Below are 115343 nucleotides of genomic sequence, written 5' to 3' on the forward strand. Positions count from 1 at the left end.
AAGTATGTTATGTTTTATCATGCTAGCCTCTGTTTGATAATGTTGACACATATATTATGGCTCTGGTTTGTAAAACTAACCCACATTTAGAGGCTAGCACCTTGTGGGGAGTCATTGTGTCTATGCTGCAAGGAGTATTTAAGCATGAGTGATACTAAAAAAGACAATTTCTACTGGCCTGATGTATCAACAATAGAGTCTGCCAAAGCTGCTACCAAAGGTTCTATGTTCGTAGCATTATTTGTTGCTACAGTTACAGCCGCATTTGCCTTATATGGTATGTATAACGATCCCATTTTAGGAATTGATGCTTGGGCATTTGTCGATTCATTTATTTTTATACTTATTGCATTTGGTATTTGGAAACTAAGCCGATTCGCAGCAACGTTTGGTTTAATTTTTTATATTATCGAACAAGTTAGTATGTTTATAACTAACCCGTCAGTACCTTTCTTAGCGATTTTATTTATTGTGATCCTCATTGGTGGGGTAAGAGGAACATTTAGTTATCATAAGCTTAAAAATCAAACTGTAGAGGTTTCAGAACCAGTAGTATAATAAGACGTTCAAATAACAGCTGGCTGTTGTTCGTTCCTCAACATTTTAGCAAACAATTTTTGCCTGTTAGTAGGGCGTTAAGTATTTCTCTAGTTCAGAGTTTGTATTTATTTTAAAGGATGTAAATGAAAAAAAATATTATTGGGATGATTTTAACTTTATTCCCGTTATTTGCTTTAGGGGAAACAGTTTTCGTATCAGAAATACTTATCGGTAAATCCCAACATGAAATTAAATCGTTCTTAAATCCAAAAGTTTCAAATGAGAGCTATTCTGCAACTTTGAATGATAGTTCATTTGGGTTTAGATTCGGTGTTAAATTTTTCGATAATGTTTCAATTGAACTTGCTAAACATGATCATGGAAGTGTGGTTAATGAATTTACAGTTTATTATCCTACTTCGATCACAGGTGCACCTTCTGGCGGAGATTGCTGTTTAGGTTCTGAGCATGACTATACCGCAGAAGCAATTATACCTATTGAAATTGAATCTATTAGGTTTGGAATAAAAGGTGAAATAGAGTTAGTCACTAACTTTACTGTTAATGCTCGGGTTGGACTTGCTCACTGGTCATATAAAAACTATACGCCAAAAAAACTTACAAATTTTAGCCCTCCACCAGTTAGTGATGGAAGTGGAAATGATTTATATTATTCATTAGGCGCAGAATATAAGTTTTCAGAAGATTTATATCTTGGCATTGAGTACTCACTATTATCTGTAAATGAAAGCTATGCTGTCAATGATGTAAGTGGTTCTTTTAGCCATGATGTAAAAGATTTATCAATAGTTGCAGGTTGGGTGTTCTAAATACCTAAGCCACTCAAGTTGGACAAAAAACACTTGGCTATTTGTTCCATCATCGCTATTTTAGCCAACCAATTTTTTGCCTGTTAATTAGGCGTTTGTGTTAATCATGGAAAGTGTATGCGTATAGTTTTTGTTTTCATCCTCCTACTTTTTTCAGTGACAGTTAAAGCTGACAATATTAAACCTTTCACATCAGATGGGTGCAGTTCTTTCCCTGACGGTACATTTGATCATAAAGAGCTATGGTTATCTTGCTGCACTGCTCACGATTATGCTTATTGGCAAGGTGGAACTTATGAAGAGAGGTTGGTTGCAGATAAAGAACTTCATCAGTGTGTTTCAAAAACTGGCGAGCCACAAATTGCCAAGCTAATGTTAGCAGGTGTGCGAGTGGGAGGAAGCCCATATTTTCCTACGTCATTTAGATGGGGTTATGGTTGGTCCTATCCTCGCTGGTATAATGTATTAACTGAGGCCGAAAGAAAGCAGATAAAGTCGATCAAAAATGGTCCATATAAGGCATTCAAGCATGATTAATAACAGTCGGCTCTTAATGGGGCGTTATGTTGTAAAGGAAGGTTAGGCGTTGGCTAAATTTGAAATATCCATACAAATAATCGAAAGGGATGGTCCCTTCAAAGAGTTCAAGCAGGATGCTTCAATTGTTAATATTAAATTATTAAATTCGGTTGTAATAGAAAATGTACTGGTGATTTACCCTAATATAATTGCAGCTATTAAAGGACAATCTGAATTAACATTTGAGTGTTCTCAAATTTCATCGGTAATACAAACGGATTCAAACCTTAAGGAAAGGTTTAAAAGTCACTGGATATTTTTCGGCTTGTAACAACATAAGCTATTAAACACAGATAACAAACAGTTGGCCGTTCTCGTGCCCCACTTATTTTGGCCAACAATTTATCGCCACTTAGCTTGGCGTTATATAACTAGGAGTATAAAAATGGATTTTGGTAAGCTTCCTAAATCAGAAAAAAACATACTAGCAGGAGTTGCTGGTGGAATAGCTGCATATCAGGGGATTAATCCCTATAAAGTTAGAATCGCTTTTTTACTCACCGCACTATTGACTGGAGGCATCATTGTTATTGTATACACAGGATTAGCTTTGTGGATGCCTCCTCCTAATCGGTAATTACCAAGAAGGCAATAGAGTTAGCTATTAGTTATTTTTCATCAATCTAGCATAGTTACATTACAAGGCATTAATGCAACACTAAATAAAAGTTGGCTGTTGTTTGTACCTAACAGATTTAGCTCTTAACGTGGTATTATTTCTCTATTTTTATCGTAAATACAGGTGTGAGTTAAGTATGGTTCAAAACATTATAGTAGTGGCGTTATTAACTGGGTCCATAGGGTTAATGCTATTGGTTATAGGTTCTATTTTTGCTGCTATTGTAGCTCTGGGAAATAAACAGCACTTATTTGGTTGGTCTGTATTTTTGTGCTTTCCTCTTTCATTAGTTTATTGTGCTATGAATTGGGACAAAGCCGCATATTCTGGGAAAATGGTTTATTCAGGGGCGTTTTTGCTCGCAGTAACGGCTATTATTTTGAAAGCCGGTGGTGTGATTTAGAGGGGCATATAATAAGTCTTTCGAATGGGGGATTAACTATTTTTTAGCTCACTCAGGTGACTTAATAACTATGGAAAGCGCTTTCACGCAAAGTAATGATAAAACATGGCAGTATAAAAACGCTAAACGTGCTCAAATTTTTAAGACTAAAAATAATCCTCGACTCTATTTTATCGGATCACTTAAGCGGTTCCATACTTAATATTATATCGCCTTTATTGTCTGTGGATCTAAAAAATAATTTGTACACCTTATTTAAGTTACCCTTAAAAGCAGTTTAATTGTAATGTTTTTTTGAGTGAAGGTTGGGTTATTAATTATTCTAGCATTGGTATAAATGCAACATAGCTCGCTTTTCTGAGGTCGTTGAGCATTTTAGCTAATTAATTTTTGCTTGTTATAGGGCGTTATATATTAAAGGAATGATATTGGAAATTTCAAAGTATGTTGTATTAGTCTTTTTGTTAAGTGGTTGTACTGTGTCCAATCATAATTTAAATAATGGGCCAAATGCCTTAGGTGGTGGATTTTCTGACAATAAGCTTCAGAAAGGGCTTTATTCTATTGTAGCAAAAACAAATTTTGCCCCATGGAGTGACCATAAGGCTGCTCATAAAATCTTTAATCGTAGAGCTACGCAGTTATGTGGTATCGCTGGTTTTACCGCAATTGAGCTTGTAGAAAGAGAGTTTGAACATATTCCCAGAGACCTTCCCCCTAAATATATCATCTCTCAAGTTAATGGTTATGTCATTTGTAAATCATCAAATTTGACTATTAAAGAAGCTGAAAAATTAATTCAAGCTTCATATGCAGTGAGCTTGTAAGTTGTTTAAACGGATGTTTTGGGTGAACTGATTAATCTAGTAAGTCCCAGTCCGGTTAATACGAATGCAAAAAATAAAATATGAAGCCACAATTTAGGGCCAATTTCAGTGTTCAACTCAGATAAAGACGTAATTGATGTAAATTGTCCTGTAGTTATCAGTTTTACAACCCATTCATTGGCAGGGGTTGCTGTAAGTGTTGTTAGCCATCCTAAAATTATTACTTGCGCAACACTTACTAAATATGAAGCGTTAAAGTTATAAATAATGCTAGCAATAAACGTATAAAACACAGATACGCTACTATGTACAAGCCATGATAATGCAATGGCGGTAGTTTCATTATAGTTACCTACGTTTATATATGCTGATGCGTGTCTTGAAGTTAACGTAAGCATTCCAAATAAAGGTTGGATTACAATAAAGGCAATACTAGAAAAAATGCCAATTAAAAATATATTGGTGAAATTTTTGGTGTTCATTTGTTACTCTTGGTGTGTTTTGATAATTACTAGACATGTTTAAACGCTTATTAATTTCGAACAAAAGTATATTTTTGTCAGGTGACGGCCTAACAAGTTATGCTAAAAAGAGCATGTTCCCATTTAATTTAACCAAGTTAACATATTTGAAAAATGGCAAGACCAAATAGCATTAGATAATTTTCGTGACTTAGGCTTAAATAGTAAGATGTTTTCGTTAGTTGAATCATTTGATGTTAAAGAATATGTCATCAATAAGTAAGCTACATTATTGACAGATAAACGTTGTTTTTTTTGCCAGACATTCCATTAAAAATCAGTAACTAATGGAATGTTTTTTTAGGAGTAAGTCTTATGAGTTTCGTTATAGATATATTTGTTTGGTTATTAATTGAGACTATATTTGGATTTATTTTTTATACGACTGGCGGCTTGATTCTAAAAATACTGACCTTGGGTCAGTTTAAAATAGAATTTCATGATTTTGCTTCTTTTAAGAAGATAAGGTCTAAAAAAATCAATTTAATCTGTCTGTTAGGAATATCCTTTTATGTGCTATCCATTGTGTTAGTGGCTTATCTAAACAATTAAAATATAATAAAATACCAAGTATAAAAATAACCGTTAGCTATTTACTCCTTCATCGACTATTTTACCATCAATAACTTGCTTTTTAATGGAACATTATTTGTCTCTATAATCGTCTGTTTAATTTTAGTGTCTTTATTTATAGATTGGAGTGAATAATAATGGTGATCTTATTTATTATAAGTTTAATCAGTATGGTTTTGTGTTTTTATGTAGCTAAATACCGTAATGCTAATAAAACATTATGGGTGCTAGCTGCACTGCTTGTTGGTCCATTAGCGATCCCTTTTGTTTTCTTTTCTAAGCCGGTAGCCGCAAACAAATAACGTAAAATTTTATTTTTTATATATAACAAACCATTGGCTTTTTTATTCCTCGATATTTTAGCTAAGCATTATTAGTCTTTTAGAAGGCGCTAGGTGAATTTTAAAATATGACAGTTATCAATGAATACGCTTTATTTGGACCATTATTATCTTATGTTTTATGGGTAGTCATTCTGTATGTATTACTAACAATAATACGTGCTCCAAATATTTGGGGTACTGTTGAAAATACAGATGATTGTCATCCCTTTTTTAACTTAGAGAAAAGCACTAGCGCTAATCTCTCAAATCAATTTGAATGGCCGGTATTATTTTATGTTATCTGTATCATTTTAATTGCGCGGCCCGATTTATATCAAAGCGCATATTTATGGGCTGCTTGGATGTTTGTTATCGGACGTGTGGTGCATAGTATTGTTCAGATAGTTTCAACAAACATTCGCCTGAGAGGCAGTGTATTTAATATAAATTTTTTAGCGGTATTATTTATGTGGGGAATTTTAGCTTTAGATATACTAAGCAAATAAAATTTATTTGATATTATATTTAAAACTTGGATGAGTCCTTGGTCGTTGTTTTTTACTCTGTTATTTAACGATTATTTTTCACCTCTAAACAAATTGTGATAGGTATTAATGAATCAATCTATTGTCGGTTATCATAAAGATGAAGAAGATGATTGGGTCGCTGAATTAAAATGTGGTCACTTTCAGCATGTCAGACATAACCCTCCTTTTATAAGTCGCCCTAGGGTAATAACAGAAAAGGGACGCGATTCGTTGTTAGGCCACCTATTAAAGTGTAAAAAATGTGACTTAGGGCAGCCATCAGATCTATAATAACCTTAGCACTTATTCTCTCTACGCTAGATGGTGAAATGAGTGCTTAGTAAGATACCTAGCAGGTTTTATTGGTCTAATTAGTCGATTAGGTGGCTTTTTTACAACTATCGTTTTAAGGCTCGGACCTTGAACTCTATAACAACCAACAAAACAGTGTATCTTTTATTCTAGTCAACATTCCTTTATCTGTAATTTACTTTTAATTTTGTGTTGGTTTTTTTATGTTTTTTTATTTAACGGTCGAATTGCTTGATGAATGAAGTATTAATTTTAGCTGTGGCATTGAGTATGGACGCTTTTGCAGTATCAATTGGCTTAGGGGCAAAACACAATAGCAAGGTTACACCTTTGGCATTAATGTCAGCAGTATATTTTGGGCTATTTCAAGGGGTGATGCCTTTATTGGGTTATCTTGGAGGACGAGGAATACTAGGTTGGATGGAGTCTTATGCTACATGGCTAGCCTTTTTATTGCTTTTGCTCATAGGTGTTAAAATGATTTATGAATCTTTTTCTGAAGGCATAGAAGATGATATTGTAAAAGTAACTCATCGCGTTATGCTAATACTTGCCATCGCTACCAGTATTGATGCCATGGCAGCTGGCTTTACTTTTACCATTTTAGCTGTAAATCCATTCGTCGCTTGCTTTATTATTGGTAGCATGACTTTTTTCTTCAGTTGGTTGGGCGTGTTAATTGGCGCTAAAACGGGTACTTGGTTAGAAAGTAAGGCTGAATTCTTGGGTGGTGTCACTTTGATTTTAATAGGCATAAATATCTTATTAAATTAGAGGGTTGATCGGTATTCAACACGTTTACAATGAGCGTTCACACTTGATTCGCGCCATTTCTTATAAATATAGCTAATAATTACTTATCCTTGGGTAGGGTATTTATCTTTGTTGAGGTTAATAAAATGAAAAGTACACTAAAAAAGGTATCAGAGATTGTCGCTAAGGCGAATGACTCGTTCTACAACCAATTTGATAATGTTGATACATTGATGGGCATAATGGATAAAAACCTACGTAACCAAGGCATGAAAGCTGATGCGATTACCATTGATTGCATAGCCCAGAACAAGAAGATCGTGGTACTCATCCATGATGAGAAGCCTGATACTATAGAAATAGCATTGGGTAGCAAAGAAGGTGATATTTATTCGTCGGCTGAATACGCACTAAATGAACTGTCAGAGGCTGTTATTATAGACATTATGGAAAAAAACTTTATCTCATAAGAAAATCACACTAGCTAATTAAAGCTAAAGTAGCCTTTTGCTAGCGCTAGTAAACTGCGCTTAGTCGCTTAGCGGAGGTTATATTTACTCACGGTGCTAATTAAATGATTTCCTGCTTGTTTGAGTTCTTTTTTGTGGTAACTTTAGCGCAGTAAAATGGGATTATGTTTGCTGGACTTCACCTGTAGATCTTATTAATAATTGCTGGGCAGCCCAAAATTCCAGGGTGATGCGGTATCAATAATTTCTCAGTAAGGGGTATTCACATATCCTTGCAAAGAAATATCGTTTGCTTCGTCCTAATACTTTACCTAATACTTTACCTGATATTCTGACGCTTAATGTGGCGTCATACCCCTAGGAGTTTACTTGATTTCACGACTTAACAAAAAAACTTTGATTCGATGGAAGGTCTACATAGATAGGTCGAAAATGTATATTGGATATGTACAATTCCTCCTGATAATTTTCGTTTTTATTAAATCACTAGGTGATAATTTTGTCACTGAATTTGTCTTTACAAGTCCAATGATTGCAGTGCCAATTATATTGTTCACTTTCGTTTTATTGTCGTTGATTATTGGTTACCTTGATTCCAGACTCGGCTTTCGTGAAGAAGAAATAAGGAACCATTCTAAATCTAACCCTGTGTTAATGGATATTCAAAAGTCTCTTATAGAATTAAATATTAGAATGGCTAAAATGGAACAAGAGAGAAAGTCGAACGATACTTAATGTTTTTACTTTAAGATCGATTTAAATAATAACTCTTATAACAGAGCCAACATAAGTCATTCAAGTCGGGAAAATTTTAGCTGTGCTTTTTTGTCTAGGACGGTCAATAACCTTTAGTTCACTAAACTTAGCCTCCTATTGGGAGAATAATTTTTAAGGATTTGAAATGAAACGTAGACAGTTTGTTAAAGCTTCACTGGTAGGTGGCGGAGTTATTTTAGGAGTAGGTGCCGGCGCATTTACCCTGATTAAAGAGGGCAATAAAAATAGCCTTACTGTAGAGATGGCTTTAAAAAATCTAGATGATTTATCTGATGAAAGTCTTATCCACCAAGGCGAATGGAACCCATATCAAATATTTACCCATTGCGCACAAAGTGTAGAGTTTTCAATGTCTGAATTTCCAGAACATAAATCGAATTTATTTAAGAGTACGGTTGGTCAACTCGCATTCTCGATTTTTGCATCTAAGGGTAAGATGACACATGACTTAGGAGAGCCTATTCCAAGTGCTCCAATTATTATTAAACATCTAGACTCAGCACACGCACTCATTCGTTTAAAACAATCTCTGCTCAACTTTAGCCGTTATCAGGGGATTCTTGCGCCGCATTTTGCCTACGGTGAGCTATCGAAAGCGGAGTATGAAATAGCACATGTCATGCATTTATATAACCATCTTCAAGAGATAAAGACTTAACAATGCCGTGGTCAAGTCACTAAAATCACTCAAATTAATGTTAAGTGCTTTGTATAGTTTCTGTTAATTGAATCTAAAATAGAAACGTTAACTGACTCATCAGGTATTTGCATAGATTGATGTTTATAAAAGATAAAGCCGTTAATATACCTTATAGATCTGTGGGTTAATGGTAAATTTAAAGGCGATGAGTAAACAATGAAAGCAGAGTTACGATTAAAAATTATCGACGTTTGTAATAAAAAAATAGCGAGTAATGGTGACAACGTTGGACTATCATTTTATGCCTTTTTTGCTAATAAAAATGAAACACCTGAACTACTTATGGAAGTTGCAACATGGTGGATACAGACTCACAGATTAGATCATTTCGTTAAGGCTATTAAAATTAAAACCATGGTAGAAAATGGTTTGTAATGGAAGATAACCAATCGCATAATTGATAACATTTAACCCCAATTTTTTCACTGTACTTAATATAATAATCGACTGTGATTTTGCACTTGGTGAGGTTTAATGACAAAGGAACTACAAAATATCAGTCAAGCCGCAATCGTTCTTGAAGCGTATAATCCATCTTGGGATGATAAATTTGCAGCAGAAAAAAAACGCCTAATAGCTGTTGCAGGTGATTGGCTTTATGGTTCTGTTGAACATGTAGGTAGTACTGCTGTTCCGGGCATGATTGCTAAACCGATAATAGATATAATGTTTGGCGTTAAGTCTTTGGAACTCGCTCAACCTGCTATTATAACGCTTGTCCAAAACGGTTATAAATATTGGCCTTATAAGCCTGAAGTTATGCATTGGTTTTGCAAACCTTCAGATGAATTTCGCACACATCACTTACATTTGGTGCCGTTTGAAAGCCCACTCTGGAATGAACGTTTAAGGTTCAGAAATTTATTACGTTCAAACTCAGTTATCGCTAACGGATACGCAAATTTAAAACAAGAATTAGCCATTACTTATAAAGACGATAGGGATGAATACACTAAGAAAAAGTGGCCGTATATTCAGCAAGTTTTACATGAAAATAAACTCACATCATGAAAATGATTTTACAATGAGTGCTATCTGAAAAAAATATTTAATCTATACAAGAACAAAGCCTTCGGGTTAAAGCAAGTATCTCAACACGCTATGTGCCTAATAGCCGCACAGTGGCATTCGTAAACTTTAAAGTTTACTTAGCTGCTAACAAAAGCTATTTTATTGCCCCCTGTATAAAGGGTTAATCGTAGTGTTTGATTTTTATTCAACTAGAAAAGATAATTTATATGACAACTTTTTTCGCAGGATTTTTTCTTAGCCTCTCTCTTATCCTTGCAATAGGTTCTCAGAATGCTTTTGTTTTGAAGCAGGGAATTAAAAAACAACATGTTTTATTAATTTGTACTATTTGTGCTATTTCTGACGCCATTTTAATTTCATTGGGTGTTGCAGGTTTTGGCGCTATTGTAAATGAGTATCCTTTTATTGAAACGTATGCCCGTTATGGCGGTGCTTTGTTTCTTATTGTTTATTCTGCACTTAGTTTTAAGTCAGCATTCAGTCAACGTCATGTCTTAACACCAGAAGCTAAAGTACAGCATTCAGTCTTAAAAACGATTGCTATCTGTCTTGCTTTTACATGGTTAAATCCTCATGTTTACCTCGATACTATGGTGCTTTTAGGGAGCATTTCAACACAATATGAGGGAAAGCAAATTGAATTTACCTTAGGGGCAATTTCAGCTTCATTCACTTTCTTTTTTAGTTTGGGTTATGGAGCAAGATTTTTAGCCCCGCTATTTCAACAACCAAAGTCATGGCAAGTGCTAGAATTTATTGTTGGACTTACTATGCTCATCATTGCTTTTACGTTGATTTTTAGTTAAAAGGTATACTTAACAGTGAATTGACTATTGGCTGCCAAGGGAAATGTGTGTATCTCATCACAGCAATAGGTCTATTATTAACTTTTGTTGGTTTGGGGCTTAAAGGCTTAGTTAAACAAAAAATAGTTATTATAATCTTCTCAATATTTTAGCTAGATATTTATTGCCTATAAATGGGCATAATCAGTAAAGGTATTATATGAACGCGTGTGAATTAATAAAATTATTATCTAAAAAAGGGACTGAAGATCTATCAACTTCATTACAGTGGATAAAACCGATACCTGAAGAGGGTGCTGCTTTAGTTGAGAAAATAGACATGGCCTTAAATATTGTTAAATTTTCTCAATCTAGACAAGCTGAATATGGAGGGGTAAAATCCTCAAACAATCACTTAGACTCTCTAATACGTTTAAGGGCTGAACTTAACAGTATTCTTGAGAAAACCTAAAGTAAACTAGTTAAACTTAACGATAATAAATTAAATAGGGCAGGCAATAACGCAAATAGCTGTGCTACTAATTTGGCATTTTGCCAATGATAATATTACTCTCTACTGAGAGCGGATGAGCAAAGGAATGCAAATGATTAAATTGAATCTTTATAAATATAGTAAAGCCTTATCGTTAATTAGTTTAATAGCGGTTACTTATAAATATTGGGGGTTTGGTTTTTGGGAAGCTATTTTTATTTTGCTCCCTTACCTGCTGGTATTTTTGCTTGCAAATCGAGCCGCTTATAGTAGCCCTTTGTTAATAGGGTGTAGGGCGATAGCTGGCGTTATTGTTTCACTATTATGCGCAGTATTATTATTTGGCATAACGCCTTCTGCTCAAGCAGGTATTGGATTTATGTTTGTTGTTGTTATTCAGTATGGTGTTATTTTCGTGAGTGAAGCACTCATTGGTTTATTCACTTATCAGGCTGATGACAAATAAGACTGGTTAAGCAGCGCTAAATAAACATTGGAGTACGACGTTGAAAAAATGGATGTTAATTTCTTTACCTATATTATTTTTTATTGGCTTTGCTGGGGCAAACTACCTGGGCTTTTTATCGCCATCTTTTACATCTGTTGTAAACAAGCCCATTCAAAGAATAGATTTAATAGACCTTCAAGGAAGTCGTCATTCTTTTGATGAACTTAAGGGGAACGATACCGTTATTTATTTTTTTGCTTCGTGGTGCACTCCTTGCTACAAATCTTTAATGACGCTAGAGAAAGTGACCGCTAATAAGCAATTACCCATTAATTTATTAGCTGTTGCCTTGGATGATGATATTGATGAAATTAACCGCATGTTAATTAAAACTGGTTTTACGGGTAAAGTGTGGATAGCTAGTGAGGGCACAATGGCCTTGCAGAAACGTTATTTTGGAAACGAAGGGCGTGCTGTTCCTTATGTAGTAAAGCTTGATAGAGACACAAATATTATCGAGAGAAGCTATAAATTAAATCAACTTACCCAATGGCAATCAGTTTTAAGGGATGGCGTATCTTTAAATAAAATATAGAATTTATAAGCAACAATTTAAGGGCGGGTAATAAACCTCCTTAGTTAAGTTTGAGGCCGGCATTATTGAATTATTTTGAGGATAAAATTGATGAAACAGTACAAATATAAAATAGTAGATACCAGAGATGTTGAGACAGCAGGACTGTTTAAAGGGAGAAAACGAGAAGATGTTGAAAGTTATCTCAATACACTTGGCAGTGCTGGTTGGGAACTGGTTAACGTAGATTTTCGTGAACTTGAAGGTGGTCTTGAGTTCGCAGGCGTAATGAAAAAAGAAATTTAGGTCATTTACAGGTCTAGAATACTTGACCCGTTTACTATCACTTCATAGCACTGGCGACGTTATTTAACTTCGTTGTATTATTTAGCTTACATTACTTCGCTGATTATTTGGCGTTATACAAAATAGAGAGTTTGGTGGAAAATTCAAAGACTAGGGCTTCAATAAGCTTCAGGTTCAATCGATTAGATAAGATGCAAGCCTTTACACTCGAGCGAGAGATACTAGGCTCATTGTGCGATAAAAATGTTGAAAATAATGTTTATGTTGTTTGTGTACCCTTAACAGACACTAACTTCGACGACATTAGTGACTATTATGTCCGACAAAGAGTTAATATTGAAGACTGTGATATATTTGTATCGGTTAGCTCGGTTTCAGGTACTAAATGCTTTGATATACCTGTGATAGTCAATCGCATGCTTAAATATATCGATTGTAAATTAACCTTTGCTTTTACTGTATTATAAAGACTTTAAAACAAGTGAATCAAACGGATAAATGACAGTTGAGGGCCCGTCTATTACAGACCGCAACTTTAGCGACAAAGAACGATAGGGAGATCGAATGAAAACACTATCATTTATACTATTAAGCTTTTCCTTGTCTTGCACTGCGGCAGAGGATTTTTTGAATAAGTATGCGGTTAATATTGATGGCATGCTTATGAGTAAGCTATTACCCATAAACGAAATGGATACGCTGACCCATGAATTTGAACCTGCCATCACTTTTAATTGCGGTGTTAGCAGTCGAGTTTACGCGCTCGATGAGCAGCTAAAATTTAAATTTGAAAACGGTCAGTTAAGAGTTGTTTCAAGCTTTGTCTCAACCGGCAATATAATATCTTATACACCACTAAGAGCATTAAGTGGTTTTGCATTTCGTCCCGCTTTATTTAAAGGTTATTATTTTATTTCTGAGTGATTTTGCGATATAAGTCATTGAGAATGAGTATTAAGAGGGCTGTTTTTTGATTCATTCCAAACAAAAAAAAGGCTTTAATTGACTTTTTATCAAATGCTTAAGTGATTTTTGTTAAGTTGAAGCAGAAGCTAAAATAGTCTTTGATGGATAAGTGTTAAAAAACGTAATCGATAGAGTAAATAAAAATCATTAAAAATTTAAATTCAAAACGCATCGAATTAATATCATCATCAGCCGCTCATCTTCACATTGAACTTGAAACACCTTTGTTACTTTCTGAAAAATTAAATGCATCTGTTTCAAGCGATTGGCCTAGCGGTGAATATGACCGAGATGCAATGGAGTTTTTTCTTTCTTGTTTCGAAAAAGGCGGTAAATTAGCTGAAGGTTGGTATGGCTGGTATGCTATAAATATTGCCGTTTCAGGAGAAAGAACTCTCGTGGGATCAGGTGGATATTTTGGTCCCCCAGATAGTAATGGAATAGTTGAGATTGGCTATTCTGTGCTACCTAGTTGGCAATGTCGTGGCTATGCAACAGAAATTGTTAACCTGCTCATTTCTCATGCCTGCTCCTTCGAAGAAACCAATAGTATTATTGCTCATACTGCACCCGAAAATAAAGCGTCTAAAAAAGTGTTGATTTCTAATGGTTTTAGGGAAGTTACAATGAATGATGGCCTGCTGAGTTTTGAGTATACTCGTTAGATTTATTGCTTTAATTGCAGTTGATACTTTAGGTAAAACCAGCGCTTTATAGTGCAACGACTAAATTTGTTACGGTGAGTTGTGTGATATATTTTAATCAACTAATTTATCCCTTCAAGTTTTCGATTTTTAAGGAAATTACCTTTATGGATTTAATAAAAATTATATTACCTATCGCTTTAACGACATCGTTGTTGTGTCATGCTGAACAGACCCCATTAGAGCGATCTTTATCGCAAGAGTTAACTAAGGCAGTTACTAAAATTAACGCTAAAGGTGCTCAAATAATTGATGAAGAAACAAGACTTGATTACGCAGCAACATTCAAAAATTTCATTATCTATAATAACACTATGATAAATTACAGTGCTGACCAACTTGATGTAAAGGCTTTTGAACCAATTATTGAGAAAGTGTTGATAGGTACATTATGTGCGAATAAAGCGTTAGAAAGTTTTATCAATTTGGGGGTAATAATGGTGTACCGCTTTCACGGTAAAAATGGTTTATATATAACAGAACTTTCAAAAGATATGTCTACTTGTAAAAAAATACAATAAGCTGTTTAAATAATGGCAACCTTAGGTTCTTTCCCTGATAGATATTTTATAAATAATTAAATTACCGGCGAAGCTAATAAATGAACGGGGTTATTTAGCGCAAAGTTAACAGACATAAAAATTTTCTTTTTAATCTCAGCAAAACACTGAGTCTTAGAACAATCTATGAGTATTTAAGATGATTTCACGTAAATATCACAAAGTTGTATTTTCTTTTTTTATGGCGTTACTTATGTCCTGCGTAATGTCTTTTGTTATTAGTGTGTTTAACGTAGGTATGGTGACGAATATTGTTCCTATATGGTTAAAAGCGTGGAGTTTCGCTTTTATCTTTGCCTTTCCAACTATTTTAATTATATCTCCTATTGTACATAAATTGGTGAGTTTTGTTTTACACGAAGAAGAGCATAATATTTAATATATGATTTAGACGAAAATAATAGTTGGCATTTATTACGGTGTCGTTTATTTTTAGCTAGATGATATTTTGTTTAAAGTGTTGTTATTTTTTAAGGAAAAGTTATGTTTCGAAGCATTATGTTTGTTTTTTTATCGCTACTGAGTCAGTTTGCTGTTGCGTTAGATTACACACAGGAAATCACAGAACAAGAGATACAAGAAAAAATATCAGCTTTTATGCCAATCGAAAAAAAGAAATATTTTGTCACTGTTACCCTATCAAATCCTACAATAGATTTACTAAAAGAAAGTGATGAAATAGGTATTCGTGCAAATATTGACGCTAGTGCTCCCGGTGGAATTAAGGGTAGCGGTGAAGTAATGATTAAAGGCACATTAGATTATGAGCCTAAAAAAGGTGAGTTTTATTTTAAAAACCCTACAATTATTAGTTTAGCCATTGATAAAGTTCCTAAAAATTTCACTCCAAAAATACAAGATATTGCGCAGGCCATGCTTTCAAAAGTGATGGCCGTTTATCCAGTTTATAAATTTAAAGATGATAATGTAAAACACAAATTAGCCAAAGCAGTATTGAAATCATTGGAAGTAAAAGATGAAAAATTAATTATAACTCTTGGTGTGTTTTAAATTAACAAACAGTTGACTAGTGTTGTTTACTGTAGATATAGCCAACTTATATTTTACGATTGTAATGTGACAGATTGTCGCGCATTGAAAAAGACTTAATAGCAGAGGTGAATTTATGGATTTAACAGAATTGGTGATATTTTTAGCTATCGGTGCTTTAGCCGGATGGTTAGCGGGAAGGTTAATGAAAGGGGCTGGCTTTGGCTTACTCGGTAATATCGTTGTTGGCATTATAGGCGCAGTGGTTGGTGGCTTTGTCTTTGGCTTACTTGGTATATCTGCTGGCGGAGTCATTGGTACAATTGTTACGGCGACTGCGGGGGCGGTTATATTGATATTTGTTGTTGGCATCATTAAAAAGGCCTAATAGCCTGATACGACAGATGAAATAAAAGCATTATCCCTTAATTTTATCTATTATAATGGTAATCAAGGGCGCAATTATTCCGAGGATGCCGTATTATTCATGCTAGAAATTTAAGATACCCATAGGAGAATACGAGTGGCTAAGCAAAATTACTCTTTCGAAAAGCGTCAGAAAGAAATAGCTAAAAAGAAAAAAAAGGAAGAAAAACGTTTGAAAAAATCAGCTGTGGAGGAGGTACCGTCAGAAGACGAGCAAGTTGTCTCTGAAAATGACGATAAATAACACCTGATAGCTTCATACTTGAAGTCATTAAATAAGGTTGGCTTTGCTATTTTTTTCAAATTTTAGCCAACTATTTTAGCTTATATAACTTGTGTTTACTGATAAGTGTTATTGCAGCGTCTTTATTTTTATCGTTTTCTTTTTACTCACCGGTCGTGTCTCCAGTACAGCATTAAATAAAAGAGCTCATAATAATGCCAAAGCAGGCGATTACTATGAATTGTTTGGTTAACCTGATGCAACTAAAGAAGAACGAGAGATGGCTATGGAAAATCTTGAAAATTCATACCGTATTGAAACTATCTTATTTGATTTATTATTTGGTCACAGCGAAAAATAAAGTATAGTTTTTGATGTTTTTAATTAAATATGCAGATCGAAACTTCTAACCATTCAATGCCTCAACACAATTTGATATCCTTAAGTGATAACATCAAACTGATTGGCATAGCTTATCCGACAATAACGTTCATTTTTTTCACTGCTTAACAATGTATGAGTATTAAGCGTGTTGCTAATTAAAGAAGAGATATTTATGTTTACAGGAATAATTCAATCGATAGCTAAAATTATCGATATTACAGATGAAAAGGGTATCAGAACTTTTGTTATTGATTTCAACAAAGGTTTTTGCACTGATCTAGAAATAGGAGCAAGTGTTTCTGTCGACGGAGTATGTTTGACGGTTACTGAAATAGTGTCTGAAGTTAGGGTCAAGTTTGATGTAATGCTACAAAGCCTTTTAATAACGACCCTCAGCGAATATGGAAAAAATACTTGTGTCAATGTAGAGCGAGCAGCTAAAGAGGGTGCTGAAATTGGTGGTCATCCTCTGTCGGGGCATGTGGACTTTAAAACCCCTATTGTCAACATTACTCACATAGAAGACAATTATTGTATCCGTTTAGGTTTGTCAAAAGAATGGAAGCGCTATGTCTTTCCAAAGGGCTACATTGCCTTAAACGGAGCTAGTTTAACCATTTCTCAAGTGAATAAGACAGAGCAGTGGTTTGAAGTTTGGTTAATTCCTGAGACTCGAAGGATGACAGTGTTTGAGGCTAAGACTGTTGGCGAAAATATTAACATAGAGATAGAACGTGGCACTCAAGTTGTTGTTGACACTTTACGCGATACACTGGAAGAAAACCTAGGGGCTTTACTGCCGTTATTTGAGAAAATTCTCTCTGAACAAGGCATTGATATGAATGCGTTAGGGCATAAAGTAAAATCCCCAATAAATAAAAACAGCTAAAATAGTAGGCTATTGCTACGTGATATTAGCCGTTTTAAACGGCTAATATTTAATTGATATTTAAGTGTGAATGTAGAGTGTTTATGGATAACGAACTAGTCATTAGGGAAGCAAAATTCAGTGATCATTCGTTTATTTTTAAACTTTCACCTATTTTAGCTGACGTTGCTCAGTTATCTTGGCATTCTGACGATGTTATTCAAAAAATGCAATTTGATTATATTGCTGAAATGCTTGCTGAATCATCACAAGCCAACGTTACCTTTATCGCTGAAATAAGTGATGTTTCTTTGGGGTTCATTCATGTTAGAACCCATAAAGACAGTATATCTGGTGAGATGTGTGGAACAATACCTTTGTTGGCTGTTTCACCTGAGTCACAGGGTTTAGGTGTTGGTAAGATTTTAATTGGGTTTGCTGAGAAATGGTCTAAAAATTTAGGGTGCAGGTTACTGCATCTGGAAGTTTTCGCTAATAATAAAAAAGCAAACGACTTCTACCAAACGTTAGGTTTTAAACCTGAAACGGTGCAGATGATTAAAACGATATAGGTTGTTATATTTTTAAAACGTAGTGACGCTACTGGGTCGTTCACTACGTTTATTGAGTGTTTTTGAAAGCGGTTACTATCAATTGATATAACTTAAGTTAAGCCACTTTGTGATTCTCAGCGTTTATTGATCTGTTAAACGGCTGTGATCGCACTCACCTTGCTATATTTCAGTTGCAGAGGCTACTGTCGTATATTCATAGTTAAATGCTCTGACTTTCTTACCTGAGTCAGCTATAAATTCTACGGTAGTTGAACGGGGTAATATCAATACTGCCTCGTATTCTTCACCCGTTAAAAAAGTGTCATTGCCACATACTAGGTCTTGAGTTAATTTTATCCGCATTACTAATCTTCGCTATGTTAAATTAATTTAACTTATCATATCATCTTTTTATGAACATATTAGTGCAAAAATTCGTCAGGCTGATTTCAATGATAATTTTGGCTAATATGCTAAGAATAATCAGCCATTAATATACAGAGATGGATTTGCGAATTGTTAACATTTAAAGATTAGAGTTTGATTATACTGTTAGCTAAGCTGGCAATTATCGATTTATTTTCACTAGTCGATGACTCTAAGACTTTTTTAAAAAGCCGATATGGCCGTGAAGCTTTTAAATTTTGTCAGGTCAAATGTTAATAAAATATCAAGCAACAACGTCGTTGAAAATAAATATTTATCGCGAGGGCATCATTATAGCGGTAGTATGGAAAATTAACTAAAGCGCAGGTAAGGCAACTTTATATGTCATCTAGAGTAAGACTGATTCTTTCGGCGGGGATCTCATTTTGTTTTTATTTTGCTTGGTCATATTGGGCGAATGGTTTAGTCAGTGAAGATCAATCACTAGTGTTAAGATCGGCAGTTGTGCAAGGAACATTAAGCGGCACGATTACTATTTTATTTACTTTTATATTAGAAAAATCAGTGTCGAAATTTGGGCAAAGTTATCTTTCATTAATATTTGTTGTGCCTATCATCTGTACAGTGTTTTCTAAAACAAAACAAAACATCGCCATTTTTAGAACCTTCAGAAATGCCTTAGACCGCTCGGCTAAGTATTTAAGTAATAACGCTATACCAGGTACTTTGTTAGCACCACTTTTACCTATAGCGATTCAATCTAGCATTGCCATTGGTGTTAACTTTATTAACCAGACGCCTAATTTATGGTTAACGGTTACACCTAGTATAATCATTACCGCTATTTATGGTTATGTGTATACCTTCACTTTACTGAGTAAGCCTGCTGAGCCAGCTTGATTAGCTAACTCGATTATTTATAAAATTAATTAAATTATATTTTCCGATTAAATTTAGCCTACAGTACTATCTGGTTAATTATTGGCAGATATTGAAATATGTTTACTGTCTTTGATTTTTAGTTTTCTTACTGAAAATAACATTGAGTTAACCCATTTCAATAATGAACGATTAACGAGTTAGTAAGCTTGGTATATCATCTTAAATAACGACTAATCGATGAGTTAGAACTCCGTGATCACCTCTAAAAAGATCACGGGGAAAGTTTTCTTTATTGGGAAAGCTACCGGTTATTGGGTTTTATTAACACCACCAATTAGCTGTTTAGGATCTAATCTTGCCATAAGCTCTGCTTCACTAATATTGGTTAGTTCGATAGCGACATCTATTACGGTTCTTTTTTCTAGGTATGCTTTTTTAGCAATCTCAGCACTTTTTTCATAGCCGATCAATTCAGTTAACGCGGTTACTAAAATTGGATTTTTTGCTAAATTTTGCTTAATTTCGTCATGATTCACGCTTATATCTTTGATAACTTTATCAGCAAGTGCGTTAGCGCTTGAGCTGAGTAGTTGAATACTTTGCACTAACGTATGAGCGATTAAAGGTAGCATGGTATTAAGTTGGAAGTTGCCAGATTGTCCTGACAACGTAATGGTTGTGTCATTGCCGATGACTTGTGTGCAAGCCATTAAAACCGCTTCAGGGATCACTGGGTTGACTTTCCCTGGCATAATACTGCTACCTTTTTGTAGTTCAGGTAATCGAATTTCATTTAATCCATTTAATGGTCCACTGCTTAGCCAGCGAATATCATTGCTGATTTTACTTAAACTAACCGCGGTGGTTTTAAGAATACCGCTAATGCATACCGCTGTGTCTTGTGCACTAATTGCCCGAAAATAATTATCGGCAGGCATGAAGGTTAAACCGGTGTTCTCGGTTAAGGTACGAGTGACAATAGTGGCAAAATCTGGGTGTGTATTAACTCCAGTACCTACAGCTGTGCCGCCAATGGCAAGCTTGTATAAACTTGGTAAGTTATTTTGTAGCTGGTCATAGGCATAACTCACTTGAGCACTCCAACCACTTATTTCCTGAGCAAAACTTAATGGCATTGCATCCATTAAATGAGTACGGCCCGTTTTTATGGTGTCATGATGCTGACCGGCTTTGTTGTCTAAGGTGTTACGTAAGTGTTCTAGCGAGGGTAATAACTGTTCAGCGATAAGTTTTGCTGCACTTAAGTGGATACAAGAGGGGATCACATCGTTAGAACTTTGTCCCATATTTACATGATCATTAGGGTGAACGTTTATGGTTTGATTACTTTTTAACTTAACTAATGAGGCAATCACTTCATTTGCGTTCATATTCGTGCTGGTTCCCGACCCTGTCTGGAAGACATCTACGGGAAACTGATTATCGTGGAAACCATCCGCAACTTCTTTGGCAGCCAATTGAATTGCTACAGATTTATCTGCATCAAGTAGACCCAGTTCTTGGTTCGCTTGTGCAGATGCGCTCTTGATTGTGCCTAATGCCCAAAGGAAAGCGCGTGGCATTTTTAAATCGCTAATGGTGAAGTTGGCTAATGATTTAGCTGTTTCATTACCGTATAAACAGGCAGTTATATGCTTTTTATTAACTGTTGTTTTATCGTCTTTTTGTTGCATTTAGTTAGCCTTTTAAGTATCACGCACATTAATCATAGGGAAAGGTCGAAAAGAGTCTATTGAATAGGGTTATTTCTCAAATATTAGTTTTGCCTTAACCGCTTTAGGTAATTAGCATCATTCAATTTTTCTCTCTGATACTGTGCGAATAAGTTTATTTGCTCTACATTAAGACTACAGGTTACCGTTTTATCTTGCCAATTTAAAGACGCTAATTGTTTAGGTGCAATAAGTACCTTTTTACCGCCGGGCGAGCAATTACAGGTATCAAAATAATTGTGGCAACTAAGGCCCATATAGAACTCGATAGTTGCTTAAAATATTTTCTAGCAGACACTTAAATTATTTATGGCTACTACGCAAAAGTCGTTAATTAAATTAATTTATAAATACCATTGTTATATTGTTATATTGTTATATTGGTATATTAAATTTATTCAGATTTTAACCATGAGTTAAGTCTGGTTCTATAAAACTTTTTTTACTTTATATGAAGGAATAATATGAAAAGTATCAAACTATTAGCGGGATTTTTAATTGGTTGTTTTTTATTTAATGCCAATGCGGAATCAGCAATAAACTATAGTTATTGTGAGCGCGATTGCAAAATGGAATATAACTTTTTTAAGACATATGCTAGAGAAGGTTCGTCTTTGGCAAACTTAGCGATGGCAATCATGAATTATAGAGGTCATGGGCGTGAAATAAATATACCTTTAGCCAATAAGTTACTGATCCGAGCAGCCAGAGATGGTGAGCCTGGTGCAATGTATCAACTTGCTTATAATATGATGTATGGTTTACACATGGAGCAAGATCTTGAAAAAGCACTCGTTTGGTTTAAAAAAACCGAAAGGTTTAATGTCTTAAACACTAAACGTAATGTTAGTTTGCTAACGCTGCTTTTAAATGAAGAGCAAGTTGAAAAACGACCTTCAATAAAAGCATTACTGAGTAAAGCGAGCCAAACAAAAGAAGAGCGGTTGTCTAACACAGAAAATGATGATGGCATCGAGCATATTGCAGTGACTCATCAGTTCTACTGGGATTATATTTTGTACAATGCCGAGCTGCAAACTTGCACGGTAAAATGTTTACCAACGTCATTCAATACCCTAGTTCCTTTAATTCATGTTGTTAACGAGCAAGCACTGTTGAATGAATTAACATTAGCGGTTAGCGCTAAAATTTAATAATCAATTAATAGCTAGATATTAACCATATGCTGTCAATGCTATGGGCAATGGTTATAAAGCTTATCTCACATTAGCAACCCTTTTGGGGCTGCTAATGTGGCTGCATTTTAATTTTAAGGATGAGAAACATCGTAAAAGTAAATTTCAACTTTAACCGCTATTACATCATCAAGTCATAAAATTACCGATGTTTATCGCTTCAAGTTAGGTCATGCATTCACTTTGATCATGGCGTATTTCAATAGATATGTGTGATAACTGTGGTAAAAATCCTTTTAAAATACGTTCATATTCGTTTGAATCTAAAGGCTCGGCAGAGGTTACTTTAAGAATTGCTGCTTGGTGTGCGCTTGCTATTTTCCAAACATGAATATCGTTGATCACGCTATTTTTTTCACTTAATACCGCTGATATTTCATCCATGGTTGATTTCTTTATCGATTTATCAAGCAGTACTTCACTTGATTCTTTAATTAATCCATAAGACCAACGCAAGATAACGATGGCACCGACAATCCCCATGAGTGGATCCATCCATAATAAACCAATATATTTACCCACCAATAAGGCAACAATCGCTAATAAAGAGGTGAGGGTGTCGGCCAGTACATGAAAGTAGGCGGCTTTCATCGTATGGTCGTGCTGGTGCTGGTGCTGGTGCTCGTGGTTGTGGTCATGGTGATGGTGATCATCATGTAAGATGAAAACAGAGGCAACATTCACCACTAACCCTATAATTGCAACAACGATTGCTTCGTTAAAATGAATTGATAGCGGGGCTGACAATCGCTGAGCAGATTCAATTATCATCATCAATGCGACAATCGCTAATGCAATTGCACTGGCAAAACCACCTAAAGAGTTTACTTTGCCTGTTCCAAAACTAAAGTCTTTATTACTGGCATGCTTTTTAGCATAAGAGTAAGCAAAAATAGCAATAAGAAAAGCGGCAGAATGAGTGCCCATATGCCAACCATCAGCAAGCAGAGCCATAGAACCAGACCATGTACCAGCAGCAATCTCAAGTACCATAATGATGGTTGTTAGCCAAAAAACAATTTTTACTTTATTTTCATGAAGCTTACTGTCAATACCAAAATCGTGCGAGTGTTCCCACTGAATACCACTATCTTTTTTCATTAAATATCTCCATCGGTTGCTTAATGCAGTTAGTCATAGCATCAATATATTTTTTGAAATATACTATACCCTAGTATACTACAATTCAAGTAAAGGAAATTTATGTCACATACTGCCGCCGGAAATAAAAAGCTGCTTAGTCGTGTTAGACGAATAAAAGGCCAATCAATTGCTCTAGAGACTGCTTTAGAAGGAGAGCCCGATTGCATGGCTGTTTTGCAACAGGTTGCTGCAATAAAAGGTGCGGTTAATGGTTTGATGAAAGAAGTGCTAGAAGCTCATTTACGAGAGCATTTAGGTGCGGAGGATATGACAAAAGAGCAACGATTAGTAGAAGTAGAAGATGTTATTTCTATTCTTAAAAGTTACTTAAAATAATCACCGTAATCAACACCGATGAAAAGTAGTGATTAATATTTTTTATTGAATAAAAAAAACAGTTATGTAATCATTTATTATCATCATAATATTTTGTTGGCTACTTTGAGATTTCTTTTCCCTAAAACATTAATAGTATTGTTCGTATGTTTGGCCTTTGTTGGTCAGGCAATGGCGTCTACTAGTATGGCTTATCAAATGATAGGTATGAAGGTAATGAATGCGCAGCCACAAGATATGTCTATGATGGATCACAGCGACCACATTATGGCTAGTGACTCAACTGAGCAGTCAGAAAATACAAAAGAAGATTGTTGTACGTCTTCATGTAAATGCTCTGCTGGCGGTTGCTCTATGGTTATCGCATTTATCAAAGGTGTTGCAGGTAACGGACCTGTCGCTAATTTTTCAGCTAAGATCTTTTCTTCTTCTAGTTTGGCTTTAAGCCAACAACCAGCATCTTTGTACCGCCCACCAATATTAAGCTAAATACAGGATAAATGCCTCCAAATTTTGGACCATTTATATCATTACTCTTGTATTAGGCTCTTTTGATATTGCGTTGTTATAACAACTTATCACTGATAAAAAACCTAATTAATCAAAAATATTAATTGATATCCCTCTTGGAGGGGTTATGTTTTCAAAAAAATTCACACCAAAATTAATGGCAGACTTTGTTGTTGGCTCAGATAATAAAGTGCCTGCACTTGCTACTGTGACGCGACCGTTAACATGGGTTCTGACAAACGGTGTTCCATTAAGGAATATGCTGATGAATAATCACAACATCAATAGTAAGTTTTACTTAAAATACAGTGCAGGGCTGCTTGCTTTGATTGTCATTTCTGCCAGCGCCTCTGATGTTAAAATGGTTAAGAGCCCGCCACCATTGTCTTTTATAAAGGCAGTTAAGGTCGCTCAAAAAAATGATCCTTGGTTAACGGGGAATGTTCATCAACAAAACGCTCTTGAATCGATGAGCTCAGCTGCTAGTACCTTACCTGATCCTAAAATGTCAATTGGCTTGGCAAATTTACCGACTAACGGTTTTGACTTTGGTCAAGAAGGTATGACGCAAATTAAAGTAGCTATTTCACAAATGTTTCCACGTGGCGACAGTTTAGCGATTAAAAGCCAACAACTAAAAATTGAAAGTGAAGCGTTTCCCTATCAACGTAAAGACAGAGAATCAAAGGTTGCGGTTACCGTAGGAAGTTTATGGTTGGACACCTATCGAGTTCAGCAAAGTATTGTCTTAATTGAAAAAAACAGATCGTTATTTGAACAGTTAGCTGATGTAGCAACTGCAAGCTATTCATCGGCTTTAGGTAAAACCCGTCAACAAGATATTGTTCGTGCGCAATTAGAATTAACCTATTTAGAAGACAGGTTAGATAAATTAGCACAGCAGAAAAATCACTATGAAGGCATGCTTTTACCCTGGCTAAACACATTTTATAAGACGGGTAGTACAATAGATGAAGCGTCATTACTAACTGACTTTTCTTCACATGATATTGTAGTCAGTCATCAATTACCGCAAATAGAGTTAATGAATAGTCACTTAGTTTTGAAAGAAAATTGGCTTACACCAGGAGAGTTGCTGCCATATTTTTCAAATCACCCGGCGGTTATTGCTGTCGATAAGAAGGTGACTGCGACCAAAACAGGGATAAATTTGGCGCAGCAAAAATATAAAACTGAATGGGGTGTAAATGCAAGTTATGGCTATCGTGGCGATGATGCTATGGGAGGAAGTCGCGCCGATTTATTCTCTATAGGCGTAACTTTTGACATCCCCCTTTTTACTGAAAACCGACAAGACAAAGAAGTTCAATCGGCGATATCTCAAGCAGAAGCAGTGAAAACCGAAAAGTTACTGTTACTAAGACAACTGCTAGGTGCTTACTCGAGCGCCAAAGGAAGACTATTGCGCTTAAATGACAGACAAAATTTATATAAAAATAAACTATTACCACAAATACATGACCAAGCAGAAGCCTCTTTGACTGCTTATACCAATGATGATGGCGACTTTTCAGAAGTTGTTCGCTCACGTATTGCCGTGCTAAACGCTGAAATCGACGAGCTAACACTTAATGTAGAAGAGCAGAAGATAAGGCTTGAGCTTAATTATCTTTTTATTGGCGGTGCCAATTCGGTCGCTATACAAAACAAAAATAGCAAACTGGCTTTAGACAAAAGTAGACGAAATACGATTATTTCGGGAGAAAAACAATGAGCACATCTACCTCAACAAAATACGCTAAACCATTAGTTCTTGGCATTATTATTGGTGGGATGCTGACTGTTGCTCTCACTAAACTTATCACTTCGGGCAGTAACTCAGTATCGGATGTTACGTCTAAAGAGAAAGTGCCACTTTATTGGGTCGCACCAATGGATGCCAATTATATCAAAGATAAACCGGGTAAATCACCGATGGGCATGGATTTAGTACCCGTTTACGATGACGGTGGCAAAGGACCCGATGAAGGTCCCGGCACCATTCGTATTTCACCTGATGTTGTTAATAATTTAGGCGTACGCACGGTAAATGTTCAATATAAAAAGCTCAATAGCCAAATTAATACCGTTGGTTATGTTACTTATAACGAAGATAAGCTTGTTCATATTCACCCTCGTGTACAAGGGTGGATTGAGAAGCTCTATGTGAAAGCTGTTGGAGATCCAGTTAAAAAAAATCAGCCATTATATGATATTTATTCTCCTGAGTTAGTTAATGCCCAAGAAGAGCTATTGCTGGCATTAGAGAGAAAAAATAATCGATTAATTAATGCGGCAGAAAATAGATTATCAGCACTACAGTTACCTAAACTAGCGATTAAAGAACTAAAGAAAACGCGAAAAGTACAACAAAAAATAACTTTTTATTCACCACAAACCGGTGTTGTTGAAAGTCTAAATATCCGTGAAGGTTTTTTTGTAAAGCCAGGTACAACATTAATGTCGGTAGCTAATTTATCAGAAGTCTGGGTTGAGGCTGAGGTGTTTGAAAGGCAAGCAAGTTTAGTTAAAACCGCGTTACCCGTTACCATGACACTTGATTATTTACCGGGTCAAAAATGGCAGGGACAAGTGGACTATATTTACCCAATACTTGATGCTAAAACACGTACTGTGAAAGTACGTTTACGTTTTAATAATGAAGCGGGTGACTTTAAGCCTAATATGTTTGCAGAAATTGCCATAGATACAACAAGTGATAAACGAACACTCATTATTCCTAAAGAAGCGTTAATTCGCACGGGTAATCAAGACAGAGTTGTTTTGGCATTAGGAGAAGGCAGTTTTAAGTCAGTTGAGGTTTCTGTTGGGCGTTATGGCAGTGACAGTGTTGAAATACTAACCGGCCTTACTGATGGCGATAAAGTCGTGAGCTCGGCACAATTCTTATTGGATTCTGAATCGAGTAAATCTTCTGACTTTAAACGTATGCATTATCAGCTGGAACAAACAACGTCTGACTCAAATGACTCAAATGCGATGACGATGAGTGATAGCAATGACCACGTTATCAAAGAGAGTGTTTCCTCTGCAACAGTCAATGGTACCGTTATTTCGACCATGGTAAATCATCGAATGGTGACTATCGACCGAGAAGCCATTGTGAAATGGGATCGAGAAGCCGATAGAGTCGATTTTATTGTCGATGAAAAGGTTGATATGACCTTATTTTCAATCAATGCCTATGTGATGTTTACCTTTGAAATTCGCGCGGGTAATTTTATTATTGTTAGTGCTATGGCAATGTCGGCACCTGGTGTCGATACAAATAACATGACTAACGACGAAAGGAAATAATGATGATCACTGCTATTATTCGATGGTCTGTTGGTAATCGATTTTTTGTCTTACTTGCTACATTATTACTGGTGGCTGCTGGTTTATATTCTGTCAGCAAAACGCCTATTGATGCACTACCAGATTTATCTGATGTGCAAGTCATCATAAAAACAAGTTATCCGGGTCAAGCGCCACAAGTTGTTGAAGACCAAGTTACTTATCCCATTACTACAGCGATGTTGTCCGTGCCCGGCGCAGTTACGGTAAGAGGCTATTCATTTTTTGGTGACTCTTATGTTTACGTTATTTTTGATGAAGATACCGATCTTTACTGGGCACGTTCAAGAGTTCTTGAGTATTTAAGTCAAGTTGCCCCAAACTTACCCAGTGATGCTCGCCCTCAATTGGGTCCCGATGCTACAGGCGTGGGCTGGGTATATTTGTATGCCCTAACCGATAAAACTGGTCAACATGATTTAAGCCAATTACGGAGTTTACAAGATTGGTTCTTAAAATTTGAGTTACAAACCGTGCCTGGCGTTTCGGAAGTTTCTGCTATTGGTGGCATGGTTAAACAATATCAAGTACAAATTAACCCAGAAAAACTGCGTGCTTTTGGTATACCTCTCTCTCATATACAACAGGCCATTAAACAAGGTAATCAGGAAATAGGTGCATCAGTTGTTGAGATGGCAGAAGCCGAGTATATGATCAGGACAACAGGTTATATTAAAAGTGTCAGTGATTTAGAAAACATTCCGCTAGGGGTTAACGAGAAGGGAACACCGCTGTTATTAAAAGATGTTGCCGATATAGGCACAGGTCCGCAAATGCGTCGTGGTGTTGCTGAGTTGAACGGCGAAGGTGAAGTTGTTGGTGGTATTGTGGTGATGCGTTTTGGCGAAAACGCACAGCAAGTCATTAATCGTGTTAAAGATAAACTGGAAAAACTCAAAAAAGGTTTGCCCGAAGGCGTTGAGATAGTACCTGTATATGACCGCTCTGCCTTAATTGAACGTGCAGTAGATAATTTAGCCTACAAGTTGCTCGAAGAATTTGGGGTAGTCGCATTAGTGTGTATTATCTTCTTGTTTCATGTTCGCTCTTCTTTAGTGGCAATTATTAGTTTACCGGTAGGTATATTAACCGCTTTTATCATTATGCACTTGCAAGGGCTTAACGCGAATATTATGTCGTTGGGCGGTATTGCTATTGCTATTGGTGCGATGATTGATGGCGCCATTGTCATGATAGAGAATATGCATAAGCATATGGAAAAAACACCCTTAACAAAAGAAAATCGCTGGCAAATCGTCACAGAATCAGCCAGTGAAGTTGGGCCGGCATTATTTTTTAGCTTATTAATTATTACTGTCAGTTTTGTGCCGGTATTTACTTTAGAAGCACAAGAAGGACGAATGTTTGCTCCACTCGCTTTTACTAAAACCTATGCTATGGCGGCTTCTGCGGCGTTAGCTATTACCTTAGTTCCGGTACTTATGGGCTATTTTATTCGCGGTAAAGTGTTAGCAGAGCATAAAAATCCGGTTAATAGATTTCTGACCTTTATTTATATGCCAGCCTTGAAGAAGGTTTTACATTTTCCAAAAATCACTTTAGTTGCGGCATTAGCTGTGTTGGCTATTGGCATATATCCATTGGATAAAATTGGTAGCGAATTTATTCCACCACTTGATGAAGGTGACTTGATGTATATGCCGACAACCTATCCAGGGATTTCTATTGGTCAAGCTCGTCAACTTCTTCAACAAACCGACAAATTGATTAAAACCGTCCCCGAAGTACAAACCGTGTTTGGTAAAGTTGGTCGAGCTGAAACCGCAACAGATCCTGCGCCACTGACTATGATAGAGACTTTTATTCAGTTAAAACCTCATGACCAATGGCGAGAGGGCGTAACCACAGAGAGCTTAAAGAAAGAACTTGATGCGTTAGTCAAACTACCCGGAGTAACCAACGCTTGGGTTATGCCTATTAAAACGCGTATTGATATGTTGGCAACCGGTATTAAGACACCGGTAGGCATAAAAATAGCGGGGCCACAACTGGACGTTATTCAAGAAATAGGTCAGCAAATAGAAGTCATTTTAGCCGAAGTTCCCGGCACAGCGTCCGTTTATTCAGAGCGAGTTGCCGGTGGCCGTTATATTAAAATAGATATCCAGCGCGCAAAAGCTGCTCGTTATGGCCTAAATATCGCAGAAATTCAACAAGTGGTAGCAACGGCTATTGGTGGAATGAATGTTACTAAAACGGTAGAAGGTTTAGAGCGATATCCCGTTAATTTACGCTATCCACAAGATTATCGTGATTCGCCTGAACAATTATCTTCACTGCCCATAGTGACGCCAAACGGACAACGTATTTCGTTAGGTGATGTTGCCAATATCATTGTAGAAAATGGACCTCCGGGCATTAAATCTGAAAATGCCCGACTCAATGGCTGGGCTTTTGTTGATATTGATGGCGTTGATGTCGGAACCTACGTTGAAGCGGCGCAACAGGTGATTGCTGATAAATTAATCTTGCCTGCTGGCTACTCTATTACTTGGGCTGGACAATATGAATATATGCAACGTGCTAAAGCTAAGCTGACTTATGTGGTGCCATTAACTTTATTTATTATTATTATTTTACTCTATCTGAATTTTAGGAACGTTATTGAAGTGGCGATGATTATGGGAACTTTACCCTTTGCGATGGTAGGAAGCATTTGGTTAATGTACTTAGAAGGCTTTAACTTCTCAGTTGCTGTTGGCGTTGGTTTTATTGCGTTAGCCGGTGTTGCTGTAGAGATTGGGGTTATTATGTTGGTGTACCTCAATCAGGCTTACCAATCGATGCTAAGTGAACACCGCTTAGAAGGTATCATCACTAAAAAAGAAGATGTACTACAGGCTGTTTTACATGGCGCTGGGATGCGTGTTCGTCCTGTTATGATGACTGCTGCTGCTATTATTGTTGGTTTACTCCCTATTTTATATGGCACAGGTACGGGCTCTGAAGTGATGAGTCGTATTGCCGCACCTATGGTTGGCGGTATGTTGAGCGCGGTTATTTTAACATTACTGGTTTTACCAACGCTGTTTTATTTATGGCGATCGTCATCGATAAAATAGTGGCGATAAAAATAGTTTAGCAATCACCCTAATATTCATCGAGGTTATGGCGTTTTAAAATAGCGCCCGTACTTTTAAGTCTCATTGATGGTAGGGTAGTTGGGTAAAGTTTTATAAAGCATTGTGTACAAACTAATGAGGGAAAACTATGAACGAAAATGACAAAATAAAAGCATCCGATTTATTTGTGCAAGCATTAGAAGCCGAAGGGGTCGATCATATCTTTGCTGTTCCCGGCGAAGAAAACCTCGATATGCTCGAGTCCCTTCGCAAGTCGTCGATAAAATTAGTGTTAACTCGCCATGAACAAGGCGCAGGATTTATGGCGGCAACTTATGGACGCTTGACTAATAAAGCGGGCGTTTGTTTGGCAACACTAGGTCCAGGAGCAACAAATTTAGCTACACCTGCGGCCTATGCTCACTTAGGTGGTATGCCCTTAATTATGATCACCGGACAAAAGCCAATTAAAAAATCTAAGCAGGGCCAGTTCCAAATTATTGATGTAGTTGGCTTGTTTGACCCCATTTGCAAAATGTCTAAACAAATTGTCCATGGCAATACGATTCCGTCATTAGTGCGTGAAGCTTTCCGTCTCAGTGAAGAAGAGCGCCCGGGTGCTGTATTATTAGAGTTGCCTGAAGATATTGCTGCTGAAGATTGTACGGCAGGGATTATGACACCCCATAAACGTCATTATGCAGGTCCTAATGAGGTGGCACTCGAGGAAGCGGTTACGTTAATAAAGGCCGCTAAAATGCCGTTAATACTTATTGGAGCGGGCGCGAATCGTCAAAATGTTCGAGAGGCAATGTGTGATCTTGTTCACACAACACGTATTCCCTTTTTTGGCACTCAAATGGGAAAAGGAGTTGTTGATGAACGCTCAAGTCTCTTTTTAGGCACTGCAGCGTTATCATCGGGTGATTATTTACATTGTGCGATTGAACGTGCAGATTTAATTATTAATATTGGACATGATGTTATTGAAAAACCGCCGTTTTTTATGGAGCAAGGGGGTAAAAAAGTTATTCATGTTAACTATAAATCTGCGAAAGTTGATCAAGTATATTTTCCTCAATCAGAAATTATTGGTGATCTCGCGGCGTCTGTGACTGCTTTAAAAGATAAGTTAGCAGGAGAAGTAAAGTTTGATAGAAGTTATTTTGATAAGGTAAAACTCGCCATAGATGAGCATCTTGAAGAAGGAGCTGACGATAATCGCTTTCCTATTATTCCTCAGCGCTTTGTTGCAGACATTCGAAAAGTCATGGGTGAAAAAGATATCATCGCCTTAGATAACGGTATGTACAAACTTTGGTTTGCCCGTAATTATAAAGCATATCAACCTAATACGGTATTACTCGATAATGCCCTCGCTACAATGGGCGCTGGTTTGCCATCAGGTATGATGGCAGCAATGTTAAACCCTGACCGACGTGTGATGGCAATATGCGGGGATGGCGGTTTTATGATGAATTCACAAGAATTAGAAACAGCAATTCGTTTAGGCTTGAACCTAGTGATCACCGTGTTAAATGATAACTCTTATGGAATGATCCGTTGGAAGCAAGCCAGCTCTGGCTTTGCAGATTGGGGCTTGGAATTTAATAACCCTGATTTTGTTAAATACGCAGAAAGTTACGGGGCAACCGGGCACAGAGTTACCTCTGCTGAAGATATTATTGCTACCTATGAAAAAGCATTCTCAGCGGGAGGTGTTCATCTTGTTGAACTACCCGTTGATTACTCTGAGAATCAAAGGGTATTGATTGATGAATTGGCAGCAAAGGTTTGTTTAATATAAACCTTTTGTCTTAATATCGCTTGTCAGCAAGCATTTTTTAACTTAATAAAGAGCAGATTATGGCCGACTTAGACAAAAATAGTACCGCTGAAACACTCGATGTGGTTAACCCTTATGACCAAACTTATGTAGGTTCAGTTCCAACGGTAACGTGGGATAAAATTGATGAATATTTAGAGACTGCCCAGCAACTCTTCAAAGATCGTAAGCAATGGCTACCTGCCTTTAAGCGGATAAGTATTCTTAAAAAAGCGGCGGTGTTAATCTCACAACGAGCTGATGAATTAGCGTTACTCATCGCAAGTGAAGGCGGAAAGCCGCTGGTCGATGCTCGTGTAGAAGTTACCCGAGCTATCGATGGTGTAGAGCTTTGCGCAAAAGAAATATCGGCATTAACGGGTAAGCAAATACCGATGGATTTAACTGAAGCCGGAGCAGGGCGAATTGCTTTTACCAGTAAAGAGCCTATTGGAGTTGTGGTTGCTGTTTCAGCCTTTAATCACCCACTAAATTTAATTGTTCATCAAGTAGCTCCTGCGATAGCTGCAGGTTGTCCGGTGTTAGTTAAACCGGCTCGAGATACACCATTATCTTGTCAGGTGTTCGTTGATATTATGCACGAAGCGGGATTACCACCTCAGTGGTGTCGCTTTATTACGTGCGAGACATCAACGTCTGAAAGAATGATCACTGACCCTCGCGTCGCCTTTTTTAGTTTTATTGGATCAGCCAAAATTGGTTGGATGTTACGTTCTAAATTAGCGCCAGGAACACGCTGTGCATTAGAGCATGGTGGCGTTGCCCCGGTTATTATCGAAGAAAGTGCCGATATTGCAGCAATGATCCCGAGTTTGCTCAAAGGTGGTTTTTATCATTCGGGGCAAGTATGTGTTTCTGTACAACGTATTTTTGCGCCTCGAAATAAAGCTGAAGCCATTGCAAAAATGCTAGCTGATGGCGCTGAAAAGCTCGTTGTCGGTAACGCTATTGATGAAACAACCGAATGTGGGCCATTAATTCGTCCCAAAGAAGTCGATCGTGTTGAAGAGTGGGTTAATGAAGCCGTGACTGGTGGCGCAACACTTGTTACCGGCGGTAAACGCTTGGGTGATACTACTTATGCGCCAACAGTACTGCTTGAACCGCCAGTTGATGCAAAAGTTTCTAACATGGAAGTTTTTGGTCCAGTCATTTGTGTTTATGGCTATGATGACATTGACCAGGCTATTGCTCAGGCTAATTCACTAGACTATGCTTTTCAGGCATCGGTGTTTACCAAAAATCTTGATGTTGCGATGAAGGCGATACAGGAATTAGACGCTACAGCTGTAATGGTCAACGACCATACTGCCTTTAGGGTTGATTGGATGCCTTTCGCTGGGCGAAAAAGTTCAGGATATAATACCGGAGGCATAGCTTACACTATGCATGATATGTCTCAGGATAAGATGGCCGTTATTAAGCTCTAATACAGTGAGCTTTAATATAGTGAAATAAATAGTCTTTATAAAATAAAAGCGTCTTTAGTTGTTACCAAAGACGCTTTTTTATTCGCTCTATACGCACTTTCATTCGGCGCCTAGTCATCAAATACCTTACATCGATAAATCTTCACGTAATATGTAAATGTTATAAGAAATTTCATCAAAGTGTGATGACCATCTTTGCAGTACTTTTTTAGCTTTTTTTGGGCTATCTAAATGTTTAGCTAGTAATTTACTAAACTTAATATCTGGTGGCGCCATAGCTCCATAAGTCATGTAAGGAATAGCCAGACTCATTTCAAGTGTGCCATTGACTCTGTCATACCATAACCAATTATATGGCCAATTTTCTTTTTTAGCCGCATCACTGATTATTTTCTTATCTTTTTCTAAAGCTTCGCTGTGTCCTAACTTCAGCTGATAGGTATTAACACCGATATATTTATAAGTAACATCTGCTGGCCAATGACTGTTGTTTAGATCATTTTCAGCGCGGTGGTGTTCATAATGAGAAATATATTTGCTGACATTTTTACGCCAGTTTTCAGAGGCTTTCGCTTGAATGTTCCACTGACGGTAATCATCAAGCTCTGACCAAGTATTGCAACAAGACCGAACGATGTAAGCATCCATATTTGCCCCCATATCAGCTTGATAAACAGACCAGCTTCGTGGGTCTTTCATTAATTTTCGATAGGCAATGTGGTCTATAAACGCTTGTTCAAAATTAGCTATTTGTCCTGGTTTTGGTACAAATAACCACACATTAGCAATGTTTTTTACTGATTTTTCTTCTGCACTTACCGGTACTGACACCCAACCTAACATTAAGAACAAGGTTAATAGTACAAAATAAAATAATATTACTTTTAGATTTTTAGTCATGTTGGCTTCCTTTATATGATTGTTCATCCATGACAACCGCCAACAACTAAATGGAATATGGAAGAGTAATAATAATACAAAGTAGTCGTATTATTATTTGAGTTGGTTCATCAAAAGTGTAGGTGAAAAATTAAATAAAAGCCATTTATTGAGGCATGTTCATGCAATAATTTTGTGCTTTAACCGTTTGAGTTACTGTTACTTGGCTTGTCGGTAAAGCCAGAAAATTTTCTGCTATTTATTACCTCACCGTTTTATCCAAGCAAGCGTTAGGGATGCTTAATAAAAACTCATTTTATTATAATAAGTTAGCTATAAAGGCTATGGTAAAACTGTCGAATAAATATTGCCCTTTATTAAAACGCAAGGATATAATAAACAGAAATATAATAATAAAAGGATGTTCTGTGTATCCCCAAACAAAAAAAATACTGACCTTAGTTTTCATGTTTTTCAGTTACTGTTCCATGGCTATCGCGTTGGAAAATAACAATATAGAAAACAAACTAGCGGTAAAAAACCTCGATATTAATACACTCTTTGAGGAAGACGATTACCGTGATGTTAGTTTATCCCCCGATGGTAAACATCTTGCTTTGATCCAAGATCAAAAAGGGACGCCTGTTCTTATCATCGTTGCTGTTGATACGATGAAAGCGATTAATCAAATTTCCTTTGCCAATAAAGACAGTGTCGGTCAATACCGATGGGCAAATAATGAAAGATTACTGGTTTTTCTTGCCAGTAAAAAAAGAAATCAAGAGAGGAAGGGCTACTATGGTGAAATTTATAGCATCAATATAGATGAAGATGAAGGTGACTTTATTTTTGGTGTCCGTTCACTTGTTCGTCGAGGAAAAATAAAAAAAGGCACTAAAGACCACGATTACGAAAAACATTTGGCGCATCCTGAAATAATCAGCATGTTAAAGGATGACCCCGAACATATCATTATTTCAACGTCACAATATAATGATAAAGGTATGTGGGTTTTTAAGTTAAATATATATGAGGGTCAAATAGAAACGTTAGCAAAAATTGAAGACAGCAAGGCAAACCATCAAACGACTCAGCTAGATTACTTCGATGAAAGCCAAGAGTTATGGCTTAGCAGCAACACGGAAGATGATGATATTACTATCGCGCGTTATGATTTTGATGATGAGTCTTGGTTGTACTATAAACCTAAAAATGCAAGCGCTAGCTTATCTATTATCAGTACTTATAAAGATCAAAAGCAACTAGTGGTAAGTGATTATTGTGGTAACGATACTATTTCTATTTGTTTATTTAATCCAAAAACTGAGCAATTATCGACGTTATATACCGTGGATGGTTATGATACCAAATGGCTTTACTTAGATAATCAAGGTAGACCTTTTGCCGTCTCTTACTTTGACGAGTACCCGCAATATAAAATTTTAGATAAAAAGCATCCTATGGCTGAAAAACTTTCGGACTTCTTAGGACAATTTGCCGGTTATCACATTAACGTTAGCTGGGATAAGACATTTGAGACCAAAGCCTTAATCTCTCTTTCGAGCGACATTCAACCGACCTTATGGTATTTATTTGACCGTGAAACAAATAAGTTGAGTTACGTTGCACATAGCAAGAAGGGTATTGATACTAAAAAATTACATCCGCAATACTCGTTTAAATTTAACGCGAGAGATAACACCCCCATCCAAGGATATATAACCTTACCAACAAAAACGACTACTGCCGCAGTACCTGCTGTTGTTTTAGTTCACGGTGGCCCACATGCTCGAGATTATTGGGGATTTAATCCAGAAGTTCAATTATTAGCTTCGAGAGGCTATGCAGTGGTTCAGGTTAACTATCGTGGTTCAACAGGTTTAGGTTGGAAATTTGAAGCCGCAGGTTTTGGCCAATGGGGAGATAAAATTCAGTATGACATTTTAGATGGCATCAATTATTTGGTCGACAAAAAATACATAGATAAAAGCCGTCTCTGCATCATGGGCGCAAGTTTTGGCGGTTATAGTGCTATTCAAAGCAGCATTATTGAACCTGATCTGTTTAAGTGTACTATTGCTCGATCAGGGGTTTATGACTTGCCATTATTGGTTGATCACGAAGAGCCTGAGGTAGCGAAAGTATTAATTAAAAGAGTCGGTCTAGAAAACATCCAAAAAGCCCATTCACCGATTCATAAGATTAATTTATTAAAAGCACCCGTTTTATTAGTACATGGCACCAAGGATGACAGAACACCTTTAGAGCAAGCAGAAGTATTACTTAAGCAATTAAAGAAGCATAACAAGTCGTACGAATGGTTTGAAATTGAAAATGAAGGGCATAATTTTTATAAGTTTGACAACCGAATTATATATCATGAAAAAGTGCTTCAATTTCTAAACAAACATAATCCGGTTACTTTATAATGGCTGCTCCCTTGTGCACAATGGTATAAGGGAGATTTACTGGCTAATTGCAGCCAAGATATTACCTAAGTCAGTAATCTAGTGTTTTTAAGTGGGATTTTTTTTGAACATCAATTTTATAAAAATTATTGCGAGTACTATTTTTGCCCTTTTAGCATTTGCGGCAAACTCTGTGCTATGTAGGTTAGCATTAGGTGATAATGCCATTGACGCAAGCAGTTTTACGATTATACGGCTTCTTTCGGGCATTATTATATTAATTATTGTGCTGCAACTAACACGTAAATCAAATGAAATAAAACCTAAATCTAAAGGCAGTTGGTTGGCGGCAGGTATGCTCTTTATTTATGCTATCGCTTTTTCATTTGGCTATATCTCATTAGATACAGGAACAGGCGCACTGATTTTATTTGGCGCAGTACAAATAACGATGATTATGGCGAGTGTAATTTCAGGTAATAAACTTCATTTTACTGAATGGGTAGGACTCATTATTGCATTTTCTGGCTTTGTTTATTTAATCGTGCCGAGCCTAGTAACACCATCATTTAAAGGCTTTATACTTATGGCTGTTTCAGGTATTGCTTGGGGACTTTATACCCTTGCTGGCAGAACATCTAAAAATCCACTTAGTGATACCGCCTATAATTTTATGAGAACATCTCCTTTTATTTTAATACTGATAATTTTTGGACTTAATGATGCTCATATAACACCAATGGGGATATTACTTGCGGTATTGTCTGGTGGTATAGCTTCTGGCATAGGCTATTTTGTTTGGTATATAGCGCTGCGGGGACTCTCTGTTACACAAGCCGCTGTTGTGCAGTTGTTTGTACCTGTTATTGCTGCTGCAGGCGGAATAGTGTTTGCCAATGAACTGATTACATTACGTTTGGTTGAGTCATCCGCTTTAGTGCTTGGTGGTATTTTAACGGTGATCTTAGGTCGATACTATTTTGTTCAGTTAGCAGCAAAGAAGCCACCCATCACTTAATGCATGTTTTTAATCAGCACTCAGCTGACCATTATTGAAAAGTTAGCGTCTTAGCTTAACATTAATGCACATCGCCATTGATAATCGTTTAACCGCCTCATTCATACAACCGATAATCCCAAGGGTTAAGTGGGATTGATCCACATCACTGTGCAGCATCGCACGAAAGCTCAATAGTACCGAAATAGCCCAATAGTACAGTTATAGGGTTCGATCGTATGCGACATTCTTAAACTAAGTGACTACAATAATAGTAATTTTGTACTATTGTACCTTTTTGGTGATAGCGGTCCCGTCGAAAACAGCGCTAATTCTGATGGCGAACGCTTAGCTTAGTTTAATATTTTCCCTTAATGAGGAAAAATAAACCTAAGGTGCTAACCTATGAAGGTAGTAATAAATATTATTGCTCAAACTTTTGATTTTTTAGGCATAAGTTAACTATAAATAAACGCATCATTATATAATTATCAATAAGTTGTTCAAAGTTTATCTTAAGGTAGAAGTTTGCGCTGTTGAAAATAATTCAATCTGTTAATACAGAGATAATCAGAAATAAAAATCAGCTACTTTAATAAGTGGTGTACTTAATAAATAGATGAGTTGATAATTTTTTAGCTCAGTTTTGGAGAGAAAGTTATGATTGCATTCAAGTTAAATGGGAAAAATGTTTCCTCTACTGCAGAGGAAGACACGCCTTTATTATGGGTTATCCGTGATGAATTTGGCTTTAAAGGCACAAAATTTGGCTGTGGTATTGGAATGTGTGGTGCTTGTACTGTACATATCGATGGTGCGGCGATCAGAACCTGCTCTTTTCCATTAATAGCCGCCGCAAATAAAAATATCACCACGATTGAAGGTTTAGACAACAATCATCCATTGCAGCAAACCTGGATCGATGAACAAGTACCTCAGTGCGGCTACTGTCAATCTGGACAAATTATGCAGGCCGCAACTTTGCTAGCCAGTAATACTTCGCCAAGTGACCAAGAAATTGTTGATCATATGAGCGGAAATTTATGTCGTTGTATGGCCTATATCCGTATTCAAAGCGCCATTAAAAGTGCAGCAGATGTTATGTCAGCCGATGTACAAACGTTTGATCCACGCTCTTCAACCCAACAATCATAAAGGCGTATGACAATGCAAAATATTAAAGATGCAAAAAACAATGTCAGCTTATCTCGCCGTCGTTTTTTAGTTGGTACGGTCAGTAGTACATTATTAATGGCTTTCGCCCCCCTAGCTAGCGCCGCGAATATCGGGCAAAGCCCACAAGAAACCCTGAAAAATAAATTGTTTTCGCCAACTGTATGGTTTGAAATTAACCCACAGGGCGATGTGAACATTAATATTGCTAAGGCAGAAATGGGGCAGCATATTGGTACGGCACTCGCACGTGTTGTGGCGGATGAGTTAGGCGCAGATTGGTCTAAAGTCTCTATTACTCATGTAGACACTGACCCTAAATGGGGTTATATGGTCACGGGCGGCTCTTGGTCAGTATTTCAAACGTTTAAGCCACTTTCTCAGGCTGGGGCAGCCGGTCGTATTGCGCTAATAGAAGCCGCGGCAAAAATATTGAATTGCCCAGCAGAGCAATGTCGTGTTGAAAATGGTGCAGTAATTTATCAAGAACAATCGTTAAGTTTTGGTGAAATTGTCACTCAGGGCACCTTTAATCGTGTCTTTACACCAAAAGAGATTGATGCCTTACCCTTAAAACCAGCCAGTAAAAGAACATTAGTTGGCAAGCCTAGTTTAGCCCTCGATATTCCCGATAAAACCAATGGCTCGGCGGTTTATGGTATTGATGTTGAGTTGGAAGGGATGGTTTATGCTCGACCTATTGTTCCACCAACACGTTATGGCACTAAGGTCACCAATGTTGATGATAGTGCGGCTAAAAAGGTTAAAGGTTATTTTGGCTATCATATTTTGCAAGACCCAAGTGAAAACATTCAGGGCTGGGTGAGTGTCGAGGCTGATACTTATTACGGCGCGATTAAAGCCGGCGATGCGTTAAAAGTAAGCTATCAAGCGGGTAAAACAGCCAAAGTTAGCGAGCAAGATATTATTAAAGAAGGTGAGCGTTTAGTTGCTGATGAAAACGAAGGTGGGTTGTTTATTAATGACGGCGACTTTTCAGCGGCGAGTGCTAAAGCAGATAAATCTATTAATGCTGTTTACCGCACCCATACCGCGTTGCATTTTGCTTTGGAGCCAGTTAACGCAACGGTAGAAGAAAAAAATGGTCTGTGGCATGTTTATACCGGTAATCAATGGCAGTCGTTAACTTTGCCAGCGATCGCTAAAGCGCTACAAGTTTCAGATGAAAATGTTGTTATGCATCAGCAATACTTAGGCGGTGGCTTTGGTCGTCGTTTATTTGGCGATTATGCGATTCCAGCTGTATTAACGGCTAAAGCCATTGGCAAACCGGTAAAAATGGTCTTTACCCGAGAAGATGACTCTAGATTTGACCAACCAAGATCGCCTTCGGTTGTTTCGTTTCAAGCGTTATTTGATCAAAAAAATAAATTTACTGGCATGCAACACGCACTTGCTGCAGGTTGGCCAACCTTATCAATGGCGCCAGGGTTTATGCCTGAAAGTCTAGATAAAAAAATTCGTGTCGATATGTTTTCCACCAGTGGTGCAGATCATTGGTACAGCATGGAAAACCATCGTGTGCGCGTGGCTAACAATAGCCTAGCACAACAAACTATGTTGCCTGGTTGGTTAAGATCCGTAGGGCAGGGTTGGATTGTTTGGGGATTAGAATCATTTATTGATGAAATAGCGCATCAAAGTAAAATGGACCCTATTGATTTTCGTTTATCCATGCTTGATGGTTTAGGAAAGCAAGCGGGTAAAGCACCAGAAAGTGTTGGTGGTGCTAAGCGTTTAGCTCACGTATTAACTAGGCTAAAAGAAAAGACCGCCAATGTTAAGTTAGGAAAAAACGAAGCGATTGGTGTTGCGATAAGTGCGGGACAAGAACGTACCATGCCGGCTTGGATGGCTTGTGCCGCTCAAGTACATGTCGAACCTAGCTCTGGCAAAATCACGGTTAAGAAACTGACTATGATTGCTGATGCCGGCGTTATTATTCATCCTGATGGCGCTTTAGCTCAAGTACAAGGGTCAATGCTATGGGGAACAAGCTTAGCATTACACGAACAAAGTCCGATAGAAAATGGTCAAGTAAGTAATCTTAACTTAAACACTTACACTCCATTAAGAATGAATGATGTACCTGAGCTTGATATTGAATTTGTTGAAAGCGAAGAGTTTCCTGTTGGCTTAGGTGAGCCTGGTGTTGTGTCAATAGCGCCCGCTATCGCCAATGCTATTTTTCAGATAACAGGAGTTAGAGTACGAGATTTACCTATTAAGTCAGCGGCGTTAGTAAGTACATAAAATATTATTAGTTTTTTGTATCGCTAATATGGCCAATAAGAAAGATGGCTATAGGTAATAATAACAAAGCCTTTTGTGTCGATAATACGTCATTAAAGGCTTTTTTTATAAGTCAGTAAAAGATAAGGTAGTACTCAATTGTCTTATTAAATTGGCTAACTAAAAAATAAATATTATAGCCGACAAGTTCAGTGGCCTTTAATGGCCTGATTAATATTAATAGGGAGAAAAAATGTTTAGTCATATAATGATCGGCGCAAATGATGTCGCACAATCAAAGGTTTTTTATGATGCCATTCTTGGTGCCATGGGCCACGAGCCTGGTGTAATTGACGCCAAAGGTCGTTGTTTTTATTTTACCAAAAACGGAGTTTTTGCGCTAAGTAAGCCGATAGATGGTAAGCCTGCTAGTCATGGTAATGGCTCTACTATTGGTTTCGCAGCTGATAGTACCGCTATTGCTGATGCATGGCACGCAGCGGGTGTTGCTAATGGTGGTCGTGCGTGTGAAGACCTTCCAGGTGTAAGAGATGGAACGATAGGTAAGATTTATCTTGCTTATTTACGTGATCCCTCAGATAACAAAATTTGTGCGCTTCATCGAATCGTTTAAAAATAATTGTTAATTTTTACTACCATAATAATTTACAAAAGTAAGGGCGAAACCGCTTTAAATATGTCCGAAGTAGTGGCTTTTAGACATCTTACAGTCAGTATTATTTGCCTTTAGTTTAGTGTTTTTTGGAGAACTATCTTGGCGACTAAGCAAGAAGTAACAGACTTTATGAGAACAGAGTTTCCACAGGCCAAATGCATTGTTGAAGCTGTTGGAGAACAATCAGCAATAATAAGGCATACCGTAGGTTTTGATGAATTAAGGCCAGGTGGAACTGTATCTGGCCCCGTGTTAATGACCGTTGCCGATTGTGCTCTATATGTGGCTATTCTTGGTGAAATAGGCATCGTTTCTCTTGCTGTGACCACCAGCCTAACCATTAACTTTCTGAGAAAACCCTCTTCAAGCAAAGATATTATTGGTAAATGTACCTTACTAAAAATAGGGAAGTCACTCATTGTTGGAGAGGTATCCTTATACTCCGAAGGTGATGTAAACCCTGTTGCACATGTTGTTGGAACTTATTCAATACCTAAAGCAAGATAAATTAAATAAGTCTATAAAGAAGCAGGGATAATTATCGTTCGAGCCTCATTTTGTATTACACTATTATCAACAATGACGTGTTACTTGACCTTCTGTTATGTCTTTAGGAACTTATGAAAAAAAATTCTATCCCACAGTTTATCGGTGTCATCATTAGTTTTGTTGCTATTTGGTTAGTTAATGATTTCTTTTTGGTTGATCAATGCTTAGATAATGGTGGTAGCTTCAATTACAGCAAAGGTGAATGTGTATTAGTTAATGGTGAAATACAAGCATCTGATTTAGGGAAGTACTTAATCGCCATCTATTTTTTTATGGGCTTATTAATTGCGTTGTCGGTTTCAATGCTCATTCAAAAAATATGTAAAACTGGGCAAGAATAAACACTATCGACTGCTAATTTAATCGGCTATTAATTACTCTACCATTGGCGTTGGTACTATACATGCTCAGCTGAACGCTAAAATAAAGGTAACATATTATACGATTACAATTACAAGTCGCTACGTTAAGTGGTGTATTTATTGAATATTGAATATTGAATATGGGATCTTGAATCTATATACCCACTGTTTATTCACTATTTATTCGCTATAGCGTTAATGTTTTCATCAAATGAATGTCTTCTTGATAAAAAGCAGTCTAAAATCCTAGCCCATCAGTTTTTCTTGCAAAATTATGGCTAAATAATTACTGCTATTATTAATTGCAACGATATAGTAAGCCATTTAATTGTTATAGCCTTAGTGAAATGTACCGCTTGGCATTTAACTCTAACATGAGTTGTTAACACGATTTTTCCGCAAAAGTGAAGTTAAAATCAGGTCAAATAAACAGGAACTTATAAAGTTGAACAACGAAGAAATTAATTGGACCATTTGTCAGCAGTGCCAAGGGCTTGGTCAAAAAAATAAAAGACCACGCAAAAAAATGCGACTTCAGTATCAGCGTCAGTTGGATGAATTTGAACAAAAACAAAGCGAAGGTACACCTCCAGTTCGTCCTAAGGGACATTTATTTGATTGTTTAAATTGCAATGGAACTGGCCTTGTTCAGGCGAAAGATATTACCACCGCAGATAAAGAAAACTACCCACATATTGCTATTATCGGCGGCGGTATCGGCGGTGTTGCGCTAGCAGTTGCTTGTTTACACCGCGGTATTCCTTTTACACTTTATGAAAGAGACAGTGGCTTTGATACTCGCTCTCAGGGTTACGGACTGACATTACAACAAGCCAGTAGAGCGATAGCAGGGCTTGGCATTTCTGTGTTAACCCAAGGCGTTATTTCAACTAGGCATGTTGTTCATACCACCACGGGTAAAGTTATTGGTGAATGGGGGATCAGAAAGTGGCACCCCTCTGCGGTGAAATCGTCGGTTAAACGAACCAATGTTCATATCGCTCGCCAATCTTTGCGTTTAGCTTTACTTAAGCAACTCGTTGGTGACAACCAAGTAAAATGGTGTCACCAATTAGTAGATTATAAGGAGTCGCTGGCGGGAGGTGTTGATTTGAGTTTTCAGGTCGAAGGTGAATTGAAAAGCGCCAAGGCCGATCTTGTTGTTGGCGCCGATGGTATTCGCAGTTCAGTGCGAAAATTGCTGATAGCTGATGATAAAACACCTCTACGTTACTTAGACTGTATTGTTATTTTGGGTATTTGTCCTTTGGCGGCACTCGAAGGACTTAAAAGTTCACTGCTGGACTCAGCGACTGTTTTTCAAACGGCGAATGGTAATGAACGTATTTATATGATGCCTTATGCGTCTGACTCTGTGATGTGGCAGCTGAGTTTTCCGATGCCTGAAGCGGAAGCTAAGGCATTAAGCGCTAAAGGTCCTCAGGCATTAAAAGACGAAGCGTGTCGAAGAACTCAGTGGCATGACCCTATACCGCAAGTTTTAGCTGCTACCTTGGTGGCTCAAGTTTCTGGTTATCCCGTGTATGACCGGCCATTACTCGAAGCAGAATTATTGCAGCAAGGACAACAATCGACGCTCATTGGTGATGCGGCTCACCCGATGAGCCCATTCAAAGGACAGGGAGCAAATCAAGCGCTTCTCGATGCGTTGTCGCTTGCACGAGGCATATCGATAGGATGTCGGCCATTATCTCAATGGCGAGATGCTGGCATAAGGGAAAGTGTACTCAATGAGTTTGAAGAAGAAATGCTAGCGCGCAGTGCCTCTAAAGTGAAAGATTCTGCAGAAGCGGCAAAGTTTCTACATACCGACACTGTACTTCATGAAGGTGATGAACCCAGGGGCCGTTGCCTTCAAAGAGATGGCTTGTAAGTAAACCTTGACTGAGCAGGCTTGTTTTTTCCGTTATATTTATAGAGAGTTTTTATGATCTGTTGGCCATGTGTTTTAAAGTTAGAAGGCGAAGATGAGCTTACATATTTAGCCTCTGCGCTAGATTTTATTTCAGAATGTCAGGATTTAATTCTTAGCGATGAGGATTATGTTATAGATTCTATGGGTGTTTGCTATTTAATAGAATGTGTATCACAACAACGAGTGCTAGTTAAAACAGGGCGAACAGTCATTATAGCGGAAGTTTTAGATTTGATCCGTGCTCATGAGTTTAGTAAGGCGGAGCTTTGTCTCACTAAAATATATTTTTTAACAGTAGCAGATGCTATTAATTCACTACGCTATTAAATCAAAGTGAACAGCTAATGAGTGGTACAACTGCAGAAAGCCTATCTATTAGGGTTAATTAGCGATTATGTTTTATATAAAACATAATAAATGCCTATCATTACGCGCTATCATTTATTTAATAGCATCATCATTTTGTTAATTAACTCATGATATCAAACACGTAAAATTATTTTATAAATACGCCTTTTATAAAACTTTATACACAGCCATAACTTTATTTCTTTTCTCTCATTAATGTCTACGCATAAATTGCTTTAGCGATATTTACCAACTATATTTGTTTTATGTTTACGTTATATTAACCTTTGATTTACTTTTTTGTATGGATAACATACAGCTCATGATACCCATATAAACAAGTAAACAAAAAGTTATGCGAATATTTCATTATTTGAAATTTGAAAACTTAAGCATTTACAGCTTTAAATAAAATGAAATAATCTTTTAACCAGCGTTCGAAAAAGTAGATTAGTTTGGGTGTACCTGGTTAATTTATTGGCTGTCTTTTAACTTTTATTTATAAGTTATTAAAATAAGTAACTGAATATTATTGTAATTATTAATAGATAAGGGATTTCTATGAGATATTTAACGATAGCATTAATTTTACCTATAATGGCATTTGCTAAACAAATTCCATTCAATGAAGCAATGACTGCGGAAATTTCTTCAGCAATTGTTAGCCAAAACTTACCAACGACGCACAAGTCATCAACAAAAATGTCTACTTTAGCCCCTCCTAGCGGTGGTGATCCCGGAGACGAACCTGGTGGGGATGCTTATGGTATTGCCAATGAAGATATCTTAGCGCGTATGTCTGTAAAAGATTCTGTTACGCCTTATACAACCGACTTACTCGGCGAGCATATTGACCTTAACTCTGGCACGATTGGATTTAGCCATACTGATTTGGTGGCTAAAGGGATTGGCCCCGACATTGTCATAGCTCGAAAGTTCTACCCTGAAGCTGCCGGTTTAACTGCTTATAATTCAGCTTTTTTTGATGATTGGTTACTTGAAATCCCCGCGATTCATACCACACTACTTTTTAATGGTTCCCGGTATTCAGGTTCATGGGGAATAGGCAAAGAATGCTCTGGTTCCTTAAATCCTGGCGGGATTTCTGATCATGGTAACGTGTTTGAATCTCATGAATACTGGAACGGTGACTCTCTTATTTTACCGGGTCGGCAAGAGAAGTTAGTTGAAAAAAACGGTAGAAAAACAAAATCTAATTGGAAGTTCGATTGTTTTACTCGTTCAGGTGGCAATGGCGAAGGCTTTATCGGTCACTCACCCGATGGGCTTAAGTACACTTTCGACAAAATGAGATTAATATCCTCTAAGGGTATTTATCGAGATTATAAAGTTACTTCTCGGTATCAAGCCTTTATGTTGGCTTCAAAAGTAGAAGATCGTTTCGGTAATTGGATTCAGTATAATTATTCTGGTAACAAGCTAACTTCAATAACGTCCAGTGATGGCAGAACAGTTCTTATGACTTATGGAACGGGATCACATCTAAATCATATTACTAAAGTTTCTTATAACGGACGTCATTGGACATATTCATATGGGAGTACTGAAGGTTTAGATTCTGTCACCCGACCTGATGGTAAAAACTGGGTTTTTGATTTAAGCCCATATAGAAATGCTAAACCAACTGTTGGTACCAGGAACGGTGACAAAATGGATGATTGTGCATACACCATAAATTATACACCAAAAAACAGTACTGCAAGTATCACACACCCTGATGGTGTAACTGGCACATTTCAATTTGAAGGAAAAGTTCAAGGAAGAAGTAACACGCTTGAAACCACTACTAGTAATAACGGTCCCTATATACAACCACAATGCTACGCAACCATGTCTATTATTGAAAAAGTGTTAGACGGACCGGGAATGTCCAAGATGACATGGAATTATGATTACTCAGAAAACACAGGTTTTGCCGCTAATGAAAATATCCAAAGTAGTATGTTATTAAAGGGTACATTACCGAGCAATATCAATAATAAAGATTATAAATGGACACAAGTAATAGCTCCAGATAACAGTAGAACAAAATACTATCATAACCGTGATTACTCCAGTTACTTAGACGGTAGCTTAGCCGCTGTGGAAGAATTTGATACAAACGGCGCGATGCTGCTCCAAACAAAGAAAACATTTACTCGTCAAAATATCGGTAATGTGGGATTTGAGTTAAGCAGTGGTGTTGCTCATTCAAACAGAGCGTTAATTGCTTCTGAAGTAAAAGAATACTATAGAGTAGGTGGTAAAGATGTTTTTACTCACCTAACCACCTCATATGATATTTATGGTAACCCAACGCAGGCACACCAATACAATGATGCTAATGGTAACAAACATAAATATATTCAAACCACCTATAATAATGATCCAACATACTGGCTAATTGGTCGGCCATATCAAACAAAGGTCTTTAACGGTACTATTTATGAAGAAGTAGCAAAAACGACTTATCACTCTGCTGCGGGGATCTACAAATCACAACCCGCTAACCAATACTCTTTTGGTCGTTGGCATACCAATTACACCTATTTATCAAATGGATTACCTAATAAAATAACAAGAAATGCCAATAATCAGTGGGTAAAATATTCAAATTATTATCGTGGAATTCCTAGAACTATTCAGACGCCTAAGAGCCGCAGTACAGTTTCTCAATATGGTTATCGAATAGTCAATGCCAATGCTCAGGTTACTCGAGTAACGGATTTTGAAGGTAACTGTGAAAACTACAGCTATAACACTTTAGGGCGGTTAACCTTAATAGACCCTTGTGACGAAGAATGGTCCAATACCAATATTTCATATTCACAGTCATCAGGTGGTATTGGCGTTCCAGGAACAGTTTCAGGTATGACGGTTCAAACGGTTAGTCAAGGTGACTACCGTAAACAGACTTTTTATGATGGACTATTGAGGCCATTGGCCGTAAAAGAGTGGGATAACGGCGATAGTAGTAATACAACAAGGTATGTAAGAACAAACTTTAACTACTTAAATAAACCAACTTTTCAAAGTCAGCAGACAAGTTCTGCGTCTACTTATTATGGTGTTAATTACAGCTATGATGGATTAGGGCGTCCAAAGGCGGTTAATAACAATGCCATTTCAGGTCAAATATCTTATCGATATTTGGTTAATGACAAAGTAGAAGTTAATGATAATAAGGGCAATGTTACCACAACCACTTATTTGTCGTATGCATCCCCAAGTCAATCAATGCCTATACTAATTAACTCACCCGCTGATGTTAGTACAAGTATGGCCTACAATATCTACGGTAATGTTAGCAGCGTTAGCCAAGGCGGAGAGCATGAATACCGCGTTTATGATGATTATCAAAAGCTTTGTAAAGTTGTTAGAGAGGATGTCGGCCCGAGAGCTTATTCATTTGATAGTGTCGGACAGTTAAGCTGGAAAGCTTATGGAACGTCAATTAACACTAGTACCACCTCGTGCGATAGTTTAGTAAGTAGTTCAAATAAAACGAATTACTTCTATGGATACAGAGGAAATACTATTTCTGAGACATATGAAGATGATAGAGCAAACAAAAGCTTTTATTATGATAGAAATGGTCAGTTAATTACCCTTAATACCGGAAGTGTTGCTAGTCATTATTCATACAATAGTCTAGGGGGATTGGCCTCTGAAAGCTTATCTATAGACGGGAATACCTTCACCTTAACTTATCAAACGGATAATTTAGGTAATAAAAGTTCAATCACTTATCCCAGCGGGCAAGTGATGAATGTCAAGCATAATGCGTTAAGTCAACAATTGCGAGTGGGTAATTACGCAACAAATGCTAAGTATCATGCATTAGGTGCTATTAAGTCTCATAATTATAGCAATGGTTTTGTGTATTCTGCTACGCTAAACAGTGCTGGCTTACTTGCTTCAACCTATGATGTAAGAAGTGGTACTTATGCGATAAAACAAGCCATGACCTACGACTCAAATAATAATTTGACGTTCTGGGATGACCAAAAAAATAATGCCTATGACTTAAAAGCAACTTATGACGGGCTTGATAGGTTAAACCTGATCACCGATAGTTACTCGGGTACAGGAGATGTTAATTACGACACCAAAGGTAATATTACCTACTATAAAATAGGTTCTAAATCGATTGGGTATGCTTATGACAGCTTAAACCGTTTAAATTACACCACAGGAAGTAAATCATATAACTTTCTTTACGACAGTAGAGGGAATGTCACTTCAAATGGTTATGATAGCTTTTCGTATAATGTTGCTGGTCAAATGGACGAAGCAAGTGGCAATACTTATGTTTATGATGGTCATAACCGAAGAGTGAAAACAAACGATGGTTCAGGCTTAAGTTATTCGATGTACAGCTTATCTGGTCAGCTAATGTTTAGAAAAGTTGGTGGTGTTAACAAAGATTACTACTGTTTAGGTGGTAAATTAGTCGCTACAAAAAATGCTAGTGTAGAATTCATTCATACTGATTATTTAGGCAGTCCCGCTGCATTTAGTAACTTAGCGGGAGTGATTATAAAAACTCTACACTATCAACCTTTTGGTGAAACGATTGAAACACAAAGTGACGATGTAGGTTATACCGGACATAAGTTCGATACAGATATTGGCCTAAGTTATATGCAGGCACGATACTATGATCCCGTTATCGGGCGGTTTTATTCGAATGATCCTGTCGGATATACGGCTAAAAACCCTGTAATGTCGTTTAATCGCTATCTTTATGTTAACAATAATCCATATAAGTTTACCGATCCGAGCGGAGAAAACCTTGAGTTTATTGCCACTGTAATTATAGTAGTCGCTATTGTTTTAACTTTAAATGACGCTGGAGATGAACTTCCTGTGCAAGAAACAGCAGACAATGTAGATGCAAAAATAGCATCTCAGGATGCTTTAGCTGATTATGTAAACACAAAAGGCGCAGATGGTACTTTTGACAAAATGACAGAGACATTTAATAGTGCAGTAGAAGCCGATGCAAAGAGTTTGGAGCAGACAGGAGAGTTTGCATCAGCAGCAGCACCAATTACTACTATAGGGATTCCGGGGAAAGGGGTGGAGCTTATAGCCCCTGTTATCAGTTCGACTAAAACAATTATTGAAAAAACTGTCGAATCTAAAAACGAGTAAAATAATGAAAAATAACATATTGAAACTTTTAATTTTTGGCTCATGTTTGTGGTTAGTCTTTTACTTTTCATTAGAAAGTAGTACTCGCCAATTTTATATATATAAAATTAAAAATGGTAATTCAATTGCCTATGAAGAAACTATGGTTAAATTAACTTCGGATTATGCTATTTCATTATTTAGAAATAATAGGTATTCATTAAAAAGCATTAGTTATTTTGATAATGATATCATTATCACTAAATATTCTGATTTAAGTTTTACTATAGAAAAAGCTGAGCAGAAAAACGCTATAAAAAAACTATTTGAATTAGATAATAAATGTGAAATATATGAGAATTTAATTCAATCAGAGAAACTAATTAATTATATGGTTTTATATCGAAAACTAGGACTTGTTGCCGACTTTTCTGAGTTAAGGCTCCCCGTAGATCGTTTGATAAAGATGTGTCAAATATTTGAAGAGGAATAAACCAACGTTAAGATATAAAGTCTTAACGTTGAATCCCAAGCCCCTTATGAAGTGACCTGCAATTGGGTACTTCATAAGGGGCTTTATTTTTGGCTGCTTTTGAAGCCAAAGGGGAGTTAAATTTTTCTTTAAATGTTTGAAGTGGTTAGGGAAAATGCTTTTGTGAGCAAAAGTAAGCATAGGGGTCAGTAAACGCACGATACTATGATCCAGTTATCGGGCGGTTTTATAGTAATGATCCTGTTGGTTGGAATCCTAGAAACCCGATTCATTCATTTGGTAGATATACATATGCCAATAACAATCCGTATAAATATACCGATCCGACGGGGATGGAAGGAGAAGAAACTTATAAAAAAGAAATTGTAAAACCTGTATATAAAGAAGTAGTTTCAAAAGTTGACATGGTAATATCAATGGATCAAGTGGATGGTTCAACGATTTCAACCAGTACAGACGGCTCGTCATCAAAAAGTAGATCAATTAATCTTGATGGTTCAATATCTGCTGGCTCAAGCACAGATCTAGCAACAGGGAAGAAAACAACAAGTATTTCCTTTGGAAAGCAAGTTGGCTTAGATTAGTTAAATGTTACTCCTTCAGTAATCGTTGATTCAAATGGTGGCCTTACGGGGGAAATTAAAGTGAAAGTTGGTCCTGGTGCTATAGCAGTTCAGGCAACAACTCCTATTGGTACACTTATACATAACGCCATAACAGTATTTAAGCAGGCTGCGGATACCGCAATGACCTCTCCAACAGGAAATTAAAAATCATGAAAGTATTATTGTATTTGTTTGTCATTTTGTATTGCATATCTGGGCAGACCAGTGATGCTGTTGCTAACAACCAAAATGGCTTGATTTTGAAGTATCAAGAGCTTCGAAAATCTGCTGTGGACGGTGACATTAATAGTCAATATGAAATATTTAACTTTGTTAATAGTAACAATGATCCTAAATTAAATGAACATCTAACAGAAGCATTTAAATTTATGATTAAAGCTGGTGACGCAGGTCATACAGAAGCACAATTTACTATAGGTTCAATGTATCAAGCAGGAAACTTGTTGGAAAAAAATAGCGATGTTGCTCTTGGATGGCTTCTTGGGGCGGCTAAGAATGACCATAGAAAAGCACAACTTCTTGTAGGAAATAATTATTCTATTAGAGCTATTGATGCAACAGAAGCAAAAGTAAAAAATGAGAATAATGAATTAGCTATATATTGGTATGAAAAGTCCATTATTGATAGTTCCATAATGGCATTAAAGCAATATGGAATATTCCTTTTTATGATTGATACATTTTCGGCAAAAGCAGATAAATTGCTAAGTCAAGTAGCTGAAAGTGGTGATTCTGAAGCAATGTATTGGCTAGGTAAAATGTATGCTCATCGGTGGAATGATAACAAAGGGGATGTTGAGTTTGAACTTGCCCATTCATGGCTTGAAAAAGCGAAACTAAATGGGTATAAATCTCAAGAATTTATCGATGGATTAAATGAAAGGAAGAAGAATTACCTAGAAAGAATAGCAAAAGAGAATAAAGAGGAACAATAACTCCGCAGTTGAAAGTCTGTTTTATCACTTATTAGGCCACCCATAATAACTTATGCTGTTTTGTTTTAATAAACTAGACTTAAGTTACTTTTATTAAGTCGAGTGATTTTTATACCTAAACCTAGTTCATAACAAGTTAGTTTATTGGATACACCTTTTTATCTCATTTGCGGTCGCTCTGTACGCAAGACTTTTGTTTGTGGGGTTGATAATGAAAATGGGGCATAACTTGTATTTATAGATAGTTTTTTAATGGAATTTAGCGACTTACTTCTAATGGTAAAGTCACTAAAGATTTTTAAACATATAGTTTAATAAACCTGGAGAACAACATGAAAAAATTTACTACGTTTATAGCTCGCTGCATTATTTTAGTGTCGACTATCATCACAACATCGTATGCCAATGATCAGATAACAGATAAACAAATTTATCAGTTAATGGATAAATCAGGGATAACCCAGTCAATTGAAGGACTACCGTTACAATTGCAAGCGATGGGACAACAAATGGCTTTAACGGCTAAAAATCCAGTTGAACATGAAAAGTTTATGCAAGTGTTTGTATCGTCATTAAATCCTGATGTGATGCTAAACAAAATGACTGAAAACATAAGGAAGAATGTCTCATTAGCTGAATTACAGCCGATTCTTAAGTGGTTGGATAGTGATCTTGCTTCTCGCGTTGTAAGTGCTGAGCTTCAATCTACCGATCCAAAGTTTCAGCAAAATTTAATGCTTTATATGGCTGAGTTGCAATCAAGCCCGCCATCTCCTGATAGAACAAAAGTAATTATTCATTATGTTGAGTCATCAGAAATTGTAGAACAAGGGATGAATTTGATGATGGCGATGTTAGAAAATATGTTTGAAGCGTTGAAAATCACCCAACCAGAAAATGTTGAGCTTGCCACGCAACTCGATGCTCAATTAGAACAAATGGCGGTCAATATAAAGCCTTCAATGGAACAGCAAATGGTTTTAACGTCATATTTTATTTATCGTGACATCAGTAATGAAGATCTAAATGAATATAGTAATTTTTATAAGCAAGCTACCGGGAAAAAGTATTTGTCGCTGATGGTCGGTGCTATTGGCGATGGAATGAATGATTGGGGTACATCACTTATTCATCAAATATCAAAAGACAAAAGCTAGAGTTCTAAGGTTGTGGGTATTTATTTACCCATATTAGCCTCGAAAGGTACTTTAAATAAAGGTACAAAAACGAAGTTCCTTATAGCTATTGATAACAAGACTTCGTTACTGCTATTAATAAAAAGTCTGTTTAACGACGTTAAACAGACTTCAAAAAACCTACGGTGATAATTAGACAAGTGCTGCTAATTATCCTGCCACTATCATCAGTTTTACGCTATAAAACTGTTAATTATTTGCTAACTTTTGCATTAAATAAGTATGTTGCAGTGCGATTCGCTTGGCGGTTTCTTTAAGGTTGGCAGCAGCAGAGTGCCCACCATCAATGTTTTCATAGTATAAAAATTTATGCCCTTGATCTTCCATGCGTTTCGCTACTTTTCGAGCATGTCCCGGATGAACACGATCATCCTTAGTCGATGTTATAAAGAAGACTTCTGGATAATCTACAGCAGGGTCAATATTATGATAAGGCGAAATGCTCCGCAAAAACTTACCTTCAATTTCGTTTTCAGGGTCGCCATATTCGCCCATCCATGAGGCACCTGCTAATAGGGTATGATAGCGCATCATATCAAGCAGGGGCACAGCACATATTACCGCATTGAATAAATCAGGACGTTGGGTAAACATCACCCCCATTAACAAGCCTCCATTTGAGCCACCTTCGATACCTAAATGCTCAGGAGACGTTATTTTTTTGGTGATTAAATCTTGAGCGACAGCAATAAAATCATCATAAATACGTTGACGATTGGTTTTTAAACCAGCCTGATGCCATTTAGGTCCATATTCGCCACCGCCTCTAATGTTGGCTAAGACATAGACACCGCCTCTTTCTAACCACAACTTTCCGCGAGTTGCCGAATAACTAGGGTTTAGAGAAACTTCAAAGCCGCCATAGCCATACAAAAGAGTTGGGTTTTTACCATCTAACTTTGTATTCTTGTGTCGAACAACAAAGTAGGGAACTTGAGTACCGTCGGTTGAAGAAACAAAAAATTGTTCACTGACCATGCTTTCAGCATCAAACCAGCTAGGTAAAGATTTCGCTTTAGCTTTTTCGCCTGTTGCGGTGTTATAAGTATAAAGTGTGTCAGGATTAAGAAAGCTCTCTGCTGAAATAAAAGCAATTTCTTCTTTACTGTTGGTACTGCCAATTGAGACGGAACCATTAGCTGGAAAGTCTAATTTTTTAGAGGTCCATTTATTGTCATGCCAATCGAATTGATGAGCAGAGCCGGTTACATCATGGTAGATGCTCATCAGTACTTTAGATTTTGTGACGCCAAAGTTACCAATTGAAGATTTTTCATCAGGACTAAAAACAAGGTTAACAAGGTCAATTTTGCCATCATTCATAAAATCATCAATGTTAAAGCTGACTAAGTCGCCTAGTTTGAATTCACGCCAGTGTTCGTTTAATTTGACAATCATTTGCCCTTTAAACTCACCACTTAAATTTGATTTTTTAGGTATTGGTAATTTGATTTTTTCACTGATGCTGCCATCACTTTTGCGTGGAAACCAATAATACTCGGTGTCATAAAAGGTTAATGCCCGGGTAGTAATAATTTCACGGCGGCCATCACTTAGCTCTGTTATACCCCCCCAATAGCCAACATCTGTTTGCTCGCCACGGTCAATTTCAACGGCACTCGATAACGCAGTACCGCGTTGCCATAGTTTAGAAACCATAGGGTAACCAGAAGTTGTCATGGTGTTTTCACCAAAATCAACCCCGATAATTAAGGTGTTCTTGTCTAGCCAATCTATACTGCCTTTACTTTCTTGGGTGATAAAACCATCGGTTACAAAAGTTTGAGTTTTGGTATTAAACTCACGTTGAATAACGGCATCTTTACCGCCATCAGAAAGGCTGACCATGCAAATTTCGTAATCAGGTGAAAGGCAGTTATTGCCTTTGTAGACCCAGTTTTTATTTTCACTTTTTGACAGAGCGTCAAAGTCTAAAACAGTTTGCCAAACCGGAGTGTCTGAAAGGTAACTACTGAGAGTCGATTTTCTCCATATCCCCCTTTCATGTTGTTCATCTTGCCAAAAATTATGCACTTCTCCATTTCGATAAGACGCGTATGGAATTTTGTCTTTACTGTTAACAATCTCCAACACTTCGCTATTCATTTTTTCAAATAGAGGGTCTGCCATTAGGCGGTCGAGGGTGCGGGTATTCCAGCTTTTTACTTCAGTTAATGCTTTGTCACCTAAAACTTCCTCAAGATATAAATGATCTTGATCAGTTTTTCCTAAGGTGTCATAGGTAATAGTTTTATCAAGGTTTTCCACTTTCATTACGGGGGCCTTATTAGGTTCTTTATCATTTTGGCAAGCGGTGAGTGAAAGTGCTGCGCATAAAAATAGGGTTTTCTTGGGGTGATTCAATACAGACATAGTTCCCTTCTATTAAGATTTTGCTGAATATGCATCAATATAAACAGAGTTCGGCATTACATTCAAGTCGCAGCTGAAATAATTGATTTTGCTTGGTTTAGTCTTTATATAGCTTGTTGCGATCTTTTATTGTTTATACCGTAATTAATAACAGATAGACTGCGGTCATTAATTACTTAACGATAGAATTTATGGGCTATTTATTTGCAGTTACCCTGCTTTGGGCATTTTCATTTAGTTTAATTGGCGTTTATTTGGCAGGGCAGGTTGATGCATGGTTTAGTGTGCTTATGCGTATAACGCTTGCTACCTTAGTCTTTTTACCTTTTTTGAAATTAACACAAACACCAAAACCCTTAGCGCTAAAGCTTATGATGATAGGCGCTGTGCAACTTGGCGTTATGTATAGCTTTTATTATCATTCCTTTTTATATTTATCTGTACCGGAAGTCTTATTGTTTACGGTAATGACGCCTATCTATATTACGCTATTAAATGATGCCCTTGAAAAACACTTTAATCCTAAATTTTTTCTAACTGCCGTTATCGCCGTCGGTGGCGCTGTAGCTATCCGTTATGAAAGTATTAACAGCAACTTTTGGACAGGCTTTCTGCTCGTACAAGCCGCCAACATCTGTTTTGCAACCGGACAAGTTACTTACAAACGCTTAATGGCTGATAGCAAGTTAGATGATAAAACGGTCTTTGGTTGGTTTTTTATTGGTGCATTAATCGTTGCTGTTGTTTGCTATGCCTTATTCGGTAATTCAGATAAATTACCCAATACAGCAACGCAATGGGGTGTCCTTATTTACCTAGGCATTGTAGCGTCGGGTTTAGGCTACTTTGGCTGGAATAAAGGTGCTACCTTAGTCAATGTTGGTGCATTAGCCGTGATGAATAATTTACTTATTCCAGCAGGTATTATTGTGAACGTACTTATTTGGAACAGAGATGCCGACCTAGTGAAGTTAAGCATTGGCGCGGGAATTATTTTAGCCGCATTATTATTCAACCATATAAATAATAGAGAATAGTATTTATAAAGGCTCTACTTATTGTTAGTTTCAACGTACGACTTTATTGAAAAGGGCAATGACTAAATTTAGTTGTCTGAAACAATGAACAGCGCTTTATAACGTGCTTACGGTTTCTCGTTTATTGATAAAAGATGATAAAAGATGATAAAAAGACTAGTCATTATTTTACGATAATAGACGACAATTGTTAGCCACTTGTTGTGATGTTAAATAAGGAATATATGCAGAACTTTTCATGGGTCTACGACCAAGCCGACATTGATTGGCAGCAGTTATCAAGGTTATATCGTATTGCGCCTTTAGGTAATAAAGCCAAAGACGACCTTAATATTGTTTTTTCAAACAGTAAATTTAAATGCTTTATTTATGAAAAACAAAAGCTTATTGGTGCAGGGAGAGCTTTAGCTGACGGACTTGATTGTTCATATATATGTGACGTTGCCATTCATCCTGAATATCAGGGGATGGGCTTAGGGCGTAAAATGATTAATCAATTAGTTGAGTTATCTTTCGGACATAAAAAAATAATATTATATGCTAATCCGGGTAAAGAAGGTTTTTATAAAAAGCTTGGCTTTAAACAAATGAATACGGCAATGGCTATTTTTAGTAATGAACAGCAGGCAATCGATGTTGGCATATTAAGTTCAACATAAGGTCAATCTATAAAGACCAAAACAACGAAGATAATTTTCTATGTTGCCTAAGCCTAAGCTATAGCCAGCAAAAATACTTAGTTGATGGGATCGAGTGTAGAGGTTAAACAAGTCATAAAGGCTTTACTCGCTTTAGAAAGGTAATGATCTTTTTTCCATGCCAAACTCAATTTAAAGGCGAGTTTTGGTTCAAACGGAATTGATGTTATCTGCTGTTCATTTTGCAAAATACGCGATAAACAGGTAGTGATACCGACTTCATTGCGAACCAATGATTTTTGCAGTTCAATAAGATTCGTTTCCATACGTATGTCTAATGATAAGTTATGCGCTTTTGCATAGTGGCTAACCACTTCACGTAAAAAATAACCTTGATGAAACAACACCAGTGGCTCTTGACAAAATTGTGCCAATGATAAAGTTTCTTCTTTTGCTAGCGGGTGTGAAATCGCCATAGCAGCAACAATTTCCTCATCAATAAGTTCGGTATAACGCAGTTGTTGATTCTCTAAATCACCGCGGATCAAGGCTAAGTCGAGTTCGCCATTCATTAACATTTTCTCGAGTGCCGCTGTGCCTTGGTCAATCAAGTGTATTTTTATTTTTGGATACTTTTGCTTAAATGCCGTTAATACTTTCGGAAAATAATATGAGCCCATCATCGCGGAAACACCAAAGCGAATGGTACCTCGTTCTAAATCTTTCAGTTCTTCTAACTCTAATTCAACTTGTTTTGCTTGGCTTAATAATTGTGTTGCCAGTTTATAGAGCACTTCACCTTCAGCGGTTAATAAGGAGTTTTTATCGGTACGATTAATTAGCTTCAAACCAACTTCTTGTTCTAGCTTTTGAATAGCTATACTCAACGCTGGCTGAGCAATACCTATTTTATGTGCAGCCCGAGTAAAATTGCCTAATAAGGCTAATTGACAAAAATATGCTAAACGCTTTAAATTCATATTAAGCCTACTGATAAGTAAAAGTTATGATAAATATAATAACTATATATTATATTTATTTTTATTTTGAGGATAGAGTTAACGTATAAATATAAACTTTAGCGCATAACCGCCTACTAATGGAGTTACCTGATGAGCGACAAATTAACGCCTTTCAACTGGCAAGACCCGATGTTCCTTGATAATCAATTAACCGAAGAAGAGCGTATGATACGCGATACCGCTTATGATTATTGCCAAGAAAAATTGATGCCCAGAGTACTCGAAGCCAATCGACATGAACATTTTGACCGAGAAATAATGCGTGAATTAGGTCAATTGGGTTTACTAGGGGCTACTTTGCCTGCTAAGTATGGTGGCAGTGAAGTTAATTATGTTAGCTATGGCTTAATCGCTCGTGAAGTAGAACGCGTTGACAGTGGCTATCGTAGCGCGATGAGTGTGCAATCATCACTCGTTATGCATCCTATCTATGCCTATGGTACACAAGAGCAGCGGATGAAATATTTACCTAAACTTGCTTCCGGCGAATGGGTGGGTTGTTTCGGGTTAACTGAGCCTAATTCAGGTAGTGATCCTGCTTCAATGAGCACGCACGCCAAGAAAGTTGAGGGTGGCTATGCTTTAACGGGCAGTAAAATGTGGATCACCAATTCGCCTATCGCTGATGTGTTTGTTGTTTGGGCAAAGTTTGAAGGAATAATTCGCGGCTTTGTGCTTGAAAAAGGCATGACAGGGTTAACAGCACCGAAAATCGAGGGCAAATTTTCTTTACGTGCTTCAATCACTGGCGAAATTGTTATGGATAACGTTTTTGTACCCGATGAAAATATGTTCCCAGAGATTAAAGGCTTAGCAGGGCCTTTTGGTTGTTTAAATAAAGCGCGCTATGGCATCGCTTGGGGCTCTTTAGGGGCTGCAGAGTTCTGTTTTAATGCCGCAAGACTTTACACGATAGACCGTGAGCAATTTGGTCGCCCCTTGGCTGCTAACCAATTAATTCAAAAGAAACTTGCCGATATGCAAACTGAGATAAGTCTTGGTCTACAAGGTTGCTTACAAATGGGACGGTTAATGGATGCGGATCAATGTCCGGTCGAATTAATTTCACTATTGAAACGTAATAATTGTGGTAAGTCGCTTGATATTGCTCGTGTTGCACGTGATATGCACGGTGGCAATGGCATCAGTGATGAGTATGGGGTTATTCGCCATATGATGAATCTTGAAGCGGTTAATACCTATGAAGGTACCCATGATGTTCATGCCCTGATTTTAGGTCGTGCCATTACCGGTTTACAAGCTTTTTGCTAATGACAGATACTTTTACAAACGCAAACCCTCCATCGGCATTAGCAGGTATCAAGGTAGTCGATTTAAGCCGGATACTTGCGGGGCCTTGGGCCTCGCAAATGCTCGCTGATCTGGGGGCTGAGGTGATAAAAGTTGAACGGCCAAAAGTAGGTGATGACACCCGCTTTTGGGGGCCTCCTTTTGTAAAACCCCAAACAGCCAGTCAACCGCCACAAGCGGCGTACTTTCATTGCGCTAATCGCAACAAGAAATCTATTGCCATTGATATTCAATGTCAGCAAGGTCAACAGATCATTAAAGATTTAGTGGCGCAGTCAGACGTTTTTATTGAAAACTTTAAAGTCGGTGATTTAGCTAAATATGGTTTAGATTATGCTGAGTTGAAAAAAATTAATCCTAATTTGGTGTATTGTTCAATTACTGGCTATGGGCAAACGGGTCCTTATGCTCACAAACCCGGTTACGATGCCATGATACAAGGCGAGGGTGGCCTGATGAGTATTACCGGTGAACAGCAAGGCAGTCCAATGAAGGTTGGGGTTGCAGTCGTGGATATTATGACCGGGCTATATAGCTGTAACGCTATTTTAGCCGCTCTTATGGCTAGGCATCACACCAAGTGTGGTCAATATATTGATATGGCTTTACTTGATGTTCAAACAGCAATGCTGGCTAATCAAGCGATGAATTATTTAACCACTAATGAAAATCCACCTCGATTAGGTAATGCACACCCAAACATCGTGCCCTATCAAACGTTTACCACCCAAGACGGTGACTTAATTTTAGCCATTGGCAATGACAGCCAATTTTCAAGGTTTTGTCATTTGTGTCAGCTAAACGAGTTTGCAGCAGACGACCGCTATAGCACGAATGCTCAACGGGTTCTTCATCGAGACGATGTGGTGTCGACATTGGCTAAAAAAATTAAGACACAAACAACGCAGTGGTGGATAGCGCAACTTGAATTGATATCAGTACCTTGTGGACCGGTAAATACTCTAGAGCAAGTATTTGACCATCCTCAAATAAAACACCGAGCTATGGTTAAGCAACTGCCAAACGATGATGGCGATTTAATCGATGTTGTGGCATCACCCATTAATCTGTCGGCGACACCTCTGCAATACCATAGTGCAGCACCCGAGTTAGGACAGCATACCTACTTTGTTTTAAAGGATATGCTTAACTATGATGATGCCATTATCTCAAGTGCTTTTGAGCAAGGTGTTGTTGCTTAGTCGTAAGAACCAGCAAAGCTTAGCGGTTATCTCACTTACTTCTCTTTAACGGAGCTGGTCGGATAACCAAAGAGTACCTTCAGTTTTGCTTTCATGCCTTTACTGGTCAACATACTGCTTATTAAATAACGCCATTGATGAAAGGTAATCGTCAGTGGGTTATTACTGTGCAGTTGTCCAACAATACCGTATTTACAAGGTTTTCCAGATTCTTCTTTGGCAAAGGTGCCAAATAATTTATCCCAAATAATCAGAACCCCAGCAAAATTTTTATCCAGGTAACCCGCATTTATTGCATGGTGAACCCTGTGATGCGATGGGGTATTAAAAACTTTTTCGAACCACCCTAACTTATTCACAACTTGAGTGTGAACAAAAAATTGATAAGCCAAATTAAGTGCGACTACAGTAAATACGGTAATGGGGTCAAAACCTAGTAATATCATCGGCAACCAAAATAGCCACATACCGGCAAGCGGATACATTAAGCTCTGTCTAAAGGCGGTAGTAAAGTTCATTTTGGTCGAACTATGATGAACAACATGGGCGGCCCATAACCAATGAATATGGTGCGATGCCTTATGAAACCAATAATACAAGAAGTCTTGCAAGATAAAGGCGCCAAAAATACTGATAGGGGTTAGCGCTATATCAAATAATCGATAATCATAAAGCCAATAAAAAAAGGGCATTAAAATCAGTAAGGCGACAGCATCTGCACCTTGATGCATCAGAGCCAGTGCCGTGTTGGCGAAGCTGTCTTTGATATCGTAATAACGGCGATATTTAATAAATTCTAACGTAACAAAAATAATAAATACTGGGCTTAGCGCCAGTAAAATAATTTCTATGGACATACCATGTCACCTTTAAAGTGTAACGCTAATTTTTTAAGTGCTTGCACTAAATCTTTTCTAATAAAAAAAGCCAGTATAAAGCTTGGTAACCACCAGGGGGCTTTGCAGCTAATATGGTAGGTAACTTCAGTGGTTGCTGGGATGCTACTATCTTTAGCCAAGTCTTTTTCATTAAAATAAATGTCGCCGCGATGCTCTGCAACGGGTTTATTACCCATTATTTGATAACTTATATGGTGATGGTCAGCGCTAATAATACGCTCAGAAAACTTAATGCCACTGATTTTTACTTGCCTAATAGCGCCTTTACCACCTTTTAGTTCATCTTTATTTTGTGGTTGAATCAGGCTAAAAGTTGCATCAAAAAAACGACTTAATTGCTGATGCTCTAGCAAGGTCTCGCAAATTTGTTGCGGCGTTGCATTGATATTTTGTTTTAAGGTTATTGAGATCATAGTTACAACGCACCACTCTTGATAATTACCACTAGTATAAAAAAAACTTCCGTGGCAGACTTGCTCATAGATGACCATTTTTTAGCTTTAGGTGACAAATGACTACGTTGGCCGATCATTATTATACAAGTTGCCTTGATTACCTTGAAACGCTTGGTTTAGAGAGTCAAAGCGTTTTGTCGGCGATACACTTTGATGAATACGCGAATAAGCAAGCACAACAGTTAGCGCCTCGCATTAGTTTAAGCAGTTATAATGCACTGCTTGATTATGCGCAACAGACTTTAAATGAGCCAATTTTTGGATTTAAATTAGGTCAGCAAATCAGAGCCGCGGATTTTGGTGTGCTGGGTTATCTCATCGAATCGAGTAATAATTTAGCAAGCGCAATTTCATCGCTGTTAATTTATGACCGTTTGGTCGCTGATATCGGCAAGGCTGAATTTGAACAACAAGAAGATATTGCTATTATTCGATGGTTGCCAGACGCAAGTTGCAGCCCGCAGGCTATTTTACGTAATATGACGGCTTGGGTTAGTGTTATTCGCCAATTGCTTAACTCCCAGCTTTCACCTAGTTATATTTTTTTTACTGAGTCTTGGCCTGATATTGAAATAAAGAGACTCACTGATTGGTTTAACTGCCCGATTAAAACTAATGCACAATATAATCAAATTATCTTTCCTAGTAGCTATTTAGCACTGCCTTTTAAAACTGATAACGCCGCTATTAATTTAGCACTTAAACAAGTATCGGCGCAGCAATTGTCAGGTTTTAAAAGCCAGCAGCGCTTAGCCGAGAAAATAAGCCATCTCTTGATGGCTAAAAATGATTTGGACGACTGCAATTTAATACGCACAGCAAGTGCTTTAAACATGACAGTTCGAACGGTGCAACGTCAATTAAAACAACAACAGACCTCGTTTGCTTATTTACTTGAAAGCGAACGCAAAAGGCGGTTACAAGGCTATATGGGCAAATATCCCTTAGGTACTATCGCCTTAAAACTTGGTTTTAACGATCAAAGTTCTTTTAATCGCGCATTTAAACGTTGGTATGGTTGCAGCCCTTTGTATTACTTAAAATATAAATTAATTAAAACATAAGCTTATTCTTCTGGGGGTCGCTAGATAAACCCCAGCAGGTAATGATATTTGTGATCATTATTATCAGTTAGAAATTAAAAGTTAGCCGTAAAATAAAAAAACGGTTTTGAATTAAATCAAAGCCGTTCGATTTTTTTATACAAAACTGTTATTAACAGTTTTACCGATTGGTATTAGAACTTGTAGTTAATACCTACCTTCATCTGCCAACCAGATGAGCCTAATACTGTTCGATCGTAACTGCGAGTATCTGAGCCATTATAAACTTTATCTATTATATATTTGCCATCACCATCTAAACCACCAAAATCATAAATAGCTTGCTGTGGAAAGCTCATTCGCTTTTCAACACCCCAGTCATCATTTAACATGTTAGCAAAGTTGTTGACCATCAAGAATACTTCACCTTTATGACCTTCTGCAAAACCTGGGATCTGTTGCTTAATGCTGAGATCCATTGTTGTTACCCAAGGTTGTGTGCCAGTATTACGGTCAAGAATTTCACCTCGTTCGCTAATACCTGCTCGGTCTAAGAGCGCTTCTAACTCGTTCCACTTTATTCCTGAATCGGTCCAATTTACATTTGGATCCTCAGCACCTGTTGGAATGTACGCTAAGTAAGCCGAGTTAGAATAAAAGTCGCGAGTATCACCTAAGTCTTCATCTCGATAGTTGCCTGTTACCCAGCTAAATGGGCGGCCTGAACGACGTTCAAAGAATAAGTTGATATTGGTTTTATAACCAGAAAAAAACTCAGTTTCATAGCCTAAGTTAATTTTTAGGTTATGCTCAACTTCATAATTACCACGAGCAACAAAATCAAGATTACGGCTTTTAACAACATTATGTTTGTAGTTACTTTGTGCGCGTGATGATGAGCCAGCGTGATTTTCTTCGATATCTTGATGAGCGTAAGACATGGTCATACTTAAGCCATTGTCCCAACGCTTTGCTAACGCTGTTGAAAAGATAATAGAGCGACCATTGTCTTGCGCGTTAGTCATTTGAATATCAAAGTTATCCTCTACATCACCGGTGTAACGGCTTTCATAGATTAGACGTTCACCATCAGCAGCGGTAATAGGATAAAGTAATGCGGTATTCTTCCAAACAGCTTCATTTTCTTTAACATGGTACATCAATTCTGTTGACCAGTTAAAGTTTTCGCCTAAGCCATCAATGTCAAAAGTGTAATCTGCGGCAATGCGGCTACGCCAACTTGAAGGGAGTTTGAAATTCGGGTCAGTATAGTTTGTACTACCAGCGCCTTTTTCAAGTGAACTGATTATTTCGCTAGGAACATTGAAGTCAATCTCAACAAGTCTATCTTGATAATAATCGTCAACCGCTTTACTTGATGCAGCAACCAGCGTAATACCGTCATTTTGAAATGGGTTGTTATACCAAACATTTGGGATACCACCTTGGAAACGACCAATACCCGCAGAAAGTGTTAGTTTTTCAGAGAATATCCATTCAATATTAACCCGTGGTAAAATAATATCTAAACCGTCAAGATTTTCCTGGTTAGTGTAACCGTAAGTTTCTTGAAATTTGCTATTAAGTGTTGGTTTGTCGCTTGATGATAATCGTTCATAACGAACACCTGCAGTAACATTGATATCGTCTGTTAGATCGAAGTTGTCTTCAATATAAAAGGATAGTTGGCTACGTGAAACGTCGTAAGCAAGGTCTTGAGTATCGCCGGTATATGAATTTTGATAAGTAAATTCACCGTATCTAGCTAAATCACGTGCGGCAAAATCTTTAAAGCTTGCAAACTCCCAAGAGCCTAATGAATTAGCCCCAAATAAGTTGTATAAGTTTAAATCTTCATATTGGAGACCAAAATTAATTTCATGGTCATCCATCAAGTAAGTCGCATCTAACGACAACGTCAGGTTTTGAGTGGCTGATTCATTGGCATGACGGAACTGGTCTTGTCCAAAAACAAACTGTGGACCACGATATTCTGTAATAGCGGTGATTTCACCGATATCGCTATTAGTATTACTATCTGTTGCAACATCTTTGTAGCTTATGCCCATTTCAGTACTGAAGTCATTAGTCCAGTCTGAATAAATTTTAGTGGCGAAGTTATTAAATGTAGTTGCATAAGTATAGCGGTTTGATGCCATGCTAACGGTTGTACCACCGGTGCCGGCATTACGCTCATCTTGATCATCTTGCCATTGGTAGGTGAAATCAAGTCGGTGATCATCATTGATGTTCCAGCTTAATTTAGCTAATAACGTTTCATTGGTGTCTTCTTGATCGCCACCTAAAGAATCAGTGCGGCCATAAACATCACCTAAAATTGTATTGAAGTCATCAAATTGCTCTTGAGAAATATCGTATTCATGGGTAGCGCCGCTACCTTGGAAACCATAATCCATGGCCAACTCACTAGACCAGTTACTATAGTTAACAAAGAAAAATAGTTTGTCTTCTATAATAGGGCCGCCAACGTTAAAACCAAAACGTGATTGTGTTTTAATAGGGGCAACCGTTTTAGTAACAAATGTTTGATGGTCATCATCATCTAATATATTACGTACTCTGGGGTTCTTTTTATCAACGTCTGAATCAGTATAATAAACTTCAGTTGCTATATCGATTGTTTGAACATCACCAGCCATATCCGGTGTTGAAGTTTCAGCAAAGCCTGAAAATTTAAATTCATTAGATCCTGATTTAGTAACTGCATTAATGGTACCACCACCAAAGTTACCTTTTTGTGCTGAAAATGGTGACACATCGACTGATATTTGCGCAATAGCATCTAACGATATTGGTGGTTGCTCTGTTGGGTAGCCACCATAGTTAAGTCCAAAGTCATCATTCTGGCCAATACCATCAACGGTTAAACTGTTTGAACGTGGGTTACCACCAGCAATAATTAACTCGCCGTTACCATTAATACTTGCTAATGGGTTTAAACGGGCAATGTCTTTAATATCGCGGTTAAAACTTGGCGTATTCTGAATAAGCTCTGCTCCAAAAATACTGCTTGAACCACCTGATTTTTGAAGAAAACTTGAGCCTGTTACTTGAATACGTTCAATATTATCTGCTTGTAGTTGTTGGCTAATACGATGAGTATCACCAAGATTAAGAAAAATATTATCTAAAGTGGTATCACTATATGTGTCTGAATCAATAATAACAGTATAAGGACCACCAACACGTAAACCTTTAGCGGTAAAGGTACCTGTGGCATTTGTCATAAACTCACGGCTGGTTTTTGAAGGCTCATGAATAACGGTGATTTTAACATTACTAGCGGCTTCGCCCGTAGGGCTTAGGATTTTACCTCGCATTGAAGACGAGGTATCTGCAGCCATTGCAGAAGTCGATAAGCCAACAGCGATCACAATCGCACTGGCTATTTTTGACAGTCTTAGTTTGTTCATTTTATATTTGTTCCCTAAGTTTTTAAAAAGAACCAACGTTATTCTGTAACATTTTCATTGAAATATCAGTGATCCGTTAGTTCAAATAATCTCTATAAAATAATCAACGTTTCAAATAATTATTTTTACTCTTAAGCTTTATTTAGCAATATTTTTCAATATCGAGCAGCATTTTTCTTCTATAGAGTCATCATTAAAATAATACTATCTTGTCATATGTGTCAAGTTTTACTTGACCAATTGGACAAGAAAATAATATTTTAAATAATAGTATCATAAACAATGAAACTTAAAGTAGGAGTAACCCTCTTGCCACGTAAAAAGTTAACTAATGCTATGTTTCCTTTGGGCAAGGAGAAGATGACCCAACGCATTAACCGATAGAACAACTAACCAATTTACCTACTATACCTAACCTGACAACTTGGCGTCCTTGTGATGCCACTGAATCTACTGTTGTTTGGAAAATGGCGTTTAAAAATCACCAGTGCATTAATTTTTTCACGTCAAAATTTATCAGCCATACCCCGCAATGAATCACAGTTAGCAAATATTGAAAAAAGGTGCCTGCGTATTAACCACTTGTAAAGGGGCACCAGAGGTTATCTTAATTGCGACAGGCTATAGAAGTTGAACTTACTTTAAATGCTGGCAAAGTACTGACCGCGCAAGGACAAAAAGTACAAGTTGTTTCTATACTATCAACCAATATATTTGATGAACAAAGTAGCTATTGTAAAAAAGACATACTGCCAGTCGCCGTTACTAAACCTGTTGCTATCGGCGCCGTCCATAGCGATTTTTGGAGGAAGTATATCGGTTTAAGTGGCGGCGTTGTTGGTCTTAGTCGTTTTGAGAGTTAGCTCCGGGTAAAGTATTAATGGCGTACTTTATCTTTACTGTTGATGAGGTTGTTAAAAAAGTTAACGTTTGGTAATAATAATTTAAAAGTAATGCCACAGCCATTAGATAATAATTTATGCTGTGGTATTAATATACAATCTGCACTATTACTTTTTGTTATTTGTTGACTACTTGGTTAAGATTATTTATCTTGGTGTCGTGTCAAATTTGCACTGTATTTGTGTACGTTTTATTCGGGTTTTATTACGGAGTTGCAAGCATTATGGATAATATAGGGAGTGTTACCATTATTTAATAAAAACATAAGGTATATAAATGAACTATAAAAATAATATTGCTGCTTTATTACTCTGTGCTACCAGCCACTATGCTGTTGCAGACGTTAATAATGGAAGCTTTGAAACATGGTTAGCAGGCTCCCCCTCGGGTTGGACGACGATTGATTCTGGTATTAGCGTGAATAAAAATACCACTGTTTTTCAAGAAGGTTTGAGTTCAGCTGAAATTACCGTTAATACCGGTACACAAGGTTCTACCGACATTCAACAACTGGTTAGTGTTGTTGCAGGGCAAACTTACAAATTTTCTGTTTGGGTTTACCATACAGAAGGTAGTATTAAAGCGCGTTTATATATCGATGGCTATCAGGGCTACTCGAATGAAAGTCTAGTTAATCAATGGCAACAAGTTACCCATAGTTATACCGCAAGCGCAACGTCAGATATTGCTGTTGGCTTACGTTTTTACGACATTGCCGGTTTTGATGGTTCTGAAATTGTCTATGTTGACTATTTTCAACCTACTCAAGCATCGGGCGGTGGGACAGGTAGTTGCAGTACCAATAATGTGACTTTTAGTTTAACCACAGATAATTACGGTTACGAAACTAGTTGGACATTAACCAACACGAGTAATCAAGAAGTTGCTAGTGGTAATAACTACGAAAGTTCGACCAGCTATAATGAAAGTTATTGTTTAGCCGATGATGATTATACTTTTACCATTAATGATACTTATGGTGATGGTATTTGCTGTACTTACGGCAATGGCTCTTATGAATTTTCTCTTGCCGGAACTGCATTAATTAACGGTGGTGACTTCAACAGTAGTGAAACCAAAACCTTTACTTTAGGTAACACAGGCGGAATTCCGGGTGGAGGAGGCAGTGGCTCAGGCACTTATTCTGGTACCTATTATGACGGCATTAGCTCGACATCAGGTTACCCGTTAAAAACAGAGCTTTATAATTTAATCAAAGATCATGCAAATCAGGGCTATTCAGCGCTATGGACCTTCTATGAAAACCATTCTTTGGATGTTTATTTTGAAAATGATGGCTCTATATTAGATATATATTCTGAAAATCCGCTGGTGAGTGACAATTATAATTTTATTAAAGTCACCGATCAGTGTGGTAATTATAGCGGTGAAGGCGGTTGTTATAATCGAGAACATACTTTCCCAAAAAGCTGGTTTGGCGGCAAAGTAGAGCCAATGAACTCTGATGTTCATCACATCTATGCAACCGATGGCTTTGTTAATTCGAAACGCGGTGGTTACCCTTACGGTGAAGTTGCCACAGCATCTTTTACTTCAACTAATAACAGTAAATTAGGCTCAGCAACCACGACTTTAGGTTATAGCGGTACTGTGTTTGAACCCATTGATGAATTTAAAGGTGATTTAGCCCGCGCACAATTTTACATGGCGACGCGTTATGAAAACTTGATTGGCGGCTGGCAGAATAATTCAGTGTATGGTGATGCTATTTTAGATGGTAGTAGTAATCAAGTTTTTGAATTATGGCAATTAGAAATGTTATTGCGTTGGCATACCAATGACCCAGTCAGTCAAAAAGAAATAGATCGAAATGAAGCGGCACTTGGTCATCAAGGCAACCGTAATCCTTTTGTTGACCACCCTGAATATGTTGACAGTATCTGGGGTAATTAATTAAGGGAACTTCTCTTATTCATTGCTTTTAAAGCATTAGCTAACAAAGTAACGTTAAGGCATTTCATTTTTAAAAGTGAAATGCTTTTTTTATGTTCAGGATGAACGGTATGTCACGGTCACATGGATGTGAAGGAGAGACGATGTTCAGGATGGCCTCTCTCAGACATCCTGTCTTTCAAGGCATTAGTGCATCCCTGTACGTCAACGGTATGTCACGGTCACATGGATGTGAAAGAGAGACGATGTTCAGGATGACCTCTCTCAGACATCCTGTCTTTCAAGGAATTAGTGCGTAATATTGCACGTCTAGCTTTATATCTATCAGTGTAAATTTTTTACTTACTGATACCACAACCTTTAAGAATTATCTGGGTAAGGGTTTTAGCCACTTGTTCAAAGTCTTCATTACTTAACTTATCTTTACCCATGGCTGCGTTAACTTGTGGGGCAAAATCAGCATAATGTTGCGTGGCTCCCCAAATAGTAAAGAGTAAATAAAGTGGATCAATTGGGTCCATCTTACCTTGCTTAATCCAGCCTTCAATAGTCGCTTTAACCTCATCTATCCAAGTTTTAAAACTGGTTTTTAAGTATTCCTGCAAGCGAGGAGCACCGTGTATAAATTCACCGGCAAATATCCGTGATGCTTCAGGATTAGTTTTTGAATACATCACCTTAGCAAGAATATAATCACCTAAGACTTTAGCAGGTTCTTCAGTCGAGGTAATAATGGATGAATCCCATAAGGTAAGAATTTCTAATAATATATCAGAGTAAATAGCTTCTTTATTTTTATAATAATAATGAACATTTGCCCGTGGGATACCGGCGCGTTCAGCAATGCCTTTTATTGATGCCCCTTTAAAACCATGCTCTAAGAAATCTTGCTCGGCAGCTTTTAAAATGATCAATTGATTCTTTTTTCTGACCCGCCCAGTTGATGACGTGTTTGGTTGTTGATTCTTTATTATTGGCATATTAATCAATCATCTTTGCAGCATTTATTAGCAGGGTGGCAAATATAAGCTATTTCAACAATAAAGTTAATAGTCAATTTAGGGTTTAATTTTAGCAGAATTATGATTTTACTTGACACTGGTGTCAGGTTATTTCTATTATGTGAAAATAAATAGCTATAAAATAATTAAAACATCTCTGAACTATTAGGAAAATTTATTATGCCAACACCACATATCTCAGCTAATGTCGGAGATTTTGCCGAAACGGTTATCATGCCGGGTGATCCCTTACGTGCAAAATTCATCGCAGACAACTACCTAACCAATGTTAAACAGGTCACCGAAGTTAGAAATATGTTTGGTTACACGGGCGAATACAAAGGTAAACGTATTTCAGTGATGGGCTCAGGTATGGGGATCCCTTCGATGTCTATTTATGCGACTGAGCTTTACCGAGATTATGGCGTTGAAAATATTATTCGTGTTGGTAGCTGTGGTTCAATTCGTGACGATATACAACTTGAAGATATCGTTATTGCTATGGGTGCCAGCACCGACTCTAATGTTAATCGTCAACGATTGAATAATTATGATTTTGCGGCTATAGCTAACTATGAGTTACTCGAAAAAGTGGTTAGCACCGCGAAGCGTTTAGGCAAAACGCCGAAAGTAGGTAATGTTTTTTCAGCTGATTTGTTTTATGTACCAGAATTTGAAGTATTCGCGAAGTTAGAACAATATGGCATTCTTGCGGTAGAAATGGAAGCGGCTGGTCTTTATGGCGTTGCCGCTGAATTAGGTAAAAAAGCGCTATGCCTGCTAACAGTAAGTGATCATATTAAAACGGGCGAAAAAATGTCAGCAGAAGATCGTCAGTTAAAATTTGGCGAAATGATTGAAGTTACTCTAGAAAGTATTCTTTAGTTTTAGTACGCATATTTGTATAGGTAATTAACCATATGTCAGAAAATAAAATTCAATTTTTGTTAAATAACGAACGTAAAGTTATCGAAAATTGTGATCCTAATATGACAGTACTCAACTATTTAAGAGAAGAGTTGAGTCGAAAAGGGACGAAAGAAGGTTGTGCTTCAGGAGACTGTGGTGCCTGTACAGCAGTGCTTGCTGAAGTGGTTCACTCAGCAAAAAGTCAAACAATAACCGAACATCTTAGCTATCAATCGATTAATACCTGCATTACTTTTTTATCTGCACTTCATGGCAAACAGCTTGTTACAGTAGAAGACTTACAGCAAGGAAATAAATTACATAGTGTTCAACAAGCTATGGTCGATTGCCATGGCTCACAATGTGGCTTTTGTACTCCTGGTTTTGTAATGTCACTTTTTTCATTAAAGAAAAATTTAGCGCAAGCCAAGTTTATTGATGCGACAGATAATTCTCCTGCTGTTGATCTAGACAAAGACATCGAGCATGGCTTAGCGGGTAACTTGTGCCGCTGTACTGGCTATCGCTCTATTACTGAAGCGGCAAAACAAGCTTGTGATAACAATGACGTTGATCAGTTTGAGCACGAGCAAGCGGCGACTATTAAGCAATTAAAACTCATAGCTCAGCAACAAGAAACTGTTGAACTGCACAATAATGGCAAGAGTCTTTATCTTCCTTATACCTTAGATAAATTAGCAAAATTGGTTGAACAATACCCGAAAGCTAAATTGTTAGCCGGTGGTACAGATTTAGCGTTAAGCGTTACCCAAGGTATGGCGCAAATACAAACCATGATTTCGATGAGCAATGTGCGCGAGCTTGCACAAATTAATGAAACAGCAGAAACTTTGTCTATTGGCGCTATGGTGAGCTATGAGCAAAGCCATCAGTTATTAAGCCAGCATTATCCAGAATTTGGTCAAATGCTTTATCGCCTTGGTTCAACTCAGGTGAGAAACTCGGGCACGTTAGGGGGAAATGTCGGTAATGCTTCTCCTATTGGAGACACGCCACCCGTGTTAATCGCCTTAGGTGCTAAGTTAGTGCTTCGCAAAGGCGAGCGTACTCGTGAAATATCTGTTGAAGATTATTTTGTTGATTACAAAGTAACACAACTCGAAAGTGGTGAGTTCATTGAACGTATTGAAATTCCAAAAGCTAACAGTAATAAACATCTCAAAGTCTTTAAAATATCAAAACGTTTAGATGACGACATCTCAACGGTGCTTGCCTGTTTCTATATTAAGTTTGCCAATAAAAAAGTGGCTAATATTACCATTGCTTTTGGCGGTATGGCAGGCATCCCAAAACGCGCTTTTTCCTGTGAACAAGCTTTAATGGGTAAAGAGCCCAGCGAACAAAATATTGCTTTAGCGATGACAGCATTAGCAAAAGACTTCTCTCCGATGTCAGATGTGCGCGCGAGCAGTGAATATCGCTTACAAGTGGCAAAAAACTTAGTGAGAAAATGCTTTTATGAACTAGAGCAAACGCATGCAGCAACCCGAATCGAAACCTTTGAAGTTGATACCTTTGAAGGGAAAGGAGTGACTCATGCGTAAATTAAGTGAAATTGATAAAGGTCTTGAAAGTAAAAAAAGTTCTGGCGCGGTTGGGCAATCGACCAAGCATGAAAGTGCTGAAATGCATGTTACCGGCAAAGCCGTTTATACCGATGACAAATTAGAGTCGTTAGGGCAATTGCATGCTGCTGTTGGTATGGCAACAATTGCCAGTGGTAATATTACCGCGATAGATTTATCGGCAGTACGCGCCGCCAAGGGTGTAGTTGCTGTTATTACCTTAGATGACATTGTTGGTCATACTGATATTGGTCCTGTTTTTCCGGGCGATCCAATACTCACCAAAGATGTCGTTGAATTTTATGGTCAAGCTATCTTTGCGGTCGCTGCGACGAGCCATGAGTTAGCAAAACAAGCGGTAGCGTTGGCAAAAATTGACTATAAAGAAAAAACACCAGTACTGACTATTAAACAAGCGTTAGAAGCTAAGAGCTTTGTTCGTCCACCGCATAGTATGAAACGTGGTGATAGTGCCACTGCTATTGAGCAAGCTAAGCATCAGCTGAGTGGTGAGATTACCATTGGTGGCCAAGAGCATTTTTATTTGGAAGGTCAAATAGCCAGTGTTATTCCCACCGAAGATGGCGGAATGACCGTTTATTCATCTAGCCAACATCCTGCTGAAGTTCAAAAACTTGTGGCAGAAGTGTTAGGTATCCCTTTTAATCGCGTCGTTGTCGATATGAAACGTATGGGTGGTGGTTTTGGCGGTAAAGAAACACAAGCGGCTGGTTGGTCTTGTTTAGCGGCGGTACTTGCTGATAAAACCCAAAAAGCAGTAAAGCTGCGTTTAAATCGTAGCGACGATATGATGATGACCGGTAAACGTCATCCTTTTGAAAATCATTATCAAGTAGGGTTTAATGGTCAAGGTGTTATTGAAGGCATAGATATAACGGTCAATGGTAATTGTGGTTACTCACCTGATTTATCAGATGCCATCGTCGACAGAGCCATGTTTCATGCTGATAATGGTTATTACTTGGACCATGTTAGTATTATCGGTAATCGTTGTAAGACGAATACCGCCTCCAATACCGCCTTTCGAGGTTTTGGTGGTCCACAAGGTATGATGATTATTGAGTGTGTCATGGATGATATTGCTTACTCTCTAGGATTAGACCCACTTGCTGTGCGTAAAGCTAACCTTTACGGTACAGATACGCGCAATATTACCCCGTACCATCAGCAAGTAGAGCACAATAATTTAGCTGAGATGATAACCAAACTTGAGCATAGCTCTCGTTATGCCAAGCGTTGCCAAGAAATTGATGAATTTAATGCCGGCAGTAAATTTCTTAAAAAAGGTATTTCACTAACACCGGTTAAATTTGGTATTTCGTTTACTGCTCAGCATCTTAATCAAGCAGGGGCGCTGATTAATATTTATACCGACGGAAGTGTTGATGTTACACATGGCGGCACTGAAATGGGCCAAGGGTTGCATACTAAAATTGCCCAAATCGTTGCACAAGTTTTTGGTATCGCCGTTGATAAGGTAAAAGTATCAGCAACGCGGACCGACAAAGTCCCTAATGCTTCACCAACAGCGGCTTCTTCAGGTACCGATCTCAATGGTAAAGCCGCTCAAAACGCTGCACAAACAATTAAACAAAGGTTAATTGATTTTGCTGTCGAGCACTTTGCTGTTGAGAGTAACGAGATAACTTTTAGTGACGATTTAATCGATGCCGGTGAACATAAACTCAGTTTTGTTGAGTTAGTCCAAAAAGCGTATTTTGCTCGGGTGTCTTTATCGTCGACCGGTTTTTATCGAACGCCAAAAATTTATTACGATCGAGAAAATGCCCAAGGTCGACCGTTTTTCTATTTTGCGATGGGTGCTTCAGTATCTGAAGTGTTAATCGATACGCTGACCGGTGAATACAAGTTATTACAAACCGATATCCTTCATGATGTTGGTGACTCTTTAAACCCTGCGATAGATATAGGCCAAATTGAAGGTGGTTATATTCAAGGCGTCGGTTGGTTAACCACTGAAGAATTACATTGGAATGATAAGGGACGTTTGTTAACGACTGGGCCGGCCACCTATAAAATTCCTGCTATTAGCGACGCACCAAAAGTCTTTAACGTTGAGTTGTTGAAAGATTCTCCTAATCGTGAAGCGACCATTTACCATTCTAAAGCGGTAGGCGAGCCACCGTTTATGTTGGCTATTTCTGTCTGGTCAGCGCTGCGCGCCGCTATTGCTAACTCTGTTGCTGCAAAAGATAGAGCCAAAGGTGTTATTCCGTCGCTTGATACTCCTGCCACACCAGAGCGAGTTTTAAAGGCTGTGCAATTAATAACCGCCCAGCAAGGGATGGACACTGATGAATAACCGACAAAGTTGGTCTGAAGCGGTTAGTTCATTAAAGATCAAAGGAGAGGCCTTTGTCTTGCTAACAATTATTGGTGTGCATGGCTCAGCGCCTAGAAATTCTGGTACTAAGATGGTGGTGAGTGCCAATAGCACTTATGACACTATTGGTGGTGGTCACTTAGAGTTTAAGTCTATCGCGATAGCGCAACAATTATTAGCAGACGAGGATAAGAATCAACATATCGAGCACTTTTCTTTAGGTGCTTCCTTAGGGCAATGTTGCGGCGGAGATTGTAGCGTATTATTTGAAAGCTTTGTAGCTTGTAAAACTCAAATAATGCTTTTTGGCGCCGGCCATGTTGGTAAAGCGTTAACGACCATCCTTGCTGACTTACCTTGCCAGCTAAAATGGGTTGATAATCGCCAAGAACAGTTTCCTGTTGAGATGCTGGCAAATGCGCCGGCTAATATTGAGTGTGTTGTTAGTGACAATCCGGTAGATGAAATAGCTAGCATGCCTGCAGGCAGTTTTTTTATCATTATGACCCACAATCATCAATTAGATTTTGAACTATGCCAGGCGCTGTTAAAGCGTGGTGATTTTGCGTATGCCGGTTTAATTGGTTCTGAGACAAAATGGAAACGCTTTCAGCATCGCTTAAAACATCGAGAATTTAGTCAGCAGGCTATTGAACAGCTCACTTGTCCTATTGGTTTAAGTGCCGTGCCGGGTAAACGTCCTATGGAAGTTGCGGTATCAATTGCGGCTGAAATTATTGGTTTATATCAAAAAGACGACCATGCAGGTCATCAGTCAACTACCGCGCAAGGTATCAGTTTCAAAGCGTTAACGCCGTTACTTAATAGCGCGACTAATCTCCATGTTACCGGTCGAAGCAAAAATAAAGTAACTGATAGCAAACCGATTACAGATAAGATTAATGAATAACTTTACCTTAGGTTCAACAGGCGTTTTTACCCTAGAAGGTATAAAAGCGGCAACACTTATTATTAACAGCGACAGGTTAAAAACCGCATAATAATGAGATCAAATTATATATTTATCCTAATAATGCTCTTAAGAAAAAGGGCATTATTGGTTACCTTGAATAAGGAAACGTTATGTCGATTATCGTGTTAAATGCTTTGCAACCTCAGGCGGCCCACTTGGCCTTTATGCAGTGCTGTACAGCCAATACTTGGGTAAGCCGCATGGTGGCTGCTATGCCATATAACAATTTAGCGGCGTTATCTGCACAAGCTGATCTCAGCTGGAAAAACCTTACAGAAGCCGATTATTTGCAGGCTTTTGAAGGGCACCCTAAAATTGGCGATGTGTCTAGCCTAAGAGAAAAATACCGCTCGACAGAGAAGATTGCTGCGGGAGAACAATCGGGTGTTAACACAGCGACAGAACAAGCATTAAGTGAGTTAAAGCAATTAAATGATGACTATCAAGAAAAATTTGGTTTCATTTTTATTGTTTGTGCCACAGGTAAAACAGCCACGCAGATGTTAGATATATTGGTAAAACGTTACGCGAATAATCGCGCGGAAGAAATCATTAATGCAGCAGAAGAACAACGAAAAATATTTCAGTTAAGAATCGAAAAAATGATTGCTGAAACTACCACTACTGCTTCAAACGTAAAAGAGACCTAAGTTTATGAGTCAAATAACTTCACATATATTAGACACTAGTCGCGGTAAACCCGCTGCTGGTATTACTATTTCTCTCTTTGAACTTAAGGGTTCAAATGATGGTGACAATAGTATCCAAGCACAGTGGTCACTTTTGGCACAAGGCCAAACAAACAGTGATGGGCGAGTGCCGGCCTTACTTGATAAAGAGCGAATATTGCCTGCGGGGAGTTATCGCGTTCATTTTGCGATCAGTGATTATTTTAACGCGCTGAATGAGCAAGCTTTTTATCCCTATGTTGATATTGTTTTTGATATCAGTGGTGATGGTGAACACTATCATATTCCATTATTACTGACCGCTTTTGGTTACTCAACTTACCGTGGCAGCTAAGATGATTTTACATGCTAAACCACTAAGCCAAAAAGCGTTTCAAGCTTTTGGTGATGTGATTGAAGTCAATGATCAAGTAGAAAAAATATCAATAAATTATGGGCTTACACAAAGATATCATGCATTAGCGTCGCTAGATGTTAGTGAGGAAGCAGGGCAAGGTATTATCAGTGTTTTTCGCTCGTCACCTAAAGAATGCTGTCAGATCAACGCCGGTATAGGTCAAATAACCATTGACTGTATGGAACGTCATCCTTTATCAAGCCAGGCTTTTTATCCTTTGTCTGCTAACGCTTATCTGGTGGTTGTTGGACCTGCAGGCGAATTTGATGTGACTAAATTAGCCGTATTTCTTGCTACAGGAAACCAAGGTGTTAATTACCACAAAGGTACTTGGCATCATTATAGTTTAGCTTTGAGTGACACCGCTGATTTTTTAGTTGTTGACCGAAAAGGTGTCGGCAAAAACTGCGATGAAATCGCTTTAGAAAATAAAATTACCATACATTTCAATTTAGATAACCGGAGCGATTAAGTCGATGTCAGTAAAAGCATTTCGCGGTGAGATTTTACATTTTGTCGAAGACCCAGCCTCGACGCCTTGCCAAGATAAAGAGCAAGCAGAGCAGAGCAGCTACCAGTATTTTGAAGATGGTATTTTGCTGATAGAAAATGGCAAGGTTAAACAGTTGGGCACAGCTAAAGCTATGTTAGCTGATTTAGAACATTCCCTAGAGGTCCAACATATTGAAAACGGCCTGATTGTCCCAGGCTTTATTGATACTCATATCCATTATCCTCAAACTGAGATGATAGGAAGTTATGGTGAACAATTATTACAATGGTTAGAAGATTATACCTTTCCGACCGAAAAAAAGTTTGCTGATAAAGCATACGCCAGTAAAATCAGTGAATTTTTCCTCAATCAATTGCTTGCTAACGGCACAACAACCGCATTAGTTTTTGGCACTGTCCATGCTGAATCAGTTAATGCCTTTTTTGAAGTGGCTTTAGCCAAAAATCTCCGCATGATTGCTGGCAAAGTGATGATGGATAGGAATGCTCCTGACTATTTACTCGATACCGCGCAAAGTAGTTATCAGCAGTCTAAGCAACTTATCAAAGATTGGCATGGTAAAGGGCGTTTGCAATATGCTATCACCCCAAGGTTTGCGCCAACCAGTAGTGATGAACAGTTAAGCTTGGCTGGACAACTATTAAAAGAGCACCCAGGTGTTTATATGCAAACCCATTTGTCTGAAAATTTAAAAGAAATTGAATGGGTTAAATCGCTTAATCCCGATTGCGAAAACTATTTAGATGTTTATAAAAAGCATCAATTACTTGGCAGTCGTAGTGTTTTTGCTCATGGTATACATTTATGTGATGCTGAATATAGCGACTTATCTCAATCTAATTCAGCCTTGTCATTTTGTCCAAGTTCAAATCTGTTTTTAGGGAGTGGTCTGTTTAAACTTGATGTTGCCCAGCAACACAATATTAAAGTGGGTCTAGGTACAGATATAGGCGCAGGAACCAGTTTTTCACTATTAGAGACCTTAAAAGATGCCTATAAAACGCAGCAGTTAAGAGGCAAAAAATTAGATTCATTACAATCTTTCTATTTGGCAACTTTAGGTGGCGCAAGGGCGCTAGACTTAGAAGGTACAGTAGGTAATTTTCAAGTGGGTTGTGAGGCTGACTTTATAGTCTTAGATTATCATGCAACACCATTAATGAAATTACGGTTAGAGCAGTGCCAATCATTGGCAGAGAAACTTTTTTCTTTCACTATATTAGGGGATGACCGTGCGGTTAAAGCCACTTATATACAAGGTGAATTAGCTGAGATTAATTGCGATTAGTGCTTACAATAAGATATGTAATAGCTAAAATTAATTTTACAGTTTTTACCTTTAGTGATCGGTTTTACTCAGGTTGGCGCGTTATTCGTGTCGACCACACTAATTACCGGTGCGACAAGACAATATTTCATCCTTCGTTAAACAATATCTAGATAGAGAATCAGCATCATTGCTCAACAAACAGCCTATCTGTTGTTCAGGTGATCATATTTAAGGTCATTAATATAAATTATTGAGTGTTAATTACTGATATACGGCTACAATCGAGTATGAAGGTTGATCAGCTTTGCCGAGTTAAAGCGATAGCTCTTGCCTCCAAGTTAAAACTTCAATCTATGCTCAGCATAAATTTTCTCCCCAACGCTATATATAAACCTGAGCGTTGCATTCGCACAACATTGGAGGCAGCCAAGAAGTATAGCTTTCCCATTGAAAAAATAATGTTTGAATTTACCGAAGTTGAAAAAATTGATGACACCGCTTTTATTAAGAATATTGTTGAGTCTTATAAGAAAATAGGCTTTAAAACTGCAATAGATGACTTTGGCGCAGGGTATGCTGGCTTGGGTTTATTAGCTGATTTTCAAACTAACATCGTAAAAATTGATATGGGGTTAATCCGTAACATTAATGAAGATAAAGTTCGTCAGTCAATAGTAAAAAATTGTTTAAATATTTTTAATGACCTAAACATTACTCCGCTTGCTGAGGGAATAGAGACTAAAGAAGAATACCGCTGTTTACGTGATTTTGGTATTGAACTAATGCAAGGTTACTTTTTTGCCAGACCGGGCTTTGAAAATCTACCTTTGGTTGACTTTAGCGACCTTTAATAATGAGAGCCTAACAAGCTGATTCATCAGTTTTTTATCCCTGTTTTACCTTTTATCTGCTGAAAGTATTTCGTCCACCGCTAAGCATTTACCTTGTTGCCAGCTCTCTTGTAAGCGTTGTTTAAATAATACTATTTCGTCTCGTTGTGCTAATAGTCCCTTAATTAAACTCTCTGCCTCAAGCAAGCGTATATCAAGTTGTTCGACTATTTTGTTGTGATCAAGTCCTTCAGTTACGCCACTATCTGCTAAAACATTTAAGATATCTGCCAATCTAAAACCTAGCCGCTTCGCACATTCAATCGTTGCTAAACGCTGCACACTATCTTGCGAATAATGTCGATAACCATTTATATTTCTTTGTATTTTAGGGAGTAATCCTTTGGCTTCATAAAACCGTATAGTAGAGGCTGTTATACCACTTATTTTTGCTAACTCGCTGATTTTCATCGGTACCTACTTTATGCGTATGTAAACTGTTGACATTAAAGTTAACTTTAAGCTTATACTTGTACAAAATCCAGCTCGTTAAACTTATTAACAGGAGTTCTACTTGAGTCACTCTGTATTTACACCGATAACTCTTCCTAATGGCGCAATTTTGCCAAATCGTTTAGCAAAAGCCGCCATGGAAGAAAATATGGCTGTTGAAGGCCATTTACCCGGCGATGATATTTTTCAACTATATAAAACATGGGCTGCGGGAGGTACTGGCCTGCTTATTACGGGTAATGTTATGGTAGATCACCGCGCAATGACCGGCCCAGGAGGTATTGCTTTAGAGGCAAATACACCCTTAGAGCCCTTTAAAAAGTGGGCTGAAATAGCAAGCAAAAATGGCACAAAAATATGGATGCAAATAAATCATCCTGGCCGACAAGTCTATGCTGCTATGGGAGGGCAAGTGTTTTCTCCCTCAGATATTGCATTGGATATGGGGAAGCATAGTCAGTTATTTAGTAAACCAAGTCCGATGACCGAGCTTGAAATTCAAGCGTTAATTCAGCGATTTGTTATCACAGCATCACGTGCTGTTGAAGCTGGGTTTCATGGTATCGAGATCCACGCAGCCCATGGCTACTTGTTATCACAATTTTTGTCGCCGCTGACCAATAAGAGAAATGATAACTGGGGTGGCAGCCTTGAAAACCGTGCTCGTCTCCTTTTTGAAATTGTTAAAGCGGTCAAGCTAGTTATACCTGAAAATATAGCGATAGCGGTTAAGTTAAACTCCGCAGATTTCCAACGTGGTGGTTTCGATGCACAAGATGCCTTAGTTGTGGTAAAAGAACTTGGCCATTTAAACGTAGATTTAGTTGAATTGTCAGGTGGTAGCTATGAAAGTCCAGCAATGCAGGGTAATACAGCTGATGGACAGCCCCTAAATAGAGAAGCTTATTTTCTTGAGTTTGCGAAAGAAATTGCCAAACAAGCTCCTATGCCAATTATGACAACAGGAGGGATTGTCCGTTTAGCGATTGCACAAAAAGTAGTAGATGAAGGCGTAGATATGGTCGGCATTGGCAGAGCGCTGGCCTTTAGTCCAAATCTTCCTCAACGCTGGAAAACGTCACCAGACGCGGTAGCCATTTTACCTCAAGTAAAATGGCAAGATAAAACTTTAGCCGCACTTGCAACTATGGCTATTACCAAACGTCAGTTACAACGTATTGGCAAAGGTAAAGCCCCAAAATTAAACTCATCACCATTATTTTCACTGATTTTTGACCAACTACGACTTAAAAAACTGACTAAAATCTATCGAAAAACTTATGAAAATGAATAGGGCATATTGATATTTTTTTAATCTTATATAAGGCATTGTCAACAGATAGTGTCGAGTAAGCCCGTTGATTAGCGGTTGACTAGGGCCTAAGGAAGTTGACAATAAAGCATAGTTTGACGGTTAATGGCGGCATATTCATCACCTTGCTTATATAAAGTGACGAAAATTACTCTTGTTAACGATAATACGTTATGTGTTAACAATCGTTCTAAACGTAAGGTTTATCCTTGCGTCTTTAATGAGTTTAGTTGGTGGTAAACGATGTAGCCAATGCTGTTGTGTTGGCCCTTTCATGACTAACAAACTGCCCGCTTTAAGGGGTAAGGTAATGACTTCTTTTGATATCTTGTGCTTAAAAGCAAACTTTCTTTCAGCACCAAAACTTAACGATGCAATCGCACCTTGGTCCTTTAAATCTTTTTCACCATCGCTGTGCCAAGCCATGCCTTCTTCTCCACTGTGATAAAGGTTAAGTAAGCATGAATTATAAGTTTCACCACTATGGCGCTCGACAAGTGCTTTTAATGAAAGCAAATCATCGGTAAAAGGCAACGCTGTTTTAGTAATATTTGAGTAGGTATAGCTAAAACATTCAGCAGCATGCCAAGCCACTTTTCTTTTTGTTTCAATAGTTTTGCCAAATATAACTGCTTGGTCACAACGCCAATCAATACCGTTAAGTAAGCGATTAAAGTAATAGTCGCTATCGTCTAAAGAGATAATTTCACCAAAATAATCGACATCACCATCATATGGCAAAAGATTAATCGGCTGTTCAAATAAAGATGAAAATAGATCCATGTCGATAACACTTAAATGAGAAGGTGAAGTAGCCATAGTACAGACAGCAGTTAATGAAAATGGGCTAAGCGTGTTTAAGTTAACACCCCCAAGCAATTACCTGAACTTTTTGAAAATAATAGCACAGTAGATAATAAAACTCATCGATACTTACGTCGCCACTTTAAAATTCAGCAATATTTACCACAATAAAACAACATTTTGTAGGGGGTTTCCCTGATTGAAGATGAAATTGGATTTAGATACTGTCTGAGCATAATAATATTCTGCAATTAAAAATGTCCTTAACGGTGAAGATAAAGACTTCGTGGGTTAAGACTAAAATTGTTAAAAAACATATGATTAATGTCTTAAGTAGGACCTTTACTGCAGTAAGTAGTTTTATCTAATACTCATTGTCAATTATGTAAGATAAATCTATTTTGGAAGCCCATGGACGTGGTTAAAAAACTAAATTATGCAATTATCCACCCAGAGCAAAATAGCTACGATATAAAGCAGTTCGTTGACGGTAGCTGGATACGTCTTATTTATATGGCGTTGCAACAACAAAATTTACCAGCAAACAAATTATTATCGTCAGTAGGTATTAACGTCGCTTCTTTACGTGAGTTAGATTCTATTCAACGGGACGTTGTGCTTAAGCTATATGATAATATTGCAGTATATTCAGGCTTAGATGCCTTACCTGCTGCAGTGGCTGCTATTTTTCAACTGCATTTCTTACGTCATACGGGTGTCATCGTAGCAGATGCTAAATCGCTAGGTGATTTATTAGAAAAAATTATTTTTGCTAGTGAGCAAATGAATAAATTGATTGAGGTCACTTTAGTCGTTAAGGGCGATTGCAACTTATTAGTTGTTTCATCGCGGGCAGAGCTGGTTAATGTCCATAGAACGACACTAGAAATTGGATTTTGTCTGGTTTATAAAATAATTAATCAAATATTTCCTGCCCACTTAGATATTATTTCAAAGATAACGCTTGATTTAAAAAGTCAAAGAAACAGCTTTGAAAAAACATTTGACTATCCGGTTACGTACACCGATAGCGGGAAATATGTCATTGTTTTTAAGAAAAATGTTCTTGCGACCAAAAATTTATTTTCAACGCACTCGATTGGTTTAGAGCCCTTCGTAGATAATAAATTGTCTAAAACTTATATTCAATTACTCTCTGATATTGAGAATTTAATGACAGAAAATATTGCTTCAAATAATCTAAATATCGTTTTTGTAGCTGAGCAGATGAACATTAGTGTCAAGACCTTGCAACGCCGTTTAAAACGCTTTAATACTGACTTTAGTACTTTATTGAAAACAAAAAAAATCAATCATGCGCAAATACTCTTAAAGCAAAATAAGCTGAATTTAATTCAAATTTCTTATCGGCTGGGTTTTAATTCGCCATCAAGTTTTTCTAGGGCATTTAAGAAATGGACAGGTGTTTCGCCATCAGATTATCAGTAAATAATGTACATCTTGGTAACTCAATAGTTGGCTATGTAACTCCCTGTCAGTTGGTATTAATTTAACGTAACTGTTTTCATTATGGTACTAGACACTTTAAACACTGAACACTTGCTCATAAAAGTTTTGTAGTTGTTGAATAGCCAATGAAATTACAATTTTCTCATTAAATCTACCCACCGTATTCAACTTTTATTAACATCAATAATTTTAACTTGTTTTACTGGGTTAACTCGCGATATTAAGGCGTTATTATTACCTGGTAATCTTTATTAATGATCTAAAAAGCTATATTGAAAACAGCTGACCCCATACTTATGTAGCTTAGTTGTTATAAAGATAATAATTATAAGTTAGCCACTTAGTGAGGTGTCTTTAGTTGTCTAGATAATGTCGTTACTGGTTAAGGATTATTCTAAATAAACGCTTATAGTTAGCTAAATAAAAGCGAGTTTAGTGAATCGTTTAATTGAAGACAAATTTATTGATCATCGTCGTTGTGGTCGTTAAGGCAAATATATTTAATTCAGGTATTAAAAGCTACTTGAGCACATCCAGTCGTATCCTATGATTTTATTATAGTTTTGGATAATAAATTTTTGCGACAAGGATAAGTAATATAAAGGAATATAATCATGAGAATATTACATACCGCACAAGTGCTTACACTATTATTTAGTGCTAGTGCACTGGCTAATGCAAACAATACTAGCATCGATATTACGGGTATTAGTCTTACCGAACTATTCAATCTTAAAATAACCTCACTATCAAAAAAAAAGCAGACTTTACATAAAGTCGCTGCCGCTGTGTATCTGCTTACTCATAATGAAATAGATTACCTTGGCGTGACTACCATCGCAGATGCACTAGGTTATGTTTCAGGTGTTGAGGTAGCATATTGATTCGAGTCGATGGGCATAAGATTACTTGGGTGGTTAATGGGCTAAAAGCAGTGGAAATATTTCCAAGTAAAACCTTTGATATTGTCTTGATGGATTTTCAAATGCCCATTATGAATGATGACTTTAAGTGTAAAAATATCGAAGCAGCACAACATCACCTGACTATTTTAACACATACCTTTACCCGCAGTTTGGCGTTAATCAACGGATTAGTTCAACCAACTAATAGCCGTCAACTTTACCCGGTTATGAGCAAGCTCGAAGCTATTGAACAAATTAAAATTCTACGTGAATTATTCAAGAACTTTCAGCTATTTGACCTGATTTTAAAAAAAATTAATTCAGCAATTGCCTCATTTAAACAATCCTGATGAGCTGACCAACAAGTTACGATGTGCTATTGCCGACTTTTATTTTGAACGAGGAGTCATAGCGTTAATCGATATTGAATTACTACCGAGCAAGGAGTCAGCAAATGCAGTTAACTTATAATGCTAAAGCGAAAATTTTGGTGGTTGATGATGAACCTAATAACCTACAGGTCATTAATCAAGTGCTAGTGGGAAATTATCAATTGGTGTTTGCTAAAAATGGCCAGCGTGCCATTGAAATTGCAATAGAGCAGCAGCCTGATTTAATTTTACTCGACATCATGATGCCAGAAATGGACGGTTATGAAGTCTGTCGAACATTAAAAAAGATTAAAAGTACCGCTCATATTCCTATTATATTTGTTTCGGCAATGTCTAATATGGAAAATGAATGTCAGGGATTTGAAGCAGGGGGCGTCGATTATATTACTAAACCGATATGCCCAGAAATAGTACGCGTCAGAGTGAAAACCCATTTGTCTTTGGTTGGGGTAAATGAGCTAAAAGAAAGCAGAATGCAAATTATCCAGCGGTTAGGACGAGCCGCCGAATATAAAGATAATGAAACTGGATTACATGTTATTCGCATGAGCCACTACTCAAAACTAATTGCTAGGGCTGCTGGTTTAGATGAGTTTTCTCAAGAAACACTTCTTAATGCTGCCCCAATGCATGATATCGGCAAAATTGGTATACCCGATCATATTTTATTAAAGCCGGGGAAATTAGATGCCAAGGAGTGGGCTATTATGAAAACCCATGCCAATATTGGTGCCGACATCATCGGCGAAAATGACTCTCCACTACTAAGTATGGCGCTTAGTATTGCTTTAACTCACCATGAAAAATGGGATGGCTCTGGTTATCCTAATCATCTTAAAGGGCAAGAAATTCCGTTGGTTGGGCGAATCGTTGCTATTGCTGATGTCTTTGATGCCCTAACATCTGAGCGGTCATATAAAGCAGCATGGCCAGTTGATAAGGCTATTGCTCATATGAATTCAGTGTCGGGAAGTCATTTTGATCCCGATCTTATTAAACTTTTCAATGCGGTGTTACCGGATATTTTACTTATAAGAAATAAGTGGCCAGAGTTAAAGGCAAGTTCATCGTTTATTAACAAAGTATCTTAGTGATTTTGAAATTTCGTTATTTAAGATCACCATACTCTCAGACAAAAGCATTATTAATTGAAAAACTTCCAACAAACTAAATAACTAAAAATTAGTGGTTAAGTCGCCATTAGAGTTACGAGCGAGATAACAAAATGGACAGGCTTTATTCCTGCAGATTTTCAATTAATAATCTTCAGGTCGATACCTTTATAAAAGGATTAATATTTATGATTTTACTGATATTGAGAAGGTTGGTGACCACTTGTTTAATTTAAGTCATCGAGTGAATAAACCAATTTCGTTGTCTAGAAGTTTTCTAGATGTGATGCCGATACCCGTAGCAATATTTGATGTTGATGGTAAGTTGCTCCATGTGAACATTCAATTTTCACTATGGTTTACTCCTAACGCCGCCGAACTTAAAACCCTTAAGCAGGTATCAATGTTAATCAATGAGTTAATGTCTAATGAGCTGCAATTAATATTGTCAGATGTTATGACAAATAATCAAAGACGATACATCAGAGAAATAGCGATTAGAACTAACATTAAAGGCCACAAAACCTGTAAAACATCTTTTACCAATATTAGGTGTAATGATAAAAGTAATGGTGTGATTATGTTTTTTGAAGATAAAGACCGCGAAACTGAAAATATGGCACTTTATAAGGAGCAAGCTCAATTAGACCAACTTACAGATACCCTAAATAGGTTTGGCTTCTATGAGGCATTCAATAGGGTAACTCATCAATGTCTTAATCATAAATTTCTCTATGCGGTTATGATTGCTGACATCGATAAATTAAAATTATTGAATGATGTTAACGGTCATCAATATGGCGATATGGTGATAAAAAATACGGCGAAAGGGCTGTTAAAAGAACTGAGGACAGAAGACATTTTGGCACGATGGGGGGGTGACGAATTTATCATTGTCTTGACTAATATATTTTCTGAAAATCATGTGACCAAACTTTCTGAACGACTAGCGAAAGGGGTTGATGAGTATAGTTTGGCGAAAAACACACCTACTTCAATTTCTTATGGTCTCGCTGTCTGGAAAACACATGGCGAATCACTAGATGATTTAATTGGTCACGCTGACCGCATGATGTATCAGCAAAAACAGCTTAAATAACGAGGATAAATTATTGTTGTTATGAACGCTTTAAACCTTACTCTATATTTTTACTAAAATCGGTGATGAATCCCTTGCCTGTAAAGGACTTTTATAACCGTAAATTTGAAAAATTAATATTTAATCTTAATTGAAATTATCGAAAACAGACATTTAATTCACATTTTTGTGTAGTAAACTTTTATTAGATTTAAGGCGGTTTGGAGCAAATAACGCCATAGAGTCCTTGATTTTTTCAGTGCGTTAAATTTAAGTTAGCAAAATTTCAATCTTAAGATCTGACATGATTTTTAAGATGCAGTGACTCTATCAGTGGTTATGATACTACAGACGTTGGAAACAGAGCCTGAGTCGAGTTAACTTTCAGTAAAAAAATTTATGAAACTAAAAAATTAGCTTTATAATAACTGATATTTTAAACCATAACAGCTTGGTTTCTTCCATTCTTTTTTGCTTTGTAAAGCGCAGAGTCTACCCTATCAAGTATTTCAGGCCATTCATTACTATTTATATTGCATGTTGAAACAGTCGTTGCACCAGCAGATATAGTAATATTCAAATCGCCCATGGTAGTTTTAATTGTTTCATTGGATATTGTTTGAATTATTCTATTAACCATCGAAAGTTCATTAACTTGCTGCTTCTTTTCTATAACTAAAACGAACTCTTCTCCACCCCAACGTACTAAAATATCGCTTTCTCTAATTTTAGTGCTTAATAACTTAGCAATTATAACGAGTACTTCATCCCCGACACCATGCCCATATGTGTCGTTGACTTGTTTAAAGTGATCTATATCGATGATAACAATGCAGTAATCTGTTTCTTCTTTGCTAGATTTAGCATCAAATACTTTTATATATTCAGTAAGTGCACGCCTATTACCCAATTTGGTTAACGGATCGATTAAGCTACTCTCTAGTAGTTTAGTATTTGATTTTTCTAGTTTGTTTTTATATTTCCAGATTGAAAAATAACGACTAACTAAGACGAATAAAACAATAACGCTAAAAATTGACACTAGAATTAATAGTTTATTAGAAAGCGTTCTTTCACTTAACTTAGATGATTGTAAATCGTTATTAATTTGTAGCAAGGTTATTTGTTTATCTTTTAACTTAGCTTCGTAGCTTTCATTAATCTCAGCGACTTCTTTTACACGTTCATTAAACATTAATTCAACATGTTTTTCATAATAACTTCTGAGTTGAATTAATGCCTTTTGATAGTCACCTGAACGTTCATAAGCGATACTTAAGCTTAGTTGTTGTTGAATCATGGCTTTAATATTGTTTTGTTTTTCAAAACTGTCTTTAGCATCAATCAGTAACTCAATGGCACTAGAATAATGCCCTAACTCTATTTCAATATGCCCTAAGTTAGAACGACAATGATGTAAAACCGAAGTTACACCGTATTTAATAGAATCATCGATACATTCTTGAACTTCTTTTTTTGCTTCGTTAATATTTTTGGTCTGTAATAATACACCTGAAAGGTTATTTTTTACGTTTAAAATCAAATTAATTGATCCGGACTTTATTGCACTCTCTTTGGCAAGATAAAGTGTGCTAGTTGCTTCGTCGATTTTGCCAATATTTCTCAAGAAGAGTGCCTTCATTATCAGTAGAGAAGTTTTCAGCTGTATATTATCTATTTTTTGGTCATCATATAACTGAAAAGCTAACTCATTAATTTGCAAACCTTTAGTAAAGTCTTCAATTTCCAAATAGATAATAGACATATTGGAGTAGATTTTTACCGTCCAGTCTTCGTTAGGGTATTGAGTTAAAGCATCGAACGCCAAATAATAATCTTTTAATGCACCGCTGTTATCACCGCTGCTTTGTTTATAAATCGCTCGTAAGTTATAGAGCCTACCAACTAAGTGGTTGAAATTTATATTTATTGCGGCTTGTAGTGTATTCTCAATAATATTATAAACAGAATTGGTGTTTCCATCTCGGCTTAAGTCAATATTAGCTTTTTGATAATTTGCTTCTAACATCAGCCAATCTATATTTTTTTCCTCTGCATATTTAGTTAGTTCTTCAACGGCGATATTTTCTTCTTGAGGGGAAGACATCGCCCTCTGAATTTGGATTTTTAAAATATAATATTTAGCATTTATAATGGGAGTATTTTCCCAAGTTTCTGATGCTTTTAATAGCTCTAATTGCTCTAATGTTTTTTTTGGGTTTATCGCATATTTACTTTCCGCTTTTAATAGTAGCCGACCTAGTTGACTCTTGTGTAGTGAGACAAAAGGTTGGATTTCTTCCATCGAAGCAAATGCTCGTAGTGAAAGAGCAAAAATTGATAAAAGTACAAAATTGACCAGCAGTTTTTTTAGCTTATACATTTTCCGATACGCCACAAGTAGTCCTTGTAATGTAGATGCAACCAAGGCAGCTAATAATACCCATGAATAATTTTTTTCAATATACCTAAACATCGAAAAAATTTCAGCATTAAAATTAGATAAATAAAGTGTAGTTGATTAATGTTCGCGAATCACCGTTTTGTTAAATTTAGATTTTACACTCCTAAATATAGGAGTTATAAGAAAATATGCAAAAGTAGAGTAACTCTTTTAATTCTTAATATAATTAGATATTCATGAATTTATTCGTGGGTAGGATGTATCAGGTTTCTGAACTCAGTCCGTTATATAGTAATCTATAATATCTGCTTTTTTATATTTGTTAACTTTCACTGTGTGGCAAAAATAGGCGGTTAGCTCTAACTCATAAAAGGGGAGGTCTACCTAGATTTAATATTCTAGATTCATTTGGAACTTGAATATTCCAATGGTAAAAATTGACAAAATTTAATGCCTATTGATATTACACTGAACAAAGGGCTTGTATCTATGGTGAGTATATTAGGTTTTAACATTATTGACGAAGGAGTCGAAACTGAGCAACAGGGACAGCCCTGCAAACAACTTAATATTGGACGGGTACAAGGTTGCTACTATTCTCGCCCTAAACCTCAGCATGATATTGAAATTACTTACCTTCAAACATTAGATTTTTTTGTAAAAGGAACTCAAAAATATATGCAATGATTCAAAAGCTAGCTAAACAAATTTTTCACTACGAGGTAGTCTTAAAGTCAGGTACTGCGGACATTCAGGCTTTTGTACAAAAAATACAGGCAGATCATTAGAAAATATTTTCTAAAAGGCCTAACCTTGCAGATACCTACCCAGGTATTAATGGTATTGGCGTCATTTATTATGTACCAAAATAAAGTTAATTATTTTATCGAACAACAACGAATGTATAGAGCTAATTTTAATCCTAACTCTCAAAATAATGGAGATGAATATTGGGCAATTACCTATATAGATAGAGCCACTTAAAGGTAATGAAAAAGCGGTAGGATTAGACATGGTATTTGAAGAGAATCTGTTTAGTGCCGCCAAAAAAGCAAAAGATAGTGCAACAACACAAATTACTGCGCCTATAGCACGGGTTTAAGATGCAATAAAACACTTGGTTTATAGGCAAGGGTGATTTGTGTTATGATATGAATTGCTTTAGAAATCAAAGCAGAGTAATTATCTAAATTGCTCAAACAAACGCAAACAGTTGACTGGCGTTTGAAGTTTTCAATTTTAGTCAACAATTTATCGTTCGTTCGATAGGCGTTATACATTTATCAAATTCTAAAAATTAGGGAATTACATGACTGATATAGATATTGGCATAAATAAAGAAAATAGAACGGAAATATCAGACGGTTTAAAACGACTTTTAGCCGACTCTTATACGCTATATTTGCAAACACATAATTTTCATTGGAATGTAACCGGTTTACAATTTCGTGAGTTACATTTGATGTTTGAAGAACATTATACCGAATTAGCAATTGCTGTTGATGACATCGCTGAACGTATTAGAACCCTAGATGTACCTGCACCAGGAACCTATAAAGAGTTTTCAAAATTAAGCTCTATTAAAGAGGTTGACGGTGTACCAAGTTCTGCACAGATGGTTGAGTTACTTACCAAAGGGCACGAACAAGTCATTAAAACATCGCGTGAAGTTTTAAAAATTGCACAAGCTGCTGATGATGAGTCAACCGCTTCGTTAGTGTCTGATCGTATGCGTATACACGAGAAAACAGCGTGGATGTTAAGAGCGACTAAAGAATCATAATAAGTTAATTAAACGGAAAATAACGGTTGGATATCGCACCCCCCTTATTTTCCGTTTTTAGCGCCTACCTTACAAAATACTCCGACTAGCCCTTAAAAATACTCTATAAATAACGTTTCTAATCGTCCCAGTAGCTTATTTGATGGCTTGCACCCATAAGCTTTTCAAATTAATCTAGCACCCTAACTTACATTATTGGAGAGATTTGTTATTAGTGAACTCAGCTCCTTAGACTTGATACAGTCTAAACAATGGTTGTCAGCTTGGCAAAGAAACGCACTTAGCGAAATTATCAAAGTTAGTTTTGCTGATATAGATGCAGAAGATTATCTGCTAAAATATTTTGATAGCCCTGAGCCCAACCAGAGGAAACTGCGTCTTTACTTCAATAATGAGCAAATCGTAGGCTATTGCTTACTCACCTTCACAGACAGTGCAAATTATACGGTAATTAAGGCTTCTGCTGCATTTCTTCCACAATATCGAAAGGGGAGTAATACTTTTTTATTTTCAATTAAAGAGAGCTTTGAAAGCTGGTTGCAAAGACCCTGGCGCAAACACTATTATGCCGATACTATGCTCAGCCCTGCTATGTATCGAGCAATTGCCAAGAATACCGCCATTGTTTGGCCACATTTTGGGCAATCTGCACCCAAGGAATTGTTTACGCGTTTTAATCCAAACGGAAAAAACAGTAATGAAAATCAGTTGCGTTGTTTAGTTTCAGTCAATCGAAGCAGTAATTATAGCGAGCAGGAGTTGGAAATGTTGCGCTGTAGCGACAAAGCAGAAATTCAATATTATTGTCAGCTCAACCCTGACTTTGATCAAGGGATAGCGCTCTTTGTTATTATTCCAATAAATTTACAGCAGTTCGTGCAGACGACAATTAAATATCTAATGAAGTAAAATCGTATGCGCCAACAAAATAGTAGCGATTGAATAAATTAAGAATTTTGAGATAAAACCATGAATAAACAAGGGTAATATAGCCTAAATAATGATTTTACTCATTTAGTTGAGGCGTTTTACTGAACTGAAAGAGCCCAGGTATTAACTGGGCTTTTATGTGAATAACGATTATTTATTCTTTAAAAATATCGTTTAACATTCCAGCAAGACGGAAGCCTGCTTTGGCTATTTGCTCATTTAATATCGGAGTGTTTTTATACGCATACTGGTAACTTAATTCTTTATCTTCAGGGAAGTCATAGACTGTTTCTCTGTTCGATTTAGATTCTTTAGCCCAATCAAGATAAACGGTATCTTGCCATAGGTTAATGGTGTCAGGCGTTTGATTATTTAAAAAGTTAGCATATTCGGTATAAGAAAGCTTTTGATGCTCAATTATTGACGAATCCCACACAGCATGAAGTTTTGTTGGTTTTCCAAACCATTTTACGGTTATTTTATTACCGCCAAGGTCATCTCTGCGTCCAACATGAAGCGGTTGGTGAATATCGCCAACAAAGTGAATATAGAAAGCTAGTGCTTGCCATTTCTCTTCTTTGGTGATTTTTTTATCGCGAAGTTTTTTTTCAAAATCAGCTAAAGCTTTTAATATGTCGCCATCTTCATTTCTTTTTAGCCCCTTAAATACTTCGTCATCATCAATAGAAATATAATGCCAAGGCTTAGCATAATCCCATTTTTTATCTGAACGTATGTTATCAGGCCAATTAGCCATTTGAGCTAATGGTGCACCATCGGTTAGCTGCATTAGCGCCTTTTTGGCCGAAGGTTCTAAGTTATCTTCTGCTATTTTGGCAACCATACGATGCCCATTAGGGCCAAGTGCTAATGCTGATTTAATCGGCAAGTGTGCGAGTGTAATGACCATAACAGCCATCAAACTTTTATTTATCATCTACATAATCCTTGTTTTAGTGTTTTCTTATCTGCAGTAAACTATTTTATATCTAAGTATGAGTAAGCTTGGTAGAGCAGTAAAGAACTTTATTACTTGGAGAGGTTTTGCTGGCAGTTGCGAGATGCGAGTTGCATTAATTTATCATTAATGCAACTCATTCTGCTAACAAGAAGGTGAGTTGTAACCTACTTATTAAGTCTTCTTAACGATAATAGAGCAAGTCCTGTAAGTAAAAAGTAAAAAGTACCACCACTGGTGTCTTCCTTTGTTATTACTTCAGCGGCGACATTAATAGTAACAGCGGCTGAACTTGTTTTACCTTGATCATCAGTAACAGTCACGTTAAATATTAGGCTTTCATCTTTACCAACTTTCGGTGCAACAAAAGTAATGGTAGCTGTGTCATAAACAGCAATATCAGCAACTTTACCGCTAGTTTGTGTCCAAACATAGCTAGCAATACTGCCATCACTATCTGCAGCCGTTGCGGTTAGTGTTACGTTAGCAGCTGAAGCAACTGATTGTTCATCACCAGCTGAAACGGTTGGTGCTGCATTAGCATCACCACCATCACTAGCAGCACCACAAGCTGAAGCATAAAGACTATCGACCCATTCAGGGTGATCGATAAAAGGATTACGGTTGCCTTGAAACTCATAGATAGTGTGGTTACGGTTTATTTCAAAGGTATCTATGGGGTCTTGTGAATGCCAGTCAAACAAGGTACACAATTTACCTAGTTTGCCAGTACCATCACTCAATTTGCTCGTTGCTGTACCAACAGTATCAACTAAGATTAAATCAGGCATGGTACTTTCTGTACCTGCATCGTAACGTACATCCATATAAAACATCATACGGGCAACATCACCTTTAACGTCATCTCTTGGTTCCCAAGTATCTGCTGTGCTTCTGTTTTCAGGCGCTTCAGTATTAGCGGTACCACCAATATCAAAATCACGATTACCACGGTCACTATTCATCGATATATCAGTAGGGCGCAAATGATGAATATCGGTATAACCTAATTGGTTAGTCTCTGGAAAACCATGTGATTTAGCCCATGTATGCTCTCGATTCCAAAAATCCTGGTTACTTGAAGCAGAACCACTACCGTTATCTGCTTTGGCAATTGAACGTCCAGAATAGAGTAAAATTATGTTATCAGCATTTGTAGCATCTTCATCGGTACTGGTTAGCGCGGTCCATACTTCTGAGTAGGTTAGCTGTTTATGATTAACACTGATGTCCGCTGTGATTGCTGCACGTAAATCGGCGGTTTCTGCAGCGTTTGCTTGGCTATAATAAGTGGCTTCGACATAAGTCGTTCGGTCAGCTATTTTTGCTAAATCAGGGCAGTTTGTACAAATTCCTGTAGCAGGTGTTGATCCATCACCAGTAGGCGTTCCAGCAGTAGGTAAAGCTTGTGAACCATCACAAGTTACTTCGCCACTACAGCCTAAACCATCAGCAGTATCTTTAGCAAAAGTAGCCCATTGTGTTGCTGGGTCAAAAGCATCATCAGCAGTGGCATCACCTTCGGTAACCGAGTTTAGGCGACGTAAGGTATGATCTTTTGTTGAAAAATCACCGGTACCCCAATTGCTACCTGGGTCAACACCAAATTGGCCAAAGCTATCAACAATACCGGTATTGTTAATAAGTAAAATAGCATCATCACCATTAAAGTAAGTTACGCTTGTGTCTTCAATACCTTGAGGAGCATCAAATTTAAATAGCTCAGTTGCCGCCTGATTATAAACAACAATACTAGAGCCAGGTACAAGTAAACCTTGCAATAATAGCTCATTTGGTGAATCTGTCTTGCCATTTGCATAAAGCTCTAGTTTATAACCATCTACCGCTAAATCTACATCTGCAGTACCTAAGTTAGATATTTCAATGGCTTTATTACTGCCACCGCCTTCAACATACTCAGTGATAATAACAATGCCTTGGCCAGTGGATGCGCCGCCTTCAGTCGGTAAGGGTTGATTGCCATCACAGGCTGCTATACCAGAACATCCTAAACCGTCTGAGGTGTCTTTTGGAAAGGTTGCCCATTGTGTCGCGGGGTCAAAAGCATCGTCAGAGGTAGTATCACCTTCAGTGACTGATGTTAAGCGGCGTAAAGTATGATCTTTAGTAGAAAAATCACCTTCACCCCAGTTACTGCCTGGGTCTGTTCCTAATTGTCCAAAACTGTCAACAACGCCATTAGCGTTTGAAAGTAATAGGGCATCATCACCATTAAAGTAAGTGGCACTTGAATCTTCAAGGCCTTGAGGAGCATCAAATTTAAATTCGGCAGTGGCATCCTTGTTATAAACAACAATGCTCGAGCCTGGCACTAATACGCCTTGCAATGATATACCGTTAGTTGTTTCTGTTTTACCGTTAGAATAAAGGTCGAGTTTATAACCTTCCGCGGCTAAGTCGACATTTTCGCTGCCAAGATTAGAAATCTCAATGGCTTTATTACTACCTCCACCTTCAATATATTCAGTGATCACAACATTAGCATGACTAGAAAGCACGCTAAGGCCGAGTACCGCTGTTAACATTTGTATTTTCATAATTTTCCTTTAGGTTGTTTGCTCAATGGTATTGAGTCTCTTCGTTAGTATTATTCAGTCATTAATGACCATTAGTGAATCTTAGTTAATTGCCTTCAAGCACCAAAAATAGCTGCTTAGCTATGTCGGTATTAGTTTGATGACGGTTTAAGGCTTTAGCACCATTCCCGGTGGCAAAGACTTGTACGTCAATACCGGTATGGCCACTAGAAGTCCAACCGGTATTAGTTCTTGCATCAATTAATAATTTAATTTGCTCATAGATAGATTTTTCATCGCTGCACCCAATAAACAAATTAGCTTCTTGGTCGGTAATAATAAAGCCGAGTGCGTCTGTTAATTGCTGAGCAGAAATAGCTGTGTTTTGATGCGCTAATTTTGTTGCAATACTTTTAGGTGATACGGATAGGTTTTTTAAAAATTCAGGCTGCCAACGATAATCGCCATTAGCACCAAGGGTTAAGCCACCAGTACTATGATCTGCCGTGGCAACTAATAAGGTGTCATGACGATTTTCTACATAGTTATTCAACCAAGTAAGTGTTTCGGCTAAATCTTGCATTTCAGCCATAGCAGCAGCAATATCATTACTATGACCCGCCCAGTCTATTTGACTTGCTTCAACAAGTAGTACATAACCTTGATTATTTTCTAAATGTCGTACACCAGCTTTAGCCATTGCCAGTAGATGGTTTTCATTTTTATTGTCAAGTGTCCAAGGTAGTCCGACTTCAGCAAATAAACCCAATACCGATTGTTGTTTATTAAGCGAAGTAAGTTTTGATAAGTCATCAATATATTGAAAACCTGCCTGCTTGAATTCGCTGACTAAGTCTCTGTCTGGGCGAATAAAATATTTGCTACCACCGCCGAGCATTAAATCAGCCTTAAAGTGACCGTTAATTTTTTCGTCAAAGTAACTGTCAGCGATTTCATTATAATTTTTGCGACTTTCATTGTGAGAAAAATAAGCAGCAGGAGTTGCATGGTTGATTTGGGAGGTAACCACTAAGCCCGTTTTCTTGCCTAATTGTTTTGCTCGCTCCATTAGCGTTAATAATGGTTTTTTATTTACATCAACGCCAATCGCACCATTATAGGTTTTATAACCGGTAGATAATGCAGTAGCGGCTGCGGCAGAATCGGTAACGTAACCTTGGCTATTAACCGGATAAGTACTGGCCATGCCTGTTAGCAGTTCATCAAAAATAGTTGTTTCTACCCGTGGCGTATTTATATTATCCATATAATAACGATAACCCGTGGTATAAGCGGGTCCCATTCCATCGCCAATAACCATGATAATATTTTTAGCCTGCTTATCTTTGGCTGTTAAAGTTAAATCAGCCCAAACCAAACGATGATCAGATGAAGCGGAGCGGGTTTCAATTAAGCGATAGAGTGGGCTGTCTTTCTTTGGCCAAAAAACACCATTATTTTGTAGGTTAATACCAAGGCGAGAAGGTAAAACATAGTCTGCTTGCATACCCCAACCAGCGGTATGATTAGCAGCAAAAGGGCTGTTACTGTTTTTTATCCCAGCGACACTAGCAGGTGTCATATCATTGTTAATATAAGGACTAGCTAAAAGGTTACTAATACCTTCTTTACGGGCAGCACCTTCATCTTTAGAGGCGTTTTGATCACCCAAAATAACAAAGCGGCTATCTAATGTTAAGCCACCTTTACCACCTTGGTCATCGTAAATATAATTGCCTTTGTTGGGGGTAATATAATCTTGCCAAAAGCGTATTTCGTCATGGTTTCTAGCACCATTACGGTCTTCTTCACCGTCGAACACCGGTGGTGTAGGGTGGCTTGCTAGTATATGAACAAGTTTACCTTGGACATTAATCGGAATATCCCAGTGCGATTTAGACGATAAACGCAGCATTTGCCATTCTTGTTCGTTATACCAGTGTTCTTTCGTACTTGGATTGATTGGCACTATGGCATTGGGCATATCTTTCCAAAGGAAATGTTGGAAAGTTCTAATATTATCCTCAACAATTGGATATTTAGATAGCACCAACATACCAAAATGACCTGGGAAGTGGCCATAACCTTGAGCGTCGCCAAGGTTATTAGTTTTTTTACCGTTATTGTCCAAATCAAAAGGTGTGCTTACACCAGTATTTACCGGTGCAAAATAATAATAAGGGTAATCAATGGCGGCGATTCCCTGTTGTGATTTACCTAAATATTGCTTTAAAAATATTTCAACGCCTTGTTTTGGGTCGGCAATATAGTCAAATTCATTAAGGAGAATAATATCAGGGCGGTTACGTTGAATAATTTCAGCAATATTCTTAATTTGTTGACGATCGTCTTTAAGAGCAGCGATAAGTTCAACACCTGACCCTATTTTATTGTTAGGTAGGTAATTAGTTGCGTCCATGCTGACATTAAATGTTGCTACTCTAATGTGAGGTTGTTGGTCTATTGCAGGTTGAATAACGGATGCTTGAGTGACAAAAACAGCTAATAAAAGCGGTAAAGCTAGCTGAATAAAATTAATTTTCAGCGGTTTATAGGTCTTTTTATGTTTAATTTTAGTCAGTAATTGTATTTTAAATTTCATATATTTATCACAATTTCATGTACTTATATTAGTAGGTGAATAAGTCATTAATCAAACATAACTTGTCACTTGTGTCAGGTTATGTTTAGAATGTAAAATAAATTAACCATATGGTCAAGTTTTCTTTGTCCATGAGTATAAACAGATAAAATGTTAAGGAATAGTAGAATGTTTAGAGATATTCCCTTTATTGATTTACACCGCCATTTAGACGGCAATATAAGAGCAAAAACAATTCTGGCATTAGGACAACAGCATGGTATCGAATTACCCGCAGATAATTTGACTGATTTATTACAGCATGTACAAATTCAAGGTAAAGAAAGTAACTTAGTCTCTTTTTTACAAAAACTTGATTATGGCGTTAGCGTGTTAGCTAATTTAGAGGCATGTAAACGTATCGCTTATGAAAACGTTGAAGACGCTTTTTTGCAAGGGCTTGATTATGCTGAATTAAGATTCTCTCCTTATTATATGGCTATGGAACATAAGCTCAATGTCACCGACGTGGTTGCTGCAGTGGTCGACGGCGTAAAGTTAGCGCAAAAAGATTTTCCTGTCCAAATTAACCTTATTGGTATTTTAAGTCGTACCTTTGGTGTTAATGCCTGTTTTGAGGAGTTACATGCCTTACTTGCACACAAAAATGAACTTGTCGCGGTCGATTTGGCTGGAGATGAGTTAGGCAAGCCAGGCCAACTCTTTGTTGAACACTTTGCTTTGGTTAATAAAGCCGGCTTACAGGTGACTATTCATGCCGGTGAAGCGGATGGAGCATCGAGTATCTATCAGGCTATCAATGAATTACATGCAACCCGCATTGGCCATGGTACTCACGCTGTGGGTGATGAAAAATTAATGGATTATATGTATCAGCATAATATCGCCATTGAATCATGTTTAACGTCAAATTATCAAACAGGGACAGTCAAAAATATCAGTCAGCATCCCGTTAAAACATTTCTTGATAGAGGTTTACTTGTTTGCCTCAACAGTGACGATCCTGCTGTGCAGGGGTGTGACATAAAATATGAATATCAGCATGCGGCACTTGAAGCGGGGCTTAGTCAAGCGCAGTGTCGTACATTACAAGATAACGCGTTAAAAATGGCTTTCTTATCTGACCATGAAAAGCGAGTCTTAAGACAGACAGCAATGAAGAGGGGTTGAGAAGTGTCATAACATAAACGCTAATATTACTGTGTTTATTTGTTGGAGTTGGCTGTGCTAAAGCCTTTAGCAATCTAACTTTGACCAACTAGGTATGACTTATCGCAGATAGTGCAGCAGTCTTACTAACAATCATAAGTAGTTGATATAGTGATTTAAGTTATCTTAATTGCCGTCAATAGCACTATAAAAATTAATTTTTTTTGGTAAATAACAGCAATACATTAAAATTTTAACCTCGTTGTTATGACCTGTCTATAGATTCAATTTATCAACTAAATTGCTAGTGGGATCATCATTAATATTATCGATAATTATTGCTGTTGTAGTATCCGAGTAATTGGTGGTTATTCGATAATATCCTATTGACCTAAGTAGAATCTTAGTTTAGATTAAAAACCTGACTATATAGTCAGGTTTTTAATATCAATACTCAAAATAAATAAAATGCTGTATTTGGTCTTAGTCTCCATTGTCATCAAAATAATAATAAAATCAAAATAACAGGGAATAACATGGATACGAATATACTACGCAGCATTTTGGGGATTTTTGTCCTTTTAGCTATTGCCTATTTCGCCTCGTCAGATAGAAAGAACATTAATTGGCGAACGATTATTGGTGCACTAGTGTTACAAATATCTCTGGGTGCTTTTGTGTTATATATCCCCGCAGGTAAAGATATCTTGTTGAGTGTTGCTAGCGGTGTATCTAATGTTATTGGCTATGCCAATGACGGTATTAGCTTTATATTTGGCGAACAAATAGGTGAAAAAAGCTTAGGCTTTATGTTCGCTTTCCATGTCTTACCCGTCATCGTCTTTTTCTCGGCGTTGATTGCCGTGCTTTATTATATTGGTGTAATGGAGTTGGTAATTAAGTTTATTGGTGGTGGTTTGCAAAAACTTCTTAAAACCAGTCAAGCTGAATCTATGTCAGCGACCGCAAATATTTTTGTTGGTCAAACCGAAGCGCCTTTAGTGATAAAACCTTTTTTGCCTAAGATGACCCGCTCTGAACTTTTTGCGGTAATGGTGGGTGGCTTAGCATCGGTAGCAGGCTCGGTAGTCGCCGGTTACGCTGGTATTGGTATTGATTTAAAATACCTCATCGCTGCTAGCTTTATGGCTGCCCCTGGCGGCTTGCTTATGGCAAAAATGTTAGTGCCTGAAACTGAACAGCCGAACGACAATTTAGACGATATGAAAAGCGATGTTAAAGAGGCCGTTAATGTTATTGATGCAGCCGCCACCGGAGCATCTAATGGCATGATGCTCGCGCTAAATGTTGGTGCTATGTTATTAGCATTTGTTGCTCTACTGGCGATGGTAAACGGTTTGCTAGGTGGCTTTGGAGAATGGTTCGGCCTACAAAACCTAAGCTTACAACTGATTTTAGGTTATATTTTTCAACCGGTCGCTTATCTTATTGGGATCCCTTGGCATGAAGCAAACATGGCTGGGAGTTTCCTTGGTCAAAAAATTATCATCAATGAATTCGTCGCCTATCTAGATTTTATTACTGTTGCTGATCAATTAAGTGCCAGAACCCAAGCCATTATCACCTTTGCACTTTGTGGTTTTGCTAACTTATCTTCCGTGGCTATTTTATTGGGCGGCATGGGTAACATGGCACCTTCTCGTCGCCCCGATATTGCTAAGCTTGGCATGAAAGCGGTTCTCGCTGGGGCTATGGCTAACCTGATGAGCGCAACTATTGCGGGAATTTTTATCTAATTTACCTCATTAATTTAAACGAATAAACAAACGAATAAACAGAAACTTTTTAACAGGAATTATTATGCAAGCACAACTATCTCAACTAGAACAATTAAAAACCATGACAACTGTCGTTGCTGATACGGGGGATATTGAAGCCATAGCAAAATTTTCACCAATGGATGCGACGACTAATCCTTCATTATTATTAAAAGCTGCTGCTATACCTGCTTATCAAAACTTACTGACAGAAGCTGTTAATTGGGCAAAAAGTCAGACTAAAGACAAGGCCATTGAAGTCAGTCTTGCGGCTGATAAATTATCAGTATTAATTGGCTTAGAAATTTTAGCGATTGTACCCGGTCGTATTTCTACTGAAGTTGATGCACGTTTATCTTTTGATAAAGAAGCAAGTATTGTTAAGGCTCGTCAACTTATCGCTATGTATCAAGAAGCCGGTGTTGGTAAAGAACGTATTTTGATAAAAATGGCGTCAACTTGGGAAGGTATTCAAGCGGCTAAACAACTTGAGCAAGAGGGGATTCAATGTAATTTAACCTTGTTATTTAGTTTTGCTCAAGCAAAAGCTTGTGCTGAAGCACAAGTGTATTTAATTTCACCCTTTGTTGGTCGAATTCTTGATTGGCACAAAAAAGATACTGGTCGTGATAGCTATTTAGCCAATGAAGATCCTGGGGTGATTTCTGTTACAGAAATTTTTAATTATTACAAACAGCATGACTACAATACTGTGGTGATGGGCGCAAGTTTTCGTAATATCGATGAAGTTATCGCCCTTGCTGGCTGTGACAGATTAACGATCAGTCCACCATTAATGAGTGAATTATCAGATAATTATCAAGGTATAACGCAGCAATTAATGCCTGCAACTCGTGTTCAAGATAAACCCGTAGCATTAACTGAAGCTGAGTTTCGCTGGGAAATGAATCAAGATGCGATGGCAACAGAAAAACTAGCAGAAGGTATTCGTAACTTTGCCATTGACCAGTGCAAGCTCGAAGTACAACTAAGCCAATTATTTTAAGATAACTTTAGGAAACCCTTCATGCTAATGGATACTTTTAACGACACTTTAGGACAACACTCATGTTAATGGATACTTTTAACGATAAGTGGCGAGAACTTCAACAACACTTGCTTGAGATAAAAAGTAGCCATTTGCGTGACTTGTTTGCCAGTGATCCACTACGAGCAGAAAATTTATCGGTTAGTGCTTGTCGCTTAAATTTAGATTATTCAAAAAATCGTATTACTGAGAAAACGCGCGCTTTGTTAATCGAGTTAGCCGAATCAGCGCAATTAGCTGAAAAAAGAGAGGCGATGTTCGCTGGTGCGCCGATTAATAATACTGAGAACAGATCGGTATTACACACAGCTTTGCGACAACAAGACAGTACACCTGTACTTGTTGACGGTGTTGATATTATACCTCAAATCAAAGCGGTGCGCCTTAAGGTAGAAGCAGTCGTTAACCAAGTGCGTGACAAGAGATGGTTAGGTTATAGTGGTAAATCTATTACTGATGTCTTAAATCTAGGTATTGGTGGCTCTTTCTTAGGGCCTAAAATAGTGACTACTGCATTAAAACCTTATGTTGAAGGTGGGCCTAAACAGCATTTTGTGGCCAATATAGATGGAAATCATCTACATGATGTTTTAACTCATTTAAACCCTGAAACAACCTTGGTGTTGATCGCATCAAAGTCTTTTAATACTCAGGAAACTCTGACGAATGCCGAGTCTACTCGCCAATGGTTTTATGACTATGGTGTTACGTTTGAGCAGCTAAACCGACACTTTATTGCCATATCATCCAATGTAACTAAAGCGGTCGAATTTGGTATTAATGGTGACAATGTTTTTCCGATGTGGGATTGGGTTGGGGGACGATATTCATTATGGTCAGCTATTGGCATGCCTATTGCGATGGCAATAGGTAATCAAGGATTTACTGAATTACTAAAAGGTGCTGCCGATCTTGATAAGCATTTTAAAGAGGCACCGCTTGAGCAAAACTTACCGGTACTCATGGGGATGTTAGGGGTGTGGAACCATAACTTTTTTGGTTGTCAAACTCATGCTTTATTACCATACAGTCATTATTTACGTGGTTTTCCTGCGTATGTACAACAGATGGACATGGAGTCTAACGGTAAAAGCTGCCAGCTTAATAATGAAATTGTCAGCAGTACTACCGGTCCGGTTATTTGGGGCGCAGAAGGCACGAATGGTCAACATGCTTTTCATCAGTTATTACATCAAGGTACGTCAGTAGTACCGGTTGATTTTATTCAGCCATTAGTTGCTGAACATAATATGAACGGTCACCAAGATATGCTCGTTGCCAATTGTTTTGCACAAAGTAAAACGCTAATGCAAGGTAAAACACATCAACAAGCCTATGATGAACTTGTCGCTTCAGGTATGGAAGAAGCATTAGCCAAAGTGATTGCCAAACATAAAGAAATGCCAGGGAATCGACCATCGAATACCTTGACCTTTGACCGATTAACACCATACCAACTTGGGACGCTAATTGCTTTATATGAGCATAAAGTCTTTGTTCAAGGGGTTATTTGGAACTTAAATTCCTTCGACCAATGGGGGGTCGAGCTTGGGAAAATATTAGGTGATGATATATTATCTCGCATTGGACAGCCTAATAATACTGAACTTTCAGACAGTTCGACAGAATTACTCCTTGCGCAATACCGAGATGCTAATAAATCATTGATGTAACATTAGGCCTTCTTTAAATACTCAATAAAAATCAATGATTAATAACCGAGTAAGACTATGTATCAATAATAGTTTACTCGGTTTTTTTATTTAATCTGTTGATATCAGGCAGTGTTGTTAAATCTGTTGGCAAATTGAAAAGCCAATTTATTGTTAGTAAATACGTTTATCAAGGGACCAACTAGGGTCCTTGAGTTAAGGCTTCAATGATTAAAACTTTAGTTCGTCTAAAAAAGACTGACCATAATCCATTGCGTCTAAGGTAAATAAACTGGCTAAAGTTTGTCCCAAATCGGCAAAACTATTGCGTTGGCCTAAGTTTATCGAATGGATATGATTGTGATAAGCGATAACTGGCACGAATTCACGCGTATGATCATTGCCTGGCCAAGTAGGATCACAACCGTGATCAGCGGTTAATAGCAGTAAGTCATCATCAGCCATTTGATCTAAAAACTCCGCTAAACGCTCATCGAAATATTCTAACGCTTCGCCAAACCCGACAGGGTCACGTCGATGACCAAAGTCTTGATCAAAATTAACTAGATTGGTAAAAATAATACTCTTATCTGCTGCGGTTTTCATATGTGCGAGCGTTGCATCTAATAACGCAGGTAGTCCGGTTGCTTTGGTTTTGATACTAATACCCTGATGCGCAAAAATATCGGCAATTTTACCGACACTTATCACCGTACCATCGGCTTGCGTTAATTTTTCTAATACGGTGGTCGCTGGAGGTAATACTGAATAATCTCTGCGATTACCTGTTCGCTCAAAATCGGCAGGAATCTCACCAATAAAAGGGCGAGCGATCACACGTCCTATATTTAACGGATCGAGTATTACCCGCACTTGTTGACAATATTTATAAAGATTATCTAAGCCAAAGTGTTGTTCATGGGCGGCAACTTGGAAAACACTGTCGCCTGAGGTGTAACAAATAGGTAAACCTGTTTTTATATGTTGTTCGCCTAAATTAGCGATAATATCGGTACCAGAGGCATGGCAATTTCCTAACATATCAGCATAACCTGTGGCTTGGTTTATTTGTGCCATCAGTTCTGCTGAGAAGCTATTTTTCTTATCAGTAAAGTAAGTCCAATCAAATAAAACCGGCACTCCTGCCATTTCCCAGTGACCACTAGGGGTATCCTTACCAGTACTTATTTCAGCAGCGTAACCATAAGCCCCTTTCGTTGGCTTAACGGGTTCAACACAAAGCGTGCGACCTGACGCTTGTTGACAAGCCTTAACTAAGCCCAGTTTACTTAAATGAGGAAGCTTTAAAGGGCGTCCTTTAATTTCTTGAAATTTTTCAGCTAAATTTGCAAAGGTGTTGGCGTTAACATCACCAAAAGCTTCTGCATCAGGGGCATGACCTAAGCCAAAACCGTCAATGACCAAAATAATTGCTCTCGACATAATTGTTCTCATTTTATAAATTTATTTAAAGAAGGGGATAAAAAGTTAAGGCGACTTTACAGTCGCCTTAATAATGGATTCATCTCAGTTGAGTATCAATAATTAGGTAATGAGTTGATGTATCACAGGTTCAACAATAACTGGCGCTACTGAAATTTCAACCGCACTTAAGTATTGTTTAATCGCTTGAGTTGCTTGAGCGTCATCTTTGGCATGAACAATAGCAATGATGTCACCTTCAGCGACTTTCGTGCCTTTTGGCTTAATATCACTAAAGCCGACACTGTAATCTAAGCTTTGATTATGGTCGACACGACCACCACCCATTTCTACTAATGCCATACCTATAGCACGAGTATCCATAATGCCAATGTAACCAGCTTTTGAGGCGACGATGTTTTTAGTCATATTAGCTTTAGGCAGTAAACTTTCACTGTGAGTTAATAAATCAGCTGGGCCACCCATCGCGGTGATCATTTTGCCAAATATTTCAGCGGCTTTACCTGATGTTAATGCCTCTTCGGCCAACGTTGTTGCTTGTTCAATATCACGGGCTATTTTACTGGTTAATAACATTCGAGCAGCAAGGGCTATCGTGACTTCATGCAACCTTGGTTCACGATATTTTCCGGTCAAATAATCTATAGTTTCTTGTATTTCAAGCGCATTACCCACTGTGGTTCCCAGCGGTTGATTCATATCAGTGATTAATGCTTGTGTCGGTGTTCCTGCGCCATTGGCGACTGAGACAATTGAATGAGCTAATGCTTGAGCTGATTCAATATCGGCCATCATCGCGCCATTGCCTACTTTTACATCCATGACTAAAGACTCGAGGCCAGCTGCTAATTTTTTTGATAAAATAGAAGCGGTGATCAATGGGATGGATTCTACTGTGCTCGTTACGTCACGAATTGAATAAAGACGTTTGTCGGCTGGTGCTAAATCTTTGGTTTGTGAAATAATTGCTGTGCCTTGCTCTTTAACTGTTGCTTGGAACTCTGCAAGGCTAGGGCGAACATTAAAACCAGGGATGGCCTCTAATTTATCAACCGTACCACCAGTATGACCTAAACCTTGTCCTGCAATCATTGGCACATTAGCCCCACATGCCGCGACTATTGGTGCTAGCATTAAGCTTACTTTATCACCAACACCACCCGTTGAATGTTTATCTACAATGGGTTTGTTTAATTTATTATGCCAATCAACAACCGTACCCGAGTCACGCATAGCCATGGTTAGATTAACAACTTCATCGGTTGTCATGCCATTAAGCCAAATAGCCATAGCCATAGAGCCAACTTGTGCATCGGTGAAATCACCTGTTTTAAGACCGTCAACAAAGCATTGAATTTCATCTACAGTTAAAGCTTGTTTATTACGTTTTTGACGAATGATATTTTGAGGTAAGTGCATAGTGATCCCTTTAGATAATAATTGAGTTGAAAAGCATTAGGTAACAATTATGTAAACGTCCATGCTTTTTAATTTGTTAATTGGTTGCTAATAGCATAGCTATGTATTGCTTTTATTTAGTATTATAGTTGAGCCATAACTAGCTGTTTAATACATTTAATAGCCATATATTGTGTTTTCCTGACTCATGTGTCAAGATCTAATCGTGTTTTTCTGACCAATTGGTCAGATTATTATACTATGCCCGTTGTTTTACTAAAAGAGTATTGTCATGTCCCTGTTAGAAGCCTTTGGTTATGTTGCAAGTGTGCTAATTGCCTTATCGTTAATGATGTCTAATATCAAACGATTGCGTTGGATAAATTTATTTGGTGCTGCTGCCTTTAGTGTTTACGGGTACTTTATTGATGCCTACCCTGTTTTTATTTTAAACGGTTGGATAGCTTTGGTTGATGTATACTATTTAATCCGTATTTATCAAGAAAAAGATCAATTTGATTTAATTAAATTAAAATCAGTGGAATCATCTTTTTTCAACTTGTTAAAGGAACGTTACGGTAAAGATATCATTGGCTTATGTAAAAACTTTCAGTGGCAGCAACTTGATGATGCCGTGGTATTGTTATTGTTTAGGAACATGAAACCCGTAGGATTATTTGCTTATCGGGAGTTAGATGAGGACGGTAAGGTTGAAGTGCTACTCGACTATATCATTCCCGAAGACCGAGATTTTAAAGCAGCCAAATTTATGTTCTCTGCTGAAGAAAATCAACTAAGACAAGAAGGTATTAAACATTTAATCGTCGAGCCATCAGATGATGCTCATGAACTTTACTTGAGACGGGTTGGCTTTACCAAAAAGGCTGATCATTACGAATTATTAATCAATTGAGTGTACTGAAGACCGCAAGCAGATAAATACCGGGTTTAAAAGGGAAAACAATAAAATCCCGCCATCACCTTAAATGAAGTGGCGGGGTGTTCGCTATTAGCGCGTTAGTTCTTTTGTGAATTTTCTAAATCTTTAATCTGCACGGCTATTTTTTCTGCTTCAGCAGTGATCATCGAATATGACTTTATATCTCCATTTCTTTGCGAAAACATCGCTTGTTCAAGCTTAGCTTCATAGAGTTTATTTAATCTTTTTATCGGGTCTTTTTTAAATATTCCAAACATTTTATTTACCATTGAGTTGGTTACTGTTAGTTATACGTATACAAATCGATTTTAGTTTTTATTATTTACATTTTAATTAAAAACTTATTGTATCGTGCTACGTGTTGCAAAAATTTATTCTCATTATAAGAGGGAAAAATGGAAAAAAATAAATTCAGCTCAGAATGGTCCTTACTCCAAAATCAGTTTGACAGCTATGAGAAACATTCGCTTTATATAAAACTTATTGCCGTTATCGTTTTACTAATAGCCATTATATCGAATGTAATCACGATTCCTATCTTTTTAATCTTAGTCGTTTTATGGCTTCAAGATGCTGTTTGGAAGACATTTCAATCACGTATTGAGACACGGCTTTTACAGCTGGAAAAATATATTTCAGCCGACAGTAGTGAAAATGTATGTCAATTTAACTCTGAATATCATAAAGTTAGCTTATCAGGTCTTACCTTAATTAAAGAATATGCCTGTCAATCAATTAGGCCTACTGTTGCATTTCCTCATGTAGTATTGATATTCATCTTATGGGTTCAGCATGTGTTGTAGTGGGTTAGCTTATATTGATAAATCACTTATGACTTTAGATAACTATTGTTTTATTCGCGCGAATATCGCGTTATTTTTTGGATAATTATTATGAACTTAGACAAATCGACTAAACGTATTGATAAAAGAGTTAAGAAAGGATTTCAAGGCTACCCACAAATTTCATTAGCTTATTTTGGTCAGTCAGCTGATTGTGCTACTGAAGTTGTGGTTGGTTTTATTGCCGCTGAAGGTGATGCTCCACAAGAGCAAAAATTTACCAGTAAAGGTGATGCGAGAAAAGATGAAACTATTCAAACAACACTATTAAAAGTTATTGAACGTGCTGATGCAAAAACAGTGGTAGAAGTTGCGGGTGTTACCCTTATTAAATAATGTTGCTGGCTAATTACTGTCTGTTAATAGGTCAGTGAATATTGAGTTTAAAAATTAAAGATGACCATAATTTATAGATTTTCTGACGACCATATAAAGCAAGTTCACCAGCTTTATAAAAGTGTATGGTGGGGTAAAGAACGCTCACTCGAAGACACTCAAAATTGTATTCGTGGTTCTCAAATTTGTATTGGTATTCTCGATGTAGACAATGAGCTCATTGGTTTTACGCGAATTCTAAGCGACTTTATCTATAAAGCAATAATCTTTGATGTGATTGTAAGCGCCTCTCATCGCGGTAATGGTATCGGTCAGCAATTGATGAGCCTGGTTAAAAACCATGATAAATTAATCAAAGTAAAACATTTTGAATTATATTGCTTACCTGAACTGGAGAGCTTTTATAAAAATCTTGGTTTTTCAACGGATGTCGGTGGTATAAAATTAATGCGCTGCAGCAACCGTTAATTTTTATATAAAAGCCTAGCCATGCTTTAGTTGAACTATGGGTAATACTATTAAGCTATTATTTCTAAAAAAGATCGACTTAGCCTGTTGATTTATTATTACAGATAGGATTTAATCCACATGTCGGTTATTAGAATAAATACTCAAATTGTATGTTTTTAATAATCAACCAGAAGAGGAGCAGTAGCTAGGTAGATAACACGAAGAACCACCATTCTTTTGACTGTTATTGAGGGAGACTATTGCCGAGAGTAATTAGCGAGTGGCGTTATTTATTCGGTTACTAGGGCTGAATCCCTAGGATTGTCACCTCTAGTTAGTATGTTAAGTGCTAATTAGATTATGGTGGAGAGCTTCTGGCTGAAAAGTTTAGTTTATCTTACCAAGAACACTTCTTAATTCAGCCATGCTCTTCCTTGAAGTTTATAAAGTTACCCTATAATTATTACTGGGGGCTTAATTAGGGAGACCTTAGATGTCATTATTACCTTTTACTGTTGCAAAATTTGGCGGCACAAGTCTAGCTGATCATCAAGCGATGTTACGATGCGCTCAGATCATTAAAAACGATGCAAGTAACAAAGTTGTTGTCGTATCTGCAAGTTCAGGCGTTACTAATTTACTGGTTCGTTTAAGTCAAAAAGATGTATCTCAGCATGAACAATTAACAATCATTAGCAGTATTCGCGCTATCCAATTTAATATTACCCAACATTTAGCTGAAGAAACACAGCTAAACTTTCAAATTGATCAACTGCTAAATGAGTTAAGCGAGTTCTCTAACGCGCAATCACTTAATTATTGCCCACGCATAGCCGATGCAATTTTGTCATTTGGTGAACAAATGAGTTCATGTATCTTTGCACAAGTCCTTAAATCTGTTGGTGTTAATGGCGAAATGTTTGATGTTCGCCAAGTTATGAAAACCAACGCATTATACGGTAAAGCCGTTGTTAACCTTGAGATGCTCGCTAATAACGCACAGCAATTTCTTATGCCTTTGCTGGTTGATAAAGTTATCGTTACCCAAGGTTTCATTGGTCAAGACGAGGACGGTCATACGACAACCCTAGGCCGTGGTGGATCTGATTACAGTGCGGCACTTTTAGCCGAAGCGTTACATGCCGATAATCTTTCTATTTGGACTGATGTTGTCGGTATTTTTACCACAGACCCACGTATTACCGAGCATGCCCGTGCTATTAAAGAAATCAGTTTTGGCGAAGCGGCTGAAATGGCGACCTTTGGCGCAAAAATTCTTCATCCGGCAACACTCATTCCTGCGATGAGAAAGAATATTCCGGTTTTTGTTGGTTCAAGTAAGGAACCAGAGAAGGGGGGTACACGCATTCAACAGTTTGTTGAATCGAGCCCAATATACCGCTCAATAGCCTTACGTAGAGAGCAAACATTAGTAACGGTAAAGAGTCCTGCTATGCTACATGCTAGTGGTTTTCTTGCACAAGTCTTTGGTATTTTAGCCAAACATGAACTGAGTGTTGATTTAATTACCACCAGTGAAATCAGTATTGCGCTAACCTTTGATAATCCAACGGGGTCGACGCAAGCGCTTTTAAATTCAACCGTTGTTGAAGAATTAGAACAGCTTTGTGAAGTCACCGTAGAGCACGGTTTATCGTTAATAGCGGTTATAGGAAATAAAATGCATCGCAGTAATGGCGTTGGTACCAGTATTTTTGAAACTATATCAGGGATAAACGTGCGGATGATTTGTCATGGCGCCAGTGAACATAACTTATGTTTCTTAGTCGACGAGAAACAAGCAAATGAAACCGTTGAAAAGCTACACAATGCCTTATTTTCATAAGCTTTAAGCGTAATATTTCTTTGGTCAGTACAGAAAAAAGATAAAACACCTTGCCGTGTTTTATCTTTTATTTATCAAGATTCGTAACTTAACGGATCGGTAACATTATTATCACTGAAAGCTTCTAAACGCTCTTGGCAGGCACCACATTTTCCACAGGCTTTTTCACGGCCGTTATAACACGTCCAAGTATTATCATAGCTTAAGCCCATTTTTAATCCATCGGTTAAAATATCACTTTTAGTAACCGTTAAATAAGGGCTAAATATTTCTACTGACTCGTAGTTAGCTATTTTACACACCTCATTCATTTTCATTACAAATTCGGGACGACAATCAGGATATATTGCATGGTCTCCTGAATGTGCGCCGTAATAAACTTGGCTAGCCCCCACTGAAACGGCATAACCGACCGCAAGTGATAACAAAATCATGTTACGGTTAGGTACAACCGTTGATTTCATACTTTCAGCTTCGTAATGACCTTCAGGAATATCAATATTGTCGGTTAATGAAGAACCAGCAAGCAATTGATTAATAGATGATATATCGATAATTTTATGGTTTACATCAAGTGATTGACAAACCGTACTGGCAAATTCAATTTCTTTGACATGACGCTGTCCGTAATCAAAGGTTAATGCGAACACTTCTTTGCCATCATGCAAGGCGCGATTAAGAACAGTGAATGAGTCCATGCCACCAGAATAAATAACAACAACTTTGTTTGTCATTTCTAAAGTCTCTTAGGGTATAATTAATATCGCGCATTTTACTTCAATTTACACCAGCAATAAACAGGCAAAAACCCCGATGACCGTAAAATACAAAATTAATGAATTATTTGAAACTATTCAAGGAGAGGGCGCTTTTACCGGTCAACCTTCAATTTTTATCCGTTTACAAGGTTGCCCCGTTGCTTGCTCGTGGTGTGATACTAAGCATACTTGGGCAATAAACCTTGAAGATGAAGTAACACCGAATGCTATGTTAACAAAAGAAGCTGAATCTCAAACGTGGTCAGCGCTTACGGTTAAAGATATTTTAGCGATGATAACGGCAGAAGGTTATCAAGCCAAACACATTGTTATCACAGGCGGTGAGCCAGCGATGGTTGATTTACTCCCTCTGTGCCAAGCACTTGAAACCAATGGTTTTAGTTGTCAATTAGAAACATCGGGTACTTTTGAAATACAGGTGACGGATAAGTGCTGGGTGACTGTTTCACCCAAAGTAAACATGAAGGGTGGCTACAAAATATTAAACTCAGCGATGTTACGTGCCAATGAAATTAAACATCCAGTGGCGACTGAGCAGCATATAGACGACTTAAAAGCGTTATTAGCCGAACATAATATTGTTAACACCCAAGTTTATTTGCAACCGATCAGCCAAAAAGAACGAGCAACAGCGTTAGCAATAAAAAGCTGTATTGAAAATAATTGGCGTTTATCCGTTCAAGTACATAAATATTTAGGTATAGAGTAAATAATTACTTTACCTGCAATGGCAAGGTAATCGACACCGTGACACCTTGCGGATTATGATGATTACTTGCCACGATATGCCCCTGATGAAATTCACAAATCAAGCGGGCAATATATAAGCCTAAGCCCAAATGAGGAGTCTTATCTTCTTTCATTTGCGGTGTTTCACGCATTGAAACCATAGAATCAAAAAGTCGCTCTTCCATCGTGTCGGGTAATAACGTGCCGTTATTGCTAACGTGAATGGTGATGTCTTTGTTTTTCAACGCTGTCGTTATGAAAAGTTTATTATCATCACTAAACTCTACGGCATTAGTGACAACCTTATCTAATAATTGCGCTATATGCTCAGGCGATCCCGCCAACATTACTTTTTTATCTGAGGCCAAATACTCAATAGTAAAGTTAGGGTATATCTGCTGATATCCTTGTACACAACCATTAAGCACGTCAAAGACATTAAAACTGACCTTGTCAGTTTGATTGAGCATTTGTTCAAGACGAGTCGCTTCACTCATATTGGTTAATATATTGTTTAAGCGATTAATACCACTTTGGGCACGGTCAATGTAAGCGGAACTTTTCTCAGGTAAGGCTTGTAAAGACAAATTTTCTAAGGATGTTCTAACAATCGCTATCGGGGTGCGGAGTTCATGTGAGAGTCGTGACGACATATTTTCTAAGTAATGATTGTACTGGCTTAAACGATTTACTGCCGTAGAAAAACTGCGAGAGAGGTCGCCAATTTCATCATTGGCTGTTGATACTTGCATACTCTCGGCTATCTCGTTATTGATTCGACCGTGTTCATCAATAGCAATTTCTGCCTGATTACGCAGTTGGCGAATGCGATTTGAAATACGTGACGCAAAAAAGAAAAAAGCGAAAGCACCCAATAACATAATCGCTAAAATTGACGTAAACAATTTCTCTAAGGCTTTATTTCGTACACTGAGAATGCCATTGGTTGTTTCTTCAACAATGACCGCACCGTTGACCTTATCACTGATATAAATAGGGTATGCAGCTGATATGATTACCGCTTTTTTATCTGTGGTTAATCGCCATTGAGATTTTGGCATACCCGCAAGTGCGGCTTCAATATGTTCACCCGTTAGGTTTTGCGTGTCGTAAAGACGGTCAATAAAATCATCTTGAGGTTTGTTGAGCAAATGTTGAAATAACGGTTGTAAGTATTTTTGTGTCCAAGCATACCAAGAGCCATCGTTATCAGAGTTATTGATGTTTTTTTGCCATAAGCCACTGGCTTTTTTTATGTCGCCACTTTTTGCTAGTACGCGATGATGTTGATCAACCACCCAAATACGTGACTGTGTGTAACTCATGCCCTTTACTATGCGTTCAATTTCAGGTGACGGCACCAAAATGGTGCCTAAGGTTGCTGCGCTACTTGGATCTGCACTGCCTATTATTGTTGTGGCTGCACTTAATGGCGTATCGACATCATGAAT

Annotated in this window: 112 protein-coding genes, 3 pseudogenes and 1 riboswitch (1 of these 116 running past the window's edge); of the genes and pseudogenes, 92 read left to right on the forward strand and 23 right to left on the reverse strand. The window is 37.5% G+C overall.

Annotated elements, in window-relative coordinates; all coding sequences use genetic code 11:
- Window positions 1-144: 144 nt before the first annotated feature.
- From H4J76_RS12555 to H4J76_RS12585, 7 genes are all read left to right on the forward strand, one after another.
- The gene (locus tag H4J76_RS12555) at window positions 145-558 is read left to right on the forward strand and encodes a hypothetical protein (RefSeq protein ID WP_182230746.1); all 414 of its coding nucleotides are present in this window, start codon (window positions 145-147) and stop codon (window positions 556-558) included.
- A gap of 125 nt (window positions 559-683) precedes the next feature.
- A complete protein-coding gene (locus tag H4J76_RS12560; RefSeq protein ID WP_182230747.1) occupies window positions 684-1370 on the forward strand; it encodes an outer membrane beta-barrel protein in 687 nt (228 codons plus the stop codon).
- A 117-nt stretch (window positions 1371-1487) separates the two neighbouring features.
- Window positions 1488-1907: a hypothetical protein gene (locus H4J76_RS12565; RefSeq protein WP_182230748.1), complete on the forward strand. Its 420-nt coding sequence runs from the start codon at window positions 1488-1490 to the stop codon at window positions 1905-1907.
- Window positions 1908-1956: 49 nt separating this feature from the next.
- Window positions 1957-2220 carry a hypothetical protein gene (locus H4J76_RS12570; RefSeq protein ID WP_182230749.1) on the forward strand — a complete coding sequence of 88 codons (264 nt, stop codon included), beginning with the start codon at window positions 1957-1959 and terminating at the stop codon, window positions 2218-2220.
- Between the two features lie 114 nt (window positions 2221-2334).
- A complete protein-coding gene (locus tag H4J76_RS12575; RefSeq protein WP_070376741.1) occupies window positions 2335-2526 on the forward strand; it encodes a PspC domain-containing protein in 192 nt (63 codons plus the stop codon).
- Window positions 2527-2704: 178 nt separating this feature from the next.
- The gene (locus H4J76_RS12580) at window positions 2705-2971 is read left to right on the forward strand and encodes a hypothetical protein (RefSeq protein ID WP_182218402.1); all 267 of its coding nucleotides are present in this window, start codon (window positions 2705-2707) and stop codon (window positions 2969-2971) included.
- Between the two features lie 428 nt (window positions 2972-3399).
- The gene (locus tag H4J76_RS12585; protein WP_182230750.1) at window positions 3400-3798 is read left to right on the forward strand and encodes a hypothetical protein; all 399 of its coding nucleotides are present in this window, start codon (window positions 3400-3402) and stop codon (window positions 3796-3798) included.
- A 5-nt stretch (window positions 3799-3803) separates the two neighbouring features.
- On the opposite strand, the gene H4J76_RS12590 is transcribed toward H4J76_RS12585, so the two are convergent.
- The gene (locus H4J76_RS12590; protein WP_182230751.1) at window positions 3804-4280 is read right to left on the reverse strand and encodes a hypothetical protein; all 477 of its coding nucleotides are present in this window, start codon (window positions 4278-4280) and stop codon (window positions 3804-3806) included.
- A 749-nt stretch (window positions 4281-5029) separates the two neighbouring features.
- Here H4J76_RS12590 and H4J76_RS12595 point away from each other — a divergent pair.
- The 24 genes from H4J76_RS12595 (at window position 5030) to H4J76_RS12710 (ending at window position 18085) form a co-directional block, all read left to right on the forward strand.
- Window positions 5030-5194, forward strand: a complete 165-nt coding sequence (locus H4J76_RS12595) for a hypothetical protein (RefSeq protein WP_182230752.1) — start codon at window positions 5030-5032, stop codon at window positions 5192-5194.
- Window positions 5195-5301: 107 nt separating this feature from the next.
- Window positions 5302-5721 (forward strand): MAPEG family protein, encoded by a 420-nt coding sequence (locus tag H4J76_RS12600; protein ID WP_182230753.1) that lies wholly within the window; start codon window positions 5302-5304, stop codon window positions 5719-5721.
- A gap of 108 nt (window positions 5722-5829) precedes the next feature.
- Entirely contained in the window at window positions 5830-6033 is a 204-nt protein-coding gene (locus H4J76_RS12605; protein ID WP_182230754.1) for a DUF3565 domain-containing protein, read from the forward strand.
- A gap of 255 nt (window positions 6034-6288) precedes the next feature.
- Entirely contained in the window at window positions 6289-6828 is a 540-nt protein-coding gene (locus H4J76_RS12610; protein WP_070376747.1) for a manganese efflux pump MntP family protein, read from the forward strand.
- Between the two features lie 125 nt (window positions 6829-6953).
- A complete protein-coding gene (locus tag H4J76_RS12615; protein WP_182230755.1) occupies window positions 6954-7277 on the forward strand; it encodes a hypothetical protein in 324 nt (107 codons plus the stop codon).
- 537 nt (window positions 7278-7814) lie between these two features.
- Window positions 7815-8012, forward strand: coding sequence for a hypothetical protein (locus H4J76_RS19965; RefSeq protein ID WP_259364962.1), 198 nt, complete (start codon window positions 7815-7817; stop codon window positions 8010-8012).
- 166 nt (window positions 8013-8178) lie between these two features.
- Entirely contained in the window at window positions 8179-8712 is a 534-nt protein-coding gene (locus H4J76_RS12625; RefSeq protein ID WP_182230756.1) for a DUF1569 domain-containing protein, read from the forward strand.
- A 198-nt stretch (window positions 8713-8910) separates the two neighbouring features.
- Window positions 8911-9129, forward strand: a complete 219-nt coding sequence (locus H4J76_RS12630; RefSeq protein ID WP_070376751.1) for a DUF6500 family protein — start codon at window positions 8911-8913, stop codon at window positions 9127-9129.
- Between the two features lie 99 nt (window positions 9130-9228).
- The gene (locus H4J76_RS12635) at window positions 9229-9765 is read left to right on the forward strand and encodes a GrpB family protein (RefSeq protein WP_182230757.1); all 537 of its coding nucleotides are present in this window, start codon (window positions 9229-9231) and stop codon (window positions 9763-9765) included.
- A gap of 227 nt (window positions 9766-9992) precedes the next feature.
- Window positions 9993-10592 carry a LysE/ArgO family amino acid transporter gene (locus tag H4J76_RS12640; RefSeq protein ID WP_182230758.1) on the forward strand — a complete coding sequence of 200 codons (600 nt, stop codon included), beginning with the start codon at window positions 9993-9995 and terminating at the stop codon, window positions 10590-10592.
- Between the two features lie 199 nt (window positions 10593-10791).
- Window positions 10792-11043: a hypothetical protein gene (locus tag H4J76_RS12645; RefSeq protein ID WP_182222630.1), complete on the forward strand. Its 252-nt coding sequence runs from the start codon at window positions 10792-10794 to the stop codon at window positions 11041-11043.
- A gap of 133 nt (window positions 11044-11176) precedes the next feature.
- Entirely contained in the window at window positions 11177-11530 is a 354-nt protein-coding gene (locus H4J76_RS12650; RefSeq protein ID WP_070376755.1) for a hypothetical protein, read from the forward strand.
- 40 nt (window positions 11531-11570) lie between these two features.
- A complete protein-coding gene (locus tag H4J76_RS12655) occupies window positions 11571-12107 on the forward strand; it encodes a TlpA disulfide reductase family protein (protein WP_182230759.1) in 537 nt (178 codons plus the stop codon).
- Between the two features lie 90 nt (window positions 12108-12197).
- Window positions 12198-12392 (forward strand): DUF4177 domain-containing protein, encoded by a 195-nt coding sequence (locus H4J76_RS12660; RefSeq protein WP_070376757.1) that lies wholly within the window; start codon window positions 12198-12200, stop codon window positions 12390-12392.
- Window positions 12393-12526: 134 nt separating this feature from the next.
- On the forward strand, window positions 12527-12859 hold the full coding sequence (locus H4J76_RS12665) for a hypothetical protein (protein WP_182230760.1): 333 nt from the start codon (window positions 12527-12529) through the stop codon (window positions 12857-12859).
- A gap of 97 nt (window positions 12860-12956) precedes the next feature.
- The gene (locus H4J76_RS12670; RefSeq protein WP_182230761.1) at window positions 12957-13316 is read left to right on the forward strand and encodes a hypothetical protein; all 360 of its coding nucleotides are present in this window, start codon (window positions 12957-12959) and stop codon (window positions 13314-13316) included.
- Between the two features lie 266 nt (window positions 13317-13582).
- Entirely contained in the window at window positions 13583-14023 is a 441-nt protein-coding gene (locus tag H4J76_RS12675) for a GNAT family N-acetyltransferase (protein ID WP_220466024.1), read from the forward strand.
- 146 nt (window positions 14024-14169) lie between these two features.
- Window positions 14170-14583, forward strand: a complete 414-nt coding sequence (locus tag H4J76_RS12680; protein WP_182215892.1) for a hypothetical protein — start codon at window positions 14170-14172, stop codon at window positions 14581-14583.
- Window positions 14584-14803: 220 nt separating this feature from the next.
- On the forward strand, window positions 14804-15001 hold the full coding sequence (locus tag H4J76_RS12685; RefSeq protein WP_259366447.1) for a DUF2798 domain-containing protein: 198 nt from the start codon (window positions 14804-14806) through the stop codon (window positions 14999-15001).
- 104 nt (window positions 15002-15105) lie between these two features.
- Window positions 15106-15633 carry a DUF1439 domain-containing protein gene (locus H4J76_RS12690; RefSeq protein WP_182230762.1) on the forward strand — a complete coding sequence of 176 codons (528 nt, stop codon included), beginning with the start codon at window positions 15106-15108 and terminating at the stop codon, window positions 15631-15633.
- A gap of 115 nt (window positions 15634-15748) precedes the next feature.
- Window positions 15749-16000, forward strand: a complete 252-nt coding sequence (locus H4J76_RS12695) for a GlsB/YeaQ/YmgE family stress response membrane protein (protein WP_070376763.1) — start codon at window positions 15749-15751, stop codon at window positions 15998-16000.
- Window positions 16001-16135: 135 nt separating this feature from the next.
- Window positions 16136-16282, forward strand: a complete 147-nt coding sequence (locus H4J76_RS12700) for a hypothetical protein (RefSeq protein ID WP_182215898.1) — start codon at window positions 16136-16138, stop codon at window positions 16280-16282.
- Between the two features lie 535 nt (window positions 16283-16817).
- Window positions 16818-17534: a riboflavin synthase subunit alpha gene (locus tag H4J76_RS12705; RefSeq protein WP_182230763.1), complete on the forward strand. Its 717-nt coding sequence runs from the start codon at window positions 16818-16820 to the stop codon at window positions 17532-17534.
- A gap of 83 nt (window positions 17535-17617) precedes the next feature.
- The gene (locus H4J76_RS12710; RefSeq protein WP_182230764.1) at window positions 17618-18085 is read left to right on the forward strand and encodes an N-acetyltransferase; all 468 of its coding nucleotides are present in this window, start codon (window positions 17618-17620) and stop codon (window positions 18083-18085) included.
- Window positions 18086-18247: 162 nt separating this feature from the next.
- Here the strand turns inward: H4J76_RS12710 and H4J76_RS12715 are convergent, their stop codons facing one another.
- Entirely contained in the window at window positions 18248-18430 is a 183-nt protein-coding gene (locus H4J76_RS12715) for a hypothetical protein (RefSeq protein ID WP_182215904.1), read from the reverse strand.
- Window positions 18431-18835: 405 nt separating this feature from the next.
- Here H4J76_RS12715 and H4J76_RS12720 point away from each other — a divergent pair, with 405 nt between their 5' ends.
- The gene (locus H4J76_RS12720) at window positions 18836-19354 is read left to right on the forward strand and encodes a hypothetical protein (protein ID WP_182230765.1); all 519 of its coding nucleotides are present in this window, start codon (window positions 18836-18838) and stop codon (window positions 19352-19354) included.
- A gap of 290 nt (window positions 19355-19644) precedes the next feature.
- Here the strand turns inward: H4J76_RS12720 and H4J76_RS12725 are convergent, their stop codons facing one another.
- Window positions 19645-21030, reverse strand: a complete 1386-nt coding sequence (locus H4J76_RS12725; RefSeq protein WP_182230766.1) for a lyase family protein — start codon at window positions 21028-21030, stop codon at window positions 19645-19647.
- A gap of 503 nt (window positions 21031-21533) precedes the next feature.
- On the opposite strand from H4J76_RS12725, the gene H4J76_RS12730 reads away from it, so the two are divergent.
- Window positions 21534-22223 (forward strand): tetratricopeptide repeat protein, encoded by a 690-nt coding sequence (locus tag H4J76_RS12730; protein WP_182215909.1) that lies wholly within the window; start codon window positions 21534-21536, stop codon window positions 22221-22223.
- 207 nt (window positions 22224-22430) lie between these two features.
- Here the strand turns inward: H4J76_RS12730 and dmeF are convergent, their stop codons facing one another.
- Window positions 22431-23366 carry a CDF family Co(II)/Ni(II) efflux transporter DmeF gene (gene dmeF, locus H4J76_RS12735; protein WP_182230767.1) on the reverse strand — a complete coding sequence of 312 codons (936 nt, stop codon included), beginning with the start codon at window positions 23364-23366 and terminating at the stop codon, window positions 22431-22433.
- Window positions 23367-23468: 102 nt separating this feature from the next.
- On the opposite strand from dmeF, the gene H4J76_RS12740 reads away from it, so the two are divergent.
- The 7 genes from H4J76_RS12740 (at window position 23469) to H4J76_RS12770 (ending at window position 33970) form a co-directional block, all read left to right on the forward strand.
- Window positions 23469-23744 (forward strand): metal/formaldehyde-sensitive transcriptional repressor, encoded by a 276-nt coding sequence (locus H4J76_RS12740; RefSeq protein ID WP_182230768.1) that lies wholly within the window; start codon window positions 23469-23471, stop codon window positions 23742-23744.
- Window positions 23745-23882: 138 nt separating this feature from the next.
- Window positions 23883-24233, forward strand: a complete 351-nt coding sequence (locus H4J76_RS12745; protein ID WP_259366448.1) for a hypothetical protein — start codon at window positions 23883-23885, stop codon at window positions 24231-24233.
- A gap of 286 nt (window positions 24234-24519) precedes the next feature.
- Window positions 24520-25989, forward strand: a complete 1470-nt coding sequence (locus H4J76_RS12750) for a TolC family protein (RefSeq protein WP_182230788.1) — start codon at window positions 24520-24522, stop codon at window positions 25987-25989.
- Window positions 25986-27572, forward strand: coding sequence for an efflux RND transporter periplasmic adaptor subunit (locus H4J76_RS12755; protein WP_182230769.1), 1587 nt, complete (start codon window positions 25986-25988; stop codon window positions 27570-27572). The genes H4J76_RS12750 and H4J76_RS12755 overlap by 4 nt, the downstream gene beginning before the upstream one ends.
- Before the next feature lie 2 nt (window positions 27573-27574).
- Complete coding sequence (locus tag H4J76_RS12760) at window positions 27575-30694, forward strand: efflux RND transporter permease subunit (protein WP_182230789.1); 3120 nt, start codon at window positions 27575-27577, stop codon at window positions 30692-30694.
- A gap of 166 nt (window positions 30695-30860) precedes the next feature.
- Window positions 30861-32501: an acetolactate synthase large subunit gene (locus H4J76_RS12765; protein WP_404842535.1), complete on the forward strand. Its 1641-nt coding sequence runs from the start codon at window positions 30861-30863 to the stop codon at window positions 32499-32501.
- A 59-nt stretch (window positions 32502-32560) separates the two neighbouring features.
- Window positions 32561-33970: an aldehyde dehydrogenase family protein gene (locus H4J76_RS12770; RefSeq protein ID WP_182230771.1), complete on the forward strand. Its 1410-nt coding sequence runs from the start codon at window positions 32561-32563 to the stop codon at window positions 33968-33970.
- Between the two features lie 126 nt (window positions 33971-34096).
- Here H4J76_RS12770 and H4J76_RS12775 read toward each other — a convergent pair whose 3' ends face one another.
- The gene (locus H4J76_RS12775) at window positions 34097-34870 is read right to left on the reverse strand and encodes a hypothetical protein (RefSeq protein ID WP_070376772.1); all 774 of its coding nucleotides are present in this window, start codon (window positions 34868-34870) and stop codon (window positions 34097-34099) included.
- 407 nt (window positions 34871-35277) lie between these two features.
- Here H4J76_RS12775 and H4J76_RS20185 point away from each other — a divergent pair, with 407 nt between their 5' ends.
- The 15 genes and pseudogenes from H4J76_RS20185 (at window position 35278) to H4J76_RS12845 (ending at window position 53898) form a co-directional block, all read left to right on the forward strand.
- Entirely contained in the window at window positions 35278-37278 is a 2001-nt protein-coding gene (locus tag H4J76_RS20185; RefSeq protein WP_182230772.1) for a prolyl oligopeptidase family serine peptidase, read from the forward strand.
- A 103-nt stretch (window positions 37279-37381) separates the two neighbouring features.
- Entirely contained in the window at window positions 37382-38275 is an 894-nt protein-coding gene (locus tag H4J76_RS12785; protein WP_182215928.1) for a DMT family transporter, read from the forward strand.
- Window positions 38276-38914: 639 nt separating this feature from the next.
- Window positions 38915-39409 (forward strand): (2Fe-2S)-binding protein, encoded by a 495-nt coding sequence (locus H4J76_RS12790; protein WP_070376774.1) that lies wholly within the window; start codon window positions 38915-38917, stop codon window positions 39407-39409.
- Between the two features lie 6 nt (window positions 39410-39415).
- Window positions 39416-41701, forward strand: coding sequence for a xanthine dehydrogenase family protein molybdopterin-binding subunit (locus H4J76_RS12795; RefSeq protein ID WP_182215930.1), 2286 nt, complete (start codon window positions 39416-39418; stop codon window positions 41699-41701).
- A gap of 232 nt (window positions 41702-41933) precedes the next feature.
- Entirely contained in the window at window positions 41934-42314 is a 381-nt protein-coding gene (locus tag H4J76_RS12800) for a VOC family protein (protein ID WP_182215932.1), read from the forward strand.
- A 138-nt stretch (window positions 42315-42452) separates the two neighbouring features.
- A complete protein-coding gene (locus H4J76_RS12805) occupies window positions 42453-42863 on the forward strand; it encodes a PaaI family thioesterase (RefSeq protein ID WP_182215989.1) in 411 nt (136 codons plus the stop codon).
- 113 nt (window positions 42864-42976) lie between these two features.
- Window positions 42977-43246, forward strand: a complete 270-nt coding sequence (locus H4J76_RS12810; protein WP_182215934.1) for a hypothetical protein — start codon at window positions 42977-42979, stop codon at window positions 43244-43246.
- A gap of 466 nt (window positions 43247-43712) precedes the next feature.
- Window positions 43713-45161 carry an NAD(P)/FAD-dependent oxidoreductase gene (locus tag H4J76_RS12815; protein WP_220466026.1) on the forward strand — a complete coding sequence of 483 codons (1449 nt, stop codon included), beginning with the start codon at window positions 43713-43715 and terminating at the stop codon, window positions 45159-45161.
- A 54-nt stretch (window positions 45162-45215) separates the two neighbouring features.
- The gene (locus H4J76_RS12820) at window positions 45216-45530 is read left to right on the forward strand and encodes a DUF4144 family protein (RefSeq protein WP_182215936.1); all 315 of its coding nucleotides are present in this window, start codon (window positions 45216-45218) and stop codon (window positions 45528-45530) included.
- A gap of 582 nt (window positions 45531-46112) precedes the next feature.
- Window positions 46113-50708 carry an RHS repeat domain-containing protein gene (locus tag H4J76_RS12825; RefSeq protein WP_182230773.1) on the forward strand — a complete coding sequence of 1532 codons (4596 nt, stop codon included), beginning with the start codon at window positions 46113-46115 and terminating at the stop codon, window positions 50706-50708.
- 4 nt (window positions 50709-50712) lie between these two features.
- Window positions 50713-51180 carry a hypothetical protein gene (locus H4J76_RS12830; protein WP_182230774.1) on the forward strand — a complete coding sequence of 156 codons (468 nt, stop codon included), beginning with the start codon at window positions 50713-50715 and terminating at the stop codon, window positions 51178-51180.
- Between the two features lie 203 nt (window positions 51181-51383).
- Window positions 51384-51503 (forward strand): annotated as a pseudogene (locus H4J76_RS19975) (RHS repeat-associated core domain-containing protein); the annotation flags it as partial.
- 93 nt (window positions 51504-51596) lie between these two features.
- Window positions 51597-51764 carry a hypothetical protein gene (locus tag H4J76_RS19980; protein WP_259377145.1) on the forward strand — a complete coding sequence of 56 codons (168 nt, stop codon included), beginning with the start codon at window positions 51597-51599 and terminating at the stop codon, window positions 51762-51764.
- A gap of 191 nt (window positions 51765-51955) precedes the next feature.
- Window positions 51956-52741, forward strand: coding sequence for a tetratricopeptide repeat protein (locus tag H4J76_RS12840; RefSeq protein ID WP_182230775.1), 786 nt, complete (start codon window positions 51956-51958; stop codon window positions 52739-52741).
- Between the two features lie 332 nt (window positions 52742-53073).
- Complete coding sequence (locus tag H4J76_RS12845; RefSeq protein WP_182230776.1) at window positions 53074-53898, forward strand: hypothetical protein; 825 nt, start codon at window positions 53074-53076, stop codon at window positions 53896-53898.
- A 228-nt stretch (window positions 53899-54126) separates the two neighbouring features.
- Here the strand turns inward: H4J76_RS12845 and H4J76_RS12850 are convergent, their stop codons facing one another.
- Window positions 54127-56310 carry a prolyl oligopeptidase family protein gene (locus tag H4J76_RS12850; RefSeq protein WP_182230777.1) on the reverse strand — a complete coding sequence of 728 codons (2184 nt, stop codon included), beginning with the start codon at window positions 56308-56310 and terminating at the stop codon, window positions 54127-54129.
- A gap of 191 nt (window positions 56311-56501) precedes the next feature.
- Here H4J76_RS12850 and H4J76_RS12855 point away from each other — a divergent pair, with 191 nt between their 5' ends.
- Window positions 56502-57347, forward strand: a complete 846-nt coding sequence (locus H4J76_RS12855; RefSeq protein ID WP_182230778.1) for a carboxylate/amino acid/amine transporter — start codon at window positions 56502-56504, stop codon at window positions 57345-57347.
- Window positions 57348-57571: 224 nt separating this feature from the next.
- Window positions 57572-58006: a GNAT family N-acetyltransferase gene (locus tag H4J76_RS12860; RefSeq protein WP_182215950.1), complete on the forward strand. Its 435-nt coding sequence runs from the start codon at window positions 57572-57574 to the stop codon at window positions 58004-58006.
- Window positions 58007-58083: 77 nt separating this feature from the next.
- On the opposite strand, the gene H4J76_RS12865 is transcribed toward H4J76_RS12860, so the two are convergent.
- Entirely contained in the window at window positions 58084-58965 is an 882-nt protein-coding gene (locus H4J76_RS12865; protein WP_182215951.1) for a LysR family transcriptional regulator, read from the reverse strand.
- 132 nt (window positions 58966-59097) lie between these two features.
- On the opposite strand from H4J76_RS12865, the gene H4J76_RS12870 reads away from it, so the two are divergent.
- A complete protein-coding gene (locus tag H4J76_RS12870; RefSeq protein ID WP_182215953.1) occupies window positions 59098-60279 on the forward strand; it encodes an acyl-CoA dehydrogenase in 1182 nt (393 codons plus the stop codon).
- On the forward strand, window positions 60279-61520 hold the full coding sequence (locus H4J76_RS12875) for a CaiB/BaiF CoA-transferase family protein (protein ID WP_182215955.1): 1242 nt from the start codon (window positions 60279-60281) through the stop codon (window positions 61518-61520). Before H4J76_RS12870 ends, H4J76_RS12875 begins: the two co-directional genes overlap by 1 nt.
- 35 nt (window positions 61521-61555) lie before the next feature.
- Here the strand turns inward: H4J76_RS12875 and H4J76_RS12880 are convergent, their stop codons facing one another.
- Both H4J76_RS12880 and H4J76_RS12885 read right to left on the reverse strand, forming a co-directional pair.
- Window positions 61556-62377, reverse strand: coding sequence for a sterol desaturase family protein (locus H4J76_RS12880; RefSeq protein WP_182215957.1), 822 nt, complete (start codon window positions 62375-62377; stop codon window positions 61556-61558).
- Window positions 62368-62832 (reverse strand): SRPBCC family protein, encoded by a 465-nt coding sequence (locus H4J76_RS12885; RefSeq protein ID WP_182215959.1) that lies wholly within the window; start codon window positions 62830-62832, stop codon window positions 62368-62370. Before H4J76_RS12885 ends, H4J76_RS12880 begins: the two co-directional genes overlap by 10 nt.
- A gap of 98 nt (window positions 62833-62930) precedes the next feature.
- Here H4J76_RS12885 and H4J76_RS12890 point away from each other — a divergent pair, with 98 nt between their 5' ends.
- A complete protein-coding gene (locus tag H4J76_RS12890) occupies window positions 62931-63938 on the forward strand; it encodes an AraC family transcriptional regulator (protein ID WP_182215961.1) in 1008 nt (335 codons plus the stop codon).
- A 173-nt stretch (window positions 63939-64111) separates the two neighbouring features.
- Here the strand turns inward: H4J76_RS12890 and H4J76_RS12895 are convergent, their stop codons facing one another.
- Window positions 64112-67351 carry a TonB-dependent receptor gene (locus H4J76_RS12895; protein ID WP_182215963.1) on the reverse strand — a complete coding sequence of 1080 codons (3240 nt, stop codon included), beginning with the start codon at window positions 67349-67351 and terminating at the stop codon, window positions 64112-64114.
- A gap of 611 nt (window positions 67352-67962) precedes the next feature.
- Here H4J76_RS12895 and H4J76_RS12900 point away from each other — a divergent pair.
- Together H4J76_RS12900 and H4J76_RS12905 are read left to right on the forward strand one after the other, a co-directional pair.
- The gene (locus H4J76_RS12900; RefSeq protein ID WP_182215965.1) at window positions 67963-68214 is read left to right on the forward strand and encodes a transketolase-like TK C-terminal-containing protein; all 252 of its coding nucleotides are present in this window, start codon (window positions 67963-67965) and stop codon (window positions 68212-68214) included.
- A 316-nt stretch (window positions 68215-68530) separates the two neighbouring features.
- Entirely contained in the window at window positions 68531-70168 is a 1638-nt protein-coding gene (locus tag H4J76_RS12905) for an endonuclease (RefSeq protein WP_182230779.1), read from the forward strand.
- Window positions 70169-70506: 338 nt separating this feature from the next.
- On the opposite strand, the gene H4J76_RS12910 is transcribed toward H4J76_RS12905, so the two are convergent.
- Complete coding sequence (locus H4J76_RS12910; protein WP_259364916.1) at window positions 70507-71082, reverse strand: TetR/AcrR family transcriptional regulator; 576 nt, start codon at window positions 71080-71082, stop codon at window positions 70507-70509.
- A gap of 267 nt (window positions 71083-71349) precedes the next feature.
- On the opposite strand from H4J76_RS12910, the gene deoD reads away from it, so the two are divergent.
- The 9 genes and pseudogenes from deoD to H4J76_RS12955 all read left to right on the forward strand — a co-directional run.
- Window positions 71350-72054, forward strand: a complete 705-nt coding sequence (deoD, locus tag H4J76_RS12915; protein ID WP_182215970.1) for a purine-nucleoside phosphorylase — start codon at window positions 71350-71352, stop codon at window positions 72052-72054.
- A 35-nt stretch (window positions 72055-72089) separates the two neighbouring features.
- Window positions 72090-73643: a xanthine dehydrogenase small subunit gene (gene xdhA, locus H4J76_RS12920; protein WP_182230780.1), complete on the forward strand. Its 1554-nt coding sequence runs from the start codon at window positions 72090-72092 to the stop codon at window positions 73641-73643.
- A complete protein-coding gene (xdhB, locus tag H4J76_RS12925) occupies window positions 73636-76008 on the forward strand; it encodes a xanthine dehydrogenase molybdopterin binding subunit (RefSeq protein WP_182215973.1) in 2373 nt (790 codons plus the stop codon). Before xdhA ends, xdhB begins: the two co-directional genes overlap by 8 nt.
- Window positions 76001-76939 carry a xanthine dehydrogenase accessory protein XdhC gene (gene xdhC, locus H4J76_RS12930; protein WP_182215974.1) on the forward strand — a complete coding sequence of 313 codons (939 nt, stop codon included), beginning with the start codon at window positions 76001-76003 and terminating at the stop codon, window positions 76937-76939. Before xdhB ends, xdhC begins: the two co-directional genes overlap by 8 nt.
- Window positions 76940-77112: 173 nt before the next feature.
- A complete protein-coding gene (uraD, locus tag H4J76_RS12935) occupies window positions 77113-77652 on the forward strand; it encodes a 2-oxo-4-hydroxy-4-carboxy-5-ureidoimidazoline decarboxylase (protein ID WP_182230781.1) in 540 nt (179 codons plus the stop codon).
- A 4-nt stretch (window positions 77653-77656) separates the two neighbouring features.
- Complete coding sequence (gene uraH, locus H4J76_RS12940) at window positions 77657-78025, forward strand: hydroxyisourate hydrolase (protein ID WP_182215978.1); 369 nt, start codon at window positions 77657-77659, stop codon at window positions 78023-78025.
- Between the two features lies 1 nt (window position 78026).
- Entirely contained in the window at window positions 78027-78560 is a 534-nt protein-coding gene (locus H4J76_RS12945) for an ureidoglycolate lyase (RefSeq protein ID WP_182230782.1), read from the forward strand.
- A gap of 4 nt (window positions 78561-78564) precedes the next feature.
- On the forward strand, window positions 78565-79890 hold the full coding sequence (gene guaD, locus H4J76_RS12950; RefSeq protein ID WP_182230783.1) for a guanine deaminase: 1326 nt from the start codon (window positions 78565-78567) through the stop codon (window positions 79888-79890).
- 275 nt (window positions 79891-80165) lie between these two features.
- Window positions 80166-80723, forward strand: a pseudogene (locus H4J76_RS12955) (EAL domain-containing protein); the annotation flags it as partial.
- 45 nt (window positions 80724-80768) lie between these two features.
- Here the strand turns inward: H4J76_RS12955 and H4J76_RS12960 are convergent.
- Window positions 80769-81173, reverse strand: a complete 405-nt coding sequence (locus H4J76_RS12960) for a MerR family transcriptional regulator (RefSeq protein ID WP_182215982.1) — start codon at window positions 81171-81173, stop codon at window positions 80769-80771.
- A 103-nt stretch (window positions 81174-81276) separates the two neighbouring features.
- On the opposite strand from H4J76_RS12960, the gene H4J76_RS12965 reads away from it, so the two are divergent.
- The gene (locus tag H4J76_RS12965; protein WP_182215984.1) at window positions 81277-82509 is read left to right on the forward strand and encodes an NADH:flavin oxidoreductase/NADH oxidase family protein; all 1233 of its coding nucleotides are present in this window, start codon (window positions 81277-81279) and stop codon (window positions 82507-82509) included.
- Window positions 82510-82698: 189 nt separating this feature from the next.
- Here H4J76_RS12965 and H4J76_RS12970 read toward each other — a convergent pair whose 3' ends face one another.
- Window positions 82699-83346: an alpha-ketoglutarate-dependent dioxygenase AlkB gene (locus tag H4J76_RS12970; protein WP_259364918.1), complete on the reverse strand. Its 648-nt coding sequence runs from the start codon at window positions 83344-83346 to the stop codon at window positions 82699-82701.
- A 396-nt stretch (window positions 83347-83742) separates the two neighbouring features.
- On the opposite strand from H4J76_RS12970, the gene H4J76_RS12975 reads away from it, so the two are divergent.
- The 5 genes from H4J76_RS12975 (at window position 83743) to H4J76_RS20190 (ending at window position 88309) form a co-directional block, all read left to right on the forward strand.
- Entirely contained in the window at window positions 83743-84780 is a 1038-nt protein-coding gene (locus H4J76_RS12975; RefSeq protein WP_182230784.1) for an AraC family transcriptional regulator, read from the forward strand.
- A 635-nt stretch (window positions 84781-85415) separates the two neighbouring features.
- Entirely contained in the window at window positions 85416-85685 is a 270-nt protein-coding gene (locus tag H4J76_RS12980) for a hypothetical protein (RefSeq protein WP_182218769.1), read from the forward strand.
- Window positions 85682-86056 (forward strand): hypothetical protein, encoded by a 375-nt coding sequence (locus H4J76_RS12985; protein WP_182218767.1) that lies wholly within the window; start codon window positions 85682-85684, stop codon window positions 86054-86056. Before H4J76_RS12980 ends, H4J76_RS12985 begins: the two co-directional genes overlap by 4 nt.
- A gap of 104 nt (window positions 86057-86160) precedes the next feature.
- Window positions 86161-87189, forward strand: coding sequence for a two-component system response regulator (locus tag H4J76_RS12990; RefSeq protein WP_182222420.1), 1029 nt, complete (start codon window positions 86161-86163; stop codon window positions 87187-87189).
- 265 nt (window positions 87190-87454) lie between these two features.
- Window positions 87455-88309 carry a GGDEF domain-containing protein gene (locus tag H4J76_RS20190; protein WP_182230785.1) on the forward strand — a complete coding sequence of 285 codons (855 nt, stop codon included), beginning with the start codon at window positions 87455-87457 and terminating at the stop codon, window positions 88307-88309.
- Window positions 88310-88724: 415 nt separating this feature from the next.
- Here the strand turns inward: H4J76_RS20190 and H4J76_RS13000 are convergent, their stop codons facing one another.
- Window positions 88725-90671, reverse strand: coding sequence for a GGDEF domain-containing protein (locus H4J76_RS13000; RefSeq protein WP_182217374.1), 1947 nt, complete (start codon window positions 90669-90671; stop codon window positions 88725-88727).
- Window positions 90672-91181: 510 nt separating this feature from the next.
- Between H4J76_RS13000 and H4J76_RS13005 the strand changes: the two genes are divergently transcribed.
- From H4J76_RS13005 to H4J76_RS13025, 5 genes are all read left to right on the forward strand, one after another.
- Window positions 91182-91379 (forward strand): hypothetical protein, encoded by a 198-nt coding sequence (locus tag H4J76_RS13005; RefSeq protein ID WP_182217376.1) that lies wholly within the window; start codon window positions 91182-91184, stop codon window positions 91377-91379.
- 126 nt (window positions 91380-91505) lie between these two features.
- Window positions 91506-91676 carry a hypothetical protein gene (locus H4J76_RS13010; RefSeq protein WP_182217377.1) on the forward strand — a complete coding sequence of 57 codons (171 nt, stop codon included), beginning with the start codon at window positions 91506-91508 and terminating at the stop codon, window positions 91674-91676.
- A 28-nt stretch (window positions 91677-91704) separates the two neighbouring features.
- Window positions 91705-91794: a hypothetical protein gene (locus H4J76_RS13015; protein WP_182217379.1), complete on the forward strand. Its 90-nt coding sequence runs from the start codon at window positions 91705-91707 to the stop codon at window positions 91792-91794.
- A gap of 207 nt (window positions 91795-92001) precedes the next feature.
- Entirely contained in the window at window positions 92002-92475 is a 474-nt protein-coding gene (locus tag H4J76_RS13020; protein ID WP_070376816.1) for a Dps family protein, read from the forward strand.
- A 234-nt stretch (window positions 92476-92709) separates the two neighbouring features.
- Window positions 92710-93384 (forward strand): hypothetical protein, encoded by a 675-nt coding sequence (locus H4J76_RS13025; RefSeq protein WP_182222416.1) that lies wholly within the window; start codon window positions 92710-92712, stop codon window positions 93382-93384.
- 175 nt (window positions 93385-93559) lie between these two features.
- Here the strand turns inward: H4J76_RS13025 and H4J76_RS13030 are convergent, their stop codons facing one another.
- The 4 genes and pseudogenes from H4J76_RS13030 to H4J76_RS19995 form a co-directional block, all read right to left on the reverse strand.
- Window positions 93560-94342: a S1/P1 nuclease gene (locus tag H4J76_RS13030; RefSeq protein ID WP_182217382.1), complete on the reverse strand. Its 783-nt coding sequence runs from the start codon at window positions 94340-94342 to the stop codon at window positions 93560-93562.
- A gap of 188 nt (window positions 94343-94530) precedes the next feature.
- Window positions 94531-96921, reverse strand: coding sequence for an endonuclease (locus H4J76_RS13035; protein WP_182217383.1), 2391 nt, complete (start codon window positions 96919-96921; stop codon window positions 94531-94533).
- Window positions 96922-97006: 85 nt separating this feature from the next.
- The gene (locus H4J76_RS19990) at window positions 97007-98278 is read right to left on the reverse strand and encodes an alkaline phosphatase (RefSeq protein ID WP_259364731.1); all 1272 of its coding nucleotides are present in this window, start codon (window positions 98276-98278) and stop codon (window positions 97007-97009) included.
- Window positions 98258-99445, reverse strand: a pseudogene (locus tag H4J76_RS19995) (endonuclease/exonuclease/phosphatase family protein); the annotation flags it as partial. The pseudogene H4J76_RS19995 and the gene H4J76_RS19990, both read right to left, overlap by 21 nt.
- A 225-nt stretch (window positions 99446-99670) precedes the next feature.
- On the opposite strand from H4J76_RS19995, the gene add reads away from it, so the two are divergent.
- The 4 genes from add to pgi all read left to right on the forward strand — a co-directional run bounded on the left by add (window position 99671) and on the right by pgi (window position 105150).
- Window positions 99671-100672, forward strand: coding sequence for an adenosine deaminase (gene add / locus H4J76_RS13045; protein ID WP_182217387.1), 1002 nt, complete (start codon window positions 99671-99673; stop codon window positions 100670-100672).
- Between the two features lie 515 nt (window positions 100673-101187).
- Window positions 101188-102408, forward strand: a complete 1221-nt coding sequence (locus tag H4J76_RS13050; protein ID WP_070376818.1) for a NupC/NupG family nucleoside CNT transporter — start codon at window positions 101188-101190, stop codon at window positions 102406-102408.
- 64 nt (window positions 102409-102472) lie between these two features.
- Window positions 102473-103435, forward strand: a complete 963-nt coding sequence (gene tal, locus H4J76_RS13055; protein WP_070376819.1) for a transaldolase — start codon at window positions 102473-102475, stop codon at window positions 103433-103435.
- 62 nt (window positions 103436-103497) lie between these two features.
- On the forward strand, window positions 103498-105150 hold the full coding sequence (pgi, locus tag H4J76_RS13060) for a glucose-6-phosphate isomerase (protein ID WP_182217389.1): 1653 nt from the start codon (window positions 103498-103500) through the stop codon (window positions 105148-105150).
- A 210-nt stretch (window positions 105151-105360) separates the two neighbouring features.
- Here pgi and H4J76_RS13065 read toward each other — a convergent pair whose 3' ends face one another.
- Together H4J76_RS13065 and deoA are read right to left on the reverse strand one after the other, a co-directional pair.
- The gene (locus H4J76_RS13065) at window positions 105361-106572 is read right to left on the reverse strand and encodes a phosphopentomutase (protein WP_182217390.1); all 1212 of its coding nucleotides are present in this window, start codon (window positions 106570-106572) and stop codon (window positions 105361-105363) included.
- A gap of 102 nt (window positions 106573-106674) precedes the next feature.
- Window positions 106675-107991, reverse strand: a complete 1317-nt coding sequence (gene deoA / locus H4J76_RS13070; RefSeq protein WP_182217392.1) for a thymidine phosphorylase — start codon at window positions 107989-107991, stop codon at window positions 106675-106677.
- A 271-nt stretch (window positions 107992-108262) separates the two neighbouring features.
- Here deoA and H4J76_RS13075 point away from each other — a divergent pair, with 271 nt between their 5' ends.
- Window positions 108263-108883: a hypothetical protein gene (locus H4J76_RS13075; RefSeq protein WP_182217394.1), complete on the forward strand. Its 621-nt coding sequence runs from the start codon at window positions 108263-108265 to the stop codon at window positions 108881-108883.
- 104 nt (window positions 108884-108987) lie between these two features.
- On the opposite strand, the gene H4J76_RS13080 is transcribed toward H4J76_RS13075, so the two are convergent.
- Window positions 108988-109167 (reverse strand): DUF6435 family protein, encoded by a 180-nt coding sequence (locus H4J76_RS13080; RefSeq protein ID WP_182217396.1) that lies wholly within the window; start codon window positions 109165-109167, stop codon window positions 108988-108990.
- A gap of 138 nt (window positions 109168-109305) precedes the next feature.
- Between H4J76_RS13080 and H4J76_RS13085 the strand changes: the two genes are divergently transcribed.
- The 4 genes from H4J76_RS13085 (at window position 109306) to lysC (ending at window position 112384) form a co-directional block, all read left to right on the forward strand.
- Complete coding sequence (locus H4J76_RS13085; RefSeq protein WP_182217398.1) at window positions 109306-109713, forward strand: hypothetical protein; 408 nt, start codon at window positions 109306-109308, stop codon at window positions 109711-109713.
- A 90-nt stretch (window positions 109714-109803) separates the two neighbouring features.
- Window positions 109804-110088 (forward strand): hypothetical protein, encoded by a 285-nt coding sequence (locus H4J76_RS13090; RefSeq protein ID WP_070376826.1) that lies wholly within the window; start codon window positions 109804-109806, stop codon window positions 110086-110088.
- Window positions 110089-110148: 60 nt separating this feature from the next.
- Complete coding sequence (locus H4J76_RS13095; protein ID WP_182217399.1) at window positions 110149-110556, forward strand: GNAT family N-acetyltransferase; 408 nt, start codon at window positions 110149-110151, stop codon at window positions 110554-110556.
- Window positions 110557-110721: 165 nt separating this feature from the next.
- Window positions 110722-110920, forward strand: a riboswitch (Lysine riboswitch).
- Window positions 110921-111031: 111 nt separating this feature from the next.
- Window positions 111032-112384, forward strand: coding sequence for a lysine-sensitive aspartokinase 3 (lysC, locus tag H4J76_RS13100; RefSeq protein WP_182172353.1), 1353 nt, complete (start codon window positions 111032-111034; stop codon window positions 112382-112384).
- 74 nt (window positions 112385-112458) lie between these two features.
- Here the strand turns inward: lysC and queC are convergent, their stop codons facing one another.
- Window positions 112459-113118 carry a 7-cyano-7-deazaguanine synthase QueC gene (gene queC / locus H4J76_RS13105; RefSeq protein ID WP_070376829.1) on the reverse strand — a complete coding sequence of 220 codons (660 nt, stop codon included), beginning with the start codon at window positions 113116-113118 and terminating at the stop codon, window positions 112459-112461.
- A gap of 79 nt (window positions 113119-113197) precedes the next feature.
- Between queC and queE the strand changes: the two genes are divergently transcribed.
- Window positions 113198-113872, forward strand: a complete 675-nt coding sequence (gene queE, locus H4J76_RS13110) for a 7-carboxy-7-deazaguanine synthase QueE (RefSeq protein ID WP_182172356.1) — start codon at window positions 113198-113200, stop codon at window positions 113870-113872.
- Between the two features lie 4 nt (window positions 113873-113876).
- On the opposite strand, the gene pdsS is transcribed toward queE, so the two are convergent.
- Window positions 113877-115343: the 3' portion of a proteobacterial dedicated sortase system histidine kinase gene (gene pdsS, locus H4J76_RS13115; RefSeq protein WP_182230786.1), read on the reverse strand. The gene runs 729 nt beyond the window's last position; 1467 of the gene's 2196 nt are visible here — the last part of the coding sequence; its start codon lies off the right edge, out of view; it ends in the stop codon at window positions 113877-113879.

The organism is Colwellia sp. BRX9-1, from assembly GCF_014077195.1.
Taxonomy (GTDB): domain Bacteria; phylum Pseudomonadota; class Gammaproteobacteria; order Enterobacterales; family Alteromonadaceae; genus Colwellia_A.

Bases quoted from the DNA above. Each gene is read 5' to 3' on its own strand.
- H4J76_RS12555 (WP_182230746.1), top strand. From the start codon at position 145: ATGAGTGATACTAAAAAAGACAATTTCTACTGGCCTGATGTATCAACA.
- H4J76_RS12560 (WP_182230747.1), top strand. From the start codon at position 684: ATGAAAAAAAATATTATTGGGATGATTTTAACTTTATTCCCGTTATTT.
- H4J76_RS12565 (WP_182230748.1), top strand. From the start codon at position 1,488: ATGCGTATAGTTTTTGTTTTCATCCTCCTACTTTTTTCAGTGACAGTT.
- H4J76_RS12575 (WP_070376741.1), top strand. From the start codon at position 2,335: ATGGATTTTGGTAAGCTTCCTAAATCAGAAAAAAACATACTAGCAGGA.
- H4J76_RS12580 (WP_182218402.1), top strand. From the start codon at position 2,705: ATGGTTCAAAACATTATAGTAGTGGCGTTATTAACTGGGTCCATAGGG.
- H4J76_RS12590 (WP_182230751.1), bottom strand. From the start codon at position 4,280: ATGAACACCAAAAATTTCACCAATATATTTTTAATTGGCATTTTTTCT.
- H4J76_RS12595 (WP_182230752.1), top strand. From the start codon at position 5,030: ATGGTGATCTTATTTATTATAAGTTTAATCAGTATGGTTTTGTGTTTT.
- H4J76_RS12600 (WP_182230753.1), top strand. From the start codon at position 5,302: ATGACAGTTATCAATGAATACGCTTTATTTGGACCATTATTATCTTAT.
- H4J76_RS12605 (WP_182230754.1), top strand. From the start codon at position 5,830: ATGAATCAATCTATTGTCGGTTATCATAAAGATGAAGAAGATGATTGG.
- H4J76_RS12610 (WP_070376747.1), top strand. From the start codon at position 6,289: ATGAATGAAGTATTAATTTTAGCTGTGGCATTGAGTATGGACGCTTTT.
- H4J76_RS12615 (WP_182230755.1), top strand. From the start codon at position 6,954: ATGAAAAGTACACTAAAAAAGGTATCAGAGATTGTCGCTAAGGCGAAT.
- H4J76_RS12625 (WP_182230756.1), top strand. From the start codon at position 8,179: ATGAAACGTAGACAGTTTGTTAAAGCTTCACTGGTAGGTGGCGGAGTT.
- H4J76_RS12630 (WP_070376751.1), top strand. From the start codon at position 8,911: ATGAAAGCAGAGTTACGATTAAAAATTATCGACGTTTGTAATAAAAAA.
- H4J76_RS12635 (WP_182230757.1), top strand. From the start codon at position 9,229: ATGACAAAGGAACTACAAAATATCAGTCAAGCCGCAATCGTTCTTGAA.
- H4J76_RS12640 (WP_182230758.1), top strand. From the start codon at position 9,993: ATGACAACTTTTTTCGCAGGATTTTTTCTTAGCCTCTCTCTTATCCTT.
- H4J76_RS12645 (WP_182222630.1), top strand. From the start codon at position 10,792: ATGAACGCGTGTGAATTAATAAAATTATTATCTAAAAAAGGGACTGAA.
- H4J76_RS12650 (WP_070376755.1), top strand. From the start codon at position 11,177: ATGATTAAATTGAATCTTTATAAATATAGTAAAGCCTTATCGTTAATT.
- H4J76_RS12660 (WP_070376757.1), top strand. From the start codon at position 12,198: ATGAAACAGTACAAATATAAAATAGTAGATACCAGAGATGTTGAGACA.
- H4J76_RS12670 (WP_182230761.1), top strand. From the start codon at position 12,957: ATGAAAACACTATCATTTATACTATTAAGCTTTTCCTTGTCTTGCACT.
- H4J76_RS12680 (WP_182215892.1), top strand. From the start codon at position 14,170: ATGGATTTAATAAAAATTATATTACCTATCGCTTTAACGACATCGTTG.
- H4J76_RS12685 (WP_259366447.1), top strand. From the start codon at position 14,804: ATGGCGTTACTTATGTCCTGCGTAATGTCTTTTGTTATTAGTGTGTTT.
- H4J76_RS12690 (WP_182230762.1), top strand. From the start codon at position 15,106: ATGTTTCGAAGCATTATGTTTGTTTTTTTATCGCTACTGAGTCAGTTT.
- H4J76_RS12695 (WP_070376763.1), top strand. From the start codon at position 15,749: ATGGATTTAACAGAATTGGTGATATTTTTAGCTATCGGTGCTTTAGCC.
- H4J76_RS12705 (WP_182230763.1), top strand. From the start codon at position 16,818: ATGTTTACAGGAATAATTCAATCGATAGCTAAAATTATCGATATTACA.
- H4J76_RS12710 (WP_182230764.1), top strand. From the start codon at position 17,618: ATGGATAACGAACTAGTCATTAGGGAAGCAAAATTCAGTGATCATTCG.
- H4J76_RS12715 (WP_182215904.1), bottom strand. From the start codon at position 18,430: ATGCGGATAAAATTAACTCAAGACCTAGTATGTGGCAATGACACTTTT.
- H4J76_RS12720 (WP_182230765.1), top strand. From the start codon at position 18,836: ATGTCATCTAGAGTAAGACTGATTCTTTCGGCGGGGATCTCATTTTGT.
- H4J76_RS12725 (WP_182230766.1), bottom strand. From the start codon at position 21,030: ATGCAACAAAAAGACGATAAAACAACAGTTAATAAAAAGCATATAACT.
- H4J76_RS12730 (WP_182215909.1), top strand. From the start codon at position 21,534: ATGAAAAGTATCAAACTATTAGCGGGATTTTTAATTGGTTGTTTTTTA.
- dmeF (WP_182230767.1), bottom strand. From the start codon at position 23,366: ATGAAAAAAGATAGTGGTATTCAGTGGGAACACTCGCACGATTTTGGT.
- H4J76_RS12740 (WP_182230768.1), top strand. From the start codon at position 23,469: ATGTCACATACTGCCGCCGGAAATAAAAAGCTGCTTAGTCGTGTTAGA.
- H4J76_RS12750 (WP_182230788.1), top strand. From the start codon at position 24,520: ATGAATAATCACAACATCAATAGTAAGTTTTACTTAAAATACAGTGCA.
- H4J76_RS12755 (WP_182230769.1), top strand. From the start codon at position 25,986: ATGAGCACATCTACCTCAACAAAATACGCTAAACCATTAGTTCTTGGC.
- H4J76_RS12760 (WP_182230789.1), top strand. From the start codon at position 27,575: ATGATCACTGCTATTATTCGATGGTCTGTTGGTAATCGATTTTTTGTC.
- H4J76_RS12770 (WP_182230771.1), top strand. From the start codon at position 32,561: ATGGCCGACTTAGACAAAAATAGTACCGCTGAAACACTCGATGTGGTT.
- H4J76_RS12775 (WP_070376772.1), bottom strand. From the start codon at position 34,870: ATGACTAAAAATCTAAAAGTAATATTATTTTATTTTGTACTATTAACC.
- H4J76_RS12790 (WP_070376774.1), top strand. From the start codon at position 38,915: ATGATTGCATTCAAGTTAAATGGGAAAAATGTTTCCTCTACTGCAGAG.
- H4J76_RS12795 (WP_182215930.1), top strand. From the start codon at position 39,416: ATGACAATGCAAAATATTAAAGATGCAAAAAACAATGTCAGCTTATCT.
- H4J76_RS12800 (WP_182215932.1), top strand. From the start codon at position 41,934: ATGTTTAGTCATATAATGATCGGCGCAAATGATGTCGCACAATCAAAG.
- H4J76_RS12810 (WP_182215934.1), top strand. From the start codon at position 42,977: ATGAAAAAAAATTCTATCCCACAGTTTATCGGTGTCATCATTAGTTTT.
- H4J76_RS12820 (WP_182215936.1), top strand. From the start codon at position 45,216: ATGATCTGTTGGCCATGTGTTTTAAAGTTAGAAGGCGAAGATGAGCTT.
- H4J76_RS12825 (WP_182230773.1), top strand. From the start codon at position 46,113: ATGAGATATTTAACGATAGCATTAATTTTACCTATAATGGCATTTGCT.
- H4J76_RS12830 (WP_182230774.1), top strand. From the start codon at position 50,713: ATGAAAAATAACATATTGAAACTTTTAATTTTTGGCTCATGTTTGTGG.
- H4J76_RS19980 (WP_259377145.1), top strand. From the start codon at position 51,597: ATGGATCAAGTGGATGGTTCAACGATTTCAACCAGTACAGACGGCTCG.
- H4J76_RS12840 (WP_182230775.1), top strand. From the start codon at position 51,956: ATGAAAGTATTATTGTATTTGTTTGTCATTTTGTATTGCATATCTGGG.
- H4J76_RS12845 (WP_182230776.1), top strand. From the start codon at position 53,074: ATGAAAAAATTTACTACGTTTATAGCTCGCTGCATTATTTTAGTGTCG.
- H4J76_RS12850 (WP_182230777.1), bottom strand. From the start codon at position 56,310: ATGTCTGTATTGAATCACCCCAAGAAAACCCTATTTTTATGCGCAGCA.
- H4J76_RS12855 (WP_182230778.1), top strand. From the start codon at position 56,502: ATGGGCTATTTATTTGCAGTTACCCTGCTTTGGGCATTTTCATTTAGT.
- H4J76_RS12860 (WP_182215950.1), top strand. From the start codon at position 57,572: ATGCAGAACTTTTCATGGGTCTACGACCAAGCCGACATTGATTGGCAG.
- H4J76_RS12865 (WP_182215951.1), bottom strand. From the start codon at position 58,965: ATGAATTTAAAGCGTTTAGCATATTTTTGTCAATTAGCCTTATTAGGC.
- H4J76_RS12870 (WP_182215953.1), top strand. From the start codon at position 59,098: ATGAGCGACAAATTAACGCCTTTCAACTGGCAAGACCCGATGTTCCTT.
- H4J76_RS12875 (WP_182215955.1), top strand. From the start codon at position 60,279: ATGACAGATACTTTTACAAACGCAAACCCTCCATCGGCATTAGCAGGT.
- H4J76_RS12880 (WP_182215957.1), bottom strand. From the start codon at position 62,377: ATGTCCATAGAAATTATTTTACTGGCGCTAAGCCCAGTATTTATTATT.
- H4J76_RS12885 (WP_182215959.1), bottom strand. From the start codon at position 62,832: ATGATCTCAATAACCTTAAAACAAAATATCAATGCAACGCCGCAACAA.
- H4J76_RS12890 (WP_182215961.1), top strand. From the start codon at position 62,931: ATGACTACGTTGGCCGATCATTATTATACAAGTTGCCTTGATTACCTT.
- H4J76_RS12895 (WP_182215963.1), bottom strand. From the start codon at position 67,351: ATGAACAAACTAAGACTGTCAAAAATAGCCAGTGCGATTGTGATCGCT.
- H4J76_RS12905 (WP_182230779.1), top strand. From the start codon at position 68,531: ATGAACTATAAAAATAATATTGCTGCTTTATTACTCTGTGCTACCAGC.
- deoD (WP_182215970.1), top strand. From the start codon at position 71,350: ATGCCAACACCACATATCTCAGCTAATGTCGGAGATTTTGCCGAAACG.
- xdhA (WP_182230780.1), top strand. From the start codon at position 72,090: ATGTCAGAAAATAAAATTCAATTTTTGTTAAATAACGAACGTAAAGTT.
- xdhB (WP_182215973.1), top strand. From the start codon at position 73,636: ATGCGTAAATTAAGTGAAATTGATAAAGGTCTTGAAAGTAAAAAAAGT.
- xdhC (WP_182215974.1), top strand. From the start codon at position 76,001: ATGAATAACCGACAAAGTTGGTCTGAAGCGGTTAGTTCATTAAAGATC.
- uraD (WP_182230781.1), top strand. From the start codon at position 77,113: ATGTCGATTATCGTGTTAAATGCTTTGCAACCTCAGGCGGCCCACTTG.
- uraH (WP_182215978.1), top strand. From the start codon at position 77,657: ATGAGTCAAATAACTTCACATATATTAGACACTAGTCGCGGTAAACCC.
- H4J76_RS12945 (WP_182230782.1), top strand. From the start codon at position 78,027: ATGATTTTACATGCTAAACCACTAAGCCAAAAAGCGTTTCAAGCTTTT.
- guaD (WP_182230783.1), top strand. From the start codon at position 78,565: ATGTCAGTAAAAGCATTTCGCGGTGAGATTTTACATTTTGTCGAAGAC.
- H4J76_RS12960 (WP_182215982.1), bottom strand. From the start codon at position 81,173: ATGAAAATCAGCGAGTTAGCAAAAATAAGTGGTATAACAGCCTCTACT.
- H4J76_RS12970 (WP_259364918.1), bottom strand. From the start codon at position 83,346: ATGGCTACTTCACCTTCTCATTTAAGTGTTATCGACATGGATCTATTT.
- H4J76_RS12975 (WP_182230784.1), top strand. From the start codon at position 83,743: ATGGACGTGGTTAAAAAACTAAATTATGCAATTATCCACCCAGAGCAA.
- H4J76_RS12980 (WP_182218769.1), top strand. From the start codon at position 85,416: ATGAGAATATTACATACCGCACAAGTGCTTACACTATTATTTAGTGCT.
- H4J76_RS12990 (WP_182222420.1), top strand. From the start codon at position 86,161: ATGCAGTTAACTTATAATGCTAAAGCGAAAATTTTGGTGGTTGATGAT.
- H4J76_RS13000 (WP_182217374.1), bottom strand. From the start codon at position 90,671: ATGTATAAGCTAAAAAAACTGCTGGTCAATTTTGTACTTTTATCAATT.
- H4J76_RS13005 (WP_182217376.1), top strand. From the start codon at position 91,182: ATGGTGAGTATATTAGGTTTTAACATTATTGACGAAGGAGTCGAAACT.
- H4J76_RS13015 (WP_182217379.1), top strand. From the start codon at position 91,705: ATGGTATTTGAAGAGAATCTGTTTAGTGCCGCCAAAAAAGCAAAAGAT.
- H4J76_RS13020 (WP_070376816.1), top strand. From the start codon at position 92,002: ATGACTGATATAGATATTGGCATAAATAAAGAAAATAGAACGGAAATA.
- H4J76_RS13030 (WP_182217382.1), bottom strand. From the start codon at position 94,342: ATGATAAATAAAAGTTTGATGGCTGTTATGGTCATTACACTCGCACAC.
- H4J76_RS13035 (WP_182217383.1), bottom strand. From the start codon at position 96,921: ATGAAAATACAAATGTTAACAGCGGTACTCGGCCTTAGCGTGCTTTCT.
- add (WP_182217387.1), top strand. From the start codon at position 99,671: ATGTTTAGAGATATTCCCTTTATTGATTTACACCGCCATTTAGACGGC.
- H4J76_RS13050 (WP_070376818.1), top strand. From the start codon at position 101,188: ATGGATACGAATATACTACGCAGCATTTTGGGGATTTTTGTCCTTTTA.
- tal (WP_070376819.1), top strand. From the start codon at position 102,473: ATGCAAGCACAACTATCTCAACTAGAACAATTAAAAACCATGACAACT.
- pgi (WP_182217389.1), top strand. From the start codon at position 103,498: ATGTTAATGGATACTTTTAACGATAAGTGGCGAGAACTTCAACAACAC.
- H4J76_RS13065 (WP_182217390.1), bottom strand. From the start codon at position 106,572: ATGTCGAGAGCAATTATTTTGGTCATTGACGGTTTTGGCTTAGGTCAT.
- deoA (WP_182217392.1), bottom strand. From the start codon at position 107,991: ATGCACTTACCTCAAAATATCATTCGTCAAAAACGTAATAAACAAGCT.
- H4J76_RS13075 (WP_182217394.1), top strand. From the start codon at position 108,263: ATGTCCCTGTTAGAAGCCTTTGGTTATGTTGCAAGTGTGCTAATTGCC.
- H4J76_RS13080 (WP_182217396.1), bottom strand. From the start codon at position 109,167: ATGTTTGGAATATTTAAAAAAGACCCGATAAAAAGATTAAATAAACTC.
- H4J76_RS13085 (WP_182217398.1), top strand. From the start codon at position 109,306: ATGGAAAAAAATAAATTCAGCTCAGAATGGTCCTTACTCCAAAATCAG.
- H4J76_RS13090 (WP_070376826.1), top strand. From the start codon at position 109,804: ATGAACTTAGACAAATCGACTAAACGTATTGATAAAAGAGTTAAGAAA.
- H4J76_RS13095 (WP_182217399.1), top strand. From the start codon at position 110,149: ATGACCATAATTTATAGATTTTCTGACGACCATATAAAGCAAGTTCAC.
- lysC (WP_182172353.1), top strand. From the start codon at position 111,032: ATGTCATTATTACCTTTTACTGTTGCAAAATTTGGCGGCACAAGTCTA.
- queC (WP_070376829.1), bottom strand. From the start codon at position 113,118: ATGACAAACAAAGTTGTTGTTATTTATTCTGGTGGCATGGACTCATTC.
- queE (WP_182172356.1), top strand. From the start codon at position 113,198: ATGACCGTAAAATACAAAATTAATGAATTATTTGAAACTATTCAAGGA.